Source organism: Streptococcus henryi DSM 19005, assembly GCF_000376985.1.
In the GTDB taxonomy this organism is placed as follows: Bacteria; Bacillota; Bacilli; order Lactobacillales; family Streptococcaceae; genus Streptococcus; species Streptococcus henryi.
Genome location: NZ_AQYA01000037.1, coordinates 230,687 through 346,029, shown reverse-complemented (window position 1 = coordinate 346,029; position 115,343 = coordinate 230,687). Strand labels below are relative to the sequence as shown.

Sequence of the window (115,343 nt, the reverse complement as noted above, 5' to 3'; positions counted from 1 at the left end):
ACCACAGCAGAAAGTTTATTAAATCAGATTCAGTAATTTTTAATTTAATACTAAAAAATGCCTCGATAGCTAAAATAGCATTGGGGCATTAATTTTTTAATCTATTTCTTTTTTTATTTGACCTATACTATTAAGTGACTATCATCTTCCAGGAATATTAATACAAATATAGTAATTGACATCATCATATATGAAATTATACTCAAAATCAATATCTCCAAGAATATATTTTTGAATTAATTCGCCAAAGAAACCTTCTTCTAGTAAATCATTCAAGGCTAAATCATAAGACTCTTGGTTCTCAAATACTAACTCAATTTGTTTAAGATTTTCAGAATGTGAAAGTTGTTCAACATATGATTCCATTTCACCTCTTTGATAAGATTCAAAGAAGCAACCAGCTTGTACATAGTAGTTCAAAGAATTATCAGTGGATGTTGGTAAAGTCCAGACATCATCGATTGAACTGCCATCTTGAAATAAAATATCATCTGAAGCCGTATGACTATTATTAAATAAATAATCAGGTACACAGAGGAAATGATAATTGATCGTATCTGACATATCCTCAGACATCTCACCTTCGAAGATTGGATCCCCCCAAGTAGTATCAACATTATAACTTTGACCATTAATGATAACAGTATTCCAAGCATGAGGTAACTCTGATTCCTCAGTCTTATCCGACCTAGCAAATCCAACAATGTAAGTTGTTGGGATTCCGGCTTTGTTAGCTAAATATTGAAATGCTTTTGAATAACCAGAGCAAACAGATAATTGGTCAATAAAGACACTCCTGATATCCTGCCCTTTATCCAGTTCACTATCGTCAGTTAATGCTAAAGTATTATAATCTGTATAATTGATGATAAACTCATAAAGATATTTAACACGACTATAGTCGCTATCAGTAGGCATTTCAGCTAGTATTTGTTCGCTCATAACTTCAATCAATTGATATATTTCTTCAACATCATCCGGTGTCTCAATCTCTAAAATCAATTGGTCATTGCCGTCAGTCTGATAAGTATAATCATTGAACCAAAACACATCAGGATTATCATTTGTAAAAGCAGTAGAGATTTTTGCTAATGATTCATCATCAACTTCCTTTAAAGTAACTTCATCACTAAAATCATTAAAAGCAAGACGTAAGCGAGCATAATTTTCCTTCTCAACATCTGATAATTGTTGATAATAAAAATTTTCGGAGACAGAAGCTTGAACATCTTTTATTAATTCAATTTGTCCTTCATCTATAGCATTTTCTGAGCTTTTATTACTACTACACGAAGCCAAAAGGAAAACTGAAAATAACAGTACTAATACTTTCTTCACTTTAATCATATCACTAACCTCCTTGTGCTTATTATAGCAAAAATAATCTCATATTAAAGCTAAGATATTGTATTTTTTAGAAAATAATTAGATAACATACCAATATGTCTTAATTTCTAATCTCAGAAATATGTAGATAACTTTGTTAGTTTCACTGATCGAATTTAACAAAAATCCCTTTTGACTAAAATAGCATAATCATTATTTTCATAAACAAAAAACCCTTATCAATCAAGGGTTTTTACTATATTTCTATCCATCCTGAGGGAATCGAACCCCCATTTCAAGAACCGGAATCTTGCGTGATATCCATTACACTAAGGATGGATTGTCAATTAATGTTTATACTCTTTTAAAATCAAAATGATAGATGTCAATTTCGACTTGTCAATTGTCTTAGGACTAGTACTGCCTTCATCACACTTCCTCAGATGATTTTAATTATACTTGAGTATTATTTAGAAACAACATCTATTATTATACCATATCATATAAAAAATAAAAGACCTGCTTTCGCAAGTCTTCATTTTAATTACAATTCAATATCACCGAACAAGTCAGCCATTGAGAATCCAGTTTGAGTTTCTGGAAGTTCGTAATCACGTTTAACTTCACGTTTTTGACGACGTGGACGTGGCTGACGTTTTTCAGTGTTTTCACCTTCAGCTTGTGCTGGACGCTCTTCAAGAGCTTTGATAGAAAGTGACACGCGCTCGTCAGCAGCGTTAACTTCAAGAACTTTAACAGTTACTTCTTGACCAACTGAAAGAACATCTTTTGGATTTTCAACACGTTTGTGTGAAATTTGTGAGATGTGAACAAGTCCATCGATACCTGGTAATACTTCAACGAATGCACCAAAGTCAGTCAAACGTTTAACTTTACCTTCAACAACATCGCCTGTAGCAAGTTTTTGTTCAACGCCATCCCATGGTCCAGGTGTTGTAGCTTTAAGTGACAATGATACACGGCCTGCTTCTTCATCGATAGCAAGAACTTTAACTTCAACTTCATCACCAACAGCAACTACTGATTTAGGTGAAACGTTGCGTTCATGTGACAATTCAGTAACGTGGATAAGTCCATCAACACCACCAAGGTCAACGAAAGCACCAAAGCTAGTCAAGCGAGCAACTTTACCAGTTACAACTGAACCTTCAGCAAGTTTAGCAAATACTTCTTGACGAGCTGCTGCTGCAGTTTCTTCAACAACTTCACGACGTGAAAGGATGAAGCGATTTTCTGCTGCGTCAACTTCTTTGATTTTAGCATCAAATTCTTGACCAACAAATTTTTCAGTGTTGCGTACGAAACGAGTATCGATCATTGAAGCTGGGATGAATCCACGAAGTCCTTCAAACTCAACTGAAAGACCACCTTTAACAGCGCGAGTACCTTTAACAGTAACAACTTCGCCTTCACGACCAACAAGTTTATCCCATGCTTTGCGAGCTTCCAAGCGTTTTTTAGATACAAGGAAAGTTACTGTGTCAGTATCTTTACCTACTACTTGACGAAGAACAAGTACTTCAACTGTGTCGCCAGCTTTAACAAATTCATTGATGTCAGCGTTACGATCGTTAGTCAATTCACGAAGTGTAAGAACTCCCTCAACACCAGTGCCTTCGATAACAACGTTTGCTTGACCGTTATCAACTGTTAAAACTTCCGCAGTGACTACATCACCAGGGTTTACTTCGCTAACACTGTTTAGCAAATCTTCAAATTCATTCATTCTAAAAAATCCTCCAACAAAAGCTAGCTTAAGCTAGCTTTTGATAACAATATATTTTCTCAAGGTAACCCGCAACGACAACAACTCTTATCTTTGACGGTGTCAAGCAAAAGCTCGATACCTTTGACTGGGGTAGCTGGATTCGAACCAACGCATGAGGGAGTCAAAGTCCCTTGCCTTACCGCTTGGCTATACCCCAATGTTTTTGCTAAGATAATGTTCTGAAATGAACTCTGGCTAAACGCTATGTAAAAAAAGATAAGTTGTCTAGAAAATCAGGATTTTCTGCCAACTTCCTATTTTTACTGTGCATTTTGACGCCCTTAGTATCTTAGATATGGAAGGGGAGGGATTCGAACCCCCGAACCCGAAGGAGCGGATTTACAGTCCGCCGCGTTTAGCCTCTTCGCTACCCTTCCGTAACAACAAAAACTATTCTATCATAGTTTCTTATTGTATGCAAGTATTTTTTCACTACTTTTTAATGATTTAAGTTGTAATTTTCAATAATGTTTTCAATTGCTTTATCCATTGTTTTGAAAAATGTGTCAACTTCTCCATTTTTGATAACTGCAAATTTGCCGTCAAGCTCTGCAATTTCTCCAACAGTTTTTTTACCAATAATTAGATGGTAACCTTCTACTGCAGCATTACCAATTGTAACTTTGCTATCAGAAAGTTGAATCTCAATTTTTTTATCTTTTTTACTCATGTTTCACCTCACTCTTTACATTTTAACCGAAAATAAAAAAGCTTGCAAGAGCAAGCTTCTATTTTTTAATCAACTTTGACAATCCAACCTTCTGGTGCTTCAATATCACCAAATTGGATACCTGTCAACTCGTTATAAAGTTTACGCGTCACTGGTCCAACTTCAGTTTCGCTGTAGAACACATGAAAATCATCTCCATGTTGTACCCCTCCAATAGGCGAAATGACTGCCGCTGTACCACATGCACCTGCTTCAACAAATTTATCCAGTTCATCTAGCCTAACTTCACCTTCAATAGCTTTCATATTGAAACGGTTCTCTGCTAAATAAAGCAATGAGTATTTTGTAATAGATGGTAAGATAGATGGGCTATATGGTGTGATAAATTCATTATCAGCTGTGATACCGAAGAAGTTGGCTGATCCTACTTCTTCAATTTTTGTATGAGTTGCTGGATCTAGATAAATAACATCAGAGAATCCTTTATCCTTGGCATAGTTACCAGGCAACAAGCTTGATGCATAGTTCCCACCAACTTTAGCTGCTCCTGTACCTTGTGGTGCAGCACGGTCATACTTATCCTGAATTAAGAAGTTAGTTGGAGCCAATCCACCTTTGAAGTAGTTACCAACTGGCATCGCAAACACTGTGAAGATGTACTCCTCTGCTGGATGCACTCCAATAATATCCCCAACACCAATCAACAATGGACGAAGATAAAGTGTCGCTCCCGTACCATATGGTGGGACAAAATCATCATTTGCTTTAACAACTTGTTTACATGCTTCAATAAACTTATCTGTTGGAACTTGCGGCATCAAAAGTCGGTCAGCTGTACGTTGCAAACGTTCCGCATTCATATCTGGACGGAACAATTGTACAGAACCATCTTTTGTACGGTAGGCTTTCAAACCTTCAAAACCTTGTTGTCCATAGTGCAAAGCAGGTGAACTTTCTGAAATATGAAGTTTTGAATCTTCCGTTAAATCACCTTCGTCCCATTGACCATCTTTGTAATACGAAATGTAGCGGAATGGTAATTTTCGATATGCAAAACCTAAATTTTCCCAATCTAACTCAACTGTCATCTTTCTTCCTCTTTCTTCGTTTTTTTCTATTGTACGCTTTTTTCAGCGTTTTTCAAGTACTTTTCACAAAATTCTGAAAATTTATCTAAAAAAGTAAAAGAGCTAAGGCTCTCTTACTTAATTCTAGCTGTAAATACTCCCTCATCTGAGATTGTCTCAGAAATAAAGGATCCATTACTTGTACGTTCAGATAGGCTTAAATCTTCTAAAATAACCTCATATACCTTACCAGTGGTCGATGTAACTTCTAGGATTTCAGTTTCCTCAGTTACTTCTGCAGTTGTAAAGAGATCAAGATTTTGTGTCTCATTTGACGCATGAATCTTGCCTGCTGCAAAAACGCGATGTGGCTTCGATTTAAGCTCTCTCAAAACTTGAAGTCCTCGATTTGCACGACTTGTAGTTGGGATTTGCTCTACCGACATACGTTTCAGACTTCCTCTTTGCGTCAACAAGTACATGCTTTCAGTATTAGCGACAAAGACTGCTCGAACCACGTCATCTTTCTTAAGATTGATTGCTTTTACTCCGGCTGCTTTGGCTCCCACTACCGGTACTTCTTCACTGTTAAATCGCAGAGCGTAGCCATTTTCCGTAACCACCATAACATCTTCTAGGTTAATCGGAACAACAGTTACGATACAATCTGCTTCGCTCTTCAACTTGGCATACTTAGCTGATTTAGACTTGTAAGTACGCCAAGGGCTAAATTCCTTACGCTCAAAGCGTTTGATTTGACCAAATTTAGTTGCCGCCAAATAAGTTTGACTACCAAAATCATCAACCAATTCAGCATAGAGGACTTGCTCATCATTAGCAAAGTTTGTGATGGTTTGTGACAAATGTTCTCCAATATCTTTCCAGCGAATATCTGTTATTTCATGAACTGGTCGATAGATAACATTGCCGAGAGTTGTAAATATAAGCAAATGCTGAGTTGTCTTAGCAGCTGTAACAAATACTAGTTCGTCCTCATCACGCTTTCCAACTTCTTCAATAGTGGATGAATTGAAAGATCTTGGACTTGTACGTTTAAGGTAACCGCCACGAGTGACACTGACAAAAGTATCCTCTTCGATGATTAAACTTGCAGTATCAATTTCGATTGTCTGTGTTTCAGCCTGCAATTCACTAAGACGTGGATTAGAGAACTTTTTCTTGACCTCACGAAGCTCACGTTTCATAACATTGTACATGGTGCGTTCGTCGCCAATAATGGCTTTGAGGGTTGCAATACGGTCGCGCAACTCTGCTTCTTCTTCTTGCAAGGTCACAATATCAGTATTTGTCAAACGATAAAGTTGCAAGGTTACAATGGCTTCTGCTTGTTCTTCAGAAAAATCATAGCTTACTTTGAGGTTTTCTTTAGCATCAGATTTATTTTCAGAAGCGCGGATAAGGGCAATGACTTCATCAAGAATTGAAATGACGCGAATCAAGCCCTCCACAATGTGAAGTCTCTTTTCTGCCTTTTCCTTATCAAACTTAGAACGAGAAACGATGATGTCTTTACGGTGGGCAATGTAACTTGACAACATAGGAATAATGCCCACTTGGCGTGGTGTGTAGTTGTCAATCGCTACCATATTGAAATTATAGTTAACTTGCAAGTCTGTATACTTGAAGAGATAATTCAAAATGGTTTGCTCATCTGCGTCCTTTTTAAGCTCAATAGCAATGCGAAGACCATCGCGGTCAGATTCATCACGAACTTCAGCAATTCCTGGCACTTTATTATTGACACGAACGTCATCAATCTTTTTAACCAAGGCAGCCTTATTAACCTCATAAGGAATCTCAGTGGCAACAATTTGCTTCTTGCCACCTTTTAGGCTTTCAATAGCTGTGCGGGAACGAACAACCACGCGCCCCTTTCCTGTTTCGTAAGCTTTGCGAATTTCTTCCTTACCTTGGATAATGGCCCCTGTCGGAAAATCTGGCCCAGGCAGGAATTCCATGAGTTTGTCCAATTTAGCCGAAGGATGGTCAATCATATAGACCACAGCATCAATAACCTCTGCCAAATTATGAGGTGGAATGTCAGTGGCATAACCTGCAGAAATTCCAGTGGCACCATTGACCAAAAGGTTTGGAAAGGCTGCAGGTAAAACAGTAGGTTCTTTTTCAGTATCGTCAAAGTTCCAAGCAAATGGCACTGTATTCTTTTCGATATCTTGAAGCAGGAAACCAGCTATTTCAGATAAACGTGCCTCCGTATAACGCATAGCAGCGGCCGGGTCACCATCCATAGATCCATTATTACCGTGCATCTCAATCAGAGTTTCTCGGTTTTTCCAGTCCTGAGACATACGGACCATGGCATCGTAAATAGAAGAATCCCCGTGTGGGTGAAAATTACCCATGACATTACCGACCGACTTAGCCGATTTACGGAATCCTTTTTCAAATGTATTACCGTCCTTATTCATAGAATAAAGAATACGACGTTGAACAGGTTTTAACCCGTCACGAATATCAGGAAGCGCACGCTCCTGAATGATATATTTGGAGTAGCGACCAAAGCTCTCCCCCATAATGTCTTCAAGTGTTATATTTTGAACGTTAGACATAATATCCTTCTTTGTTTATTCTTTTTTGAAAGTTTAACTTTCTGATGGTTACTAGCATAGCTACAAACAAGGGTAATCATATTACCTTGGGTTACGACGGGAGGAAACGAAATCGATATTATTTCTTTTTCGAGCTAGTAGGGCGCTTAGGTAAGTACATTATGGGACTTACCGTGCTAGAAATAAAAAGTTTAACTTTCTGATGGTTACGACGTTCGAAAACAAAATCGATATTATTTTGTTTTCGAACTAGTAAGTGAGCTAGCTTGTTCGCTATAGCGACAATCGTCTTTTCATTAGAAGCTTAGCTTCAATGAAAAGTGCTCAGTTAAAACACCGTATTCTCCTCAAGCGTAAACTTAACATTGTCTTCAATCCATTTACGGCGGGGTTCAACTTTGTCACCCATAAGAACATTGACGCGGCGTTCTGCGCGAGCTAGGTCGTCAATGGTTACTCGAATAAGAGTGCGTGTCTCTGGGTTCATGGTTGTTTCCCAAAGCTGATCGGCATTCATTTCACCAAGTCCCTTGTAGCGTTGGAGCATGGCTCCTTTACCGAACTTCTTGCGAAGTTCTTCAAGTTCTTGGTCTGTCCAAGCATATTCTACAACTTCTTTAGCACCTTTGCCTTTTGACATTTTGTATAATGGTGGCAAAGCGATATAAACTTGTCCTGCTTCCACTAAAGGGCGCATGTAGCGATAGAAGAAAGTCAATAGGAGGGTTTGAATGTGAGCTCCATCCGTATCGGCATCGGTCATGATAATGATTTTATCGTAGTTTGAATCTTCAACTTTAAAATCAGCACCCACTCCAGCTCCAATAGTGTAAATCATGGTATTGATTTCTTCATTTTTGACGATGTCAGACATCTTAGCCTTAGCCGTATTCAAGACCTTACCTCGCAATGGTAAGATGGCTTGGAATTTGCGGTCGCGGCCTTGTTTTGCGGAACCACCGGCTGAGTCCCCTTCGACTAGATAAAGTTCATTCTTCTTAGGATTTTTTGATTGAGCTGGAGTCAGTTTTCCTGAGAGAAGCCCCTTATCTTTCTTGTTTTTCTTACCATTTCGGGATTCGTCACGGGCTTTACGAGCTGCCTCACGGGCATCACGCGCCTTTATAGCCTTACGAACAAGGTTAGAAGCTACTTCTCCATTTTCCAAGAGGAAATAGGTCAATTTTTCAGAAACAAGTGCATCAACAATTGGACGGGCTAGCGGTGAACCTAGTTTATCCTTAGTCTGACCTTCAAATTGCAGGTGTTCTTCCGGAACTAGGAGTGAAATAATAGCTGAAAGCCCTTCGCGGTAATCAGCCCCCTCAAGATTTTTATCTTTCTCTTTAAGGAGACCTGATTTACGAGCATAGTCATTCATAGCTTTTGTAATAGCTGACTTAAACCCTGTTTCATGCGTTCCACCGTCTTTTGTACGAACATTATTGACAAATGAAAGGATGTTATCTGAAAATCCATCGTTATACTGTAGAGCAATTTCAAGTTGGAATCCTTGTTGTTCACCATCAATATAAACGACAGGTGTTAATGTTTCCTTATCTTCATTAAGATATTCAACGAAATCTTTTACACCATTTTCAAAATGGAATTCAACATGCTCTGCTTCGTCAGGACGTTGGTCTGTCAACGTTAAGGTAACATTCTTCAAAAGAAAGGCAGACTCATTTAATCGCTCTGCTATTGTATTAAATTTAAAATCAGTTGTTGAGAAAATGGTGTCGTCAGGTTTGAAAGTAACCTTTGTACCTGATTTTGACTTAGGTGCTGTGCCGATTTTCTTGAGTGTCGTCACAGGCTTCCCGCCATTCTCAAATCGTTGTTTGTAAATATTGCCATCACGTGTGATTTCAACTTCAAGCCAACTCGAAAGGGCATTTACTACAGATGAACCAACTCCATGCAATCCTCCGGAGGTTTTGTAACCACCTTGTCCAAATTTACCACCAGCGTGGAGAATTGTAAAAATAACTTCTACAGTTGGTATCCCCATGGCATGCTTACCAACTGGCATCCCACGACCATGGTCAGCAACCGTTATTGAACCATCTTTATTGATGATAACGTCAATTTGATCACCAAATCCAGAAAGGGCTTCATCAACTGCATTATCGACAATTTCCCAAACTAAATGGTGGAGTCCTGTACCATCGGTAGATCCGATGTACATTCCTGGACGCTTACGAACAGCATCTAGCCCCTCTAAGACTTGAATAGCATCATCATTATAATTATTTATATTAATTTCCTTTTTTGCCAAAACTGACCTCCAGTTTTTTTCATCCTATCTATCTTACAAGTTTTTTGTCATTTTTGCAAAATAATTTTGTCCATCTTCAGAAAAGATTTCAGCCTCACACGGCATTATGATATAATGATTACATGAAAATTTTAGTTTTGATGTTAATCGCTTATTTATTGGGATCAATTCCGACTGGACTTTGGATTGGTAATTATTTCTATCATATCAACCTAAGAGAACATGGTTCTGGCAACACCGGAACAACTAATACTTTCCGTATCTTAGGACCAAAAGCAGGAACTGTTACCTTAATTGTCGATTTGTTAAAAGGAACAGTTGCAACATTATTGCCCATCTGGCTAGGTGTTGATCATTTCTCGCCGATTCTCATTGGTCTATTTGCTATAATAGGACACACTTACCCTATTTTTGCTGGCTTTAAGGGTGGAAAAGCTGTCGCTACCAGTGCAGGTGTTCTGCTCGGTTTTGCTCCGCTATTTCTTATCTACCTTTTGGCTATCTTTATTGGGACATTGTATTTATTTAGCATGATTTCACTGTCAAGTGTTATCGCTGCTTCAGTTGCTGCTATTAGCGTTTTAATCTTCCCAGCTTTTCATTTTCTTCTCCCATCCTATGATTTGATTTTTACAATAATCATTTTGTTGATTGCAAGTTTAATTATTATCCGACACAAAGATAACATGACTCGTATTCGACAAAAAAGCGAAAACTTGGTACCTTGGGGCTTAAATCTTAGTAAACAAGAAAAGAACTAGTTTTTTAGACTAGTTCTTTTTATCTGCCTTATTTTCCGTAAGTTTTACGACGGATGCCATAAGCACCGTATGTCAAGATTGACATTCCAAGGAGGATAGCAAGCATTGAATCTTCACTATTTGTAGCTGGCAAAGCTTTAGTTGTTGTTGCTTTCCCAGCAGTTAAAGCTTTTGTAGGTGCTACTGAATTATTGTAAGATACTGGAACTGTAACGGTTTGATTGCTTTGTACTTGTGTGTCATCAGAATCTTCTTCCTCTTCGTCAGAAGCTCCTGGATAATCTTTAGCATCAGTAACTGAAGTTCCATAAATCATCTCAATATAATCAGGGAATCCATCTCCATCTGTATCAAGTTCGCTTGAAATTGAAATAGTACGAGAGTTTGGATTTACTACTTCATATTCTGTCAAATCAACATTTGCAAGGTAGTCAGCAAAAACAACATCCATTGACGGACCTTCTTCTCGAGCACCGCCTAGCATTGTGTAGCCATCACCACCTGCTGCCAAGAAGTCGTTTGTAGCTAGGTAATATGTTGCATCCAAATCTAAATCATAATAGTATCCATCCTCAGGATTCCAAATTGAAATATCAAGAATACGTTCATCAGCTGGCAAGTTTGTATCGTACATCACTTGACCGCCAGCAACTTGTAAGAAACCACCACTTGCTTCAAGCAAAGGTTGACCATTTTCATCAAGAATTGGTTGACCATTTTCATCTTCTTGAAGTGTTGATCCAAGTGATTTCACAAACATATCGTAGATTTGTTGACCAGTTACTTCAATTTGAGAAATAATATTACCAAATGGAAGAACAGCGATAATATCACCTTTTGTTACAGGTTGATCTTTCTTAATTGTTTCACGAAGACCACCACCATTTGTAACTGCCAAATTAGATTTGTGAGTAAATCCAGCTTGACCATAATCAAGAAGGGCGTCTGCTACGACATTACCTAGGTTAGTTTCACGAACACGAACATTTTCACGTTTACCATTCAATTCGACTGGATTATTATCGAGAACAACAACAGCATTTTCTGCCGCATATTTGGCTTGAATGTCTCCAACAAGTTTAGAAATACTTTCAGAAGCTGTTACAGATGAAGCTTCATCAGCAGTAATTACTCCCGCAGAAAGAATTTTTTCAGAGTTTAAAGTAACTTTACCGATATTATTTAAGTAGCTACCTGTCTGGTTGTAGGTCACATTTCCAAATGTTTCTGATTTGAGTGTATGAGAGTGTCCGTCAAGCACGATAACTTTTTTACCAGTCAATTGCTCATTTTTAGCTAGGGCTTGAGCCAAGGTAGTACCTTGCCATTCAACCGGAGTAGTTGTATCCACACCAAGGTGAGCGAGGATGATATAGTTATTATAGGTTTTACCTTCAGCTGCAGCATTGGCTTCAATTTGTTCAATAACTTTATTAACTTCAGTAATTGGATCAGTGAAGCTGACGCCTTCAACATTCTGAGGGTGAGTTTTAGTTGCTGTTTCTGGTGTAGTAACACCGATAACTACAAATTCGTCACCTTCCACTGTTGTATCTTTATCAATGATTGTTGAAGCTTCAAAGAGACGCGCTCCATTAACATAGACGTTTGAACTGATAAGTGGGAAAGTCAAGATTTCACTCAATTTTTTAAGCTGATCTAAACCAAAGTCAAATTCATGGTTACCAAGTGTCATAGCATCATAACCAACTTGGTTCATGATATTGGCCATGTCTTCACCTTCAGAGCTATTTGAAATTGGAAGACCCTGAAAGGCATCACCTGAATCCAATACAAGTGTAGTTCCTTGTGAACGAGCTTCTTCAACTACACCAGCCAAATTAGCCATACCGATTACTCCACTACCTGCTTCAATACGGCCATGGATATCATTAGTATGAAGAATGGTTACTTCGTCTGTTGCTTGAGTTTCTGGTTCAGCTACAGCAGTAAGCACTTCTGCATTTTCTACATCAGTTTCAGGTGCAGCCTGAGTTTCTGCACTAGTATCTTGTTCTGATCCAGACTCTGCAGAAGGTTCAGTTGTTGCATCAGAAGCAGTGTCTGTTACAACAGCATCTGTTGGCGTAAGCTCAGTTGTGGCCACAAGACTTGATGCTGGTGTACCATCAGGTGTTGCTGTGGTTGCTTCATCTGCTGAAACATGACTCGCCAAGATTGACGTCGAAATGAGCAATCCTGATAGGGCAGGAATTAGCACAGTTTTCTTTTTCATGAGTTTCCTCCAAATTAAAAATTCTTTCCTAGTTATTATACTATATTTTCACAAACTTTTGTCTGTCTATTTTTATATTTATTTCGTTTTTTGAAAAATAAAAACCCTTACAACTTTAAAAGTGTAAGAGTTCGTTCTGTTTTTACTTGTTTTGATAGACAATTCGTCCATTACTGATAGTATATTTGACAACACCTTTAAGTTTTTCTCCGATAAACGGTGAATTAGAGGCTTTAGAAGCAAAATCTTCGCTGACTACTCGCTCTTCCTCATCGGCAAAAATCACAATGTCTGCTGGGCCATTTTCAGCCAAATAACCAGCATCAAAACTGTAGAGTGATGATGGGTTGCTTGTCATCTTAGCCAAGAGTTCAGAGAGGGTCAAATCACCTGTAGCTACTAGGTTCGTTAAGCCGAGTGAGAGGGATGTTTCAAGTCCAGTCATACCAGATGGCGCCTTAGTCATATCTTCAACATTTTTCTCATCAGCGTGGTGAGGAGCGTGGTCAGTTGCAATGATAGAAATAACACCAGACTTCAAGCCTTCAATAACCGCCAGACGGTCTTTTTCAGTACGAAGCGGTGGGTTCATCTTAGCTGCTGCACCTTTTAGTAAAAGCAAATCTTCTGTTTTTGAAAAATGTTGCGGTGCTGCTTCTGCAGTGATTTTGGCACCAAGATTTTGGGCAAATTCAACAACCTTGACTGATTCGGCTTTTGATAAATGTTGGACGTGCAAATGAGCTTGGCGATCATAGGCAATCATGACATCGCGAGCAATCATACTGTATTCCGCTACACCGGTTGCACCACAAAAATGGAATTTATCCTGGGCAATACCTTCATTAAATCCTAGAATACCATTGAGTTCAGGATCTTCTTCGTGGAGGGCAATGAAAGTATTATTAGCTTTAGCCAAATCTAAGGCTTCTTTAACAACCTTTGAACTTTGCAGCGGAATACCGTCATCAGAAAAACTAATGGCCCCTGCTTCCAAGAGAGCTTTAAAGTCAGTTAGGTTCTGGCCATCAAAGTTCTTTGTTACTGTTGCATTGGTATAGATATGAATATCTTCTTTTGCTGCACTAGCAAGGACTTCTTTCAAAGTCTCAACGTCAGAAATTGTTGGATTGGTGTTAGCCATCATAACAACCGTTGTGAAACCACCTGCAGCTGCTGCTAGTGCTCCTGTGTGGATATCTTCCTTGTGGGTCTGACCTGGCTCACGAAAATGCACATGGATGTCAACCAAGCCAGGGGCAACAACCAAACCTGCAGCATCAATGACATCAGCACCTTCGGCCTCAATCTGCTCTGCTATTTTCAAAACCTTCTTACCGTCAACAAGGACGTCCGCCACTTGGTCAAATCCAGATTGCGGATCAAGAACACGACCGTTTTTAATTAGTAACATTAGTTATCTCACTTTCTAAATTGATAAGTCTCATTATCAGATGTCAGCTGACTTAGCTTGCCATCTTGGATTAAATAGGCTTGTCCATAAAGGGTCTCTGAGTCGCCATCGCCATAAAGATATGTTCCATCAGAGATGGCATAAAAACTTGTTCCCATACTATCTGGATAGGCAATATCCTCAAAAACACGCAGACCATCAAGTTTTTGATTCTTAGTTTCTTGATAATGTGGTATCAATGAAACCTCTGTTAAACCTAAACCATTAAGGAAACGCTGATAATCTTTTGAAACTGCCTCGCCTTCTTCTTCAGGCTGAGCATAGACACTTTCTGCAGCATTCATAGATCCCGCACTCGAACCAATGACAATGTGGTCATAAGTTCTCAAAAGCTGACCTAGTCCGATAGAGCGAAAGAAGGCATTCTGTGTTGGAACATGACCACCTGCTAGAAAAATTAAATTGGCTTGAGCTACAAGTTCGGCGGCTTTATCAGCTGTTCTTTCATCTAAGATTGAATAGCTTTCAAATCCGATTCCAGCAGCTTCAAAAGCTAGTTGAAAATCCCTAGCGTAGTTATCCGTAAAGGCATAGTTTCTTGGGTCTGAGCATACAAACAGAGCTGACACTTGAGTTGGAAGAACACTCTTTACTTTTTCAACAAAATTGTTGGCAGGATTCAGTTCTTTTGTCTGGTAATTCATAGGGTTACTGGTCAAAAAATAATACATAGACCCTCCTACTTGAGCCAATCAATGGGTCCCAAGCCGTCTTGTATCAAAAAGTGATTAGCTTGAGAAAAAGGTCTGCTACCGAAGAAACCGCGGTAGGCAGATAATGGACTTGGGTGAGCAGATTCAATAATATGATGATTTGGATTGGTAATTAGAGCTTTTTTCTTTCTGGCATAACCACCCCAAAGGATGAAAACGACAGGTTTGCTCTGCTTATTGACCACCTTAATGATAGCATCGGTAAAGGGCTCCCAAATTAAACCGGCGTGACCGTTAGCATTTCCAGCCGGAACCGTAAGGCAGGCATTTAGAAGAAGAACCCCTTGCTCTGCCCAAGACGTCAAATCATGGTGTTCTCTTAAGCCAATGTCATCTATTAATTCTTTTAAAATATTTTGGAGAGATGGCGGAGCTGGCAAGTCATCGGGTACAGAAAAGGACAATCCTTGAGCCTGTTTGGGACCGTGATAAGGATCCTGGCCAATAATGACAACCTTGACATCTTCCAAAGGTGTTGTTTGGATAGCATTGAAGACTTTTTCTCTCGGCGGATAAACAATTCCTTGAGAATAAGCATTATCCAAAAAATGATTAATTTGTGTGAAGTAACCTTCCGGCAATTCCTCTTTTACGAGGTCATGCCATGTTGAGTGTTGCATCTGTCCTCCTAACACTTTCCAATTAAATCAATAGAGACTTGATCTAGAATATGGCCTTCCATTTCATGATAAAGCTCATTCATATAAAAGTCGTTATCCAAAGACAATTCTTGATCCAAGGCATAGACTGTCAAGGTATAAAAATGATCTTTATCTGGAGGATATGGTCCCATATAGCCATTATCAATATCTGAAAAATCGACACTATGAAACTTACTGCAAAGACTATTTTTACCTTTGGTATGATTCTTATCAATTCTCGAAAAATCCTCAGTTATATGTCTCGTTTCAGGAGATACATTGGCAACTACCCAATGAATATAGGCAAAGCCACAAACTGGAATGGAATCAAAATCAACAAATGTCCAAGCTAAACTCTTTGTTCCATCAGGCAAATCCGAAATATCAAAAGGAAAAGATATCACAGCATTCCCTTTCACCTGAACACTAGCTTTTTTGCTATAGGCATCAGGAATCACTTGATTGGCAAAATCACAAGTTACTTTCATCTTTTTACCTCCTTAATAGGCAATTTGGGAAACTTGATTTTTATTATCGTTCAGAATAGCAATATATTTTCACTATTTCACTAGTTAATTTTATCATATTTCAAGAAAAAAATCCCCTTATGATTAACATAAGAGGACTCAAAGTTCGTTTTTTGACGTTTTTGAATTTTAGTTAATACCAATTTCTGCACGAACAACATCTGCAATTGTATCAACATAGTAATCAACTTCTTCATGAGTTGGTGCTTCTGCCATGACACGTAAAAGTGGTTCAGTACCGCTTGGACGAACTAAGATACGTCCATTACCAGCCATCTCACCTTCCATTTTTTCAATAACAGCTGCAATAGCTGAGACTTCCATAGCCTTATCTTTCATGCCGTTTTCAACACGAATATTAACTAATTTTTGAGGATAGATAGTTACTTCAGTAGCTAGTTCTGACAATTTTTTACCAGTTTCCTTCATAACTTTAGTCAACTGAATAGCCGTTAATTGCCCGTCACCGGTTGTATTGTAGTCCATGATAATTACATGACCAGACTGTTCACCACCGAGATTGTATCCAAATTTTCGCATTTCTTCAACAACATAACGGTCACCAACTGCAGTAACAGCTTTTTTAATGCCCTCGCGATCAAGAGCCTTGTGAAAACCTAGGTTAGACATTACTGTCGTAACAATAGTATTTTTAGCAAGTTCACCTTTTTCAGATAGATATTTCCCAATGATGTACATGACTTTGTCGCCGTCTACGATGTCACCATTTTCATCCACTGCGATAAGTCGGTCACTATCGCCATCAAAAGCTAGTCCAATATCTGCACCAACCTCTTTAACTGTTTCTTGTAACTTCTCCGGATGTGTTGAGCCAATACCATCGTTAATATTTAAACCATTTGGCTTCTCACCAATTACAGTAATGTCAGCACCCAAGTCTAAGAAAATATCACGCGCTGTTGTAGAAGCTGCGCCATTTGCCGTATCCAAAGCAACCTTCATACCATCCAGTTCAAGACCAGTTGATACTAGGAATTTTTCATATTTACGAAGACCTTCTGGATAATCAACAAGAGTTCCCAGACCATCAGCAGAAGGGCGTGGAAGTGTATCCTCATCAGCATCCAACAAAGCTTCAATTTCTAACTCTTGATCATCAGCTAATTTAAAGCCATCACCACCAAAGAATTTAATACCATTGTCAAGTGCTGGATTATGACTTGCAGAAATCATAACACCTGCACTTGCGTTTTCCGTACGAACAAGGTAAGAGACACCTGGTGTAGCTAGAACTCCCAATTTGTAGACTTCAATACCTACTGAGAGCAATCCTGCTACCAAGGCTGATTCAAGCATTTCACCAGAAATACGTGTGTCACGTGCCACAAAAACGCGTGGACGACTTGTTTCGTGTTGGCTTAAAACGTAGCCACCAAAACGTCCCAATTTAAATGCCAATTCTGGCGTTAGTTCAACGTTTGCTTCACCACGGACACCATCTGTTCCGAAATATTTACCCATAATAATGTTATGCGATTACTCGCTTCCTCCATTTATAATCTTTGCTATTATCTATTATTTTTTTGTGACTGTCAACTGAACTGTCAGCACGTTTGGTTCTATGCTAACATTATCTGCACTTAAATTCAAAACTTTTGATGTATTTTTCGTTACATCCGTTATATCTAGTTCTGCACTTACATCACTAATTCTATCAAGCACTTCCTGGCTTCCAGAGATAGTAACGACCTGATTACTAAGTTTATAATCAATATTAGAAATCTTATCAGACATTTCACCAACTAAAGTTAAATTAACCGGAACGGTCTTAGTTAATTTTTTAACCTCAACTGTCAGTAAAGTCTTAGCAGGGTTGATTACCGCTGGTAGAATAGTACCATCTGCCGATACCGCCTGTAAGATGACATTGCCTCTAAAATCATTTCTGAGGAGATTATCCTCTGGTAAACTCGCCACGACATGGTCAACTTGCTGGATAGTAGACTCATCACTGGTAACTTCAACTTTTGAATCATCCGTTACAATATTTTTGATTAGATAACCTGTTGCTAGCTGAGTTGGATCAACTTTACCTTCTACAGAGAAAGTTGCCGTTTTTTTCTTACCAATTGTTACTGAAATAGTTTCCGGTGCAACTTGTGCAGTAACACCAGAAGGCAGATTGATAACATCTAATTTCGCTTCAACTGTCCCAGTTTGTGCATCCGATAAATCTGCTACAACTTTAAAACTGCGTGTATCCGCATTGATTTCTGAATCAAGTTTTACTCGATTAGTTGAGGTCAAATAAACTTGAGCTTCATAAGAATAACCACTCACATAGTACTTACTGCTATCGTATTTAATATCTATAGGCACATCTTTTAATGTATTCGTATAGGTCTCTGTAACTCCCGAAATTTGAGTGCCTGTTCTACTGTAGTTATTGGCTGTAGCGGTTAAAAATAGCAACAATGATAAGAAGATGGATACGATGGCCAGCCAGAAACCACTATTAAAAATATTTCTAAACAAGCCTTTCATTTCGTCTTCCTTCCAAAAAATCTATTAAACCAAGAGCTTTTTGTTTCTTCCTCGGCTGAAAAATGCGTGCGCAGAAAAACTTCAAAGTTTTCTTTAGTTAAATCGTGTATGAATTCACCTTTGTAAGTCAGAGAAATAGCACCAGTCTCTTCTGAAACAACTACTGTCAGAGCATCTGAATTCTCAGATAAACCAATGGCTGCACGGTGTCTTGTCCCAAATTCTTTTGAAATGGCTTTTGATTCAGACAAAGGTAGGTAAGAGCAGGCAGTCACGATTTTATTTCCTCTTATAATGACTGCACCATCATGCAATGGTGTGTTTGGGATAAAAATATTGATAAGTAATTGGCTAGACACATCCGCATCCAATGGAATACCTGTAGAAATGTATTCTTGCAAAGTTTGCGTTTGCTCAATTGCGATTAGGGCACCGATTTTACGAGGACTCATATAAGCAACTGAATTAACCAGCGCAGTTATCAACTTTTCCTCATCACTCATCTTTTGAGTCTGCATAAAAACCTGAGTGGTGCGACCAAATTTTTCCAAACCGGTTCTAATTTCAGGAGCAAAAATTACGACCCCTGCAATGACACCATAGGTAATGACTTGGTTCATCAAATAAGTGATGGTAGTAAACCCTATCCATTCTGCAATAATTCGGATTAGGATAAAAAGAATAACACCTTGAATCAGGGACATGATTTTTGTACCTGCTAAGGCTTTAATTAATCGATAGATAAAATAGGCAACTATGGCAATATCCAGAACGTGAACAATAACCATCCAAGGATTTTCGACCAAACTTGCCCAAAAATTGGCATCTATGGTCATTAAATTTCGCATACAGTTCTCATCTCTTTCATTTCAGACTGACTCTATTATATCATTTTTGATGAAGATTTTCTCTATCAAGAATACAAGTTTTTATGTTACAATAAGAGCATGAAATTAAACACATTTATGGGAATTGCAGCTGGAAAGACAGCTCAATATGTATTAAGTAAAATGGGTCGTGGTTCTACCTATCCAGGTAGTCTTGCCCTTAAGTTTGATAAAGATATCTTGGATACCATTGCTAAAGATTATGAAATCGTAGTTGTCACTGGTACTAACGGCAAAACTCTGACAACTGCTCTTACCGTTGGTATTCTCAAAGAAGCTTTTGGTGAGATTGTCACTAACCCAAGTGGGGCAAACATGATTACAGGGATTGTCTCAACCTTTTTGACGGCTAAAAAGGCTAAATCTGGCAAAAAAATCGCTGTGCTAGAAATCGATGAGGCAAGCTTACCTAAAATCACAAAATACATCACACCAAGTCTTTTTGTCTTTACCAATATTTTCCGTGATCAAATGGACCGCTATGGTGAGATTTATACAACTTACCAAATGATTTTAGATGGTGCTGCCAATGCTCCTCAAGCAACTATTTTGGCAAATGGTGACAGTCCGCTCTTCAATTCAAAAGAGGTTGTCAATCCAGTCAAATTCTATGGTTTTGATACTAAAAAAACAGAAGCTAAGTTAGCTCACTATAATACTGAAGGTATACTCTGTCCTAAGTGTCAAAGTATTTTGGAATATCGTCTCAATACCTATGCCAATTTGGGTGACTATACTTGTCCAAACTGTGATTTTGAGCGTCCGCAACTTGATTATGCCTTAACAGACCTAACTAAGATTAGCAATACAAGTTCTGAGTTTGTCATTGATGGTCAAGATTATAAGATTAATGTCGGTGGTCTCTACAATATCTACAATGCCTTGGCTGCTGTTTCTGTGGCTGAATTCTTTGGTGTAGCTCCTGAGCAAATCAAGGCTGGATTTGACAAGAGCCGTGCTGTCTTTGGCCGTCAAGAAACCTTTAAAATTGGTCATAAATCTTGTACCCTTGTTCTTATCAAGAACCCAGTTGGTGCCAGTCAAGCCCTCGATATGATTAAGTTAGCGCCTTATCCTTTCACTCTTTCTGTTCTGCTCAATGCAAATTATGCAGATGGTATTGATACCAGCTGGATTTGGGATGCTGATTTTGAGAGTATTTTGGACATGGACATTCCGCAAATCTTTGCTGGAGGGGTTCGTCACTCCGAGATTGCAAGACGCCTGCGTGTGACTGGTTACGATGACCAAAATATTACGGAAGCTCCGCTATTGACCGACATCATGCAAATGATTGAAAATCAAGAAACGGAACATGCCTACATCTTAGCGACCTATACGGCTATGCTAGAATTCCGTGAACTCCTAGCAAGCAAAAACGCTGTTGGAAAGGAGATGAACTAATGACTTACACTTCACTTAAATCTCCTGAAAACAAGGATTACAAATATGACCTTAATATTGCCCACCTTTACGGTAATCTGATGAATACTTATGGTGACAATGGCAATATTCTCATGATGAAATATGTGGCAGAAAAGTTGGGAGCTCGTGTGACGGTTGATATCGTATCAATGGGTGATGACTTTGACCCAGACTACTATAATATGTTCTTCTTCGGTGGTGGCCAAGACTATGAGCAGTCTATCGTTGCTAAAGATCTTCCTTCTAAAAAAGAAGCCATCAACACTTACATTCAAAATGATGGTGTCGTCCTTGCTATTTGTGGCGGTTTCCAGCTTCTCGGTCAGTATTATGTTCAGGCCAATGGCGTGCGCATTGATGGTATCGGAGTTATGGGACATTATACTCTCAACCAAGAAAACAATCGTTTCATTGGGGATATTAAAATTCATAATGAAGAGTTTGACGAAACCTACTACGGTTTTGAAAATCACCAAGGACGCACCTTTTTATCTGAAGATGAAAAGCCTCTAGGAATGTGTGTCTACGGAAATGGAAACAATAAAGAGGATGGCACTGAGGGTGTGCATTATAAGAATGTCTTCGGTTCCTACTTCCACGGTCCAATCCTATCTCGCAATGCTAACCTTGCCTATCGCTTAGTGACTACTGCTCTTCGAAATAAATATGGACAAGACATCCAATTGCCTTCATATGATGACATTTTATCAAAAGAAGTTTCTGAAGAATATGCGGATACGAAATCCAAAGCAGAGTTTGGAAACTAATCATCATTATTCTGCGAAAAAGTAAAAAGATATCTAGAAACTGGTCTAAACCAGAATCCTAGATATCTTTTTTTACTTATTCAATTGATTCTCAATAAAAAACAAAAATAGAGGGGGCAAGCCGATACAGACATACCCGATGGCAGGCAAGAAGGCTTAACAATCTATTATTTTGATTTTCGATAAGTATGTGCTTTTCTCAGCCGACCATATAAGATATAGTCAACTTTTTGTAATTCTTCAACTGTCTTACAATTCAAGGCACACATGATAAGGCGTAGGTCATCTTTCCAACCATTTACAATAGCAATGACTTTTTCGACTGGGTAGCGTTCAACTAATTCTAAAACTGTTCGTGAAAGTCCTACAGCTTTAGCTCCAAGAACCAAGCACTTAATCATGTCCAGAGGATTTCTAACACCGCCTGAAGCTAATACTTCAACCTTGTCCACCATATCTTTGGCATTAAGGAGAGATTGAAGGGTTGTTTGCCCCCATTCATTGAGATAAGAACGATCACCACCTCGTTTGTTTTCAATATAGGCGAAGCTAGTTCCACCTCTACCAGAGATATCAACTGTTTTAATCCCTAGTTCATAGGCTTTTTTGATGGTTTTAGCGTCCATACCAAAACCAACTTCCTTGAGAATAATGGGGACTGGCGTTTCTTTTGCATAATCTGCTAGATTGCTTTTCCAAGATTTGAATTCACGTTCGCCTTCTGGCATAAGGAGCTCTTGCATAAGGTTGACGTGAACTTGTAAGAAGATTGGTTTCATTTCCTCAACCGTCTGCAAGCCCAGTTTATAGGGTTTATCAATTCCAATATTGGTCGCTAGTAACAATCCTGGAAATTCTTCCTGTCTTGGATAAGAATCATCTTGATCATTTTTTAGCGCAGCACTATAGGAACCTGTTACCATAATAATCCCTGTAGCTTGAGCCACTTGGGCAAGTTTGCGATTTACAGCTTTGCCTTTTTCCGAACCACCCGTCATGGCATTAATGTAGAAAGGAAAGTCAAAGTCACGGCCTGCAAAATGTGTGGACAGGTCAATGTCATCCAAATCGTAGTCCGGAAGCGAGCTATGAATCAGCTCCATGTCGTCAAAACTGTTATAAGGTGCCTCGTACTTGAGGGCAAATTTGATGTGATCATCTTTACGATTGGTCATTTTTGGGTTACCTCAATCCAAAATCGTTTTGTTGTTTTATTGTCTGCCTGATTGTAAAAATCATTCTCATAAAGACCTCCATTGGCCAGAATGGTCTTCTCAGATGCGAGATTATTTTCATCACAGGTTACTAAAACCTTAGATATACCAAGTTTTCCAGCCTGCATAAGAGCAAGACGTAACTGTTCTTTAGCATATCCCTTTCGTCGCTGACTTGGTCGAATGGAATAACCGATGTGCCCAATTTGATTAAGCAAATAAGGCTGGTCAAGTGAATGTCTGATATTACAAATGCCTAGCATCTTATTGTCAGATGAGCGCATACAGATAAAGGTTGAGGATGGAACTCGACCTGCTTCTAAGCCTTGGCCTTTTGCTATAGCATTGATATGTTCAAGCCAAGCTGACAGGTCTGACATTTGACCTAGACCTGCCCCTCCGTGGAGAGTATCACCTGACAGCTCAAACTCAGCTTTATAGGCAGCTAATTCAGGAAAATCTTGGATACTTGGTACTTTTAAGAAGACTTCTTCCATCCTAACTCCACTTCTCTTGATATAGTATTTCAATACCAGAATTTTGCCAACGCTTTATCAGCTCACGACTGGCACTTTCTGAAAATGATAGGGCAATACCACAGTCGCCACCACCTGAGCCTGAAGACTTGGCAATGACGTCTAGCCCTTGACTAGCATCTTTTAGCTCTTTTAATTTATCGATGTAAATAGCAGAGCTAAGTCCTTGCAAGAGATCACTAACTGACTCAAGACTAGATTTAATCAGTTCCTTGTCACCAGCAAGCAAAGCATCTTTACAAATCAATACCTGTTTTTGAGTCTGGCTCAAGAAATGCTTATCAATGGCTGACTTAACCAAGTTAATCATGTCCTTAGAAATAGAGGGCTGCTTGGTCCAGCCAACTAAAAAGTCACCAGAAAGAGCTGGTTTAATGACTTCAATCTTATAGCCCCAATCTTTAGCAAGGACTGCTTGAATAGACTCTGATAGCATCCAGTCCCTAACTTTCTGGCGATCGAAGGCAGTGAAGGCCACTAAGTCATTATAGGCAATGCAGGCAATATCTCCCATAGAACCATTATCGCCAGACTTGATGAGGGTGTAGGAGGCTAATTTAAAGAGCAAATCAGCTGACAAATCTAAGTCATAAAAAGCTGACAAGGCCTTGAGAGTCAGTACCGTCACACTTCCGCTGGAGCCAATCCCGAACTTGAGCCCCCCTCTTTCCATTTTTCCTGTGATAGAAAGCGAAAACGGAGCTAGCTCTGCTATTGGCTTCGCCAAAAAATCAGCAAAAACCTGAATAGTCTCCTGAATGAGGGAGTAGCCAGAATCTGGGATCAAGTCCACACTGTAATCAAACATATCAGAAGTCAGAATGAAGCTGTCAGCAGGAGCAATCTGAGCAGTCATATGAATAGGAATATTCTTGATTAGGGCTGTTTGGCCAGGCTCAAGAATGGCGTACTCACCAGCAAGGTAGAGTTTACCATCTGTCTGAACTTTAATCTTCTTCATCCGGCAATTCCTTTGTGCGAGAAGCGATAAGGCGGTAGTCCTTCTCAAAAATCTTTGTCAAGCGGTCCAAGTCTTCTTCACGGCAAAGGACCTTGACATTTGGGCCAGCATCCATGGTGAAATAACAAAGTTCGCCTTGGTCTCGGAGGGCTTTGACATAATCCATGGCCTTGTAAGACTCCTCAGTCAAATAATTAAAGGGAGGATTGGCGTACTTGTTGGTTTCATGCATGGCAAGGGCATTTTTTTCAGTCAATTGGCCTACTTTTTCAAAGTCGTTGTCTTTAAGATAGGCCAGCATATCCACATAATCTTTCTCAGATTGGGCAATCCAGTCACCAAAAGTTGTTGATGTTTCTGTAGCCAACTTCATACCCTCACGGCTTGAAATTGGTTTCTTAGCATCATTAAGAACCAGCATAATCATAGCTAGTTTCAAGTCTGTTTCAACCTTATAAACTTGACCTGTGTCCTTATCCCAGGCTGCGATTGGTCCAAAGAAAGAACGTGACGATGAGCCTGAGGCGAACTTGGCTTTCTGGGCTAATTCTGATACCGAAAGTCCAGTTTCAAAGAGGTCATTACATGCCTTGACAAGAGCTGACAAACCACTAGAACTTGAAGACAAGCCTGCTGCTGTTGGCATATTATTGCTGGTTTCAACCTTGACATAAAGAGGCTTATCTCCGCGATATTGGTCAATGACCTTGCTGATTTTAGCGTGTTCCTTTTCATCTTGAAGGACACCATTGATATAAAATTCATCATGTGTCGCTGATTGGTGCAGGAAGGAAGCTGATGTTGTCGTGTACATGTTTTCCAGCGTCAGCGAAATGCTGCTTGTTGATGGAATCATCTTGACAGCATCCGCCTTTCCCCAATACTTAACAATAGCAATGTTTGCATATGATTTAACTGTTACAGTTTTTGTATCCACGTCTTAACCGCTCCTTCTTCTCTTAGTTTTTGGCTGAGGCGCTCTGCCATTGGCTCCTGATCAACCAAGGCGATGATGCAACCCCCAAGGCCGCCACCACTCATTTTAGCCCCAAGACTGCCATGGTTGAGGGCGACTTCAACCAAGTGGTCTGCCTCCTTGGCGCTGACGCCGATTTTTTGTAAAATGGCATGCGCTGAGGTCATGGCCTGACCGATTTTAGCAATATTTTTAGCTTTAATCTGATTTTCAACTTCTTCAGCGAGCTGTCCTAGCTGTGCTAGGTAAGGACGATTGGCCTTTTCCTGAGCTGCCACCTTGTCCACTGCTTCGCGAGTATTTCCATGAATACCCGTGTCTGCAATAACCAAATAAGCCTCTAAATTCAGGTCTATAGTCTCAAAACCAACATTTCGGATGAACTTGATGGCATCATCACTGAGGCAGGTCTTGGCATCTAAACCACTGGGATTGGTATGGGCAATGATTTCTGCCTGGTTAACCAAGATTTCCAAGGTGGCTAGGTCTATCTCCTGTCCAAAATAATCAAAAACTGCTCGAATGGCAGCGATGGATACTGCAGCAGAGGACCCCATACCACGCCTTTGAGGAACTTCAGATTTAATGTCGTAAGAAATGGCGACATCGGTCTGATTGAGATAATCAAGTGCCGCATAAATAGCTGTCGACAAGGTATCTGTAAAATCAAAGACAATCTTGTCATCTGCAGGCATAATACGACATTCAACTTCTATACTTTCTAGAGGAAGGGCAATAGCCGGATAGCCATAAACCACCGAATGCTCCCCCATCAGAATAATTTTACTATGCGCCTTACCGACGCCAACTTTTTCTGTCATTTTTCAAATCTCTTAAAATCGTTTTAGTCTTCATACTATTTTACCATCAAGCGACAAAAAAAGCGACGTTCACATGGAAAATCGCTTTGGAATACTTTGTAAATAAAATAAAAAGTAACTCTACTTACCCACTATAAGGTTCAACTCAGATTATCGGATCAATATGTAAATCTGGTATAATTCGTGTCAAAAATTGTTTCGTTCGCTCTTCTTTCGGTCTTGTAAAGATTTGGTCAGGATGTCCTTCTTCAATGATATGACCATCTGCCATGAAAATGACATGATTGGCAACATCCCTTGCAAAGCTCATTTCGTGGGTAACAACTACCATGGTAATCCCCTCTTCTGCCAATTCTTTCATGATTGAGAGAACATCACCAATTAACTCTGGGTCAAGTGCAGATGTCGGTTCATCAAAGAGAATAACATCTGGTTTAACTGCGATAGCACGCGCAATCCCGATGCGTTGCTGCTGACCGCCTGATAGTTGACTCGGATAGTAATCCCTCTTATCCAAAAGTCCAACTTTTTCTAAAGCAGCTTCTGCTATTACTACCGCTTCAGCCTTAGGAACTTTTCTTGCAATAACAAGGCCTTCTAAAATATTTTCGATAGCTGTTTTGTTGGCAAAAAGATTATAGTTCTGAAAAACAAAAGCCGTCTTTTGACGAATGGTCAAAATATCCTTTCGATTCAGTTTGGCCAAATCATAAGAAACACCATCAAGAATCATCTCTCCTTTGTCAGCCTTTTCCAAATGATTAAGACTTCTCAGGAATGTTGTTTTCCCTGAGCCAGAAGGGCCAAGAATAACCACAACATCACCTTGATTAACCGTCAAACTCACACCATCAAGAACCTTCTTATCACCAAATGATTTTTCAATATTTTTAACTTCTAGCATAGACACTCCTCTAAATAATTGCCACTTTCTTTTCTAAAAAATGAAAGACTAGCTGAATAAGACCACAAATCAATATATAAATCACGAATATGACAAAATAGGATTCAAAGTAATGATAGCCATAAGCTGCCTCTATTTTTGCAATAGCTGCAATATCCTTAACTGTCATGACGAAAACTAAGGACGTGCCTTTTACCAAATTAATAACTAAATTACAAAGATTTGGCAGAGCGGATTTTATAGCCTGTGGAAACACAATCCTCAAATAGGCTTGTGTATTTGTTAAACCAATGGCTTGAGCAGCTTCTAACTGCCCCTTATCCACTGTCAAAATAGCAGAGCGGATAATTTCTGATAAAGTACCTGTTGTCATAAGGCTAAAGATAACAAAGGCATAAATAATAGGATTCAAGTCAAAAACATTAATGCTTGTAGATTTCAAAAGATTATTTAAAAGACTTGGAAAGAGACTATAGAAGAATAAAATTAACAAAATTGGCGGTGTAGAACGAATAAATGCTAAATAGACAATGGCAAATTTCGTCACTCCTTTTACTTTATAGAGTCTTCCCAAAGCTAAAAAGAGAGCAGGAATGAAACTGAGTATAATGGAAACCACCGTAATCCCCAAAGTAACAGGAATTCCAGAAAGAGCTTTGATAAATGTCTCCAAAATATATTGAAAATTCATAACTAGCTCCTCCTAATTCCTGTTATAGTCGAGAGATTTCTCTAAAGTATGATCTAATAATGATAAAAGCAAGGCCAATACCCAATAAATAATCGCTACGGCTGTATAGGTTTCCAATGAATAATTTCCCAAATTCCTTCCAATCAGAAGATTTCCTGCCCCCATGACATCAGCTAAACCAATAGTGTAAGCTAAAGCTGTATCTTTCAAAAGATTTAAGATAGCATTTGTAATATTTGGTAAGGCAATCCTAAATCCCTGTGGCAATAAAATACGTAGGAATGTTTGAAATCCAGTCAGACCAATACTCAAACCAGCTTCCAATTGACCTTTTGGGATAGCCTCAAAAGCAGACTTATAAACTTCTGAAATGCTAGCTGCAAATAGGAGAATCATTGCGATAATTACAAATACAGTTCTTGACCAAGAATTAATATCTATTCCTAACCACCATTTCAAAAATTCAGGCAACCCATAGAAAACCATAAAGAGCATGACAATCGGCGGCGTACAACGTACAATAAAAATGTATGCTTTGGCTATGGCATTTAGAACCTTATCCTCCGAAAGCTGTGCCCAAGAAAGAGCACCACCAAATAAACTTCCAACTGTGATTGTAAAAATAACAATGAATAGCGTTAAAGGAAGGGCTGATAAGAGTTCTGGAAGAAAGGACAGGACATATGATGGATTATAGGAAACCATAGATACCTCCTAATCTGTAACGTAACTAAAGACGTCCTCACCAAAATATTGTTTAGAAAGTTTTGCAATTGTTCCATCTTTTTGAAGTTCTTTGATGGCTTTATCATATTCTTTTGCAAATTCTTCATTTTTATCACTCTTATTGAGGAGTGGGTAGGTTTCAATACCTTTGTATGGGAACCAAGTTAGCTTATCTGCATATTGATGATAGGCACCATCTTCTTTTTCCACAGCATTTTCAAACGATAATTTAATATCAAAGAATGCATCATAACGACCTTCAAGCACCCAAGCATAAGCATCAGCAACTTTGAAACTTTCAGCTTCTGTAAGTTCAATAGGCGTTTTGGCAGTCTTATTATATTCAGTAATAACGTTGTACTGCGCATTTTGCGGAGAGATTGGAACAAGTTTTCCATGAGAGTTTGCAAATGAATCAATGTCTTTATATTTATCTGCATCCTCTTTACGTACCGTAAAGCCAATGATACTTGCACCAATTGCCTCGTCAGGAATGATGAATTTTTCGGCACGTTCAGCAGTATACCAGGCTCCCTTGGTACCAATATCGTATTTACCTGATTCGAGACCAATCAACAAATCCTCATCACTTGTTCCCGTATATTCAAATTGGTACTTATCAAGTTTTTCATCTACCGCTTTCAATACAGCAACTTCAAAACCATCACTTTCTCCCTTATCATTAATAAAATCATATGGAACGTAACTTTGTGTATGTGCAACTTTTAGCGTAATGACGTCATCAGAAGAACTTTCTGACGTGTTTGCTGTTGTTGTTTTTCCTGTTAACTGACGTCCAATAGCTGTAGCAGCAATCAATGCCACGACAACACCACCTGTAATAATCCATGTCTTTTTACTCATAATTCTCTCCTCTAATTTAATAACAATCCTAAGATAAATTAACTAAATATTTCATTTGCAGACACTTGTTCACTTACGTTTCAAATAGTTTATACTTCTGCTAATGCCTGACGAATCCATTCGATCCGTTCAACTTCGATATCGCTTGGAATGGTACAATCAGCACCAATAATGATTCCTTTTCTTCCATTTTCAGCTACCAAACGTTTAGCTTCCTCTTGGATTTCTTTTTTACTTCCCTTATAAATCAAACTTTGATTGGTATTTTCAAAACCACCCAAAACTGTTCGTCCACCGAATAATTCCTGCCCCTCTTTAAGAGAAATATTTTCTGGTCCAACAGCCCAATTAAAGACTTGAGCGGGATAATTTTTGAAAATATCAACATCATTACTTGCACCCTTATAGCCACAAATATGAAGAATATTTAGTTCAGATACACTATTAGCTGCTTCAAGTACAATTAAATCACTAGGTGAAACAAAGTTCACATAATCACTTCCACTCACACCTTCAAATTGAATATTTTGAACGCTAAAGTATATGCCATCCGCCCCTGCTTCACTTATCACTTTTTTAACTAAAATAGCTAAATCCTTAGCGATCGTATTCAAAACATGTCGAAACAATTCAGGGTCTTCCCTCAAAAATCCAGCAACAAGCTCATCACCAAATGCAACTTTATTTGATATTTGCCACTTTAAATGTGTCAATGGAGCAAATATATTATAAATAGATACAATATCTTCAGTAAAATGACTGCGAACTTTTTTGATTAATGCCACCTGTTGGTCGTACCATGGATGATCATTCCCAATTGATTTAATTTCTGCTAAATCTTTTATTGATCTTACCTTGTCTGTAATCAAAGGGTTGGGGTAGGTAAAGAAACCGTCACTCATGATTTTGACAAAATCAGGATTGACATCTTCAATAAATTTTTTGTGTCCTAAAACATTTTTTTGAAAAATTTCAGGTTTGTTGAAACCATGAAGCAATTCATCCTCATCTGCAAAGTGATACCAGAAACCTACCGGTACCCTATCCACCTCTTCTCCTCTAAAGGCTTTTTCTACAAGTTCTCTTTTTGTTGACATGGGTTGTTCTCCTTTCAAAATAAACTTGCAATTATCTTACCACTAGCAACTTTCCTTGCATAATCTATATTTTTTATCCCTGATTATAAAAATTCCATATAATTTTCAATCCTTATCACTGGTTATAAGGATTTCTTATCGTCCCTTAGTTTTTTTGTATCGGATTTTTGCTGATTTTTGGCTTGGCATTTTGCTATAATGGCATAAAGAATTTTGGGAGGGTTTAGCTTATGAATTTACAGCAATGTCGTTATGTTGAGGTGATCGCCCGTTGTGGCTCTTTTAATCAGGCAGCTAGAGAACTCTTTGTCTCACAGCCTAATCTTTCCAGTTCCATCAAGGACTTAGAGACCGAACTTGGCGTCAAGCTTTTCAACCGCTCTAACATGGGAGCTCGCCTAACCGAGGACGGCTATGACTTTCTTAAATATGCCAAACGCATCATCGGTGAGCTAGACCTGCTGGAGCAACGCTACCATAACACCTTCAAGAAAAGCTTTACCGTAGCATCGCACCATTATGATTTTCTTTCTATTCCTTTGGCAAAAATGGCAGAGCAGTTTAAGTCAGACTACCAAGAATTTCAAATAGTGGAAACCACAACCAAGCGAATTCTAGAAAACGTGGCCAGCTTTGAAGCTGACTTAGGCATCATCTACATGGACGATGACAATAAGCACATCTTGGAACGTTCGCTAGAAAATCAAGAGCTGGAATTCACCTCACTGGGAGATTTCCCAACAAGAATCTTCCTTCGCCGTGACCATCCGCTGGCTCAAAAAGAGGAAATTTCCGAAGCGGATCTGGAAGGCTATAACCAAGTGCGTTTTCGTCAAGAAAAATCTGGACTTAACTTTGATGAGGATCCCTTGGATATTCACCATGACCAGAGAGTTCTGTACAGCAATGACCGCGGTACCGTCATGAATTTGCTCTGCGCCACCGATGCTTATGCTTCTGGACTAGGTATTGTTGACAGCTTTATCAAGGAACAAATTGTCCTGATTCCGCTTAAAGACAGCCCAAGCCATACTCTCGGAGTAGTAACCAACAAAAATAAAAAAATCAGTAACATCAGCTCTGCCTTTATCCAAGAAATCAGGAAAAGTCTCAGCCCCCACACCCAAGTTTGAGGAAAAATGTGGTAAAATGAAGGTGTATGAAAACGAATGCAAAATGATAACTTTCATAAAAGGAGGAGCTTATGGAATTTAAAACCTTGAATAATGGTATCCAGATTCCTGTTTTGGGCTTTGGGGTCTGGCAGGTTTTTGATCAGGCGCAATGTCAAGGAGCAGTTGAAAACGCCTTAGAAGTAGGCTATCGACTCATTGATACTGCTGCTCTCTACCAAAACGAGGAGGCTGTCGGTAAGGCCGTTAAGGCATCTGGACTGGACCGCAAAGATGTTTTTATCACCAGTAAGGCTTGGATTAACCAACTGGGTTATGACCAAACCAAAAAAGCCTTCGAAGAAAGCCTTCAAAAGCTTGAGACTGATTATCTAGACCTCTACCTCATTCACCAACCTTATGGCGACACTCACGGGGCTTGGCGGGCAATGGCAGAGCTTTACAAAGAAGGTCGTATCCGTGCTATCGGTGTATCCAATTTCTCAACAGGCCGCCTAACTGACTTCGCCCTCAACACTGAGATTGTTCCTGCCCTTAACCAAATTGAACTGCATCCCTACAAGCAACACCCCATCATCCAAGCTGCCAATAGCCAGTTTGGCATTGCTACTCAAGCTTGGAGTCCATTCAATCAAGGCAAGGACTATATTTTTAAGGACGCTACGCTCAATAGCATAGCTGAAAAATATGGAAAGACAGTTGCCCAAGTGATCCTACGTTGGCAAGTTCAATCAGATATTCTAACAATTCCAAAATCTGTTCACCTAGAACGCATGAAAGAAAACTTCAATATCTTTGACTTCCAGCTCAGCCCAGAAGATATCAAAGCAATACAAGGACTTGACCGCTATCCAAAAAATTACGGACCAAATGAAAGTCCAGAACGCGTCAAACACCTCTTAGATTATAAAATTTAAAAACAAAACACCCTCACTCCTACCGTCAGTATAAGCTTGATGGTAAGAGTTGGGGGTGTTTTGTTGTTATAGTCGACTGAAGAACTTTCAGATAAGGAAGGCAAGGTGCAGACACTACTGGAATAGGGCAAGCTGATAGTAATGATGTATCAGAGCTCTTCCCCAAAAAATATGCTACAGAATGACAGTAAAGGTAATGGTGTCATCTTTGTAGCTCGCTGAAATCGAGCCTTTGAAGAGTCTAACCATGCTCTCAGCCATGGAAAGCCCAATACCATAACCAGATTTCTTGCTGTTATGGGACTGGTCATCTCGGTAGAAACGTTCGAAAAACCTACTGTAGTCAACCGTCTTTCCCTGAGCGTAGGTATTAGAAACAGCTAAGCGTGCACGTTTTCGAGTGCGTCCAACCCAATCCAGACTGACAGTTACTGTTCCTTCTGAATCACAATATTTATTAGCATTGTCCACCAAGATGGTAACTAATTCAAAGAGGGACTTCTCTTCGGCCTTAGCTCGAACACCAGGTTTGATATCCATGATAAATTCCTTACCGTCTCTGACAACAGGGCCTTTGAAATCTTCAGCAGCATCCTCTGCTATAGCTGAAAAATCTAAGTCTGTTAAGACCAATTCAGGCTGTTCTTCTAATCTGGCCAGACTGACTAGACCATTTATCAAGCCTGTCAAGCGTTGCACTTGGTCGCCCGTACTCTTGGTCCACTCTGATTCACCATTCATTAATTCAACCAATTCATTATTGGCGGAAATAATGGCTAAGGGTGTTTTCAATTCATGACCTGCATTGGTGATAAAACGACGTTGCTTGTCGTAATTTCGAACAAAGGGCTCGATGACCTTACCAGAAAACACAGAAATAACTGTTACAAAGAAAATAAAGCTAGCAGTTGACATCCACAATGAAAGATGGACCAAGGTTTCATTATCTCTCAATAAGTTAGTGGCATCTAAAACGACAAGCAGAAAGCCTCCACTTTTAAGTGATGTAACTTGATAAGAATAAGTATGTCCTTGAAAACTAAAGTCACCACTCTCACGTCCTGAAGCTTGTATTCTTTCAACCCGTGAAAGGACCTGATCATCTGTTAAATCAGCAATATTGTCTGTGTCAATGGATTCAATGTCTCCAGACGAATCTATTTTAGCGGTAAAATAGCGGTATTGGAAGATAATGTCCATGCTTGCTCGACTCCCTAGTTCTTTGGAAGTCTCAGTTAAACTAGGAAACTGACCGTCATTATCTGTTAAAATTTTCAATATTTTGCTAATTTCATTGCGTGTTTGCAGGTACCTGGCTGAATTAAGGACACCAACAACTGAAAAAAGAACAATCAAAATAGCTAGAGAGGCAATAGCAATAAAGCGTAAACGGAGCTTACGAAACATAAGAACCTCCTAGATTTCCACTAATTCATAGGAGCCATTTTCCTCACCATTTATAAGCAAATTGGCACCAATAGCCTTCAGCTTCTGGCGGAGGTAAGAGACATAAATAAAGACATAACCTTCATCTATATCCTCGTCAGTTTCGTTAGCCCAGACATGACTAAAAAGTTGTTGCGTTGACAATTCTTTGCCTACGTTTAACATGAAAAATTCCAGCATTTTGGATTCTTTTCCTGCCAAACGGATTGTATTTTGACTGACAAGTTCTTGTTCCCCGACATTTAAGGTGACCGTGCCAACTGTGAGGACGTTTGAGGTGAAGCTGGTATCAACTCGGCGGGCCATTGAACGTAAGCGCGCCAGCAATTCTTTCAAGGAAAAAGGCTTGGTTAAATAATCATCTGCTCCAGAGTCCAGACCATTCACCCTATCATCAATTTCGGCCATGGCTGTCAGCATGATAATGTGGGTCTGGTTGCCGGTCTGGCGGATTTCTTGGACAGCTTCAAGGCCAGATTTGATGGGCATCATGATATCCAAAACCATAACATCATAGGCATTTTCCTCAGCCAGGTCAATAGCTGCTTGGCCATCAAAGACGGAATCAACCTCATAACCTTCGTGTGTCAATGCTGTGGTCAGAACACGGTTCATTTGCACTTCATCTTCTGCAATTAAAACTTTCATTTAGTCACCCGAACTTTCTTCTATCAAATTGCGTATGGTCTGCATACTCAAATCACAAGATGCTAATTCATCAGCGCAGCGTTTGAGTTCACGGACAATGCGCTTTGGATTCTTTATGTCGTGTTTATACTTCATCTGGTGTTCCAAACTTGCCCAAGAATCCTGTGCAATGGTGCGGAGCTGGATTTCAATATAATAGGAGCCCTGCTCATTTCCCAAACAATCAGGATAAGGCGTTGTCACTTCCACTATCATGTGGTAAGAGCGGTAACCATTGGGTTTGGCATTGAGGATGTAATCCTTCTCTGTGACGATTTGACAGTCATCGAACTGGCGGATGAGCTCAACCAGCTTGTAGATGTCATCGATAAAACCGCAGACAATCCGAATACCAATGCTGTCGCGAATGATTTTGAGGGCAGATTCTGTTGTCTCAGGCAAGGCCTTACGCTGGCACTTGTCTCTCATGCTTTTTGCACTTTTAACACGCGCAATAAAATGTTCATATAGCTTGTATCCAGTCTCAGCCTTGGAAAGTTTATTTTGCTCCTTAAAACGGTGACTAAAATCCTCTAAAATCAGGGGGAGATAGTCTCCGTATTTTCCATAAATCGAATCTTTCATAACAATTCCTAATCTATACTTACTGACTCAATTATATCAAATTTTCTTATAGTAAGCTGAATAGAAAAAAGACCAAAGAAGCCTTCGATCTTAAGTAATTTTCATAATTATTATCTACCCTTGTTCAATGTCCACAACTTGCAAGGTTTTTCCTAGGCTATAGAGGACTTTGAGGACAGTATCCAAGCGAGGACTAGTAACTCCTGTCTCCATGCGGGCGATGACTGGCTGTCTGACACCGCTCATTTCTTCTAACTTCTTTTGAGAAATACCGCGTTCATTTCTAGCTAAAATTAGTTCAGACATGATGGCGACGCGAACTTTGCTCGCTTCAATTTCTTCTTGGCTAAAGACTTCTTTTTCAAATTCTTCCCAGGATTGACCAATAGCTGGATTATTTTTCATCTTTCTGTTTCCTTTCTATGAAATCTTCTAGTTCTCTTATTGCTTGTTCTATTTCACGTTTCGGTGTTTTTTGTGTTCGCTTGACAAATTGATGAAGCAAGACAAATCCCCCATCAATCCAGGCTGCAAATAATATTCTATCTCTTAGGGGACGTAGTTCCCATATTTCACCACTTAAGTGTTTAACTACTGGTTGACCAATATAAGTTCCATGCTCACTTAGTAATCTCATGTAGTCCTGAATTTTTTTCAATTTTATCCGACTATCTTTATCTTTCCTCTGTTGGAGTAAACGAATATAGTCAGCGACGGGTTGGTTACCATGTTTATCCTTATAAAAATGAATTTTATGCAAACTTATCTTCCTCTCTATAATAACTTAAAAGTTATTAAATGTGAAGTCTTCACTTTATATATTCGAAAAAATATTGACGTTTGCATTGAAAAAGCAACCATTTTTTGGTTGCGAGTAAATTATAAGGCTTCAAATGATAGTTTCTGTCATTTCTTCTTTTTAGGTTCTGGTAGCTCTTCAACCATGGCATCGAACAAACCAGTTAGGTAGTCTGGATTGTCAAGGTCATCAACGAGAAGCATTTCTTTTGCGCCAGGATAGGGCTCTTCATAATTGACTTCGGATAAATAGTCGAGGGCTGATTTGACAGGTTTGACTAAGAGTCGATCATCATAAATACCTCCGACAATCTTATCCTTATAATAAAGGATGTATTCACCCATCATTGCTCGGTATCTGATTTCCTCTAATCCAGATAATTGTCCCAAAACAAAATCTAAATAGTCCTTACTTGAAGTCATGGCTCGGTCCTCCTTTATCTTTCAAGCCAATTATAGCACATTTAAAATCCAAGTTAAAAAGAAAACTAGGCTGAGAATAAATCTCAAACCTAGTTGTTTCTTTAGATTGCTTGTGTCATGAAGCCACGGCTTTCAAGCACTTTACACATTGCGTCTGCAGTGTCGAGGGCTGTGAAAAGTGGTACTCCTTGGGCAATAGCAGAGCCTCGGATGGTAGCTCCATCTTCGTCAAAGGTACGTTTGTTACCAACTGTGTTGACAATTGCTTGAACACGTCCAGCACGAACAAGGGCAGGAATGTCATTGCTATCATCTTCACCAAGTTTGTTTACAAGCGTTGAATCTAATCCATTTTCCGCAAAGTACTTAGCTGTTCCTTCTGTCGCAAAAATGCTGTAACCAATGGCATCAAAGCGTTTTGCAAGTCCTAATGCTTCTTCCTTAGTCTCGTCAGCGATAGTGAAGATGACATTACCAAATTCTGGCAAGTGGAAGTATGATGCTTCAAAGGCTTTGTAAAGGGCTTTTTCAAGAGTTGAATCTGAACCCATAACCTCACCAGTTGATTTCATTTCAGGTCCAAGCAGGCTATCTACTTTAGCCAACTTAGTGAATGAGAAGACTGGTGCTTTAACATGGACTTGTTGGCTTTCTGGGTAAAGACCATCTTCATATCCCAAATCAGCCAAAGATTGTCCCAAGATGAGTTTAGTTGCAACCTGAGCCATTGGGATATTGGTTACTTTAGACAAGAATGGAACCGTACGGCTGGCACGAGGGTTGACCTCGATAACATAAACTTTTTCATCTTTGATAACAAATTGGATGTTCATCATACCGATACAGTTAAGGCCGATTGCCAAACGTTTTGTATAGTCTGCGATGGTTTCTTGAATCTCTTTTGAAAGAGTTTGTGGTGGGTAGACGGCCATTGAGTCTCCTGAATGGACACCAGCGCGTTCAATATGTTCCATGATACCTGGAATAAGAACGTCTTTTCCATCAGAGATGGCATCTACTTCACACTCACGACCAACCAAGTATGAGTCTACAAGAACTGGGTGTTCTGGACTTGCCTTAACAGCTGTACGCATGTAAGAACGAAGGTCATCTTCGTTTTCAACGATTTCCATGGCACGTCCACCAAGGACGTATGACGGACGAACGAGAACAGGGAAGCCAATCTTACGTGCTGCCTCAACCGCTTCTTCTTCATTAGTAGCCGTTTGTCCTGGCGGCTGTGGAATATCGAGTTCTTTGAGGGCTTTTTCAAAGAGGTCACGGTCTTCGGCACGGTCCAAGTCTGCCACTTGTGTACCAAGAATTGCGACACCTGCATTTGACAAGCTTTCAGCAAGGTTGATGGCTGTTTGTCCACCGAACTGAACAACGACACCTTTAGGCTGCTCAAGTTCGATAACGTTCATAACGTCTTCAAAAGTGAGAGGTTCAAAGTAAAGTTTATCTGAAACTGAGAAGTCAGTTGATACTGTCTCAGGATTTGAGTTCATGATGATAGCTTCATAACCTGCTGCCTGAATGGCTTTTACAGAGTGAACGGTTGCGTAGTCAAACTCAACCCCTTGTCCGATACGGATTGGACCTGAACCAAGTACGATCACTGACTCTTTATCTGACTTGATGAACTCATTTTCCCACTCATAAGTTGAGTAGAAATAAGGTGTTGCTGATTCAAATTCAGCCGCACAAGTATCAACCATCTTGTAGACTGGAAGGATCTTATTCTCTTTGCGCAAGTTGCGAATTTCATCTGTTGTTTGATTCCAAAGCTCAGCAATTTTACGATCGGCAAAACCATTTCGTTTAGCTTCTTTAAGCAAATCAAGGTTACCAACATTTACTTTGAGCTCTTCTTCAATTTCGAAGATATGGAGCAATTTATCAAGGAAGAAGATATCAATCTTAGTCAGCTCTGCTATTTCTTCAATAGAGAAACCTCGACGGATAGCTTCAGACACGTAGAAGAGGCGGTCATCTTGAGCTTTAACGATTTTCTCGAAGAGTTGATCGTCAGTGGCATCAGCTAAATCTGCCATTTCATTGTGGTAAACACCGATTTCAAGGGAACGACAAGCCTTGAGGAGTGACTCCTCAATGTTACGGCCGATGGCCATAACTTCACCCGTAGCCTTCATCTGTGTACCAAGGCGACGCTCACCATGTTCGAATTTATCAAATGGGAAACGTGGAATCTTAGCAACGACGTAGTCAAGAGCAGGTTCGAACATGGCATAAGTTGTACCTGTTACTGGGTTGATCATTTCATCAAGGGTCAAACCAACGGCAATCTTAGCGGCCAATTTTGCGATTGGGTAACCAGTTGCTTTTGAGGCAAGGGCAGATGAACGTGACACACGGGGGTTAACTTCGATAACGTAGTACTTGAAGCTGTGTGGATCAAGGGCTAGCTGAACGTTACATCCCCCTTCAATTTTAAGGGCACGTATGATTTTCAAGCTGGCATCACGCAACATTTGGTTTTCAATATCTGAGAGAGTTTGCGTTGGTGCGAAAACGATTGAGTCCCCTGTGTGGATTCCAACTGGGTCAAAGTTTTCCATGTTACAGACAACAAGGGCATTGTCAGCAGCATCACGCATCACTTCATACTCAATTTCCTTGAAACCTGCAATAGAACGTTCAATCAAACATTGTGTCACTGGTGACAATTTGAGACCATTCTTTGCAATTTCACGGAGCTCTGCTTCATTGGCACACATACCACCACCAGTACCACCGAGGGTAAAGGCAGGACGAACAATTACTGGGTAGCCGATTTCTGAGGCAAAAGCCACTGCTTCTTCAACAGTTGAAACAATGTCAGATTCTGGAATTGGCTGTTCCAATTCTTCCATGAGTTGTTTGAAAAGATCACGGTCTTCGGCTTGGTCAATGGCTGACAACTTTGTACCAAGCAATTCCACACCTAGTTCGTCAAGAATACCAGCTTTTGACAACTGCATGGCCATGTTAAGACCAGTTTGACCACCAAGTGTTGGAAGAAGAGCATCTGGGCGTTCTTTACGAAGAATACGTGTCACAAATTCAAGTGTGATAGGCTCAATATAAACCTTATCAGCAATTTCTTTATCAGTCATGATGGTTGCAGGGTTGGAATTAACCAAGATAACGCTGTAGCCTTCCTCTTTCAAAGCAAGACAAGCCTGAGTCCCAGCATAGTCAAACTCAGCAGCTTGACCAATAATAATAGGACCAGAACCAATCACCATAATTTTTTTAATATCAGTACGTTTAGGCATATTTTTATGATACAAAGCCCGTTAAACAAGCAAAGTCAAAATAGGAATTTTGACGAAGTGTCACAAGACACTAGGAAAAATTGTCTTTTTGACACAGCTTGTAGGGCGCGTTCAGATTAGCAAATAAGCTAATCGAACTCGTATCCACTCCTTTCTATTCGCCGTCTCTCAGGACGGCATTAAATCGATGACTCCGACGTGAGAAAATGATTTCGACAATAAATCATTTTCGAGCTAGTGCATAGGCTAACTAATCCGCCCTAGCGGTTAGTGTTATTTGACGAGTTGCTTTAGCTACCGTCAAATAGGCCTAGGCCTTTCGTATTCTCTATCTCTCTGGATAGAATTAAATAGTTCTCTGTCGTTTAAAAACATTTCAATATTCTACATTTTTAAACTATTGCATAGACGAACACTTTGACAAAAAATTTGTCTTTAAGACTTGTCTACTATTTTCAACTTCCTTACTAGCGATTTGCTTGGTCTGCTTTAAAGGCATCAATCAATTCTAGGAATTCATCAAATAAGTAAGAAGCATCATGTGGTCCAGGTGCGGCATCTGGGTGGAATTGCACTGAAAAGGCTGGGAAGTCACGGTGACGAACACCTTCAACAGACTTATCATTGATTTCTTCATGGGTTACCATGAGGCAATCCGGAAGCGTCTCACGGTCAACTGCGAAGCCATGGTTTTGGCTGGTGAAGTCAACACGTCCAGTCGCAATTTCACGAACAGCGTGGTTAAAACCACGGTGACCAAATTTCATCTTGTAAGTCGTTGCACCATTTGCAAGACTGAACAATTGATGTCCCATACAGATACCAAAGATTGGGATTTTCCCTTGAACACCGCGGATCATATCCAAAGCGTGAGGAACATCTGTTGGGTTACCAGGTCCATTTGACAACATAACCCCATCAGGATTGAGATGAAGAATCTCTTCTGCTGTGATGTCATGCGGAACAACTGTCACATTACAATCACGTTTTGAAAATTCTCTCAAGATAGAATGTTTCAAACCAAAGTCGACAAGAACAATGTTCTTACCAATACCTGGAGCTGGATAAGCTGTCTTAGTAGAAACTTGTTCAATATTATTTGTTGGAAGGACAGTCGCACGAAGTTGGTCTTGAAGGTGATCAATAGAATCACCAGCGTTAGCCAAGGTTGCTTTCATTGTCCCATGCTGACGAATGATTTTTGTCAAAGCACGCGTATCAATCCCTGAAATACCAGGAATATTTTTAGCCTTCAAAAACTCATCCAAAGTCATTTGGTTGCGCCAGTTGCTTGCACGACGAGCAGCTTCAGCAACAACCACACCCTTACATGTTGGTTTGATTGACTCATAGTCATCACGGTTAACACCGTAATTCCCAACCAAAGGATAGGTGAAAGTTAAAATTTGACCGTTATAAGATTGGTCAGTGATAGACTCTTGATAGCCTGTCATTCCCGTACTGAAGACAATTTCTCCAGTTACATCTACATCAGCACCGAAGGCTTTCCCTTCAAAAATAGTGCCATCCTCTAAAATTAGTAGTCTTTTTGCCATTAGTTTACCTTTCGTGGGTTCTCTCAGGAACCTCTTAACGTTATATCTTCATCTAAGCTTTGCCATTCAAGATAGCTTCAAGAATAGCCATTCGTACAAAAACACCATTTTGCATCTGCGCAACAATCCGCGACTGAGGCGCCTCAACCAGGCGGTCAGCGATTTCCACATCACGGTTAACCGGTGCGGGGTGCATGACAATAGCAGAGCTTTTAAGCTTATCATACCTATCTACTGTCAAACCGTGCAGATTGTGGTAGGTTTCTTTAGAAAAACCGCCATCTCCATCGTGCCTTTCATGCTGAACACGTAGAAGCATGAGGACATCGACCTGATCAATAATCTCATCTATGGAAACATGCTTACCATAAACATCAAATTCTTCAGAGTACCATTCAGCTGGTCCAGCGAAGAAAATTTCAGCTCCCAAACGTTTAAGAATCTGCATATTTGATTTGGCTACTCGTGAATGAGTAATGTCACCAGCGATGGCAATCTTCAAGTCCTCAAATTTACCAAACTCTTCATATATTGTCATCAAGTCAAGCAGACACTGGCTTGGATGCTGACCTGAACCATCACCACCGTTGACAATGGCTGTTTGGATGGTTCTACTATCAATCAATTCCTTATAATAATCAACTTCAGAATGGCGTACGACACAAATATCAACACCTAAAGCTGACATGGTTAAAATCGTATCATAAAGCGTTTCTCCTTTATTTACTGAGCTAGTTTTGGCATCAAATTCAATAACATCCAAACCTAGTTTTTTCTCAGCCACTTCAAAAGACTTATGGGTCCGTGTTGAAGATTCGAAGAAGAGATTAGCTGCAAAGTACTGTCTATCTAGAGCGAAGTCAGCTTTGCCATTTTTAAAAGCAATACCGCGCTCAATCAAGCCTAATACTTCTTCATTCGATAAAGTTTCCATTGTCACCAAATGTTTGAGTGACACAACACCATCTGTAATTGCCATAGTTTAATCCTTTTCTGGAAGAATTTGATATAAGATAATCCCTAAGAGTGTTGAGAAGGCTACGCCTGTGATTTGAAGTCCAGCTATCTGGAGAGTCAGCCCTCCGATACCTGAAACTAGAATCACACTAGCAATAAGAAGATTTTTCTTATTGTCAAAGTCAACCTTGTTCTCAATCAGAATTTTAAGACCGCTAGATGCGATAACCCCAAAGAGGGCAATCGATACACCGCCAAGTACTGCTGCAGGGATAGACATGAGAATTGCTGATACTTTACCGATGAAACTCATGACAACTGCGATAACCGCAGCACCTGCAATCACATAGACTGAGTAGATTTTGTTCAGTGCCATAACCCCAATGTTTTCGCCATATGAAGTTACTGGAGGAGCACCAAAGAAACCTGCGATAATTTGTGAGAGACCGTCACCCATGAGAGTACGATCTAGCCCTGGGTCTTTAAAGAAATCTCGGCCAGTCAAGCTATTAAGAACCATAACATGCCCGAAGTGCTCTGTCATCGTTACAAAGGCAATTGGAGCCATAGTCAAAATAGCTGATGGGTAAAGTTTGAAACTGTAATCTGCAAACATGATGCTAAAATCTGGCACATCAAACCATTTAGCACTTGCAATTGTCGCAAAGTCAATCAATTCTTGCCCAGTAACCATTCCTAGAACCAAAGCAAAGACATAACCAACAATCAAACCAAGTAGGATTGGGATAACTGCAATAATTTTCTTACCATAAATGTTAAAGATGATTACTGCAAAGAGGGTTACCATACTAATCAAGAGACTATTAAAGCTATATTCCCCATTGAGTGTCATAGCGTCACTTACAGCTGTGCCAGCTAAGCTAAGCCCAATTACCATGATAATTGGTCCAACCACAATCGGTGGTAAGACTTTATCAATCCATGCATTACCAACCTTACGAACAATCAAAGCGACAATCAGATAAACCAAACCACCTGCGATTGCTCCCTGTGCTACCGCTCCAATACCATCTGTCTTCATGAGCGTCTGCATGGTTGCAATATAAGCAAAACTTGAACCCATATAAGCTGGGATCTTATACTTGGTTACTGAGAGGTGAGCCAAAGTCCCCAAACCACTTGAGAAAAGGGCGATTGCTGGATCAATCCCAACAAGAATTGGAACTAAGACTGTCGCTCCAAACATAGCGAACAAATGTTGGAAAGATAAACCAAGCAAGAGACCTGGTTTTGGCATGTCATGCACGTCGTATTTTACAGATTCCACTTTCAGCGCTTCTCCTTTATTTTTCATTAACTTGGGTCAACAATACTGATACGATCTTGTCCATCGTATTCAGCAACTTCAACCAAGATTTCTTCGACAGCGCTGGTTGGAATATTTTTACCAACATAATCTGCTCTGATAGGAAGCTCGCGATGTCCGCGGTCAACAAGAACAGCTAGGCTCACACGTGCAGGACGTCCAAGACTTACCAAGTTGTCAATAGCTGCGCGGATTGTACGACCAGTATAAAGAACATCGTCGACCAAAATAACGTCTTTTCCAGTGATGTCAACTGACATTTCTGTCGTATCTTCTTCAACCTTCATGTCATCACGGAAAGGTTTGATATCAAGCTCACCAATTGGAATGTCCAAACCTTCAAGCTGTTTCAAACGCTCTTGGATACGACGGGCAATGAAGACACCACGCGTCTTGATACCAGCAAGGACAATATTGTCCAAATTCTTATTACGTTCGATAATCTCATAAGTAATGCGCGTGATGGCACGTTTCATGGTCACATCATCAACAATTTCTTTTGTTTTCATCAAAAGACCTCCAAAATTTTTTGTAGTTCTCACATAGGTTCAAACTGCATTAATACCCCAACCTCTACTACATCCAGTAAAAGAGCAAGCACTCAGAAATATAGAAAAAAATCTCCCTGATAACAAGGAGATTCCACAAAATAGGGGTACAGCTATGGCTACCTGCACACTTTTTTCTTGTTCTCTCCTTGCCTGCCTCACGGGACAGTATTAAAGGATATATTTACATTTCCTATAGTATCAAAAAAGCTAACATTTGACAAGGATTTTCTTAACTTCGTTCATTTTGTCCTTACCATTTCTTTTATTTTGGAAAATAGCAGAGCCAAAAAGCTAGTTTCAATAAAATCAGACTTCAGACTGATGTTTGTGTATTATTTCAATGATACAATTATCATACAAAACTAAAAGACAGACTTTCTATGGAGGACTTCTCAATGATTAAAAAAATCTCTTTTCAGTGGAGTCATAGACAATGGATACAATTGATAACAGTTGTCGGAATCATCATCACGATTATCAGTGTATATTATATCAAAAGTAACCCTAACATTTTTTCAGTAGGCGGAAGCTTCCACCGCTACCTACAAGGATTAGGGATATTTGGACCTCTAATCTTCATGCTTGTACAAATCATACAAGTTATCTATCCCGTTATTCCAGGTGGTTTAACCTGTGTTGTTGGTCATGCTCTCTTTGGTCCATTCTGGGGATTCGTCTACAATTTTACAAGTATCTTCCTTGGATCGGTCCTTGCCTTTCTACTCGCAAGACGCTTCGGTCAAGGATTTGTTAAAGCCTTTGTCTCAGACCAAACCTATGACAAATACATGACAAAATTAGATAAAGGAAAATTCTTTGAACGCTTCCTAGCTGCAGCATTTATACTTCCATGCTTCCCAGATGATTTCCTCTGTATGGTAGCTGGACTAAGCAAAATGTCACTCAAGAAATTCATTATCATCACAATCATAACAAAACCAGCAACACTCTACCTCTATACCCTCATCACCTACCAAGGCCTCCAATTACTGAACCAATTTGTCTTGAAATAATAAAAACACCCCATCTGCTTCTGCTCACAATTAGAACAAAAGTAGGTGGGGTTATTTAGTAATTCATCAGTTTACTTTTTAGATGATTTCTTTTCAAGTTCTTGCCCTAAAGCAATAATGTAATCTTTCAAATCATCTTTTACTTGTGGGTGTTGAAGAGCATAGTCAATTGAAGTCTTCATGAAACCGAACTTATCACCAACATCGTAGCGGTTACCTTTGAATTCTCTAGCAAAAACACGCTGTGTCTTATTTAGTTTATCAATGGCATCTGTCAACTGAATTTCATTACCAGCACCTGGTTCCAGGTTTTCCAGAATATCAAAAATCTCTGGAGTCAAAAGATAGCGACCAATAATAGCTAAATTACTCGGTGCATCTTCAGGAGCAGGTTTCTCAACAAAAGTATCAACACTGTACAATCCATTAACACCAGCACCTTGAGGTGCAATAACACCGTAGGCAGAAACTTCCTCATGAGGTACAGGCATAACAGCAATAGTTGATGCGTGAGTCTTCTCATAGTCATTCATGAGTTGTTTGGTCAATGGCAGAGCTTTACTATCGGTAATATCCATAAGGTCATCACCAAGCATAACGACGAAAGGCTCATTCCCTACAAAAGCCTTTGCCTGCAATACAGCATCACCAAGCCCACGTGGATGACTTTGACGGATAAAGTGCAAACGAATACCAGTTGTTTCATCAACTAACCTAAGAAGATCATTCTTACCTTTTTCTTTCAAATTATGTTCCAACTCAAAGTTTGAGTCAAAATGGTCTTCAATAGAACGTTTTGATTTTCCTGTAACAACCAAAATATCTTCGATACCAGATTTCAAAGCCTCTTCTACAATAAATTGAATTGTAGGCTTATCAACAATGGGCAACATTTCCTTTGCCAAAGCCTTAGTAGCAGGCAAAAAACGAGTCCCCAGTCCCGCTGCTGGGATAATAGCTTTCCTAACTCTTTTCAAATCAAAAACTCCAATTTCTCTAAAATTTAATATAAATATAATTTTATCAAAAAACTTGTAAAAATTCAAAAAAATTCAATCTTAAAAATTTAAAAATTCACTTACCTCGCTTTGGACATAACAAAAGAAAGGATCATTCTGACCCCCTCTAGATGTAATTTAATTATATTGGCTCTCATTAAAATTGATATGGAGTCAATATAATTCAACTCACTATGTATTGATATAAGCCAAATTATTTAAACCCTAAATATTTCTTTTTTTTCTTCTTATTTAATATAAGGTTGATGAGTTGTGAAATCAAATTTTTATTAAAAATGTAAGATACGATTATAACTGATAACAATACTATAGCTTTTATGTAAAAACTTCCAAAGTAATAAGTTAATACGCTTGTAAAAACAATAGGTAAAATTGAAAGAATATATTTATAATCAATTCTAATTTTCACATATTTTTGGATATCAAAATACCTATAGATTGACATCACAAAATAAGAAATAAACGTAGATATTGAAGCTGCAAATAATCCTATATAATTAATTAATAATATATTTATAGCAATATTAATGACTGCAGAATATATGGATGTTTTTGCTATTTCGTTCGATTTTTTTAGAGCAACATAGATTGAACCAAATAATGATACGATAATATTAAATAATGTTGCCATCATCAAAATTGGAATTTGATAATATGCAGTTGCAAATGATTCGCCAGTAATTAAGTATCCAAAAACAAACGGCATTACAGAAATAACCAACAAACTAATTGAGGTAAACAATTTGATTGTCACATTAATGATGTTCGTAAAGTATTCCGATGAATCCTTATCGCTTATATACATTGATGCAGATTCTGTCCAAGTCAAATTAAAAATTGAAAATACAGTGATGACAATTGCTGAAAATTTATTTGATGCTGAGTAAATACCATTTGCTGCGACGCCTAAAAAATGAGTCACAATGGTTCTATCCGAAGCACTAATTATCCACCATGACAATGCATTGGGGACCAAAGGAATTGAGTATTTCCAAAGATCTTTCAGTGTTTGTTTTTTCCAGTTTGATACAGAAACCATTTGAAAAAGTTTTAATCTTGAAAAAACAAAAACTGAGCAAAAGGTATTTGATAATAAGCTTGCAGTGAGCATACCGTATGCTCCCCATCTAAAAATGGCTAAGAAAATAACATTTAAAATAATTGTTCCTGCTCCAGATACAAGGCTCCCAAGCGAATATGTGAAATTATCACCTAATCCGCGAGAAACTTGTAATAAGACACTTGAGAACATTGCTGCAACTACATTAGTTGCTAAAAAATATTTGTACTGATTATCGATAAATCTTCCTATGATTCCAAAAAAAAGAAGATATACCACAGCTTGAACTGTGACAGTAATTAACACTGTTGAAATAAGCTTGTTGCGCTCTTTATTCTTTTTTCGATTGTCAATCAAAAATCTAAAAACAGCCTGGTCAAGCTGTAAAAAAATCAAAGGTAACAGTAAGGAAACATACGTGTTCAACAAATCGACAGTTCCATACTCTTCTGTAGATAACAGTGCTGTATATAATGGCAACAGGAAAAAACTAATAAATTTTGTTCCAACTTGACCCATAGCAACTACTGCAGTATTTTTTATTAACTTTTTTTCTCTACTCATACTCTTCTATTCTAAAAATTGTTTCTTCCACAAGTCAATATTCTCTTGATTAATTTTCACATCTGTTATAAAGTCACTATTGATCATCATTTCAAGGTATTCGCCAATTTCTTCCCTCTCGATAGTTGGGATATTATAATTCTCTTTAATATCTCTAGCTCTGTTATCAACGATAATAATAATAGATCTGACTAGATGTTGCATTGCAAAAATTCCAGCGTGTAACCTAGTTCCTACGTAATCAATATCCCCACTAGTCAGTGCCTCTCTGTATGATTCTAGATTGGGACTAACAATTTCAATTGACTCAGTATTTTTGAATGACTTAAAGTATTCTAAATCATCACTCCCTTGAACCCAAAAATAAACTTTTTCATAATTTAAATTTAGAATATCTATTAATTTTTGATCTGATTCCTTATCAGCTTTATAATCTGTTAGTGTAAAAATCACTTTATTTGATTTTTTTGTTGGAATTTTCTTACAATGTTCTGGAGTTAGTGACCACATCGTTGGACAACCGGTGTTAATAGCCTTTACACCTAAACTTGTGAGTAAATCTTTTGTTTTCTCATCCCTAGTCGAATGAATGTAATCTTTAGATAAAATTCTTTTATAAATAAATTTTGTATAGGAATTAATTTTTCCACCAGCTGGAGTCATTCCACACCCTACAGAAATAACATTTTTATAGTTTTTAATATCAAACGGATTTATATTGAAATTCGGATTAAGATGTAATAAGTTATAAGTAAAAATATTTGTACCACACAGAAACTTCAAATCAGCACTTTGGCAAAATGATGAAATAAAGTTTCTTCTAAAATTTTGGAAAAACTTTTGAATTGGGGTATGAGTTGAATACCTTGCAGTAAAATTTTTACTCAATAATTCATCTAATTGTTTATTAATTGCTTCATTAATAATAAAGTCACCTACATTTTGTGTACCGTATGAAGTGTCAAACATTACAATTTTTTTCATTTTAGCATCTCTTTTCTCTTCTAGTATATATTTCAGTAATATTATTTACTGTAGTTTTGATATCATAACCTTTATCGATTATTACTTCAGTTTTATCATAACGTTTTTTGGAGTAATTACTGATATAGTCTGCCCAATAATCCGCACCATTTTCAAGAGGTAAAAAATCAATTTCATTAGTTAAGTCAACTTCATCACTAACTCTATTACTACAAATAATAGGCAAACCATTTGACTGAGCTTCAACAAGAGTTAAAGGAAGTCCCTCAAAAAAAGATGGAAACAAAAATAAATCAAAAAGGCTATAGAATTCATTAGCGTTATCAACATTTCCCAGCATAAAGACTCTTTCTTCTATCCCTCTTTCTTTAATAAGAGTTTGAAATTCTAACTTCAAGTCTCCATCACCTAGAATAAATAAATAAACATTATCTTTTACCTTTATTAAGCTATCAAATATTTCAAATATAAAATGTTGATTTTTTTGATAATTTAACCGTCCAATATTCCCAAGTATTAGGGCATCTTTCTCAATGCTGAATCTATTTTTCAAAGAATTTTTAGTAGAAATATCAAATCTGAATTTGTTCACATCAATACCATTATTTATTACTAAAAAGTCTTTAGTGAAAAATAAGAACTTACCCGCTTCAACACCACAAGCAATCTTTTCTGTTGAAAATAGATTTAATAAAACTTTAGCAATAAGAAAATAGATTCTCTTAAAAATTGAAATATTTTTATCTAATATTTTTGTGTTATGACTATGAGAAATTCTTGTAGGAACTTTTCCAAGCCATGCTGCAAAAACAGATGGTCCACAATTAAATAAAGTATGGGCATGAACAACATCGTACTTTTCTTCCATGCATAATTTTCTTAAATTTTTTATAAATTTAAACATACCTACTTCAGTTGGACCTTGCAACCTAATAACTCTACCACCTAATTCCTTGATTTTGTCTTCGTAATCAAAATGTTTTTCTTCAAAAACTAAGAAATCAAAATCATAATTATTTTTATCAATATTCTCTAAAATATTAACGAGTAAAGTTTCAGCACCACCACGGTTTAAAACACCAATAATTTGTAAAACTTTCAAATCGATTCTCTCATTCATTTAAAAATCTAACAATTTCGGATTTATAAGGATAAACTTTAGCACTATCATTTTCAACTGTAGTCATATCCCACCACAATATTGCAAAAAGAGCAAAAGTTAGTAAACTCATAAATCGTTTTTGTTTAAATACTTTATAAAAGTGACCAACAATTAAAAAATTTTGCAAATCTGTAAAATAATATCCTAAACGCCCCATTCCTGGAAGAGAGAAAGATAAGAATGTACAATATAATGCAAGTATTGAATAAATTAATCCTGATGCACTTTTATTTCTATCTATTTCATCTTTTAAAAAGAAAGTAATCCCCCACATAGTAACAAATAAAAACTTTTTAGCGATTGAATTAATAGAGAAATCTCTATAATTAAATCCAGCTTCAATATAATATGAGTAACCCGATAGAGAAATCAAGTTATCCACAAGAGGTAAAAATAATAGAAGTGTTACAATTAAAGTAATTAGCTTTAATGAAAAGCTGTTTTTATCTAGCTTTAAAAATTTATCAATTAGATATACGCCAAGAAAAACAAGCCCTGTTTTATGAAAAAAAAACGAAGAGAATATCAAAAGTAAAGAAACCTTATCTTTTTTTTCTAAGATAAAGTGATATGAAAGGACACATAATGAAATTGCAATGCTTTGTCTCATATTATTCAAGGAAGAAACATACATCGTCATTAAAAAGACAAAAATTGTTGCTGTATAAGATATATTTTTTCTCTGTAAATATGCAAAGAAAAAAATCGGGGTACAAACACACAACTCTATTAGGAATAATACTGCATGAATATCATTAAATAAACTTCCTATATAAACTACAGTAGCAAATAAAAAATCACTGCCTGAATTTCTAAGAAATCCTAAAAGATTATATCCAAAATTTTTAGAAAGATTAAATAAACGCATTACATAAACATTGATATCTGCTCCTACCGTAGTATCCCTTACACCAGCAACAAGTGCAAGTCCTAAGATTGATAAAAACATAATAATGAATACAAAGATATTGTATTCTTTTTTCAATTTAAAAAAATAAAATTCGTTAACCAAACTCAATAAAACAACAAAAATTGATACCAAAATATAAGCTTTCAATTATAACCCCCTTTATATCATTAAAAAGAAGAATAAAATGCACTTCGAATTTTTTTCAATCTCTTATCTTCAAATTCTTTTGCTTTTTCAAAATTATTCTTTGCTTCAATAATCAACTTTTCTTTAGTTATATTTTCAATAATATTAGCTAATTGATTACTATTTTTCTTTTTAAAAATCATATCTTGATTAATTAACTCAGGAATTCCACCAACATTTGATCCAATTACTGGACATCCTAAACTCATTGCTTCCACAACTGATCTAGGCAACCCTTCCTGTAGACTAGGTTGAACATAGATATCTATGTTTCTAAGTTCGATAAATACCTCGCTATGCGGCAAAGAACCTCTAAAAATGACATTGTTTTCAAGACCAAGCTTTTTAACAATTTTTTTTAATCTTGAATTATCACCATTACCTATTAAGTGGTATTCTATACAAATACCCTTATCCTTAAGTTTACGGATAGCTTCAAAAACATATTGATGACCTTTATACTTCATTCCTACATTAGCAACAGTAGCCAAAGTTATTTTTTTTTCATCTATTGATTTTACTTTATCTAATCGATCAGATAATAAGTTGGCATCAAGATTGTTGATAATGACATCCGAACAACCACATTCATTACCTTTAGTTGGATAACGTCTTTGCAAAAATTCTTTTGTAACATAAAGAACATTTGGAGCGTTATAAACTACTTTTTTTGTCGAAAAATACATTATTGGTGCAAGAATTTTACCAATAGGATTTGTATGATTTGTATATCCATCCCAAGGACACGCAACCAATTCTACAAGATAATCCTTTTTATACTTTTTACAAATCTCCGTTGCAAAAATTCCTAATACACTAGGCATACGTACAATAATTTTGTCTGAGTCCTTGATAACTTTAACTAATTCAGAAACAATTTCTTTTCTATTTCGAACTGCATCTGGTATATCCGTATAAGAACGAATAGGTCTTACAGTCACATTTTCTCCATTTACAATTTTATAACCAGCTGTATTACCTTTTGCTCTATCTCTTGACTCAACTCTTGTAGAAATGTCCATTGAATCAAACAAAGGTAGATAACGTGACTTAAAAAAATCATAATTTAAAGTCATACCATAAAAATTATTATCTTCTTCCACCAAGACTGTATCGAAAATAAAAGTTGCTTTCATAACTATTTTAACACTGCTTTCATTTTTTCTAAAACTTCATTTCTAATTTCAGGAATAACCTTATTCAATTGTTTCCTAATAAGCTCATTGTTTTTACTTTGTTTTTCAATAAGATTATTCAATTTTTCGCTAGTTACTTCATTCATCTCAATAACATAATCATCAAGGTTGACTGTATGCATTATTCCATTAGTCTTTTTCTCATAAGCAATTGCTATAGTAGGAACTTTCATACTTGTAGCAAAAATGTTAGAGTGCATGCGGGTACCAATAAAGTAATCAAAATTAGCAATCATTGCTTTAACTTGAACAGGTGAAATATCATCTCGAAGAACTAGAAATCTATCTTGATATTCCTTTCTCAAAAGAGATTTAATTTTTAAAGCAACTTCAGCATCATCTCCATGTTTTACAATCACTTGTGGAACAAATACAAATGATGCATTATTTTTTTTCACTTGTTCTTCAATAACATCACGAATTGCAAAAATGTAGTTACTCATAAGTTCAGTTGGATTACTGAAATTTGGAAAGTTCCACTCTCTAACAGTTAAACCATAAACAGGACCTTCATTTTTTTTCAAGTCTGAAATAGCTTCAAACTCTTCATTAATATCCTCTAACATGAAAGCCATATCGGGGATTAGCGTAAACTTATTTGATGGAATTAATGTTTTAAGATAGTCGAATGTAATCGTTTCACGAGCAAATATAAAGTCTAATTTTTTAAGCACACCATCTGTAAAGAATTTAACAATTCTATTTGTCATTGGTTCAATTGATGTCCCCATTAAGTACACCGGTTTATTAAACTTCGTATTCACATGCATTTGAAAAACATGCATTAAACTATCTAATTTTTTTCCACCTAAGAATCCCCCCCCACAAACAACAATTAAATCACTATCTGATAAACTTTTAAATGCTTCTTCTTTTAAAACTAATTTATTAAGGTTAATCTTCATCATTAAACTCAAATAAATAGTTCTTACAATCAATTTAACAATAGCAATCAATTTACCTATTTTAGTATGTTTATAAGGTCTAGGATTTAGTACATTACTATAGACATTTTTTATTACCGGATCTTTACAGTATCTTTTTTTATCTTCACTAGGTGTAAAAGATAAGATATCGATCTCAATATTTTTAGAACCATAAATTTGTTTCAGCGTATTTACAGTACCTAATAAAATACCAGCATCACCTTTATTATACCAAGTATAAGCATTCGTAATTGTTATTTTCTTTTTCATAATCTCTTCCATAATTCCAAATATTTCTTTTCAAGTTTTTCCGCTTCAGTACTAATTTCAAAGCCATGATTACGAACTTCACTTTCTGTATCTTTTCTAGTAAAGTTGAAAAAATCACTCATGATATTATTAGCCCACTCTAGGGGTGATAAATCTAATGATAAGAATTTTGTCGAATCTAATATTTTTGTTTCTTTTGTCATGTCATCTGAAAAGAAACACTGCAATCCAGATGCCTGTGATTCAACACCAACAACTGGAAGTCCTTCATAAAGGCTTGGTAACAAAAATATATCAAATGCTTGATATAAACGAAATGCATCCGAACGCTGACCAAGAAATACTACTTTATTTTCTAAACCTAGAACTTTTACCTTAGATTCTATTTCCTCTTTTAAGGGGCCTTCACCAACAAGAAGCAACAAAGAATTTTCATTCAGATTACAAATTTCATAAAAGATATCAATCAAAAAATCATGATTTTTTTGTTTAACAAAACGACCAATATGTCCAAATACTACTGTGTCATCATTTAAACTCAATTCATTTCTAATTTCATTTCTCAAAACAGGACTAAACTTAAATTTTTTTGCGTTGATAGCATTATTTAATAAGTAAACATTTCCTTTATCATAAGAATGATTTCCAAATAACCATCGACCAGCTAATTCAGAACAAGTCATATAATCAGTCGCAAACAATTTGGAAAATGGCCGCAAAAATTGTTTTAACAAATTTTTGCTTATTTCTTTTGAATTTGACGTACTATGAGAATGTGCAATTCTAATTGGAACACCAGCACATTTAGCAGCGTATAAACTAAAAACTGAAAGTGTATTGATATGAGAATGTACAATTCTATAATTGTGATCGTGGAGAATTCTTTTCAACTGTTTGTGATAGTTCAAAGCCTTACTGTATGAAGGAACGTAAAAAATTTTCCCTCCCATTGATAAAATTTCATCTGTAGGGATATTCCTAGAATCATCATCAAAAATAAAATCAAATTGAATTTTTTCATGATTTATATTTTTATAGTAATTCATAACAACAGCTTCGACGCCTCCGCCAACCCATTTCCCCATTATCATGGCAATTCTTATTTTATCATTCAAAAATTTTCTCCTAAATTTTTTAAAATCCTATTTACTTCCCTCTCGCTTCAGAACAACCCCAAATGTTTTAAAAATAATTTTAATATCCTGAGCGATTGACCAATTTTGAATATACTTCATATCCAATGCAACAACTTCTTCGAAATCTGTAATATCGCTACGTCCACTGACTTGCCAAAGACCGGTTATACCTGGCTTAGCTGCTAAACGTTTAAAGTGATGAATTTCATATTTTTTATATTCATCCAAAGTAGGTGGTCTTGTTCCAACTACAGACATATCACCTTTAAGAACATTGATAAATTGTGGTAATTCATCAATGGACCAGTCACGAATTTTCTGACCAAATGGGAAGATACGCGGATCATTATCCATTTTAAACATCAAGTTAGTATCTAAATCATTTTGAGCCAATAACTCTTTTTTACGCTCTTCAGCATCCGTGTACATTGACCGAAATTTATAGATATCAAAAACCTTACCATTCTTACCAACACGTTTTTGTTTAAAAATTAGTGGACCTGGAGATTGCTTTTTTACAATTGGAATAATAATTAAAGCAACTATACCAGTTAAAATTAAACCTAATAACGCAATAAAAATATCAATGATACGCTTTATAGCTATTTGACGAAATTGGACTATATTTATGGCTGTTGTCATAACCGTCAAATGTCCAACTTTTTTGACAACAGAATCTCCAACATAGTAGTCATCATAATTTCCAACATTGACACTAGTTGGAATACCTAAAAGTTTAAAATACTTAATTTCATCAATGTAATCAGCTTGTGCATCTAAATCAACAAAGATTTCATCCACTTCATTTTCGGCAATAAAATCTCGAATATCACAGTTATCCTTTAAGACTGGTTGTTCAACACCCAAAGTAGTTGTACGGCTTATGTAGCCTATTACATCATATTTTGATTCTTTTAACTGATTTGCTAATTCTTTAGTGCTAAAATTGGTTAAAAGGAGAGCCTTTTTTGATTCAGCTGGATGCTTCCTAAAATGATACTTAACAAGGCACCTGCCAGTGTAAACAAATATAATTGATAAAACTAAAAGTTCAAGTAAAAACCAATAAGGCATATTAGAAATATCGTTAATGAAACGATATTTCCCAAACATAAGAACTAGTGAAAAAAGAGAAAGTACCTTAATACCATAAAAAATCGATTTTCTCAATTCACTTAAATATCCTCTTTTTAGAACATCACTGTATTCATCTGTCATAATTCCAGCAACTACAATTAGAAGCCCGAATACACAAACAAAGAAACGACTCGATAAAAAAATAAAGTTATTTCCTGCAGCCAAAATGAAGTATGTAACAATAAGAAACAGCACATCGGATAATAAAAAGAATAGTTTCTCCTTTGAATCTTCACTATACATGTCAACCCTTTTCTAATTCACTTTTTACTTTTAACCTTTTTATTGGTTTTCCCGTAATCTCCATAAGCACCGTAGGCACCATAGGCGCCATAACTATCTACCATTTGATCAACCTTATTTAAGATTACACCTAAAAATTGTGTCCCACTTTGCTCTAACTGATCAACAGCTTTTTGAATAAAACGACGTTTTATACTTCCTACTTCAGTTACTAAAATACTTGCATCCGCATTATGAGCAATAATTGCTGCATCAATAACTAATCCAATTGGAGGAGTATCAACGATAATGTAGTCATACAATCCACGAATGGTTTCAATCATCTGATGAAAATTTTGATTTTGTAATAGAGATGTTGGATTAGGTGGAACCTGCCCTGCAGGAATAATCATCAGATTAGGAATGTCAGTATCACCAATAACATCAGATAATTCTGCATTACCAGATAGGAAACTTGTTAGTCCTTGATAACTACCATTTGCCTTAAAAGTACCAGTTAAAACTGAATTTCGAGTATCTGCATCGATTAGAAGAGTCCTGAACCCAGCATTAGCAAAAGAGACTGCTAAATTTACTGAAGTAGTTGACTTACCTTCGCCTGGTTGGAAAGAGGTTAAGGTCAAAACCTTCAAATCACGTCCACTGAATTGAATATTAGTACGAATAGAATTATAATATTCCTCAGTTTTATTAAAAATTTGAGCTTTAGCTCGTACAAGTTCAAATTGTGACATCTATCTCTTCTCCTTACATTTTTTCAGTATTTGGTACAACACCAAGTAAAGTTAATCCAAGAACTTCTTCTACGTCTTCTGCTCGCTTCACGCGATCATCTAGAATTTCAGTAAATAGCACTCCTATAATTGCTAAAAAAGCTCCTACTAAAGCTCCCAATAATAGGTTTCGCTTGGTATTTGGAGAAGATGGTTTTTCTGGAATCTGTGCTTCTTCTAATGTAGTAACATCTTGAACTTTAGTGACTTCTTTAATTTTTTCAGCTGCTACTTCTCGAACACGGTTTGTTAGTTGAGCTGCTTCTTCAGGATCTTTACTTTCTACTGAAATAGAAATGACACGTGTATCTGTCGGGATATTTACTGATATCATATTTGATAGTGCAGCAGTAGATAATGGTGATTCTTCTTTAGCGATAACTTTAGCCAAAACATCAGAAGACTTAATAATTTCTTGATAGTCTTTTACTAGATATGAACCCGCTTGCAAATCCTGAGTTGTAACACTCTCGCTACTCTGGCCAACAACATAAACACGAGTTGTTGCTGTGTATTCTGGCTCAATTAAAAAAATAGTAGCAATTAATGAAAGTGTCCCAACAAAGAGTGACATAAAAATTATCAAAAACTTTTTAGTCCAAAGTTTCTTCAAGAGATATACAACATCAATCTCATTGCTCGTATTTTCTTTTGTATTCATGTTTTCTCCTATAAATAGTTATTTTCTAATAATGTCTGTGGGTTATCTTTAAAGAGATCATGGGCACGCTTCTTGCCATAATCCTTAAAAATAATTTGATATGCATCTTTCATATATGGTTTTCGTTCATCTGTATTGTGCATATCACTAGCTACGCAGTGTACAATATTTTCTTCCAAAAAGTACCTAGCGCGCTTTTTAAAAACTTTGTATTTGTCACCGAAAAGTTTTGGTTTTAAAACATGAGCACTGTTTATTTGGGTATAACAGCCCATGTCAATTAATTCTTTTACACGCTCTTTATTAAATTCTAGGGCATTGTACCTCTCGATATGAGCGATAACAGGAGTTACGCCCTGCATAAGAACTTTACTGAGACCAGTATGAATTTCTTTCCATGGAGTATTCATACTAAATTCAACCAAGGCAAATCTTGTTCCATTCATTCGTGGAACAAGACCTTGATTCAACTTTTCTGGGATTTCATTTGTATAATAGAGCTCACCACCATAGTAAAGCGTTAAATCATCGTAACGTTTGCTTACTTCTTCTTTTAACATATTAAAGTTTATGAGAATTTTTTCTTCAGCTGTTTCAAACATGCCTTTACGACGGTGGGATGTAGCTACAATACTTCTAACACCTTGGGCGTAGCTTTCAGCAATGAGGTCCAAACTTTCTTCAATTGTATTTGGACCGTCATCAACATCAAAAATAATATGTGAATGAATATCAATCATGTCTAATTTCCTTCCATAATATTTTTGATAGCATGCGAAGCTGTAGAAACACTACTTTGATCTAACTGCATCATATAGAGACTTGCCGTAGGCATAGCATATGATGTCAATTGTCCAGTAGAGCCAGTTCCTGTTACTGCTTGCGAGGTCACTTCAAACTGACTTCCTGAAGACATCTGCGTATTAGCAAGAGACATAATCGCTTCTAATGGCATATTTGTTTGAATCGAAGATTGAATCCCATCTACGATACTAGTAATGTTTGACAAAGAGTTTATTGATGTCAACTTATTAATAATAGCTGCAATTACTTTAGCTTGATTTTTTCCACGATCATTATCCCCACCTTGAAGGGAATAACGTTCCCTAACAAAGGCTAAGGCAGCTTCACCACTACCTAATGTAACATTTCCTACTTCGAAAGTATAATTCTTATTTGTATAGGCGGTAAAAGCTTGGTCATTATAAACTTCCACACCACCTAGCAAGTCAATAAGAGTCAAGAATGATGTGAAATTGATTCGAGCGTAGTAATCAATATCAATACCATAAAGATTTTCAAGCGTTTGTTCTGATGTTTCAACACCATAAATTCCAGCATGTGTTAGCTTATCATATTGATTAGCTCCGCCATTTGGAATTTGAACATAAGAGTCACGTGGTGTTGTTGTTAAGAGAATTTTATGTGTGTTCATATTAACAGTCATGATGATATTTACATCTGAACGTGAAACTGTCGAAATTGACCCGTAAGTATCAATACCACTGATATAAATATTGAAGATATTACTATCAGCTGGTTTAGCTTCATTGTTAACTTGTTTAGTTACTGTATAAGTATAAATAGTCTTCAAAGTTGATTCATAATCTGGGTAAGACAATTCCAACAAGCTTGAATAGGCACTATTAAGTACCATAGCCTGAGATTTGTTAGCCATTAGGTTTTCATATGATTCCTGATATGAAGCTGTTTTTTCAGTAGTTAATTCAAGACCTTTATCCGTTCTGATTTGATTAATAAGGCTTGAAATGTTGCTCCCATCAGCATCTGTCGGTGCTTGAAGACTAGTGAGCTCACTAACATCTGAGATAGAACTGTCAACTGGGACAACTACACTCATTTGTGTTTCTGAATAAGAAGCTGTCTCGTTCAACTTAGCCGTTACATTGACTGTTGAAGTAAATCCATAAAGCATCAATGATGATACTAATGTAAAGAGAATCAAAATTAAGCTAGTAAGAATCTTTGCTTTCTTCAAAACAATTAAAAGGGTTGCTAATAGGAAAACGACAATAACTACTGCTGTGTAAATAAGATTGAGATTTCGAAAAGCTAGGAAATTATACCGATACATCTGATAGATTGCGATGCCACTAAGAATAGTAAAGAGTGCTAGCAATGCTCCGTTTACAATTCTCCACGTTCCTAAACCACTTTTTGTTTGTTTTCGACTTCTAGATCTACTTGCCATATCAGGCTCCATTTCTTAATTTTTTCTTAAATATGTTATTAATATAACATTTTCACAATTTTTTTTCAAATCCGTAAAGGTTCAAACAATTTACTAATTATTAAAGAATTAATAGAAAACCTTACTACACCAGCGTTGACAACGCTTTCTGTAGAGGTGACGACTATTGTTACATTTTAGTAACACATTTCATATAAAGGGTTTTCTCAGCACTTTACTTGAAAAGCTTGCCACTTTTAGTTTTTTGAGCTAAACTAAGGTTATGAGAATTCAACAGTTACATTACATTATTAAAATAGTAGAAACTGGCAGCATGAATGAGGCTGCTAAACAACTTTTTATCACACAACCTAGCCTCTCAAATGCCGTTCGCGATTTAGAACGTGAGATGGGAATCGATATCTTTATTCGTAATCCAAAGGGGATTACTCTCACTAAAGATGGTGTCGAATTTCTATCATATGCTCGTCAAGTTGTCGAACAAACAGCACTTTTAGAGGAACGCTACAAGAGCAAGAATAACAGTCGCGAACTTTTCAGTGTGTCAGCTCAGCACTATGCCTTCGTTGTTAATGCTTTTGTTTCCTTATTAAAAGGGACAGATATGTCACAATATGAACTCTTTTTGCGTGAGACAAGAACCTATGAAATTATCGATGACGTCAAAAACTTCAGGTCAGAAATCGGTGTGCTCTTTCTTAATAGCTACAACCGTGATGTCCTGACAAAAATGTTCGATGACAACCATCTAACTTACACAAGCCTCTTCCGCACGCGCCCCCACATCTTCGTCAGCAAAAAAAATCCGCTAGCTAATCGTGATATAGTGACACTTGAAGATTTGGAAGATTTCCCTTACCTCAGTTATGACCAAGGGATTCACAACTCCTTCTATTTCTCAGAAGAAATCATGTCTCAAGTTCCCCATAAAAAATCAATCGTCGTCAGTGACCGCGCCACCCTCTTCAATCTCCTGATTGGACTAGATGGTTATACCATCGCAACCGGAATTTTGAACAGCAACTTGAATGGCGATGATATCGTTTCAATCCCACTTGATGTTGAAGATATGATTGACATCGTCTACATTCGCCACGAGAAGGCTAACCTCTCTAAAATGGGAGAACGTTTCATCGACTATCTCTTAGATGAAGTCAAATTCGACGCTAAGCATTAATATAGAAGAAAAGTCTTTAACTTGTTTTACAAGTTGGGACTTTTTTATACCATTTCACAAAACTAGCGAGACAAGCCTTCTTTTATAATCTCATTCACTTGATCATAATAAAATGTCTTCCTATTATAGTTGATACCAGAGTACTGGGCTAACTGGATAATTTTATTTAGAAAGGTTTGAGATGAGAAATTAGTTGTCCGATGCAACTCTTCTTCGTCAAAGGGCTTAATGAGATGAGCTAAAGGATTTCGAACCGATTTTTCAAAATTTCTGAGTTCCACTGCCAATTTTTTGATACTTTTAGGCAACCTTGTAAACTGTAGGAGCTCAACTAAGCTTTTTGAAGTGACTTTACCTTCACGTTTTACCTTTAGGTATTTTTCAAATATTGGATAATTGCTTTGCTTCATTTTCATGAAGAACCAGGTATCATATTGTTCGTTCTTTGTATCATGAATAAAAGATTTGATATCAGGAATCTCATCTTTCAAAAGACGGAAAAAGAGACGATAGAGAATTGGGCTGACTGCCCTGACAAAATCAATGATATCTCCATTTTTGACTTTAGCTTCTAAGTCCATGATGTAATTGGCCAAAAGCTCCTCTTCCCATGAATTTGAAATCAGTGAGAAACCATACATTTCCTTGATTTCATGATTTTCTGCTTCATGTTCAAAGACAAAATCAATATTTAGTTCTCTGCGCTCTTTCAACATTTCCAGAAGATAACGTGACTGCTCTGGAAAATCTGGCATATGCTCTGCTATTTTCCAGGCGTGATTATAAGCATAGACATCCAAAAGGATGCCTATGTGCTTATATGAATCTTTCATTAGTCAGCAATCAATGTTTCAAGACCGACAGTCATCATGTCAGTAAAGGTTGTTTGACGCTCTTCTGCTGTCGTGTCCTCTTCTGGGTGAACAAGACTGTCAGAGATAGTCATGATTCCAAGCGCTTGAACATGGTGCTGAGCAGCAAGATAGTAAAGTGCAGCTGCTTCCATTTCGATAGCTTTAACACCAAGTGTTCCCAATTTCATATTACGTTCTGGCATGTTTGAATAGAAAACATCTGATGACAAGACGCTTCCAACGTGTGTTGTCATGCCTAAGTCTTGGGCAATATGAAAAGCAGTGTCCAAAAGTTTGAAATCTGCAATTTGTGGGAAATCATACTCTGGAAAATCATTTCGGATGATATTAGAGTTGGTTGCCGCTGCTTGAGCAAGAACCAATTCACGTACGTGAACATCTGGATCAATAGAACCTGCAGTTCCAACACGGATGAGTTTTTTCACTCCGTAGTCAACAATAAGCTCACGCGCATAGATAGAGATAGATGGCATCCCCATACCAGTTCCCATTACAGAAACACGGTGGCCTTTGTATGTACCAGTGTATCCAAGCATACCACGGATGTTATTAAAACATACCGCATCTTCAAGGAAGTTTTCAGCAATAAATTTTGCACGCAAAGGATCTCCCGGAAGAAGAATTTTGTCAGCGATTTCGCCTTGCTTAGCTTCAATATGAATACTCATAATAATGATACAGAGGGCGTTAAAGAGACAAAGCAAAAATAGGAAATCTGATGACGACGCTTGCGTCTAAGAAGATTTATCTTTTTTGCACAGTCTCTAGCCCGAGTTCAAATCTGAAAACTCGGCCCTCCAGCCTTTCTTTTAATTTATAGTGTTTGAAAGGAGCTTTCCGACCGTATTCAGTTTCCTAAATACGGTGACCTTACCTTTCTTTTTATTTTATTATTCGAAAGTCAGAGGTCTCTAGCCCGAGTTCAAATCTGAAAACTCAACCCTCTAGCCTTTCTTTTGTTTTTTCTTTTTTTCTTTTGACAATTCCCTTAACTAGCGTGGGGTGCCAGCGACTTCCTTCGGAATTCCATGGCTAAATTGAGAGCCAGAGTCTCTCAATTTCCCTGCCGGATAAGTTCACTTATCTGGCTATCGCTACGACGGAAACTGTCGGTTAGGGCGACTGCGTCGCCAATAGCGGTCTTCGACCGCTTGATAAGCTGACGCTTTACAAATCTTTTATTCTTGGATACTATCATTCCTATACTTCATCATAGGGAGCAATAGGTCTTGCAAAATGATTGAGCATAAAATCATAAACAATATAAAAGGTTAGTAAATAGTCAAGTTGCTTATTTCATATTACAATTCAGCCAAAATAGCTTTAATTAGTCCTTTGAAGTCCTCTTTGATGCGTTGTGTGACTTCTACTACTTCTTCGTGGTTGAGTTCTTCTTGGAAGCCAGCTGCGTGGTTAGTGATAGCTGAGATTCCAAGTACTTTAAGGCCTGAGTGGGCTGCCACGATAACTTCTGGCACTGTTGACATGCCAACTGCATCAGCTCCTAGTGTCTTGAAGGCGCGGATTTCTGCTGGTGTTTCGTAAGTTGGTCCTGATACTCCAATGTAAACACCGTCGTCCAATTTGATTCCTGATTTTTCAGCTACTTGATGAGCAATTTGACGGTATTCTGGTGTGTAGGCTTTAGACATGTCTGGGAAGCGTGGTCCGAAATCATCCAAGTTTGGACCGATTAATGGATTGGTTCCTGTCATATTGATGTGATCAGTAATGGCCATAAGGGTGCCTGGACCGTAGCCAATTCCTCCAGCTGCGTTAGTTACGATAACACCTTCACAACCAAGTGCTTTCATGACACGAACCGGGAATGTCACGACTTCCATAGGATTTCCTTCATAGTAGTGGAAACGACCTTGAAGGGCAAGGACTTTGTGTCCGCCAAGATTTCCGTATACTAATTTGCCAGCATGTCCTGCTACTGTTGACACGCCCCAGTGTGGAATGTCTTTGTAGTCAACAGTGATAGAATCTGTGATTTCTTCAGCTAATTCTCCCAAGCCAGATCCTAGAATTAATCCAAATTCTGGTTGGTCGCAACCGCGCCATTTTAGGAAGTGGCGAGCTTCTTCAATTTTTTCAAGTAATGTTAATTCTTCAGTCATAGTTTTTTCCTTATTTGACGAAATTTCGTTTGTATTTTAGATGGCTTTCTATATTTGACTCTGCATCTTTCTCATCCCATAGTTGCAACTCCCAAGGATAATAAAAATTAGAGGCATTTTTAAAATAGATATGAATCCCTACATATCCTCTACATCCCTAAGATACCAATTTTTTAGTCCGTATTGCTCTTTCCAGTCATCTAATTTCGATATAATCAAAGCGATATCGTCTGAATTGAGAATCATTCGTGCTCCAAAAATATCATTCAAGATATTATTGACAGGGTACTTTGTTTGTCTCGCTTGATAGCGTTCAATTTTGTCTAAAATAGACTCTCCTGTTTTTACGCGGTAATAGAAATTAATATCCTTGACATCTGCACGGTAAAGATAGTCATTAATGGACTCATGCAAATTCAGGCGATAGGAGAGAATATGTTCTTTTGGGACTCTAAGGATTGGCAGAGCTAGGTTATTGGTGCTGATTTTGTCAGGATTGAAATAGTCTTCGAAAAATTTAGTGTGCAACTAATTGATTTCACTAATTAAGCACTCAACTTTTTCAACTTCTTGAGACATAAATCCTCCTATCTGCTCTGCTATTTCCATGAAAACCTTAAATCAAGTGCTTGAGGAAGCTCTCTCCAATCATGGCTGTATCAACACCAAAGTTTTCAGCGATGGTTGCTGAGATGTCGGCAAAGTGTCCTTGTGGGATGACACCATTGCCAGTCAAGGCTGGGCTGTAAGCAAGGAGTGGAATGTACTCACGTGTGTGGTCTGTTCCTGCGTATGTTGGGTCATTTCCGTGGTCAGCCGTGATGAGGAGAAGGTCATCTTCTTTCATAGCAGCCATGATTTCTGGAAGGCGCTCGTCAAATTCATGGAGGCAGTCGCGGTAACCGTGGGCGTTACGACGGTGGCCATAAAGGGCATCGAAATCAACAAGGTTAGTAAATGAGAAACCTTTTGTGAACTCTGGCAAGCCCATCGTTTTAATCAAAGTATCCATACCATGGCTGTTTGATTTGTTGTGGCCCATGTCGTTGGTAATCCCTGAACCATTAAAGATGTCATTGATTTTACCAACACCATAAGTTGGTACACCAGCGTCAGCCAATTTATTAAGAACAGTGTCTTCGAATGGTGACACGGCAAGGTCACGACGGTTAGCTGTACGCGTGAAGTTGCCTGGCTCACCGACATAAGGGCGGGCGATGATACGTCCCAAAAGGGCTGGACGGTCTAGGGTAATGCTGCGCGCATATTCGCAGATTTTATAGAGTTCATCAAGAGGAATGATGTCCTCGTGAGCTGCGATTTGAAGAACTGGGTCAGCTGATGTGTAGATAATCAACTCGCCAGTTTCCATTTGACGGGGACCAAAGTCATCGATGACGGCTGTTCCAGAATAAGGTTTGTTAGCTTCACGAATAACTTTGCGACCTGAAAACTCTTCGATTTTAGTCAAAATTTCTTCTGGGAAGCCATTCCAGAATGTATCAAATGGTTCAGTAATGTTAAGTCCCATGATTTCCCAGTGACCTGTCATAGTATCCTTACCAAGTGAGACTTCTTCGAGTTTTGTCACATATCCCGTTGGGTTAGCTTCTGCTGGAACTGTTTTTAGTGGCGTTTCGCGTGGAATATTTCCAAGACCGATTTTTGCCATATTTGGAACATTAAGTCCAACTGTTTTAGAAATATGACCCAATGTGTCAGATGCGCCATCTGGTACGCCAGCATTGACAAAGTTATTGGCATCTGGAGCAGCTCCAATACCAACTGAATCAAGCACAACTAAGTGAATACGATTAAATTTAGACATTTTTTATCCTTCTAAGGGTGGTTACGGTTAGCACCCAAAACCTATAAAAAATTTATTTTGCTTCTAGGATTTTAACACCATCTTTTCCAGCAACAATGACTTTATTAACCATGCCGTTGAAAAGACCGTGTTCTACAATCCCTGTCATAGCCTTTAGTTCATTTCCGAAAGTAACAGGATTTTCAATAACACCAAGATCCAAGTCAATGATGTAGTTTTTCATATCAGTGACAAAACGAACACCATCTTTTTCTCTAAATGATGGTTTGTATCCTTTAGCTTCAAATTGGCGGAAGATGCGTTCAGCACCATACTGAACCACTTCAACTGGCAATTTAAAGGCTCCTAGTTTTTCAACCATCTTAGATTCATCAACAACCCAGATATATTCCTTTGTTGGCGTTGCAACAATTTTTTCCATAAGAAGGGCTCCGCCGCCACCTTTAATACCATTGAAGGCTGTATCAACTTCGTCAGCACCATCAACTGTGACATCGATGACATCAATATCATCAACAGATTTCAAAGGAATACCGAGTGATTCAGCTTGTGCTGTTGTTTGACTTGACGTTGTAACACCAACGACTTCAAGGCCTTCTTCATTGACACGACGACCAATTTCTTCAACAAAATAATAAGCCGTTGAACCAGTCCCGAGTCCAACAATCATGCCGTCTTTGACATATTGCGCAGCTGTCACACCAGCGATTTTTTTGAGTTCTTCCATGATTACCTCCAGAAATTTGAGATATACTCTCTAATTAACTATTATACCATGACTTGTTCGGATTTTGGAAACAATTTCTGTAGAGTAGAGCCAAGATAGATCAACAGGTTTTAGCACCTTCAGTTTTGGATACATTTACTAACTTTGCTTGAATTAAAGGTTTGATTGCTTGGTCAATTTAGGTTACAATACAGGTATGATTAAAAATCGTCAATTGATTTTATTTGTATGGATTTCATTCATGCCTTTATTCAATTGATATCAATTTATACAAGGAAAACATTATGATTACCAAAGAATTTGATACCATTACTGCTATTTCTACGCCTCTTGGTGAGGGGGCTATCGGGATTGTCAGGATTTCTGGTTCTGATGCGCTAGCTATTGCCCAAAAAATCTTCAAGGGTAAGGATTTGACCCAAGTAGCATCTCATACCCTCAATTATGGCCACATCCTCGATGCTGAAAAGGATGAGATTTTGGATGAGGTTATGGTGGGCGTTATGCGTGCGCCTAAGACTTTCACGCGCGAGGACATCATTGAAATCAATACCCACGGTGGGGTTGCTGTAACCAACGAGATTCTGCAACTGATTTTGCGCCAAGGCGCAAGAATGGCAGAGCCTGGTGAGTTCACTAAGCGTGCCTTTCTCAATGGTCGTGTGGACTTGACTCAGGCCGAAGCTGTCATGGACATCATCCGTGCCAAAACTGATAAGGCCATGAATATTGCAGTTAAACAACTTGATGGTTCTCTCAAAGACCTTATCGATAACACCCGTCAAGAAATCCTCAACACTTTAGCACAAGTTGAAGTTAACATCGACTATCCTGAATACGATGACGTTGAGGAAATGACCACTGCTCTCATGCGTGAGAAAACTGAAGAGTTCCAGACCCTTTTGGAAAATTTGCTGCGCACCGCAAAACGGGGCAAAATCCTTCGTGAAGGACTTTCAACTGCAATCATCGGTCGTCCAAACGTTGGTAAATCAAGCCTTCTCAACAATCTCTTGCGTGAAGATAAAGCCATTGTTACTGATATTGCAGGGACGACCCGTGACGTTATTGAAGAATATGTCAACATCAAGGGTGTACCATTGAAATTGGTTGATACCGCTGGTATCCGTGAAACTGACGACGTTGTAGAAAAAATTGGTGTTGAACGCTCCAAAAAAGCACTTAATGAAGCTGATTTGGTTCTTCTTGTTCTTAACGCCTCTGAACCATTGACTGAGCAAGACCGTACTCTGCTTGAATTGAGCAAGGACAGCAACCGTATCATCCTCCTCAACAAAACAGATTTACCTGAACAAATCAAGGCCCATGAATTGCCTGCCGATGTCATCCGAATTTCTGTTCTTGAAAACCAAAACATTGATCAAATTGAAGACCGCATCAACCAACTCTTCTTTGATAATGCTGGAATCGTTGAACAAGATGCTACTTACCTTTCAAATGCCCGCCATATTTCTCTGATTGAAAAAGCGGTGCAGAGTTTGCAGGCTGTTAACGAAGGACTTGAATTGGGCATGCCAGTTGATCTGCTCCAAGTTGATATGACCCGTACATGGGAAATCCTTGGTGAAATCACCGGGGATGCTGCCCCTGATGAACTAATTACACAACTCTTTAGCCAATTCTGTCTTGGTAAATAAAATAAAGCCACTAGTTTTTGCTAGTGGTTTTACTGTAATACTCAAATAAAATCAGATGAGGAAGTTAGGCGAAGGCTATACTGGTCTATGGCAAGTCGAAGCTGATACTCTTCGAAAATCAAAATGATAGATCCTTAAGCCTTCTTACCTACCCTTAGGTATATCTGCGTCGGCTTGCTCCTCAAATTTTGATTTTCATTGAGTATGACAATGTATCGTTTTGATTATAAAGGAGTATAAACCAAAAAAAAGAAACTCAGCTCTTCCGTCCAATTATATTGTGAACGAGAGATGGAGTTTCTTTTTTTATAAATTATTTTAGTCCAAGTGCTTCTACAACTGTTTTTCCGAGTAAGCCAGCTGATTGTGGATTTTGACCTGTCATCAAGCGACCGTCAACGCGTACAACTGGTGAAAAAGCTGCTTCTTTCTCATAATTTGCACCTTTGTCTTTGAGAACATCTTCTGTCAAATATGGTACGATGTCAGTTGTACCATTCATATCTTCTTCTTCATTGGTGAAACCTGTGACAGTCTTTCCTGCAATCAAAGCTCTGCCATTTTCATCCATAATAGGAAGAAGGCCGACAACACCATGACAAACTGCCGAAATAATTCCGCCATTTTGATAGATGTCAGACGCAATCTTAGCGAGCTCTGCATTTTCAGGAAAATCCCACATAGTTCCATGTCCACCAGTATAGTAGATAAAATCATAGTCTGATGAATTGATTTCTTCAGGCTTTTTGGTATTTGCAAGGGCTTTTGAAACAAAATCGCGATTATTATAGTAATGCAAATCCGTTTCATTTAGGAAGCTCATGCTGTGCGGATCAAGGGGTACATAGCCTCCCAGTGGGCTAACAAAGTCAACCTCTACACCAGCTTTGTCCATGTGTTCATAGAAATGTGTTAATTCTCCCAACCAAAGTCCAGTTGGGCGGTTTGATGGGCTATATTTTTCAACGTTTGTTAATACAATTAGTGCTTTTGTCATGAATCGCTCCTTATTTAAAACTTGTCACTTCTGAAGCATCAAGACGAACAGATGGGTAGCCTGCATCTTTTGCTTTTCCGATAGCCAAGATAATAACAGGAATATAGCGTTCAGGATCAAGACCAAAAGCCTGTGCCAACTGATCTTTTTCAAAACCACCGATTGGATTGGTGTCATAACCGTGTGCACGCGCAACCAACATCAATTGCATAGCAGCTAGGCTAGCATCAATGTGAACGATGTCATTCATAACTTCTTTTGGTGAATTATCATACATTGGAACAATAGTTGCCAATTGCTGCTCTTTTACTTCCTCCGGCATCTTGCCTTCAGCAACAGCTTTACCATAGATTTCTTCAGCACGTTCTTGGCTCTTCATATCTCCAAAAACTAGCACCATGGCTGATGATGTCTCATTTTGCAAAGTATTGAAACGGATAAGTGGTTTCAAAATTGCTTTAGCTTCATCGCTCTCTGCGATGACAAAACGCCAAGGCTGCATGTTAACTGATGATGGTGCTTTAACAGCTTCATCAATCATTTCTAACATTTCTTCGTGTGAAATTTTTACAGATGTATCAAATGAACGGACTGAACGGCGCCCAAAAGTGAGCTCTGAAAAATTATTTGTTACTTGTGTCATTTAGACTTCCTCCAAAACAAAAACACAGCATTCAACTGTGTTTTTAAATAATGGAGTAATTATATTACAGTAGGAAACGGAATGCAACTATTTGAACTGAAAGTTCGTCTTTAATCATTTTTTAATAATCTGCTTGATCAATTTCTGCAAATCAGGTACCACTTGATCCATGAACCAAGGATTTTTGACCTGCCATACATTATTGCGTGGTGAAGGATGGACCAGAGGAAAGAAATCTGGTAGATAATCCTTATAATTCTGAACAGTTTCAGTTAATTTGGCTGACTTTTTTTGTTTTAGATAATAATGCTGCGCATAGTTTCCGATAAGTAAAGTCAACTCGATGTCTGGTGCAAGGGCCAGCACCCTCTCATGCCACTTTGCCGCAAATCCAGGACGTGGAGGCAAGTCACCTGATTTCCCAGCTCCCGGAAAATAAAAGTCCATGGGAACCACCGCAAAAAGACCTGACTCATAAAAGGTTTCACGATCAACGCCCATCCACTTACGTAAATTGTCACCACTAGGATCATTCCAGTAGAGCTTAGATTCCTGAGCTCGAATGCCTGAAGCCTGACCAACTATGTTAATACGGGCAGTACTAGGAACTGTGAAGAGAGGTTCGATGCCTTGCTTTGTGTAAGAAGCATTCTCTTCATCTGCCATAATATCAGTTATGATTGATTGCAGTGTGTCCATAAGTTCTCCTTTTTGATTGAAAGCCTAGCTGTAGTCGAAAAGACAGGTTGCCCTGCCTTCTCATCTTATTATTTAATCAATTCATAGATAGCTTCTGCGTAAATGGCAGCTGCGCGGTAGAGGTCTTCGACTTCTGCAAATTCGTTTGCTTGGTGCATGGTGTTGACATAACCTGGGAACATAGCTCCGTAGGCAACGCCACGTTTAAGCAAGCGTCCGAAAGTCCCGCCACCGATGATTTGTTCATGACCTTTGAGACCTGTTTGTTTTTCATAAACAGACAAGAGTGTGGCTACCAATGGATCATCAACTGGAACGTAGTGTGGTGTGTGTTCATGTTCAGAAAGCGTCACTTTTGTGATGCCTTCTAACTTCTCAAGACCAGCTTTGATGGTCTGTGCATCTGTACCTTGTGGGTAACGGAAATTAAGGGCGATGGTGCTATCATCTGATTCTTTATCAAAGCTGAAGACACCAGCGTTCATGCTGAGGGCACCCATTTTATCATCTGTGTAGGCTACACCTAATTTTTCTGCCGCAAAGTCTTGATGAAGGACATTTCCTGTGATATCAAGGTAGGCTTTAGCAGCTCCTTCGAAGGCAAACTGATTGAGGAATTTAGCCAAGTAAGTTGCCCCGTTGACACCTGCTTCTGGTGTTGAACCGTGAGCTGACTTACCGATAAGAGTGAGCTTGAATACGCCATTTTCTTCTGTCAATTCAGCTGTCACGCCCTGCTCTTGAGTGAATGCATTCAGGTTTTCTTGTAGGTCTGCTAGTGCTGCATCTGCTGTGAAGGCTGCGGTTGCTGATTCTGGTACCATGTTCTCACGCAGTCCGCCAGCAAAACTAAGCAAGGTGAAAGCTCCGCTATTATCACCGGCAAAATGGAGGTATTCAGTGATGTTACCTTTTTCACCGTTGATGATTGGGAACTCAGCGTCAGGTGAGAAGCCAAAGTCAGGGTCTTTGAGGCCGTTGTGGGCAAAGTAGTAGTCCATATCGCCCCAGCCCGATTCTTCGTCAGTTCCCACGATAAAGCGAACTTTTTTAGAGATTGGGAGACCAAGGTCTTTAATGATTTTTAGGGCATAGTAACAAGCCATTGTTGGGCCTTTGTCATCTGAAGAGCCACGCGCAAAGAGTTTGCCGTCTTTGATAACTGGCTCGTAAGGGTTTGTATCCCAGCCGCTACCTGCAGGAACAACGTCCAAGTGTGCGAAGATTCCGAGAACTTCATCGCCTTGGCCAAACTCAAAGTCACCGGCATAATTATCAATATTACGTGTTTTGTAACCATCGCGCTCTGCCATTGCCAAGAAGTGTTCCAAGGCTTTAACTGGACCAGGTCCAAATGGATGCTTGTCATCTGCTTGTGAATCGTCGCGTTCTGAGTTGATGCGAAGCAGACTAAACAAGTCTTCCATCATGGCTTCTTTACGTTTTTCGACTTCTACTTTGAAATCAATTGTCATTTTTCTCTTTTTTCTCCTTCTGTGTTTCGTTAAGATAGAATCCAAGTGCAAATACTATAAATATCACGACTGTGTAGATAAGAGTGCGCAGCCAAATACTTTCAACTAAATAGCTATTAACGAGGGTGCTTATGATACTTGCACTTAATGGTGCTATAAAATATAATGCTATCATTTTTCCTGTCACTTCTTGATTAGACCACATTTTTTTCCACATAGTATTCTTTACCTTTCTATCCTAACATCTATTATATTACATACTCGACAAAAATCAAAACTAGACAAGGTCAACTTTAGTTTAAGAGAATGGCTTTAACATACTCTTAAGTTAACACAATGGTCTAGCTTTTTTATTTTTTTAAAAAATTAACGGCGTTCAATGATTTCGTCAACTGGTATACGGTAACTTGGTTCTGGTTTAAGGTCGCTATAACCAACAGTAATCAAGAGTTCTGGGCGGAAGCGTTTATCGATTCCGAGAATATCATTTGTCGTTGATTTATCAAACCCAAGAATCATATTTGAGGCAATGCCTTGGTCAGTAAGCGCAAGAACCAAGTTCATGGCAACAATCCCTACATTAAGCGAGAGATACTCTCCTTTTTGTTTTTCATCAAAAGTTGAGAAACGAGCTGGCAAGGTTTCCATAAAGTAGCCAATCATGTCATCTGGCAAACTCTTACGTCCAATACGAGCGATTTTACGTGAGCGAAGAGCAAGGTCAGTATCAGTGAAAAGAGCAATAACGTATTGTGCCTGTTCAACCTGATCCTTGTTAATAGGAGGTAAGCCAGCAGCTAGCTCAGCTTTTTTCTCCTCAACAACCACAAATTTCCAGGGCTGGATATTATTAGCACTCGGAGCAAGGGTGGCAATTTCAATGGCTGTACGCACATCTTTAAAATCCACTTCTTTGTCATTAAAGCTCTTGATAGCATGACGTTTTTTATTGAGTTCTAGAAATTTCATAGCAAAACTTCCTTTTCTAATATATATTTGTTCCTCTATTCTATCACTTTTTGAAAGAGTTTTCATCACTTTTCCCTATTTTATTTTGGGAAATAGCAGAGCTTTTCAGAAAGGTCAATAGATCCTTTTAAAGCCATTATATATTAAAGCCAAATTCCAGAAGCCATAATCAAACCTTTAGCAATCTCATTATTTCTCAGTTCATTTTTCATGAAATGATTGAGAGAATCGTAGAAAGCTCGCACTGGTTGTGATAAACCTTTTTTATCTTGCAAATATTTAAGTGAGAGGCGCTGTAAATCACGCACTAAGCGATAGGCTGTGCGGGAAAAATCACGTTTATTTTCCATTTCTTGTTTGAATGCAATAAAAGCGCACGCTCCTCATCCTTGATATCAGGATTGAGTAAGAGATTGTAACAGTCGATCATCACCGCATCGACTTTAGCTTGAAAGTCAGCTTTTTTCATACTAGCACTCCTTGATTTTTTGTACCACAATATTAGCACAAAAAATTCCGAAAAACAAGAAAAAACCCGATTGGGTTTTTTGGATTATTATCAATGAAAATTAATAAAGACACGGCGATTAGGCCTATATTAAAAGTAATAATAAGTGTCACTTCTCCTTATACTTTTTTGTGTGTCCACTTCCGATAGGCAAGATAAAGTGGTGTGGCAGTTATGGCTAAAAGATTACTAAATAATACTGGATAAAACCAAGAGCTAGTTTTATAGGTAACAGTCAGTGTATTTGTCCCAATAGCTTGTTTCACCCTTGGTGTTCCAATGGCTGTTAAACTATAATCTTTGCTAGTCAAGGGTTCGCCATTTAAGGTCAATTGCGTATCAGCATACTTAGCGATTGGAATGTTTATTCTAGATTGTGTGTCAGACGTCCAAGTCAAGGTCAGACTTCCATCATCTTGTGATTTTTGGAAGTTGTCTGTTGTCGCAATGACAAATTGTTCATAGAGATTATATTTGTTTTCTTTATTATTTTTTTCTGCGGGTAAATAGTCAGGTGTTGATTTTGCTATTAAATCCAATAATTCATGTTTATCTGAACTTTGGAAAGCCGCTCTGATCTCTTCAGCATTTCCCCAAGTATCTTGATGTTTTTGCTGTTTTATTGGAGTCTTTGAAAAATAGATTTGAATTTTATCATTTTGCAGTTTGTAACTGTGCGCGAGGCTAATAAACGTTAAGGCAAGAAGGACGAGGTTAACAGTAGGTGACCACTTGACATCAAAATAACGTTCCAAAATCAAAGCAAAAGCTAGCAATAAGAGGATAGTAGCCGGGATGAAGAACCTGAATGGAAACTGAATTAGGTTCACCAAACCTAGATTGAGTTTATTGATAGAATACCAAGGAAAAATACTGCTGGATAGGACTAAAAATAGGAAAAAGGAGCCGATCACTGTTTTCAAAAAGTCATCAAAATGTCGCCAGTGACGAAAGGCAAAATAGAGGATATAGAGAACCAAAGCAAGCAAAGGCAATGGCGTCAAAAGCCACTCTATGCTTCTTTGATTGACAGTCATGATGTAGAGTTTTGAATTGACAAAGGGCTCAACCAGATTGTTCTTGCTTCCTACTGCTATCAGCGCAGCCCAGATGTTGCTAGACAATAGTAGAGAAAGAAGGGCAGCTGCCAATCCTTTTAAAAGCACCGCTATTTTTTCCTGGGACTTGAAAAAGCCGTAAAGATAAAATGGCAGGTAGAGGCAAATGAGGAAGAAGGCACTGAGCATGTGGACTTGGACCATGAGGGCGACGGAAATGGCTAGGCGTGGGATGCTGATGCGCTTGTCCTTGACAAAGTCGATGGCTGGGATGAGGCACCAGGGCATGAAGGCTGCGCCCCAGCTGGAGAAGCCTTGTCGCAAGGTCCAATATTGGATGGAAAAGGTGGTTATGTAAAGGAGGGCGATGGGCAGACTAATTTTCTTTCTAACTCCAGCTCTACGCAAGAGGCTATACATGGAGAAACCTGCCATGCTGCCCAGTAAAAAGCGGGAAATGAGCTGGTAGCTAAACCAATTTTTGCTGATGAGAACCAAAAGTCCCTGAAAATAGGCAAAATAGGGGCCATAGAGGGCATTAACAATGCGACCAGAACTGTTGAAACCATAGAGGGAAATAAAATAGGAAAAATTCCCAGTCTTAATCTGCATAGCTGTTTCATAGAAACGATTATAGTGAAAAAGAAAATCACTGCCTGCAATAACCCCTTTTGTGATGATTTGAGGGAGGATTAGTAAAAATGAAAAGATAAGAATGGTAATGACAGGGAGTCCTTTCATGTTACCCAACCAACTTTTTGTCTTTTGATAGATAGATTTCAAGTGTCTTCCTCCAAGTTTTTTTGTCATCTTAACACTTTTATTAGACTATTGCAAATAAATTACAGAAAATGAGCTATTATTACTCTCTTATCCGAATCCCTAGATAAATTCAAAAAAATACTGCATAGATTCTAAAAACTAATCTACACAGTATTATTTTCATAACCTGATTGACTGAGGAAGGCTAATGCTTTGAAGTTGATGCATCTGTTTTCTCCTCCTGATTCAAAGTTTGTTGGATAGTCTCCGCCACATTTCTTGGGATGCCACAGTTGACAATATCATCGATGCTGGCTTTTTGGATATTTGGCAAGCTCTTGAAATGTTTCATCAGTAATTGCTTGCGCTTTGGTCCAAGTCCTGAGATGCCGTCTAGTTTAGAACTGAAGCTGTTTTTAGAGCGTAGCTGGCGGTGGAAGGTAATAGCAAAGCGGTGAACTTCGTCTTGGATGCGGTGGAGGAGGAAGAATTCTTCAGAGTTTCGAGGCAATTCCACTACTTCTAGTGGATCTCCGAAAAGCAATTCATGGGTTTGGTGCTTGTCGTTTTTCTGCAAGCCAGCGATAGGAATGTCCATGCCTAGCTTATTTTCGATGACATCACGGGCCACATTGACCTGACCTTGTCCACCATCAATAATAATGAGATCTGGCGGTGTCAATCCATCCTTGAGCACTCGGCTGTAGCGGCGATAGATGACTTCTCGCATGCTGGCGTAATCATCAGGGCCGACAACGGTTTTGATTTTGAATTTACGGTAGTCTTTCTTGCTAGGTTTACCATCAACAAAGACAACCATGGCAGAAACGGGACTGGTGCCTTGGATATTGGAGTTATCAAAGGCCTCAATGCGGACAGGTTTTGGAATATTGAGCAAATCACCCAGATTCTCAATGGCACCATGCGTTTTCTTGATGTCTTTCTCCAAAAGGTCAAATTTTTGTTGCAGGCTGACGCGGGCATTTTTTGTGGCCAGATTGACCAACTGCTTCTTCTCTCCGCGCTGAGGTTTGATGACTTTAGTGTTGACCATGGCCTTAACCAAATCTTCATCAATGTCCTTGGGAATAAAGATTTCTTTGGGAATAAAATGCTTGCTGTCGCGGTAAAATTGACCGATGAAGGTTAGGAAATCTTCCTCAGGGTCATTGTAATAAGGGAACATATTGACGTCGCGTTGAATGAGTTTCCCTTGACGAACAAAGAAAACCTGGACACACATCCAGCCCTTATCTACATAATAGCCAAAGATATCTCGGTCCATCATGTCCTGATTCATCACACGTTGCTTGGTCCTCAGAAGGCTAACGGCTTCAATGAGATCACGGTATTCAGCTGCTCGCTCAAATTCCATGACTTCCGATGCCTTCATCATCTTATCGCGCAGCTCATTGACAATCTTATCGTCCTTACCGTTGAGGAAGTTCTTGACATCCTCGGTCAGACCAGCCCAATAGTCCTGGTCAGTCTTGCAAATGGTGTGGGCGTTACACTGGCCGAGATGGTAGTAAAAACAGACCTTATTTGCAGGGTTGGTACACTTTTTGAAGGGAAAAAGGCGGTCCAACAAGCGCTTGATTTCTGTCGCAGCACCGGAGTCTGGGTAGGGACCAAAATAGAGGCCACCGTCCTTTTTGACCTGACGAGTGATGAGGAGACGTGGATAGATTTCCTTGGTAATCTTGATGAAAGGGTAGGACTTGTCATCCTTGAGCTTGATGTTGTACTTGGGCATGTTCTCCTGAATCAAATTGATTTCAAGGAGCAGGGCTTCTGTGTTTGAGCCCGTCACGATGTACTCAAAGTCCTCGATTTCTGACACCAAAAGCTCAGTCTTGGTATTATGGCTTCCGTGGAAATAGCTGCGCACCCGATTTTTCAAGTTCTTGGCCTTGCCGACATAGATAATGGTGCCATTTTTATCCTTGTGAATGTAGCAGCCAGGACTGTCTGGCAGCAACTCCAACTTATGTTTAATCAGTTCGTTCATAACTTTCATTATAACAAAAAGCAACAGAGATTTCTGAAAAAGACTATTGAAGAATTCGTTTTTAAACAAGAAAAACTTGGAAGACTTATTGTTGCTCCGAAAGTCATTCCAAGTTTGAATAATTGTAATAAATCAGCAATCTGCCTTAAATGATGAAATAGTTTTCACTTGATTTTTAAGGGTATAATGGTAGAATGAAGATAGAAAAAGGGCGTTGCGCAAACAACACCCACACAGAGCCGTTTAAGACGGTGGCTGAATTTATAGAACTAAAAAATAGCTCGTCAACTCGCCAAAGTTAGGACGGCTATTTTTTTGCCATTTTTACCAATTCAAGGATTAACTTCATAAGAGCAATAACAAAGTTACCAGCTACAAACATGAGTGTTAAAACCTCAAATGTTGACAAATCAGGTTACTCCTTTCTAATAGGATTTTACTGGCTATGCATATAGGCACCACCACCTTTCGATTAAGTAACCACCGTCTTAACTTCTCTGTAAGAGATTACCCCTGGTGCTATTTGATTTTATCTATCCTTTTATTTAGAAAAAGAAACAAGATTTTCTGTATTATATTCAAAATTTGATATTCCCCCTTCACATAAATATTTAACAGCTATTAAAGCTGATAGCAAGAGAGCTATATTATTTGGGACTCTTTCTCAACTGGCACCACAGGTAAATGTTATACCACATACCATATACCAATCTCCAAAATCAACAGATTATTTGAATTTTACAAGTAATTTGTTATAATAAAAATAGAAAAGGAGCTAGACGGCAATCCAGCTCCAATGCAGAACCGTTAAAAAGACGGTGGCTCGTAATACAGATTTAATCCGTCCTACTCGCGCAAAAGTGGGGACGGATTATTTTTTGTCATTATCTTTGAAGATTTTATAGCACAAGCCAATCAACGCAATAGTAAAACTACTAAAGCCTAGAATAGTTTGCACAACTTCAAAAGCTGTCAAAAGATGCTCCTCCTTCCCGTCAGATTTTGATGAATTGCCCATAGGCATCACCCCTCTTTCAGAAAATCCAGAGCCACCGTCTTCACTTTTCTACCCCTCTATTTTAACATATTCATTCCCAAAAATTGTTGGAATAGCGTAGTCTTTCAAAGTGATTTTAGGAATCCAAAAAATCTTCCTACTATTGTAAGAAGATTTTTTACTTATTTAGTAGTAGTTGTTGTTTAAGTTTAGGTATTATTTTTCATTTAGCAACTCTTCCACCATGGCTATCACACCACTGTCATCATTTGATGGAGCAAGATGCGCTGCTGCGTCTTTGACATCGTCGCTTCCGTTTGCCATGGCATAGAAATACTTAGCCAGCTCTAGCATTTCCACATCGTTGCCACCATCACCGAAGGCTGCCAATTGGTCAGGAGTGAGTCCCCAATGGTCAAGGAGATAGGCCATAGCAGAGCCTTTGTGGATTCCTTTAGCAATAACATCAATATTACCGTGACCGCTGGTCACTGCTTGTACTTGGTCGCCTAAGAGACTATTGAGTTTATCTACAATTTCCAAGGTTTCTTCCTCAGGTGTATTGAAGGAGAACTTCATAAAGTGGTCATCTGGTAAAACATCAAATGACTCTACTTCCTCAAGACGATAATAGTAAATAGCAAAGAAATCTTTGGCTTTTTGGGAAGATTTTTTGAGGATATAGGCTGCCACTTCTCCACAAAGCACCAACTCATCATCCAATTCCCTCTCTTTCAAATAATCGAGAACAATGCGCACTGTTTCTTCCGTCAAACGATGACTTTTTAGAAAGACGCCATTTTCAACGAAATAGGCTCCGTTCTCACCAACAAAGGTAATCTGATCTTCTAATTCTGGAAAGAAGGATTTAATCTGATAATACTGATTGCCGCTAATGGATACAAAACGGATACCTCTGCTCTGCATTTTTTCAAAAAGACGATTGAAACGTTCTCTATCATAGTCATTTTGACTGTTTAAGAAAGTGCCATCCATGTCTGTTGCTACTACTTTTACTGTCATTTTTTCCTCCTCTATCTTCTTTACTTAGAGTATAGGCCTTTCGTTTAGGTAATGCAAGGCTTTAGCGGTAATGTCGTAGGATAGAATAAAGACTTGAAAGGATAGTATTATTGTTGAAAAAGCTGCGCTAGTTTTCTAGCACAGCTTAGAGAGGGGGTAAGGGTTAGCGTCCATTTGCTCGGAAAACCAAATGTTCATTGACAAATGCGTCAAATCCAAGGTGGCTCAGTTCACGTCCGTAACCTGAGTTTTTAATACCACCGAATGGAATTTCTGGATGAGAAGCCCAGCCATTGTTTACGAAAGTCATACCAGTTTCAATTTGAGCAGCTACACGGTTTACGCGGTCTGGGTCTGATGAGAAGACTGTTCCGCCAAGACCATAGCTAGAATCGTTGGCAAGTGCAATTGCTTCTTCTTCTGAATCAACTTTGTAGATTGAAGCAACAGGACCAAAGATTTCTGTGTTGTAGATTGGGTTTTCTTTGGTGATGTCCGTAATAACAGTTGGCATGACAAAGTTACCTGGATGGTCAATTGGTTCATTACCATAAACCAGATGAGCACCATTATCAAGCGCCAATTGGATTTGTCCAAGAACTTCTTCCTTAGCAGCTGCAGATGACAGAGGGGCGAGTGTTGTTTCTGGATCCATTGGGTCACCCCATTTAGCTGTCTTGAATTTATCAACCACCATATCTAGGAATTTATTGTAGTTTTCTTCGCCAACAACGATAAAGCGTTTAGAAGAGGTACATACTTGACCTGCATTGTAAAGTCGCGCAAAGAAGATGGTTTCATTCAAGAGATCAAAATCAGCATCTTCCAAGATGATGAAGGCGTCGTTACCACCTAATTCCAGAGCGGATTTTTTCAAGTTTGCACCAGCTTCAGCTGCGATTGAAGCACCACCACGTTCAGAACCAGTAAGAGCAACACCTTGAACACGAGGGTCAGCAATTGCTTGACTTACTTGTCCATAGCTTAGGAAAAGATTCTTAAATGACCCTTTCGGAGCGCCAGCTTCATTGACCAAATCATCAAAAGCCTGTGCAGATGCCGGACAAATAGAAGCGTGCTTCAAAACAGTTGGGTTCCCAATCATGAAGTTAGGAGCGAAAACGCGCATGATTTGGTAGAATGGGAAATTCCAAGGTTCAACCATGAAGATAACCCCGACAGCTTGTTTAATATAGTAAGCATCACCGTTTGGTGAATCAAATGTATAAGGTTTCAAGAAGTCTTCTGCTTTATCAGCGAAATAATCAGCAATGTCAGCACAAAGTTCAACTTCTCCTTTTGCTTCTGTGAAAAGTTTCCCCATATCCTTAGTCATGACTTCAGCATACTTGTCAACGTCACGACGGAGGATTTCAGCAACTTTATGCAAAATAGCTTTGCGTTCCTCCAAGCCACCTTCAGCACGCCATTTTTTGTAAAGGGCATGCGCAGTAGCCAAGGCATTATCCAAGTCTGCATCAGAATGATTGTCAAACTCTTTTAAAACTTCATTAGTGTAAGGGTAAATTGTTTTATATGCCATAAAAACCTCCAAGTAAGATAGAAAGGTCGATAGGGGACATGTAAAAATAGGAGTTTTGCCCACGGATGTTATGTCCTAGCAAAACTATCTCTTGCATCTTCCCAAGCCCTATTCAATTAGTTATACTCTTCGAAAATCAAAATGATAGGTCGTTAAGCCTTCTTGCCTACCATCAGGTATGTCTGCGTCGGCTTGTCAACTCTAATTTTGATTTTCATTGAGTATTAGCAACAAGAGTGATTTAGAACTGAACACTCTTATATTTTTGACGATACAAGATTATTATAACACTTTTGTAATCGCTTGCAAGATTTTTGTCTTGTTTTTTGAAAATTCTTACAACTTGTGAAAAAATATACAAAATATATTAAAGTCCATATCCCATTATATCCAGGACTCAAAGGAAATTGAAATAATCAATACTTTAAAAAACAGGAATAAGCCTTGCCTACTCCTGTTTCTTTATGCTTCATAGCTAGTTTAAATTAGTCATCCTCCTTTCTTTTTCCGGCGAGAGCCGTTGTTCCTAGAACCATTGTTACTCCTAGTGCTGCTAGAGCCAAGCTTGATTTCTCTCCTGTTTGAGGTAGAGCTTGATTCGTTTTACTTACTACTTTTTCATTTAAAGTTGCTTTTGGAGCAGTTACACTGGTAAGTGATGACGATACTCTGTCTCCTCTAGCACCTGCTTGTGGTTCCGGGTCTGATGTTGGCTCTTCATTTCCTGATTGTGTGTCTTCACTACCTGCATTGCCTGTAGTGGTGTCTGGAGTATCTTGCGGGTCTTCTTGTGGTGTTGGGTCTGATGTTGGTTCTTCATTTTCAGATTGTGTCTGATCATCTGGGTCTTCATCAGTTGAGATTTGTTCATCAACTTGATAAACCAAACCGTAATTACTGAAGTGTTCTGCAGTGAAGGCTACAAATCTTCTTTCTTGACCATCGACTGATTTAGTTAACTCTTCAAAATCTAAGTCTTGAGCTGGCCCGTTATCTGGAAGATAGAAGACTTTAGCAACGGTCTTACCATCATCTACTGGCATGATAACACGCGCAGGTTTAGAAATATCAAGTTTTTGACCGTCCTTATCCACAAGTGTGATATCAAAGAGATCAAAATCGTGGCCTTTTAAGACATCAGGCGTTTGACTGTCATTAGTTTCCATGTGACTGACTTGCAAACCGACAATTGCATCAGATTCACCAGCAGCAAGGATTACAGTCACTTGACTAGCTTCATGATAAAGGATGCGCTCTGGACTTATTTGATTTTCCTTATCAGGTTCTTGATTGGCTGTAGACAAACGAAGGACAATCGCTGTTAAAGGAGCGAGTTTCAAACCATCTTGACTAAATGTAACCCCAATAGGATTTTCAATGGGAACAATACCAGCAGAGCTTCCATCCACCAAGACATCAGCATTAAGCAAAGCTCGATAAGCATCATCTAGATAAAATTCACGTTCAACACTATCTGCATTAATAAAGACTGCATAAACATCCCCATTACTTGCTTGAGTTTGATAAGCAATGACTAAATCTGTTTGACCAATACCATGTTGACCAGGAATGGTCAAAAGTTGCACTTTTTGATCAACTTCTTCTTTTGTTTTAAGACTAAATGCATCTGTTGAGCGACGTAAGGCTATCAAACCTTTTGTGTAAGCCTGGCTTTGCGTTGATACTGGATAAGCGTCACTATCGGTTGCTTTGGCCCAGTCAAAATGGTTGATTGCATCTGTTGAATCATAAGAATCATGGATGAAATATGGATATTCAAATGGTGTTCCATCTTCATTTACAAGCAAGTGAGATTTATTTGGTACTTGATCATCCGAAACTGGAGCCTTGTAAGCCTCATCTTTAAACTGTTTCGTGCGACCATATTCTTGACCTGAATGAAGGAAGATGGTTCCTTGAGAGGTCAAAACAATTGTATTTCCAAGGCGAAGACGGCGATGAATTTCTTCATAATTTTCTGCCACACTTGGATCTTTTTTGATTGATTGAGCGATGATATCAAAGAGAGTCAAGTTATCATGCGCAGCAATGTATTGGATAACATCGCCTGGATCATCTGCTTCAAAGTTTGTTGGTTGTGCTTTGATATTAGAGAAGATTGTTGCAAGATCTTTTGCTCCGCCTGTGATGAAGGCTGGTTGACCTTCATTTGGATAACCTGATTTAAGATTGTTTCGAATATCATCTGAGAAAGAAGCGACACTATCAGTTTGAGACATCCATGTTTGGTCTGCCGCTTGTTCAGGCATATTATCATCACTTGCATAAGTCACCCAACCTTCACCAAGCATAATAATATTTGGATTCAAGGCTTTAGCCGCATCATAAGCTGCCTGAATAGCTGCTGCATCATGGTCACCCATCATATCAAAACGGAAGCCATCCACTTTAAAAGTATCCACTAGATAGGTAATTGAATCTACTAACAAGCGACGCGTCATATAGTGAGTTGTCCCTAGGCGACCACCACCAAAGCTAGTTTTAGCAGTTCCAGAAGCATCCATAAAGTGATAATAATTTGGTTCCAAATCTTCAAACAAATCAACTTTAGCTGTATGATTGTAAACAACGTCTAGAATAACACCCATACCACGTTTGTGAATTTCATTTACCAAGTTTTTGAACTCTTCAATGCGTTTAGCAGGATCACTTGGATCTGTTGAATACATGCCAGTCAAAGCAAAGTAACTTTGTGGATCGTAGCCCCAGTTATAGTTAGTGTCACTTGAATCATAGTCTGTCAAACGTTGTCCATTAGCAAGTTCATTGACATAGTAATAACTCATGACAGGCAAGAGTTGAATATGTGTCACCCCAAGATCTTGAAGATAATCCAATTTTTCAACAAAGGCAGCAAATGTACCAAATTGATTAACCAATTCATCCGCAATAGCCACATCTGAAGTAAAATCACGAACATGAGCTTCATAAATGATGGCATCTTCACGCGCTTGATAACCTTCAATAGTTGCAAAGTCTAAGTCTTGGATGCCAATAGCAGAGCTATCCACAATAGCTGCTTTAGCCACCTTGTATGATGGATTACTGTCAGCTAGTTCACTGTTCCAAGCCGCTAAAGATTTAGCGTAAGGATCTAGTACAAAAACATCTTGATTTCCGCGTGTAATCTTATAATGATAATAGTAATCACGATAATCATCTAAAGCAAATGAACTATCCGCAGTTAGAGTCGTTGACCATTGCCCCTTATCACCTTTTGTCATGGCAACTTCACCAAGAACTTTGTCCTGATTATCTTTATCATATAAAACAAGGGCAACTGCATCTGCACTTGGTGACCAGACAGTAAAATCAACTACTTGTCCTTCTTTACCAACACGCGCTCCTAATTCTCCAGAATAGTCATAGAGTGAATCCGTATATTGCCAATTTGTCTTAGCTGTAAATTGATCTCCAAGGAAAGAAATGGTGTAAGGTGCCTGGGCTTGTCCAAAATCACCTGTCAAAATCAGTTGACCACGACTAGTATCTACTGCCAAGTCAGAAAGTACAACTTGATTTCCACCTGCGTCAGTCACTTGCATCTCTTCTGATAGAGAAGCCGTATCCAAGTCATCTATATTAGTCATGAATATTAGCAATTTATCAGCAGCAATCTGTTGAGCACCCGTCATACGAACAGTTTTTGTGAAATATGGATTAGTATAAATAGTCTTGTCATCATCTTTCAAGAAAATTTGAGTTTGATTCTGCAAATCCTTAAAGATATAATTTTCTGCTTGAATTTTTGCTGCATCTCCTTCTTTGGATTCATCTAAGAGCAAGAAACCTAGTTCATTCAAATCTGACAATGGAATATCCATGTAAACTCCGTATTTTCCAATATTTTCAAAATCAACACCATCTGGCCAATTTCCTAATTGAGAGGTGATAAAAGCATCAGCACTGCCCCACAACCAGAGAGACAGATTTTCATACTGTCCATCACTGCGATAATAATTAATACGAAGAGTACCTGATGCCAGTGGCTGATAATAATGGCTGGCAAAATTTTCATCAATCCAGACTTCGTTCATATCTTGACTGATTAATTCAACTGATCGATCACCTGTCAAATTATCACCTTTAGTATTATTAATCAAGAAACTCAATTTACTGCGTTGATCTTGAGACAAGCGCACATCCAAGTAATAACCATAGTCATCTTGTCGAGCTTCTGAGAAACTTGTGGCACCGCTAGGCCAGCCGGCAACTTTATCAGAAGGTGTTTCCACATCATCCCATAGCCATAGGCCCAAGCTAGACACTTCCCCTTCTGGCAATGCCTTGAAGTGAATACGGATGCTGCCTTCTTGGATTTTTTCTTCTTGGGCTTGTAGGGAAATAGCAGAGCTGATAAGTCCTGAACTCACCTTCAAAAGCATGGTTCCACCATTTGAACTTGATGGTGTTGCTAAATCAACATACCACTTGCCGTCCTCAGCTAGACTAGGTAGATAAACCTCACCGCTATAGAAATCAGTTAGGCTGCTTTCCCCGTCGCTGACTTCTAAACGTAGTTCTTGTTGGGCATTTTTCAAATTGTAAACGATATAGGCAGCATCTTGACCATTATCACGCTTAGCAATCAACCACTGCTGACTATCACTAACTGCAAGAGTTTCATAATCTCCACGTGAAAGCAGTTCACTATTGTCATTACGGAAGGCTAATAATTTCTTATAATGAGTAAGAAGATCGTTATCAGCTGTTTTATCCCAATCAAATTCGTAGCGATTATCATAGTATGGCCAATTATTTTGACCAGTTTGACCAATTTCTTCACCATAATAGATAACAGGTTGTCCTTTAGAAGTAATCAAGGCTGTTGCCGCTAGTTTTAGCTTATTGACATCTCCACCGATGCTATAAAGGAATCCATCTTCATCGTGACTGCCCAAAAATTGAGCGAGCGTATAGTTGCTAGACAGAGCATCGTTACGAGCTCCCATTTCTTCGCTGGCTTGTTTCAGACGACCATTTACCAGTAACTTAGCAGTTTCTTTGAAGCCAAAGTCCAACAAACTGTCCATTGTTCCAGTCCCTAAATCACCTTTAGTGTCCTTATAGCTAGCTCCCCAACTTTCCCCAACAAGGTGGAAATCTGAGTCTTTAAGCGCAAGCTCATTTTTAAAATGTTGCCATGTCACATCATCGACGTGTTTGACGGTGTCTACACGGAAAGCATAAATACTGTTGCCAGCTGCTGTCGTTGATTTTCGGAGCCAGTCTGATTGCCATGCTACTAATTTTTCTCTGACAGCCTCTTCTTCAGTCTTAAAGTCTGGAAGATTTGACAGAGAACCTTTTTCGTCATCACCTGCTTTGTCTTCTTCTGCTGTTCGAACTAATCCTTGGAACTTATCTTCAGCACCATAACCAGCATGATTGAGCACCACATCCACGATAATATTGATACCACGTGATGCGGCCTCATCAATAAGCCTATGGAAATCTTCTAGTGTTCCTAAATGTGGATTAAGTTTTTCAAAATCCTCAGCCCAATAGCCATGGTAGGCATAATATTCTTTTCCTGAATCTGTGCTGACATTTTGAGGAACATTTTCAACAATTGGGGTTACCCAAATACTTGTAACACCGAGATCTTTCAAGTAATCTAATTTTTCAGTTACACCCTTGAAGTCACCACCTTTATAGACACCTTCTTGATTAACTGCACCAGCATAATCCTGATTATAAGGATTATCATTACTTGTATCACCATTATAGAACCGGTCAGTCAACATGAAGTAAATGACTTGTTCGTCCCAGTCTTTTTCGTTTTCTGTTTTATTTCTTTCAGTAATGTGAACAGAGACGCTACCATCATAATAGCCATTATCTACATCATAGACTCGTACTGGAAGAGTGTAATCTCCTGCTACCACAGTTGAAGAAGCTGTGATAGTAACACGATTTAATTCTGTTGAAATTTGAATAACACCGCCACCAATAGCGCTAGTATCTACTTCCATCCGAGTGATTTCGACATTATTAGGATTTGAAAGTTCGACATCAATCAAACCTAGTTCATTATAGTTGAAATCTCGATAAGAGCTTGCACTGACAGATACATTATGTGTTCCTGGTTCAGCTTTGGAAAAATCTTGCCCTTCTACTGTCGCGATATAATAAGGATTTGTATATACCGTATCGTCATCATTGCGAAGGAAAATTTGACTATGCGTAACTCGATTTGAAAAATTCATATCAAGCGTTTTATTGCCAGGTGCTTCTGGATCGAGTTGATTGACCAGCAAAAATCCAATTTTAGAATCTAGTAAGTTTGAAAGTGGAACATCTACATAACGTCCATAAGCTCCGACATTTGAAAAATTCAGTGCATCAGTTGGCCATGTAGAGCTACTCTGTGCAACATCTCCCCAGAGCCAAACACCCCAACCATCATATTGGTCGTCATCTCGTTTATAATTAATACGAATAATAGAGTCATCAGCGAGTGGTTGATAAGCGTAGGTTGCAAAATCCTTTGTAACCCAAACTTCATTCATCTCACTTGTTAAAGGCTGGATTTTTTGGTCGCCTTCAGCAACTTTCTCACCATCTTTTAGCAAGAGATAGCCAATATCCCCATGACTCTCTGCCTGTTTGACGTCAATAAAGTGACCGTAATCATCTTTGTTTTCTGCACTAAATGGAGCTGCTGCGCTTGGCCATTGGTTTCCGTCTGAAGGTTCAGCAACCTCACCCCAAGTCCAGAGACCATACTGGTCAACTTCATCTGAAATAATATCTTCAAAATGAACACGAATGGTATCTTCAGCAATGGTCTGATTTGATTTTGATTGGCTTGCTTCGGTTTGACTAGCTAAATTAACAGACTCAACCTGTAACTCATTTTCTGGAATAGTAGTCGCATCAGCTACCTGATCTTGAACAGAATTGCTATCTGCGGGTTTTACATCGGTATTTTCAGCTACACTGACTACTTCTGACTGTGCTGGTGTTTGGACAAGCAAATCTTCTTGAGTGTCAATCACCTGATTATCTGAAGCATCAGCCGTCAAATCTTGTTGACCAACATCTGAACTAGAGTCCAGCGGTTGTAATGATTCTACCTGAACAATATCAGCTGCTGCATCCGCATCATCAGCGTAAACGGTTACATTTCCTGGTACAAGAAAAAGCAAGGCAGTCGCAATAGCAACGGATGCTACACCGACTTTCAATTTTCTGATGCCAAAATATTGTTTCTTTTGAGCATCACCCAAAGTTCCTCTTTTTTTCATACAATCCTCCGTATGATTCCTATATTTTACGCTTATAGTATACCTAATACAGATAATTTACGCAAGCGTTTTCGCAAAATATTTTTATGACATTATAGTTACAGTTGTCAAAAGGCTTAAAAATATATTCAAATTTGAGCAAGCGTTTGCTTATTGACTTTCAGATATGCCAATAGTTTTTCTTTTTAACAGCTCTTTACCAAACTTCTATTTATTCTTGCGAAAACAAAAAAACGTATAACAGTGGCATGCTGTTACACGTCCGCAAGGTCTACCTTGCTTAGAAAGAGAATCCCTAAATTTATTTCAAATCATACTATCTATCTAAAGACTATCATATCATAAACATTTTAAAATAACAATTATTTTATGACAACGCTGTCATTTTTTGCCATCACAATTTGCTTAAAAAGAATCGACATTATTTCAATGTTTTAATTAAAAAACACCTAGACTAATCTAAGTGTTTCAATAGCTTATACTTTTTCTTGGATACGCTGCATTTCTGCATAACGACCATTTAGAGCCATCAGTTGACTGTGATTGCCTCTTTCAATAATCTGACCAGCATCCAAAACTAGAATTTGGTCCGCATTTTGAATAGTTGATAGGCGGTGGGCAATGATAAAGGTTGTTCGTCCTTGTTTGACTACTTCCATTGCTCTCTGGATAATCTCCTCAGTCTCTGTGTCAATATGCGATGTTGCCTCGTCCAAAATCAAAATCTTTGGATTGGCAATTAAGGTTCTGGCAAAGGCAATAAGCTGACGCTCACCACTGGAGAAGGCTGAACCTTTTTCAACAACCGGTTCATAAATGCCCTTTTCAAGTCTAGCTAACATATCCCCTGCGCCAACTTTTCTAAGTGCTTGAATGATTTCCTCGTCAGAGTAATCTTCCTTATCCATGCTAACATTTGAAGCAATAGTCCCAGTAAAGAGGTAAGGATCTTGTAAGACAATTCCCATTTTACCGCGGACGCTTTCACGTGAATAACGCTTAATGTCCTGTCCGTCTATTGAAATGCTTCCCTCCTGTGGATCGTAAAAACGATAAAGAAGATTCATAATTGAAGACTTTCCTGAACCGGTATGACCAACAAGAGCAACTGTTTCACCTTGATTTGCATGAATAGAGATATTTTTCAAAACCTTGTTTTGACCATCATAGGCAAAGCTGACATCTTCAAAATCAACTTGACCAGCAGTCACCTGCAAATCAGCTTCTTCATCCGCCTCTTGTTCTTCATCTAATAATTCCATGACACGACGGCCTGTCGCAAGGGAGCGTTGGATGTTAGGCAATTGTCTAACCAACATACCAAGCAAATCAAACAGTGTGGTCACATAGTTAATATAGATAAAAAGACGACCAGCAGTTACACCTAAATTACCACCCAGAAACTGGTAGCCAATGAAGGTCAAAATTCCAGCAATAACCGTGTACTTGAGTAATTCTGTTAAGGTCCATGAGGCCGCTGAATCAATCAAAACAATACGGTCATCTGCAGCTCGCATCTTGCCTGCAACTTGGTCAAACTGATTCAAAACAGCTTCCTCTTGCTGATAGAGCTGAATAATACTAGCACCATTCATGGTTTCATTGACTTGTGTGTTAACGTCACTTCTAGCCTCATAAAAGTCTTTCATGGGTTTATCTGTCGCTTTTTTATAAAGGACTTGTAAACCATAAAAGATAGGCATCAATAGCAAGAGAACAAGACCTACCGTCAAATCTAGTGTCATCAAAACAGCATAGATAAAGATAACTTGAACCATAGTGATAAAAATCTGCGACAAAAGGGTGTTGTAAAATTGATTACGCAAGGTCTCTGTATCATTGACAATTCTGGTCGCAATCTTGCCCGCTGGCTTATCATCAAAATAAGAAATAGGCAATCTCTGCATCACGTCGTAGGCACGATTACGCAAATGCGTAACGACATTATTAGCGCAAGCAATGAGGATTCGAAATGACCCATAACGAAAAAGTCCAGCCAGAGCCAAGAGGCCAATGTAAATGGCTAGTTTAGTCAAGAAGTCAGCTTGATTGAGGACCAAGCCCTTAGAAACTTGCGTCAAGTCATTATCAATAATATTCTGAAGTAATAAAGGTGCCAGCTGAGCACCGGCTGTTGCCAGTAAGAGAAGAAAGAGTCCTGTGGCAAATAATCCCTTAACATGTTTCAACTCTTTAATAAGTGATATAATAAGAGCCATTTTAGTCCTCACCTCCTTGAGCCTGCTGGCGTTGATATTGTTCATAATACCAGCCCTCTTGAGCTAGTAACTGATTCGGTGTCCCTTCTTCAATAATACACCCCTCATCCAGCACCAAGACCCAATCAGCATGGTTGACTGCAGACAAACGATGACTAATGATGATATTGGTTTTTCCGGCTCTTTCTTTTTGGATATTTTGGATAATGCTGCGCTCTGTCCTAGCATCAACTGCAGATAGCGAATCATCCAAAATCAAAAGTTGTGGTTGTCTGATAAAGGCTCGCGCGATAGAAATACGCTGCTTCTGTCCTCCAGAAATGGAAACCCCACGTTCACCAATTGTGGTATCTATTCCATCAGTCATGCGTTCTAAGTCATCCGCAAAGGCCGCCGTATCAATAGCTTGCTTAATATCATTTTCAGCAGCATCACGCTTACCCATCGCAATATTTTGACCAACTGAGCGCGAGAAGAGAATGTGCTCTTGGGGAACATAGCCAATCAAAACCTCTACTGACTGACGTGAGTAATCTGTAATAGCTCTGCCATTGACCTCAAACAAACCACTTCCTACGGGATACTGACGGAGAAATTGGCGGACAAGAGTTGTTTTGCCAGACCCAGTTTTCCCAACAATCCCCAGAGTTTGGCCAGCTCTTAGGTCAAGGTTAATCTTCTTAAGGTTAGGTTTGAGGGCCTGAGGGTAGGTAAAACTATAGTCTGTCATCTTGATGCTATCAAGATCCTGCAAGTCAATCTCTCCATCCTCTTCCATATCATCACCTGTCTCAATCAATTCCTGAAGTTTGCCAAATGAGGTCTTGCCAGTTTGATAAACCAGGATAAAGTCAGATAACATGGCAAAAGGCTCGACCAGAGAAACAATATAGAGTTGCAAAGCAACCACTTGACCAAGGCTTATTTGCCCTGACTTAATAAAGTAGGCTCCTGATGCCAAAATCAGAAGTGTGCTCAGCCCCAACATGATACTGTACATAGGTATGTAAAGGGCGCGATAAGAAGCAATATCATTCCAACGATTTGCCAAAGCTTTGGTTTTCTTTGCAAAACGACTAGATTGACTGGCCTTACTACTGTAAGCTCGGATAACCCTGATACCTTCAACTGTTTCCAAAACCTCATTACTAAGTTCTGAAATGGCATCACGCGCCTGATCAATCTTATCTTCCATAGGTTGAGAAATCTTGTAAGTTCCATAAGTCATGATAACAATAGGAATCATACCTAAAAGTGAAATCTGCCAAGAAATCATGAACATAACCGGGATGATAAAGGCAACCATGCCACCAGCATAAAGAAGTATCATGAGACCGTAGCCAACCATATCCTGCAACATCTCGACGTCTGTTGAGAAACGCGTCATCATATCCCCTGAACGGAATTTTTCGTAAAATGGTGTCCGCATGGAAACAAGTTTGTGAAAAGCTCGTTGCTGCATATCAAACTTAAAATGAATAGACTGCTGAAAAAGTTTCAAATGCCAAGTAAATGCAGTTCCATAGTTAACAAGTGTCGCTAAAATTAGAAGAGAAATAGTTGATATCAACCCCATCTCTGTCAACGTTTGATTAGAAATGGCATCCACAAGACCTTGGACAACTCGGGTAGGAATAACTAGTGTGGCATCATAAATTAAGAGTGTTAAAGCCACCAAGAGGTAAACCCACTTATTCTTTCTAACATATTCAAAAAATAATTTAAACAAAATTTTCCTCTTTCTTATCTTTTCTTTCTACAGGTTAATCCAAACTAATTATTTTTACATTTTCACCTCGCACATGAAAATTGTTAAATCGACAATAGTCTGATAGTTCCACAAAATCCGATACTTGCCGAAAAATCAAAAATTTCCTGAAAACAAAGTTGATTTTGAGAACGCAAAAAGCCCGCAATAAGACTACCTTCCTACCGCGGGCTCATTTATTTTGTTTTTTGCTCATCAAAAAACAATCTAATTCAATCGGTTAGAAAGGAGTTTTTCAAAAAAGACAACTGTTGAAAATACTTTGTTGTTCATTATTATTTGCTCCTTTCTCTTAATCTATGCATAATAGTAACAAAAATTTAAAAAGATGTAAAGGCTTTTTTAGAACTTTTCTAAATAAGCTATATAATAATACCTTCTAAATGGTCTAATTCATGTTGACAAATCTGGGCTGAAAAACCAGTTAGGTTTAGTTTTTGCTTTTTCCAATGCTTATCAAAAAATTCAACCTCAATTAATTGATAACGAATTGTTTTGCGAGAACCTAGTAAGGAAAGGCAAGATTCTTCAGTCTCAAAAGGGAGAGATTTAGCAGTCATGACTGGGTTGAACATGACCAAATTTGCCACTCCCATATTGACAATAATAGCACGTTTCTTAACACCAATCATATTGGCAGCCATGCCGACACAATTGTCCTTATTAGCCTCGAGTGTATCCTCTAAATCCTCTGCTAAATATAAATCTTCTTTGGTTGCTTGTTCTGACTTCTGTGCTAAGAAGAAAGTATCTTTAACTATTGGTTTTATCATATTATTTACTCCATTTTTTTCTCAATCCATTATACCAAAAAGAAGCCCCAGTGGGACTTCCTAATGTATTTTATTGAGAGACTAATTTGGACTGTCTTTACACAATACCTTGTGCTGACATTGCTTCTGCAACTTTAAGGAATCCGGCAATATTGGCACCTACAACAAGGTTACCTTCTGCATCAAATTCTTTTGCTGCTGCAGCTGCATTTTCGTAGATACCTTTCATGATATCATAAAGTTTATCATCTACTTCTTCAAATGACCATGCCAAACGTTGGCTATTTTGTGACATCTCAAGTGCTGAAACAGCTACACCACCAGCGTTAGCTGCCTTGGCAGGGCCAAAGAGTACGCCTGAAGCGTGGAATACTTCAATAGCTTCAAGTGTTGAAGGCATGTTAGCTCCTTCTGCAACTGCAATAACTCCATTGCCTACAAGTGCACGAGCATCTGCATCATTCAATTCGTTTTGAGTAGCACATGGGAAGGCCAAATCAGCTTTAACAGTCCAGATTGAGCTATCTGGTCCAGCTGGTGTAAAGTGAGCATTTGGATGATGCTCAAGGTATTGTACAATACGAGCACGTTCAACTTCTTTAAGTTGTTTCAACGTATCAACATTGATACCTTCTTCATCATAGATGTAACCTGAAGAATCTGAGCAGGCAACAACTTTTGCACCTAGGCTATGCAATTTTTGAATAGCATAAATAGCTACGTTACCAGATCCAGATACAATGGCAGTTTTACCATTGAAATCTTCACCTTTTGATTTAAGCATTTGCTCTGCAAAATAAACCACACCATAACCAGTTGCTTCTGTACGAGTAAGTGATCCGCCGTAAGTCAAACCTTTACCAGTAAGGACACCAGTGTACTCATTGCGAAGACGTTTGTATTGACCATATAGGTAACCAATTTCGCGTCCACCAACACCGATATCACCAGCTGGAACGTCAGTATCTGCACCGATGTGTTTGCTAAGTTCAGTCATGAAACTTTGACAGAAACGCATGATTTCGTTATCTGATTTACCTTTAGGATCAAAGTTTGAACCACCTTTACCACCACCGATTGGAAGACCAGTCAATGAGTTTTTAAAGATTTGTTCAAAACCAAGGAATTTAATAATAGATTGGTTAACTGATGGGTGGAAACGAAGACCACCTTTATAAGGACCAATTGCTGATGAGAATTGTACACGGAAACCGCGGTTTACTTGTACTTGACCTTTGTCATCAACCCATGGAACACGGAAAGAGACGATACGTTCTGGTTCAACCAAACGCTCTAAAAGATTTTCTTCAATATATTTTGGATATTTATCAAAAACTGGAACAAGAGAGTCGAAGACTTCTTCTACCGCTTGAAGGAATTCTGCTTCGTGCCCGTTTTGTGCTTTTACTTTTTCAAAAACACTGTCAACATACTGTTTACCTGATGTCATAATAAGTCCTCCGACATTTTTATCTTGTAATTTTTTATTACAGAGAGTATTATAAATTTTCAGAATATTCTTGTCAAGTGTTTTTTTACATTTTTTTCAAAAAAATATTTTTTTATGTGAGAAAATCTAACATAAAAAGCTGTTGGAGTAGAAAAACCAACAACTTTTTAGAAGCTTCTGATTAGTCATAGCAGAGCTTGTGTCTGACTTTATCAGAGATAGAGCGTAGCTGCTAAGCTCATCATGAGAGGTATGGAAACCAAGGATAGAACCGTTGTGAGCAGGACTAAGCGCGAGCCATATTCATAATCGCCACCATAAACTTGGCTAAGGAGGGCAGCGTTCATAGCAGTTGGTGAAGATGATGCAATGGTAAGCGCAAGTTTCATATCGTAAGCATCTACAGGTAGAAGCCAGATCATGAAAATACTGATAGCCGAGGTAACGAAGAGTCGCAAAAAGGCACTATAGTAGGCGGGTTTATATAGAAAGATTTCTTTAAAATTCGCCTTATAAAAGTAGGATCCTAGGACTAGGGTTGATAATGGAGTGTTTAGTTTCGCTATTGTTGCAACGGTATCCGTAAGCTCAACTGGTAAATCAAAAGGGGCAACAAAAAATAGAAGGCCAATAACAGTCGCAATCATGGCTGGATTAGTTAATACCGAACGAAAGTTTATCTTTGTTTTTCCATTTGAAATTAGAAATATCCCATAAGTCCATTGCATAATTTGGTTTGCCACAACGAAACCAGAAATGAAAAATACTGCATTTGCTCCACCTACTGCTTCTGCCAAAGGTGTCCCCATAAAACCAACATTTGCAAAAAGCGTGGCATACTGATCCATGTTTCGGTCGTCAGCTAATAAAAACTTAACTAAAACAATCCTTGTTATCAAAAGAAAGAAGGCAAAACCAATCATGATAAGCAAAAGATATAGACGTTGAAGCGAAAAGTCTTGACTGATAAAAGACGAGACAAAGAGACTTGGTGCAACATAGGTTGTCAGAAGCTTTGATAATCTAAAGGTAACATCTTTTGTAAATATTTCTTTATGGGTTAAGAAAATACCCACTCCCATAATTAGAAAAAGGACTACTAGTTTTTGAAAAACTAAACCTGCAATGGCCATTATAATCTCCTCAATTCTTGATTTTACTATTATAGCACTCTTAGTCTGTAAAAATCAAAATTGTTTTTATGAATTATCTTTGACACATCGTCACTTTCGTCTTGCCGTACCCTCGGTTGATAGAAAGACGTTTCCTTAATTCCCCACCTCCAACAGTTTGAATCTTGGTTTTTAGTCAAACTGCTGGAAAGAGCTCTCCCCAGCTCTTTCCACCTCCCCTGACTGTTTTGTGAACTGACTGACGTCAGTTTCTATTTCCCACCTCCAACAGTTTGAGTCTTAGTTTTTAGTCAAACTGCTGAAAAGAGCTCTCCCCAGCTCTTTCCACCTCCCCTGACTGTTTTGTGAACTGACTGACGTCAGTCTCTATTTCCCACCTCCAACAGTCACTCCCCTGACTGTTGGAGCTACCTGCGTCTTGCTTTCCTTGTCCATAAGCACTTCATTCGACTATATTAGAAAAACTCTAAGCTCAAAAAACTTAGAGTTCTTCTATTTATTCAGCATTTTTAGCGAATTGGCTCATGTAAAGATCGTAATAGAAGCCTTTGTCTGCTAGGAGACTTTCATGGTTACCTTGTTCAATGATTTGACCATCTTTGAGAACTAAGATTTTGTCTGCTTCTTGGATGGTTGATAATCGGTGAGCGATGACAAAGCTGGTTCTGCCTTCCATGAGTTTTTTCATAGCTTTTTGAATCAGTAATTCTAAGCGCGTATCAACTGAGGATGTTGCTTCATCCAAAATCAAAATCTTAGGATTTGCTAACAAGGCGCGTGCGATGGTCAAAAGTTGTTTCTGACCAAGGGATACGTTACTTGATTCCTGGTTCATTTCCATATTATATCCTCCAGGGAGGGTACGGATAAAGTGGTCAACATTGGCTGCCTTGGCCGCTTCTACGATTTGATCATCACTAGCATCTAGATTTCCAAAGCGCAGGTTTTCCTTGATACTTCCTTCATAAAGCCAAGCATCTTGTAAAACCATCCCAAACTGTTTGCGGTATTCTTGTCGAGACAGATGACGAATATCATGACCATCCACCATGATAGAGCCAGATGTGACATCATAGAAACGCATGAGCAAGTTGATAAGGGTTGTCTTACCTGCTCCTGTTGGACCAACAATGGCCACCATTTCACCTGGCTGAACTTCCAAGTTGAAATTACGAATAAGTGGCTTGTCTTCTACATACTGAAAATCCACATCTTGGAAACTAACACGTCCTGTAAGATCATGGTCAAGACTTTCAGTAACCTGATTAGCTTCATCGACTTCATCTAAAACTTGGAAAATACGGTCTAGAGAAGACTTGGCACTTTGTAGAATACCTGCTAGTTGGGTCAAGGTTTGAATAGGCTGACTAATTTGCCATACGTATTGAACAAAGGCCTGCATATTACCAACTGTCAGTTTTCCTGCAAGGACTTGGAGACCTCCGACAAGAGCAACAATAAGATAGGCTGAATCTGAGATGGCATGAAGTACTGGCATCATAATCCCTGATGTAAAGCTGGCACGGAAACCAACACGACGAAGTTTCTCAGTAATTTGACGGAATTCCTCAGCTGATGCTTCTTCTCGACCATAAAGTTTAAGGACATTAAAGCCTGTCAAATTTTCTTGAACAAATCCATTCATCTGACCAAGCGTGTCAGCTTGTTCTTTAAAGTAGGGCTGGGATTTTTTCAAAATGTATTGTGCTGAGAAGTAAGTCAGAGGCACACAGGCAATGACAATCAAAGCCAGGGTGACATTGAGGTAGAGAACCATTGCCATAGCCAAGATAATGGTCAGAAAGGCATTGACGATTTGTAAGAAGCTCTGCTGAAGAGCGTTGGAAACAGTCTCCACATCGCTGGTAAAGCGTCCCAACATATCTCCAAATTGGTGTTTATCAAAGTAGGAAACTGGGATCTTATTAATTTTTTCACTCAAATCGTGGCGGAGATCTCGGATAGACCGCTGCACAGCATTTGTCATAAAATAATTAGAACCATAAGAGCCAATCTGATAGCCAAGCCCGCGTGCATAGTAGAGCACCAAAATCATGATAATGTAAGGTACATTGATTTTAGCACCGTCGACACCCCTGGCTATGTCCAGAAGGTTAGCTGTCAATTCGGTGATAGCAAGTCCCAGAATAAAGGGTTCAAGGACATTCATGACGCTGGCCAAAACCTTTAGGAAAATGGCTAAAAAGAGGGAGCCTTTGTAGTTTTTCAGGTAATGCCACAAGCGCATGAAAACATTTTTATCTTTTCTCATCCTATCCTCCTATTCTTCTTCTGTCAGACTACGATTATTGAGCTGTGAATTGGCGATTTCACGGTAAATAGCATTCGTTTGCATCAGCTCCTCGTGAGTTCCACGGCCAACAATTTCACCTTCATCAAGAACGATAATTTGATCCGCATTCATAATAGTACCAACACGTTGAGCCACGATAAGCACCGTGCTATCCCCAGTCACTTCCTTAAGACGGGCACGCAACTGCGCATCTGTCTTATAATCCAAGGCAGAGAACGAGTCGTCAAAGATATAAATATCTGGCTTCTTAACCACAGCACGGGCAATTGACAAACGTTGCTTCTGACCGCCCGAAAGGTTGCTTCCCCCTTCAGCCAGGTGGGTATCAAATTTTTCATCTCGGCTTTCGATAAATTCCTTAGCCTGAGCCACTTCCGCCGCCTCATCCAATTCAGCAAGCGTCGCATCCTGCTTACCGTACTTAAGGTTTTCTCCGATTGTTCCGGTAAATAGCAAAGCTTTTTGCGGAATAAAGCCGACTTTCTGACGCAGAGACTTAAGATTGAAATCTCTGACATCCACGCCATCCACTAAAATCTTGCCTAACGTCACATCGTAAAAACGTGGAATCAGATTGACTAGAGAGGATTTCCCTGAACCAGTTGAGCCAATAAAGGCAATGGTTTCACCTGGTTTAGCCTCAAAGGAAATATCGTGAAGAACCGGGCTCTCTGTTTCACCTGGATAGGCAAAGGTCACATGGTCAAAGGTCAAATAACCACGGGTCTTAGTCTCCGTCACACCATCTTCATTGGGATTGATAGAAATTGGCATGTCCATAACCTCTTGAATACGGCTGGCTGAAACTGCCATTCGAGGATACATGGTAAAGAGGTTGGCAAACATGAGGAATGAAAAGAGGGCGTGGAAACTGTACTCGATAAAGGCAACCAAGTCACCAATTCGAATATCACCATTTGAGAGAGGTTTTAGTGCGAACCAAACAATGAGAACAATCATGGCAATGATAATTTGAACAAAGAGTGGCTCTGTTATACCTGTTAATTTAAAGAGACGACTAGATGTTTCTGCATAGTCATCATTCTTACTATCAAAACGTTCTTCTTGGAAATCTTCACGTGCAAAGGCACGGATAACACGAAGTCCTGTTAGATTTTCACGAACGTATTGATTGATTTTATCCAGAGTCTTTTGTTGCTTTTCTGAGAGAGGCTTTGTTTTAATGGCCACATAGGCAACAACCCAGATTAGAAATGGTACTGCTACCGCAACAATCCAAGCTAGGGATGGACTGGTCAAAAGAATCATGACAACACTGGAAACCATCATCATTGGCGTCACCAAACCCATACGCAAAGACTGCTCTGCAAATTGCATCAAAACAAAAGCATCGCTGGTCATTCGGGTTACCAGAGAAGAAACACCAATTTTTTCGTATTCATGGTGAGAATACTCTTGAAGCTTGTCATACATGTCATTACGCATGTCACGAATCATAGTTGTGGTCAAACGACCGGCCGCATAGGCCAAGGTAACCCTCCCTAATATTCCTAATAGGATGATAACAAACATAATGCCTGCCCAAAAATATAGGGCCGAGCTGTTGTTTTGCGTCACCCCTTGGTCAATCATACGTGCCAGGGCTGTTGGCATGCCCAAGTTGACCACTACGAAGAGGAAAGCTCCTAGGATGTCTAGGGCTAGCCATTTGGGGGACTTTTTTAAATAAGACCAGATGTACTTCATAGTTTTCCTTTCTTTTTCAATAATTTTTACAATAATTTCTTTTTTTTTGATGCTTTTCTTAAGTGGCACGGACGCAAGCAACCTCCTTCGGAGTTTCATTGCTAAATTTTGAGCCTTAGGTCTCAAAATTTCCGAGACTATCATCACTTCCTTGGATGATAGTCTTTTTGCCACGGCGAAAAGTATCAGGTGGGTTCGCTGCGTTCACTTTTGTGTTAACTCAAAAAAGTTGTATAAAGTTTTATATATTTGAGAAGGCAAGTCGATGCAGATATACCTGATGGTAGGCAAGAAGACTTAACGTCTTATCATTTTGATTTTCGAAGAGTATTAGTCCTGCTATAGACACCAAAAGAAGCACAGCTTGTGCTTCTGATTCATGATTATGTCAGTGAGTTCTCTATTAAGCCTAGAGCTCTTTTATCATCCAGATATCCATGGCTGAATGTCCTGCCTCATTGGGCAGTGCTTGGGGCAGTTTTTCAAAACCAAAATGTTCATAAACTGCTACTGCTGAAGCAAGTTCTTTTGCTGTTTCCAAGTAGAGTTGAGCGTACCCCTCCTCACTGGCAGCTGTGAAGATTTTCTTGAGGAGTGAACTTGAAAGCCCTCTGCCTCTTTGGTCACTAGAGACATAGAGTTTTTGAAGCTCTGCTATGGACTCAGAAATCGGTCCAAAGCCTCCAACTCCAAGAATCTCTTCTGCTTCTTCAATGACATAGTAGGCTGAGCGCGGGAGCTTGTTGTAATAGGACCAGAGGTCGTCTAGCTGAGGATCAAAATAGGCTGTGCCAGGCTTATCTAAACCAAATTCTTCTAAAGAATTACGAATCAATTCGGACACTTTGCTAACATCAGAAAATTGGATTTGACGTAAAATCATTAACTTTCTAACTCCGATAAGTACTCGTAACGCTCATATTTTTCCAGTAACTCTTCATTTGCTGCATCCAGGTCACGCTGAAGACTTGCAAGCTGACCATAATTGCTGGCATTTTCCTGCATAGCTGCTTCGATGTCCTCAATTTTTCCTTCAAGTTCGGCAATCTCGTCCTCAATCTTGGCCCACTCCTGCTTTTCAAAGTAAGACATTCGCTTACGTTCTGTCTTTTCTTTTTCAACCTTAGGCGTTTCTTTTTTGAGGGCAATGGCAGAGCTTTCTTTTTCAAAAGCTACTTCATCTAAATAATCGGTGTAGTTTCCGAAGAATTCTCGAATCCCGCCATTCTCAAAAGCAAGAATCTTATTGGCCACCTTATCAAGGAAATATCGGTCATGGCTAACTGTGATAACAGGACCAGCAAAGCCTTGGAGGAAATTCTCGAGAACAGTCAAGGTTGCAATGTCCAAATCATTGGTCGGCTCATCTAGAAGAAGAACGTTTGGTTTTTCAATAAGAATCTTCAATAGATAGAGACGCTTTTTCTCTCCACCAGATAATTTAGCAATCTGAGTTCCATGCGTTGAACGTGGGAAGAGGAATTGTTCCAAGAGCTCTGTGACACTGGTTGTTCCAACTGCTGTTTTAACCTCATCAGCTACTTCTTGCAAGTAATTAATGACACGCTTACTCTCATCCATATCCTTTATTTGTTGTGAGAAATAGCCAATGCGGACAGTTTCACCAATATCAATCTTTCCTGAACTTGGCTGGAGCTCTCCAGTAATCAAGTTGAGAAGAGTTGATTTCCCAACACCATTATCTCCAACAATACCGATACGGTCCTTATTTTGAATCAGCAAATTAAAGTCGGACAAGATTGGTTTTCCCGGGAAAGAAAAGTCAACATTTTCAAAGTTAACAACTTTTTTTCCGATACGACTGGTTTCAAAGTTCATTTCTAAATCTGTTGAACTTGTGCTTCCAGAGAGATTTGCTTTTAAATCATTAAAGCGATTGATTCGAGCTTGTTGTTTGGTAGCGCGAGCCTGAGGCTGTGTGCGCATCCAAGCTAATTCTTGCTTGTAGAGTTGTTTCTTCTTATGAAGCGAAGCTGCGTCCCGCTCGTCTTGCTCGGCACGAAGACGAACATAGTCTTGGTAATTTCCTTGATATTCTGTTAAGGCAGCATTATCCAATTCAAAGATGCGGGTCGCAACATTGTCCAAGAAATAACGGTCGTGGGTAATAAAAAGGACAGTTTTCTTTGATGTTTTTAGGAAATTTGTCAGCCAAGCAATGGTATCAATATCAAGATGGTTGGTTGGCTCGTCTAGTAGAAGCAAATCTGCATCCCCAAGTAAAACTTGAGCCAATTGGACACGGCGACGAAGACCACCTGAAAGAGCACCAACTTTTTGTGTCAAATCAGAAATCCCTAGTTTTGAAAGAACTGTCTTAACTTCACTTTCAATGGTCCAGGCATCAAGACTATCCATCTCCGCCATAACCTTTTCAAGTCGACTTTGATTTTCCTCAGAATAATCAACCATCAAGGCTTCATACTCCTTGATCAAAGCCATTTCTCGCAAATCAGAAGACAAAACAGTTTCCAAAACAGTTTTATCTTCTTCAAAATTTGGCTCTTGGGTTAAATAGGCGATTTTGTAATCACTTTTTGTTGAAAAAGGAGAGACATCACCATCGAAGCCAAGATCACCAGAAATTACATCTAACAAGGTTGTTTTACCTGTTCCGTTAACCCCGATAATCCCAATTCGGTCAAGATCGTGAATAATAAAAGAAATATCACGAAATACCGTCTTATCTCCTACTGATTTTGTTAGTTTTTCTACGATAAAATCAGACATTCATCATCTCCTTTATATAATTAAAGATATCAGCTTTATTATTAGCCAAATCACCAAGGACAATGGCCTCTTCTACACCTTTAAGAAGTTTTCCCATCTTAGGACCTGGTTTCATCCCAAGCTCCTTAATCAGCAGGCCACCATTTACAACTATTTCATGTTTATCATGGATGGTCAATTCTTGGTCAAGCTGCTCTATCCTCTCAAAATTCACTGACAATCCTTGTGCCTGGCGTAAGCCTTCAACTAAATAAGCACATTCCTTACCGAATTTGTAGATGAGAGGTTTGTCAGCTTCATGCTTTAGTCGGTAACGATAGAAAGCGACGATTGCTGAGACATCTTTCTGGAATTGACTTGATGTTTTCCATTTTTTTAGAAATTCTTTGGGGTCTTTGACATCTAAGGCCAATAGCAGAGCTGCCCAAGCTTGCTCAGAACTAGCAAAGCAAAAATCCTTAGAAAAACAATCTCGAAGGCTCTGCAATTTCCCATAAGAATCAGCTAAATCTGGCAAATAATCATAGGCACCGCTATCAATAAGAACTGACAATCCTTTTTTCCAGAATGGCGCCAGCAATAATTTATCAAATTCAATGAACGAACGTTCAACTGAAATCTTTTCAAGTAAGGGAGCATGGCTCTTCATAGCCTCAAATGTTTCAGTTTCTATAGTAAAATCCAAAGTTGCCGCAAAACGGAAACCTCTCATGATTCGCAATGCATCCTCATTAAATCGTTCAGAAGGAACACCAACAGCACGCAACAGGTGCTTGTTAAGATCATCCAGACCATTAAATTTATCGATTACAGTACCAGTCTCGTCAAGGGCGAAAGCATTTACCGTAAAATCACGACGTTTGAGATCCTCATCCAAAGAGCGCACAAAAGAAACAGATTGAGGGCGTCTGTAATCCACATAAACATCCTCAGTTCTAAATGTGGTGATTTCATATTCACCGCCTGTTTCCAAAACAAGGACTGTCCCATGTTCGATACCAATATCTACCGTGCGGTTAAAAATTTGTTTTGTTTCCTCTGGATAAGAACTTGTTGCAATATCGACATCGTGGATAGGTCGATTCAATATAGCATCACGAACACTTCCACCAACAAAATAGGCTTCATATCCTGCTTGACGAATTTTCTTTAAGATTGGTAAAGCCTTCTGAAATTCAGAAGGCAAATTGTTTAATTTCATAATAATTTTTCCAAACCATAAACGAGTTGATCACGTTTAACAACTTCCTTAATGCCAAGGTTAACCCCGCTCATAAAGGAAACTCTATCATAAGAATCATGGCGAAGGGTTAGTCCTTCACCTTGAGCACCGAAGATAACCTCTTGGTGAGCTACTAAACCAGGAAGGCGAACGCTGTGGATACGGAAACCATCAAATTCAGCACCGCGTGCACCCGCAAGTGTCTCAACTTCGTCTTCAGCACCTTGCTTTTTAGCCTGACGAACTTCACGAATGAGCTCGGCAGTCTTAACAGCTGTACCCGATGGAGCATCTTTCTTCTTGTCATGATGCAACTCAATAATTTCAAGATCAGGGAAATATTTCGAAGCTTTAGCCGCAAATTCCATTAGCAAGATTGCACCGATGGCAAAGTTAGGAGCAATAAGTCCACCTAATTTTTTCTGAGCAGAGAGATCAATGAGTTCAGCGATTTGACTTTCACTAAATCCTGTAGTTCCAACTACCGGTGCAAAGCCATTTTCCAAGGCAAAACGAGTATTCTCATAAGCAACAGCTGGCATTGTGAAATCTACCCAGACATCTGCATCAAACCCTGACAGAGCTGCCTTATCTGTAAAGACTGGCACACCGTCAACTTCTGCTTCTGTAGCAAATGGGTCAAGCAAGGCTGCCAATTCAAGGTCACTATCCCCTTGAATCATGTTTACAGCTGTTGATCCCATTTTACCTTTAAATCCTGCAACAATCACTTTAATACTCATGATACTACCTCTCTCAAACTTACAATTCTCGTCTTATGGGTTAAATAATTGGGGTGAAACCAAATGCAACTGCTCCAGCACCCAAGTGGGTCGCGATGACACCGTCAAAAGTTACAATTTCAAGATTTTCAGTGTGACCTTGTTCACTCAAGAGATCATAAAATTGTTGTGCTTTTTCTTCTGCTTTAGAATGAATAATGTAAATTTCATAATCTCGGTCTGAAGTCACTTCTTCTAAAACGTCAACCAAACGCTTGATTGCTTTCTTCTCAGTACGCACTTTCTCAAAAACAACAATTTTTCCTTCTTCGTTGAAGTAAAGGATTGGTTTGATGCTTAAAAGATTTCCTAAAAGGGCAGATCCATTTGATAGACGTCCGCCTTTTACAAGATGATCAAGATCATCCACCATAATGAAGGCACTTGTTCCCTCAATTTGCTGATTGATCTTATCTAAAATGGTCTCAAAATCATCTCCTTGACTTGACCAGGCAAAAACACTCTTCACCATTGATCCTAGAGGAGCAGATGTGATTTTACTATCAGGGAATGCTACTGTCAGATTAGAGTATTCTTCAATTAAAAATTGAATATTTTGCCAGAATCCTGAAATACCCGATGACAAGAAAAGACCGATAACATGAGTATATCCCTCAGCTGAGAGTTTTGTTAACAATTCGTCCAGTTCTGCCAAACTTGGCTGACTTGTTTTAGGAAGATCAGGTGATGAAGCCATTTTGTCATAAAAGTCATCAAGAGAGAGAGTCTTCCCCTCAACATATGATTGACCGTCAATCGTAATTGGAATATCAAGGACGAATAAATCCTTACGTGCCTTGAGTTCCTCAGACAAAACAGCTGTTGTATCCGTGATAACTGCTAATTTCATTTAGTATTAAACTCCAAATTAATTCCTGGGCGGTCAAGTGCAATTTCTGTAACTTCATAAGTCATACGCTTAACCATGTCCAAAAGTGGCTCTGCCAAACGTTCAACCTCTACTTGAGAAAACTCACTCGGTTCGTTGATAATGCGGTCTTTTACTGTAACCATTTGTGAAATAACACCACTAATAACAAACTCATCACGAACAATCATAAATTGTAAAACAGCTACGATAACTGTTTCATTCTTTTCTTGATCTTTTTTAACTAATTGGAAGGTAACTTCAAAGTTTGTTTTTGGTTCCCCGTGTTCTTTTTCCCACTCTAAATTGCGTGCATCATAATGATATTGATTAACAAATTCTTTTTCACGTACTAATTCCATGACGTTCTCCTCGTATAAACAGTTAGCATTATTATAGCACATTGGTAAGAGATTTCAAAGCGACTAAAAGGACTTCTGTGGGTGCTTGGCAATAATTTCTGGATGTGCCTCTAAGATGTCTTGACCTTTTTGAGTAATAGCATAGCCACGAAGATCAAATAGTTGCCCCAACTCTTCTTCACTGTAATTATCTGCTATTGATTGGTCCAAGTCTGCTCTTTTCATTTTTGAAAGGCCAGCAAGACCTTTAGATTTCAAGAAATCCTTAATTTTTGAAGCTGGCAGATGACGTAAGGAATCAAAAGCTGTATCAATCTTGACAAAACCTTGCTCGATTAACCAGCTCAGCTCTTTTTCCGCATCAATACCATAAGTTGTATAAAAGTACTTATGGTAAACAGATGCAGTTGTAAAGGTACCAAACTGAATACGCCATAGCATGATAATGTGCCCCGGAAGAAGTCCCTCGACCGTACGAATCATATTTCGCTTAGGGATCGGTTTACGTAATAATTCTTCTTCATATTTTGGTGCAATATAAGGCATTTCTGCATGTTCTTGATAGATTTCTTTTATAGTTTTCATAATTATCATTATAGCAAAAAGAAAAGACCAGATAAAACAATCTGACCTTATTAATGTCTACATTTATTTGATTGACAATAGCAGAGCTTATTAGCTTATAAAAGTCCACTTTCAGTCAACCACTTATCAACGGCATTTTGTCCTGATAGTACGCGCCCTTCAATATCCTGAGGGCCAATAATGTTCTTTATCTCATCTTGAGAGACACTGTAAGTAGACCCTCCAGATGTTGCAAAGGCTGCCACTTTTTTATGAGACAAATCTAAATCCTCCAAAACTGTATAGAGAATGCGTGGAGGAATTCCCCACCAAATCGGATGACCAATGATAACAGTATGATATCCAGATAAATCTGGTAACTTCCCTTTGTATGCAGGACGACACTTACTGTCTTTTTGTTCCTTGTTAGCTCGACTGCTAGCAAGAGTCCAATCTAAATCCTGATGACTATAAGTATCTTCTTCCTCAATAGAATAAATATCCGCATTTAGTCTACTTGCAACGGCTTCAGCTACACGCTTAGTGGTACCTGTTTTAGAAAAATAAAGAATAAGTGTTTTTGACATAACCATTACCTCCTTATGTCTCTTATACTCAAATAAAATCAAAAGCAGACGAGAAAGTGAGACAAAGGCAGTACTAGGGTAGGGCAAGTCGAAACTGACGTCTATCATTCTGATTTTAAAAGAGTATTAACACCATCATAATAAGCCTTGGAGTTAGGTACAAGTCAAGTAAAAAAACTATTTCCAAACTTGAGAAATTAAGGTATCACCTGGGTGGATTTCAATAATCTTTTTAATCGTTTCTTGTTTATCAAGGACCTCTGCTAAAACTGCTCCCACATCTGAAATTGCAATACGTGATAATCCTTGGTTATCGACAGAAATTTTGCCAGTGCCTTCTTCTTCTACAAGGGCTCCTGGTTGAATAATGGTATAATCCAATTGCGTTTGAGAAATCAGGTGGTTATCTGCAAAATACTTAGCAATATAATAATCAGTTAGACTATCCGGCCATTTCTCTGGAGTCAGGGAATAGAGAGCACTTAGCATGACAAAACGTTTGATTCCGACTTTCTCTGCCGCTTGCATAAGCTTAACAGCTCCATAAGCGTCTGTTTGAAGAAGGTCTTTTCCTCTTGATCCAGCAGCAAAAATAACAGCATCACATCCTTTGATGAGCTCTGCCATTCCCCCAACAGAAGCATGCAAATCAAGAATAACAGGGGTCACCTGTGGAAGAGCCACCACTGCCTCTGGGCGGCGTGCTCCTGCGATAATATCGTATCCTTTCTCAGATAGTTTTTTCAAGGTTTCGGTCGCTACTCGACCAGTACTTCCAGCTAGAAAAATTTTCATTTTTTATCCTTTCATTCTTTCAATTTATACTCAAAAAACTCAAGATTAGACAAGGCAAGTTGACAAAGGCATACCTGGAGGTAGGCGAGGAAGCCTAACGATCTATCATTTTGATTTTAAAAGAGTATTAGTGATCAAAATCTGTCAGTTGATAGAATGCAATTAACTCGTTCAACTTAAGATTGTATGATGTATCAGTCGCGTAAGTCCCAGTTAAAGCCGCAGTAGCTTCTTGGTAGTTCTGCGTCTGTGATTTATGTGTTGGGAGATAAAGAGGGTTCTGTAATAAGTTAGCATAATCTTGAAGGGAATCCGTAGGATTAGAGTAAGCTCTAAAAGGCGCGTCTATCGAATAGGTAGCTCCTGTCCCATCGTCTTCAAGCGTTGGAAAAATCACGGAATTCCCAAAATAATCGCCTTTGATACCAAAGTAATTATAGTAAGGAGGTTGACTGAGAGCTGATTGACCGTGATCTGATTCAAGGATAGCTTGTGCTATCATGACTGACGCATAGAGGTCATTTTCAGCAGCAATCTGACGTGCTGTCTCACCAATTGCATCAATAAAAGTCTCATTAGTTTGACTGTAGGATTCTTCAAGATACAAAGGAGCTGACTCTTGAGACAAACTATCATCAATCAAAAACCCCATCAAAATCCCCACAACTGAGATAGCTCCAATGGCAACCAGAACCCATTGTGGTAATTGCTTTTTCCGTTTTTTATAAGTGTATTTCTTCACTTTTCGTTTCTTATAACCTTTAGCCATTCCCCACAACTCCATATAAAAATCATATTCTCAGTATAACAAAATATTTTAAAAAATCTCTTATTTTACCTTATTTTTCAATCTTGAATACGTTTTGAAACCCTATTAAAAAGCGATGAAATAATCTAGAAAATAACTTTTTGCAAACATATTTACTAGTGAGAAGGGTGCCATAAAACAATAAAAAATCGAATAATTAAAGGATTCTTTATAGTAAGTTTTAGGACACTTCTTATACCCACTACTAAAATCAATATAACAAAAGGATGAAGCCGAACCCATTTTCTGAGCTCTGCTTCATCCTTGATATTATCGTCTATTAACACTCTTCATCACACGTTTAATATCGCGGTCCTGTTCACGGCGTTTGATAGATTCACGCTTATCGTAATCGTGTTTACCCTTGGCTAAACCAATCAAAACCTTGGCAAAACCATCTTTGATATAAACTTTAAGAGGAACTAGTGTCATACCTGTTCCCTTAAGTTCTCCCGCTAATTTCTCAATTTCTCTTTTTTTAAGAAGGAGCTTTCGTGTACGCTCTGGATCCTGATTCCAGATATTGCCTTGCTCAAAAGGAGAAATATGGACATTAACCAACCAGGCTTCACCATTCTTAATCTGGGCATAGCCATCCTTTAGCTGGATGCGAGCCGCACGAACAGACTTGATTTCAGTTCCTGTTAGGACAATGCCCGCCTCAATGGTGTCCACAATCGTATAATCATGGCGAGCTTTCTTGTTCTGGGCTACCACATTACCCTGACCTTTTACCATCTTCAAGATACCTCAGCCGACGCTAGCAAACAAAAGCGCCAACCTCAATCCTTTCATTTTTTCTTAGACTTTTTAGCCACACCCTTGTAGAAAGGTTTATTGGCCTTTTTCTTTTGGGAAATAGAGGATTTACTACTTCTCTTATCACGCGCTTTGCTGTCGCCACCCTTACCTGATTTGCTCTTCTTGTGGCTGCGCTTTCGAGTCGATTCTTTCGACTTCTCACGTTTTTTGCGTTCATCTCTAGGAGACTTTCCTCTATCTCTGCCACCCTTGGATTTTTTCTCAATGACATCATGTTCACTTGGAAGGTATTCAAAATCAATATCTCCAGTCTCCTTATCAGCCCTTACCAATTTGACCTTAATTGGTTGACCAACTCGGAAGACTTTGCCAGATTTTTCACCCTGCAGTGTCAGTGTTCGTTCATTGTAGTAGTAAAATTCTGGTAGATTTGTGACGTGAATAAGACCTTCAATGGTATTTGGTAATTCGATAAACATACCAAATTTAACAACACTTGAGATAACACCTTCAAACTCTTCACCAACAAATTCTTCCATGTATTCCGCTTTTTTCATGGCTTCAACAATGCGCTCTGCGTCAATGGCACGACGTTCTAAAGTTGAGCTCTGTGTGGCAATATCTGGAATAACTTGGGCAAAATGCTCTGCTATTTCTCCGCTATAATTGCTGTATTCACGGACCATACGGTGAACCAAGAGATCGGGATAGCGACGAATTGGGCTGGTAAAGTGGGTGTAAAACTCAGCAGCCAGACCGTAGTGACCGTGATTATTCTCAGAATAACGGGCTTGTTGCATGGAACGAAGCAACATGGTGTTGAGCACTTCTGCTCCAGGCTGTCCCTCAACATTAGCCATGAAACGTTGGAGGGCAGATTGGCTAATCTTATTAGCTGTCCCCTGAATTGGCACACCAAAAATTGAAGCATAATCCATAAACTTCTGCAGTTTTTCAGCCTTTGGCTCCTCATGGATACGGTAGATGAAAGGCAATTTCATGCGCGTGAAATGCTCAGCAACGCACTCGTTAGCAGCCAACATGAAGGATTCAATCATGCGCTCTGCTATTCCACGACTACGTAAAACCACATCAACCGGCATTCCCTTTTCATTAACAATAATCTTAGCTTCGGATGTGTCAAAGTTAAGGGCGCCACGTCTTAAACGCATATTTTCAAGAATCTTGTGAAGAGCCACCATGTGATGAATGGAATCCACAATCGGTGCGTATTGATCGATCAGTTCTTCATCACCAGCGATAATATCATTAACAGCTGTATAAGTCATTCTGAAACTTGTGTTGATAACAGATTGACAGATTTGATGGTTAACTACACGACCACTGCGATCAATCTCCATGATAGCTGATTGCGTCAAACGATCAACATTAGGATTAAGCGAGCAAATACCATTTGACAGGCGCTCTGGAAGCATTGGAACCACGCGGTCAGTTATATAAACGGAAGTACCGCGGTTAAGGGCTTCACGGTTAAGGGCTGAGCCTTCAGTAACATAATAGGATACATCGGCAATATGGACACCCAATTCAAAATTACCATTGTCCAAGAGCTTAATATGGACTGCATCATCAAGGTCCTTGGCATCAGCACCATCAATTGTAAAGGTGACTTCTTTACGCAAGTCCACGCGCCCTATTAAATCTTTTTCGCTTGGAGCATCAGGAATACTATTGGCCTCAGCTAGAACATCCTCTGGGAATTCAGAGACGATGTCAAGGGATTCCAAGACCTCAAGAACATCGATTCCAACATCTCCTTGATGTCCAACAATATCACGAACACTGGCAACAAAATAATCATGTCCACGAGTCGGATATTTTTCAATATCAACCTTGATAATTTCAGTTCCATCAAGGACAACAGGTTTTTTCTTGATGTAGATTTTTTGTTGGATTTTTTGATTTTTAGATTTGATATAACCAGCGTATTTGGGTCTATCGTCATCTAAGACAAATTTCCCAACTACTGTCTTCAAACTACGTTCGACAACATTAACAATTTTGGCTTCTGCTGCAGTTCCCTTGAGACGGTCTGCTGGTTTCTTAACAACTGCTTCTACTGTATCACCATCAATAGCATAGCCGGTATCGTTACGACCGATAAACATATCGTCTTCATTTTCGTCGATACTTAGGAAACCAAAACCTGCCTTATTAGCACGGAAGATACCTTGGATGGTAATCTGTTTCTTTTCTTCACTTTTTTTACGAAGAGCTAGGTTACCTGAATCATCAAAACGTAAGAGTCTTTGACTCTCCAACTTTGAAATGGCCTTAATGAGTTCAGGAAACTTTTTAGATCCTGCCATGTCTAGGCCAGCAGCCAAATCATTGACATTGGACTTACCATTCTCCTCTAAATATTTTATAATTTGTTCTTTCATTTTCTTATCACAAGGAAAATCTTTGTTTCCTTGCATTTCCTCTCGTATAAATCTGTGTGGAAAGTTTTACCATTTGTAGGAAAGCGGATATTTGTTTCTTTTATTCAAAAGTAATGCTCATGCTTATCATTTCTCGTGACTATTAATTTCGTGCACTATCTGAATATTGAAAATAAAAAAGAAGCTAGACCTAGTCTGTCCAGCTTACTTATTTACTTGATAAAATGGCAAGCGCTAAAGCAATAAGCAACCAGAAAAAGACTGCAATTGCTGTGAAACGTTGCATGAATGCTTCAAAGCCACGTGCTTTAGTACGTTCAAACAAAGCTTCTGAACCGCTGCTATCAAAGACATTGCTGCTTGGGTTTTTCTGTGGTTGCATGAAAATTGCAATAACAATAATCACAGACAAGATAAGCAATAAGGTCAATAGTAAGTTGTACATTTATTTTCTACCAAGAACATTGGAAAATCAAGTGCTTATACTCCTACATACCGTAGGTCAGCATCAAGGTTAGCTATATCTTCCAATCGGGTTCAATTCCTTTCCTCCACTATGGTCTTTAACATTCTAACATAAAAAGCCTTATGATTCAACATGTAAGGTTACTTTTCGTTCCTTTGGACAATACTTAGGCACTTGAATTTTATCAGGATGCGCACTCTTATTCTTGCTAGTTAGATAGTTCTTATTCCCACAGGAAGAACACTGTAAATTAATTTTAACTCTCACACGATTTCCTTAACCCTAATATATTTTTTTAAAGTAATGAAACTCCACAGTAGATTTGTGAAGACAATAAAACTGGTAGTGTAAAAAACAGAGCGATAACCTAGACCAGTAGCAACCGCAGATCCCACAAAGGGCCCTATCACTTGACCAAAGTTACTAAACATCTGATTGTAACTAAAAATTCTCGAAATCCCTTCTCTAGGTGTCATTTTTGTTAACAATGAATTAATACTCGGCATTAATGCTCCGGTACCAAAACCATAGAGAAATCTCAAGATTCCTAATTGCAATGGCGTTTGCGCTACCGCACATAACAAATACATGCTAAAGCTATAAAAGAGAGCAAGCAACAATAAACGGTGATTGCCAATCTTGTCTCCAATTTTCCCTAAGAAAGAACTTGATAACATACTTGAAAATCCCATGGCCGATACAATCAAACCAGCCACAAACATAAGATTCTCCCTTTGTCCCAAGTGCCGTATATAAAGAGACAGAATTGGAGCGACGGATTGAGCTGAAATCTGGATAATCATACTAGTTACAAATAATCCCAGTAAAATTTGCTTGTCTTTAACACGTGAGAAGACTTCTCGAGTTGTCAGCGCCTCAGACTTCTCTACAACTTGAAAATCCTCTTTAACATAAAAAACAGTCATCAAACTACAAATAAGTAAGATTGCCCCTACCAAAAGGAAGACTTGCCTTATCCCTAAAAATTCAGCAAGAACACCACCCATCAAGGGACCAATCAGTGAACCCGCAGTCACACCTGTCGCAAGAGTTCCAAGAGCATAGCCTGACCGATGCTTTGGTGCTTGACTGGCAATTAAAGCTGTTGAGTTAGGAACATAGCCTGCAAAAACACCATTCAAAATGCGTAGAGCCAACAACCAAAAAACATTGGGAACAAAGGCGAGACCACCCATTGTAAAAGTCATAACCAAGCTGGCCCGAATCATCATGGGCTTACGACCATATCTGTCCGCCAAACGCCCCCAAACAGGAGCAACCAAAGCTGAAGCTAAGGCTGAAAGTGATACTGCTAAACCAGCATACCACTCCACCTTAGACTTGGGAGCTCCTAATTCCTCCACATACAAAGCCATAAAGGGCATAACAAGTGAAAAGCTTGCCCCAGTAAAAAAATTACCAAGCCAAGCCACTCGTAAATTTTGCTGCCAATTAATTTCTGTAATTATCCGTTCAGAAATAAATCATCATCTTCTTTCCAGTTTTATTCCAAACCATTATAGCATAAATAATGCTTGATTTTAAAGAAATGAAGACTGAATTTAAGAAAGACTATCAATTAAAATATTAACTTGCCCCTTCAACTCATCAAGCTCTCCATTATTATCAATAACAACCGTCGCAAAAGGCAATTTCTCTTCCAGAGGCATTTGTGAAGCAATGCGCTGCTCCGCTTCCCTTTGACTATAGGCATTTCGAACCATCAAACGCTGAATTTGAACTTCAGGTTTAACTGCCACCAACCATATGGCATCAAACCAGTCCACATAATTTTGTTCAACTAAAAGTGGAATATCCATAAAGAAAATCTCTTCAGTCTCCTCCAGCTGCTTGCGCCTTTCTAACAACTCTTGACGAATAATTTCAGTCTGAATCTCTGCTGATTTAGCAAGATTGTCAGGAGATGAGAAAATCATCTCAGCAAGTTTGGGTCTATTCAAGTCACCATTTTCATCTAAGATAGCTGGTCCTAACCAAGCTACTAGTGCTTGATAAAGTTTCCCTCCATTAGCCTGTAAGTCATGTACAACTTGGTCAGCATCAACAATCTGAAAACCAGCTTTGCGAATTTCTTCAACAACTGTAGACTTGCCAGAGGCAATACCGCCTGTTATTCCAATAATTTTTGTCATCTTTTTTGACACTTGGGACAGAAATGACTGCCCCTTCCTCCCACTTGAATTTTTTGAATAGCTGTCTTGCAACGTGGACAAGGTTGGTCTGTCATGCCATAAACCTGCAAGTAATTCTGCATGGTCCCATTTTCACCCAAGGCATTTTGATAAGTGCGAATGGTGGAACCGCCCTTTTGGATTCCTAATTGCAAAATCCTGATGGTCTCATCATGAAGACGCTTGATTTCAGCCTTTTTGAGGCTGCCAGCCTGTCGTTCTGGATGAACTTTAGCTGCCCAAAGGACCTCATCTACATAGATATTACCTAAACCAGCGACCAATCTTTGCTCCAAGAGCAAGGGTTTTATCAACTTTTTAGAGGTCAGAACTCCTCTCTCAAAAGTCGCTAATTTAAAATCTTCCTTAGTTGGTTCAGGTCCAATCTTCTTTTGAATAAAAAAAGCGTCCACTTGATTTTTATCCAGTAAATCAAAGGTCCCAAACTTACGCACATCCTGATAAACCAAGGTCGAACCATCCTCTAAATGAAAGAAGACATGGAAATGCTTGTTTTCAGGAACTTGATCAGGAAAAAGGAGGTACTTGCCCTCCATCCGCAAATGGGAAATGATGACTTGCTCTTCAAGTTCTAACAAGAGATATTTACCACGACGCTTAATGGCTTGAAAAGACTGTCCCGGCAAAGCCAAAACAAAGTCATCACAACCTGTTTTAATCATCTTAGGCACACGCACATCAACAGATTTAATTCTTTCACCAAGAACCAAACGCTCCAAACCACGACGCACCGTCTCAACCTCAGGTAATTCCGGCATAAATTAAGATACTAAGCCGTTAAACGACTCAAAGAAAAATAGGAATCTTGACGAAGGTGATGAAACACCTAGAAAAGATTATCTTTTTTCACAGAGGCGTAGGCGTGTTCAATTCACACCCTTTGGCTTTCCTTTCTAACATAGTATTTTTAAATAGGGACGGGACCAGGCTGAGAAAAAAGTCCAAGCCTTTGTAATAAAGTTCGGAATATGACCAAGACGCAGTAGCCTAGTGGACAATACTTCGCTTTTCCAAAGCTCGAATTATCCTACTAGACCTTGCGGGGGTGGGACTACGAACTCTTTTTTATACTTGTCGAGTTCTGTCCCACTCCCAGTCACGTCATCTTTTTCACTAGCTTTTCGCTCGGGTTCAATTACGACCCTTACTCTATCTTTTCTAATCATTTTTTCAAACATAGGAGGTCATCAGAAATCCTGATTTCTGGAATGACCTATCTATTTTACACAGCCTTTAAGCTTAATAAAAATCAAAAGAAGACTAGGCGACGAGGCCGCAGATAGAACTGAAGTTCATCAAGGCGAGTCAACGAAGTATTGTTTTGATTTTTGAAGAGGCTAAGTTCGTGTTCAAAGTAACACGAACACATCCCCCTCCTTTCTTTATTATTTTATCATTGACGAAGGTGATGAAACACCTAGGAAAGATTATCTTTTTTCACAGAGTCCTAGGCGTGTTCAATTCACACCCTTTGGCTTTCCTTTCTTTTT

101 protein-coding genes, 3 tRNA genes and 1 pseudogene (1 of these 105 cut by a window edge) are annotated in these 115,343 nt (G+C 38.7%); 9 read left to right on the top strand and 96 right to left on the bottom strand.

Annotation, left to right across the window (positions count from 1 at the left end; translation table 11 throughout):
* On the top strand, nucleotides 1-36 hold the 3' portion of the coding sequence (locus F601_RS0111680) for a polysaccharide deacetylase family protein (protein WP_018165865.1). Its footprint begins 891 nt before the window's first position; the window shows 36 of its 927 coding nt (coding positions 892-927); its start codon lies beyond the left edge, outside the window; it ends in the stop codon at nucleotides 34-36.
* 105 nt (nucleotides 37-141) lie between these two features.
* Here the strand turns inward: F601_RS0111680 and F601_RS12605 are convergent, their stop codons facing one another.
* From F601_RS12605 to parE, 9 genes are all read right to left on the bottom strand, one after another.
* Nucleotides 142-1,347, bottom strand: a complete 1,206-nt coding sequence (locus tag F601_RS12605) for a transglutaminase domain-containing protein (RefSeq protein ID WP_018165864.1) — start codon at nucleotides 1,345-1,347, stop codon at nucleotides 142-144.
* Between the two features lie 246 nt (nucleotides 1,348-1,593).
* A tRNA-Arg gene (locus F601_RS0111670) sits at nucleotides 1,594-1,665 on the bottom strand.
* A gap of 205 nt (nucleotides 1,666-1,870) precedes the next feature.
* Nucleotides 1,871-3,073, bottom strand: a complete 1,203-nt coding sequence (gene rpsA, locus F601_RS0111665; RefSeq protein ID WP_018165863.1) for a 30S ribosomal protein S1 — start codon at nucleotides 3,071-3,073, stop codon at nucleotides 1,871-1,873.
* A gap of 127 nt (nucleotides 3,074-3,200) precedes the next feature.
* Nucleotides 3,201-3,272, bottom strand: a tRNA-Gln gene (locus F601_RS0111660).
* 139 nt (nucleotides 3,273-3,411) lie between these two features.
* Nucleotides 3,412-3,492: transfer RNA gene (locus F601_RS0111655), tRNA-Tyr, on the bottom strand.
* A 62-nt stretch (nucleotides 3,493-3,554) separates the two neighbouring features.
* Nucleotides 3,555-3,785 (bottom strand): DUF2969 domain-containing protein, encoded by a 231-nt coding sequence (locus F601_RS0111650; protein WP_018165862.1) that lies wholly within the window; start codon nucleotides 3,783-3,785, stop codon nucleotides 3,555-3,557.
* A 65-nt stretch (nucleotides 3,786-3,850) separates the two neighbouring features.
* Entirely contained in the window at nucleotides 3,851-4,903 is a 1,053-nt protein-coding gene (locus tag F601_RS0111645) for a branched-chain amino acid aminotransferase (RefSeq protein ID WP_281180469.1), read from the bottom strand.
* An 83-nt stretch (nucleotides 4,904-4,986) separates the two neighbouring features.
* Complete coding sequence (parC, locus tag F601_RS0111640; RefSeq protein WP_018165860.1) at nucleotides 4,987-7,443, bottom strand: DNA topoisomerase IV subunit A; 2,457 nt, start codon at nucleotides 7,441-7,443, stop codon at nucleotides 4,987-4,989.
* A 328-nt stretch (nucleotides 7,444-7,771) separates the two neighbouring features.
* Nucleotides 7,772-9,721, bottom strand: coding sequence for a DNA topoisomerase IV subunit B (gene parE, locus F601_RS0111635; RefSeq protein WP_018165859.1), 1,950 nt, complete (start codon nucleotides 9,719-9,721; stop codon nucleotides 7,772-7,774).
* 122 nt (nucleotides 9,722-9,843) lie between these two features.
* On the opposite strand from parE, the gene plsY reads away from it, so the two are divergent.
* A complete protein-coding gene (gene plsY, locus F601_RS0111630; RefSeq protein ID WP_026183214.1) occupies nucleotides 9,844-10,482 on the top strand; it encodes a glycerol-3-phosphate 1-O-acyltransferase PlsY in 639 nt (212 codons plus the stop codon).
* A 28-nt stretch (nucleotides 10,483-10,510) separates the two neighbouring features.
* On the opposite strand, the gene nt5e is transcribed toward plsY, so the two are convergent.
* The 8 genes from nt5e to cdaA form a co-directional block, all read right to left on the bottom strand.
* Nucleotides 10,511-12,718 carry a cell surface ecto-5'-nucleotidase Nt5e gene (gene nt5e / locus F601_RS0111625; protein WP_018165857.1) on the bottom strand — a complete coding sequence of 736 codons (2,208 nt, stop codon included), beginning with the start codon at nucleotides 12,716-12,718 and terminating at the stop codon, nucleotides 10,511-10,513.
* 142 nt (nucleotides 12,719-12,860) lie between these two features.
* On the bottom strand, nucleotides 12,861-14,132 hold the full coding sequence (locus tag F601_RS0111620; RefSeq protein ID WP_018165856.1) for a dihydroorotase: 1,272 nt from the start codon (nucleotides 14,130-14,132) through the stop codon (nucleotides 12,861-12,863).
* Nucleotides 14,133-14,140: 8 nt separating this feature from the next.
* Nucleotides 14,141-14,863 (bottom strand): Type 1 glutamine amidotransferase-like domain-containing protein, encoded by a 723-nt coding sequence (locus F601_RS0111615; RefSeq protein WP_018165855.1) that lies wholly within the window; start codon nucleotides 14,861-14,863, stop codon nucleotides 14,141-14,143.
* Nucleotides 14,864-14,871: 8 nt separating this feature from the next.
* Nucleotides 14,872-15,525 carry a uracil-DNA glycosylase gene (locus F601_RS0111610; protein WP_018165854.1) on the bottom strand — a complete coding sequence of 218 codons (654 nt, stop codon included), beginning with the start codon at nucleotides 15,523-15,525 and terminating at the stop codon, nucleotides 14,872-14,874.
* A gap of 8 nt (nucleotides 15,526-15,533) precedes the next feature.
* Nucleotides 15,534-16,034, bottom strand: coding sequence for a YbhB/YbcL family Raf kinase inhibitor-like protein (locus F601_RS0111605; RefSeq protein WP_018165853.1), 501 nt, complete (start codon nucleotides 16,032-16,034; stop codon nucleotides 15,534-15,536).
* 168 nt (nucleotides 16,035-16,202) lie between these two features.
* Entirely contained in the window at nucleotides 16,203-17,555 is a 1,353-nt protein-coding gene (gene glmM / locus F601_RS0111600; protein ID WP_018165852.1) for a phosphoglucosamine mutase, read from the bottom strand.
* A gap of 54 nt (nucleotides 17,556-17,609) precedes the next feature.
* Entirely contained in the window at nucleotides 17,610-18,578 is a 969-nt protein-coding gene (locus F601_RS0111595) for a CdaR family protein (protein WP_018165851.1), read from the bottom strand.
* Nucleotides 18,575-19,426, bottom strand: coding sequence for a diadenylate cyclase CdaA (cdaA, locus tag F601_RS0111590; protein ID WP_018165850.1), 852 nt, complete (start codon nucleotides 19,424-19,426; stop codon nucleotides 18,575-18,577). The genes F601_RS0111595 and cdaA overlap by 4 nt, the downstream gene beginning before the upstream one ends.
* 99 nt (nucleotides 19,427-19,525) lie before the next feature.
* Between cdaA and murT the strand changes: the two genes are divergently transcribed.
* Together murT and gatD are read left to right on the top strand one after the other, a co-directional pair.
* Nucleotides 19,526-20,869: a lipid II isoglutaminyl synthase subunit MurT gene (gene murT / locus F601_RS0111585; protein WP_026183213.1), complete on the top strand. Its 1,344-nt coding sequence runs from the start codon at nucleotides 19,526-19,528 to the stop codon at nucleotides 20,867-20,869.
* Nucleotides 20,869-21,657: a lipid II isoglutaminyl synthase subunit GatD gene (gene gatD / locus F601_RS0111580; RefSeq protein WP_018165848.1), complete on the top strand. Its 789-nt coding sequence runs from the start codon at nucleotides 20,869-20,871 to the stop codon at nucleotides 21,655-21,657. The genes murT and gatD overlap by 1 nt, the downstream gene beginning before the upstream one ends.
* A gap of 167 nt (nucleotides 21,658-21,824) precedes the next feature.
* Here the strand turns inward: gatD and fni are convergent, their stop codons facing one another.
* The 10 genes from fni to F601_RS0111530 form a co-directional block, all read right to left on the bottom strand.
* On the bottom strand, nucleotides 21,825-22,832 hold the full coding sequence (gene fni, locus F601_RS0111575; protein WP_018165847.1) for a type 2 isopentenyl-diphosphate Delta-isomerase: 1,008 nt from the start codon (nucleotides 22,830-22,832) through the stop codon (nucleotides 21,825-21,827).
* Nucleotides 22,829-23,368 carry a GNAT family N-acetyltransferase gene (locus tag F601_RS0111570; protein ID WP_018165846.1) on the bottom strand — a complete coding sequence of 180 codons (540 nt, stop codon included), beginning with the start codon at nucleotides 23,366-23,368 and terminating at the stop codon, nucleotides 22,829-22,831. The genes fni and F601_RS0111570 overlap by 4 nt, the downstream gene beginning before the upstream one ends.
* Before the next feature lies 1 nt (nucleotide 23,369).
* Nucleotides 23,370-24,368, bottom strand: a complete 999-nt coding sequence (locus F601_RS0111565; protein WP_018165845.1) for a phosphomevalonate kinase — start codon at nucleotides 24,366-24,368, stop codon at nucleotides 23,370-23,372.
* On the bottom strand, nucleotides 24,355-25,305 hold the full coding sequence (mvaD, locus tag F601_RS0111560) for a diphosphomevalonate decarboxylase (RefSeq protein WP_018165844.1): 951 nt from the start codon (nucleotides 25,303-25,305) through the stop codon (nucleotides 24,355-24,357). Before mvaD ends, F601_RS0111565 begins: the two co-directional genes overlap by 14 nt.
* Nucleotides 25,287-26,165: a mevalonate kinase gene (gene mvk / locus F601_RS0111555; RefSeq protein ID WP_018165843.1), complete on the bottom strand. Its 879-nt coding sequence runs from the start codon at nucleotides 26,163-26,165 to the stop codon at nucleotides 25,287-25,289. The genes mvaD and mvk overlap by 19 nt, the downstream gene beginning before the upstream one ends.
* A 145-nt stretch (nucleotides 26,166-26,310) precedes the next feature.
* Nucleotides 26,311-27,069, bottom strand: a complete 759-nt coding sequence (locus F601_RS0111550; RefSeq protein ID WP_018165842.1) for an amino acid ABC transporter ATP-binding protein — start codon at nucleotides 27,067-27,069, stop codon at nucleotides 26,311-26,313.
* A gap of 10 nt (nucleotides 27,070-27,079) precedes the next feature.
* Nucleotides 27,080-27,760, bottom strand: coding sequence for an amino acid ABC transporter permease (locus F601_RS0111545; RefSeq protein WP_018165841.1), 681 nt, complete (start codon nucleotides 27,758-27,760; stop codon nucleotides 27,080-27,082).
* A gap of 12 nt (nucleotides 27,761-27,772) precedes the next feature.
* Complete coding sequence (locus tag F601_RS0111540; protein ID WP_018165840.1) at nucleotides 27,773-28,465, bottom strand: amino acid ABC transporter permease; 693 nt, start codon at nucleotides 28,463-28,465, stop codon at nucleotides 27,773-27,775.
* Between the two features lie 9 nt (nucleotides 28,466-28,474).
* Entirely contained in the window at nucleotides 28,475-29,350 is an 876-nt protein-coding gene (locus tag F601_RS0111535; protein ID WP_018165839.1) for a transporter substrate-binding domain-containing protein, read from the bottom strand.
* Nucleotides 29,351-29,439: 89 nt separating this feature from the next.
* Nucleotides 29,440-30,447, bottom strand: coding sequence for a uroporphyrinogen decarboxylase family protein (locus F601_RS0111530; RefSeq protein ID WP_018165838.1), 1,008 nt, complete (start codon nucleotides 30,445-30,447; stop codon nucleotides 29,440-29,442).
* 230 nt (nucleotides 30,448-30,677) lie between these two features.
* Between F601_RS0111530 and F601_RS0111525 the strand changes: the two genes are divergently transcribed.
* Nucleotides 30,678-31,580 carry a LysR family transcriptional regulator gene (locus F601_RS0111525; protein WP_018165837.1) on the top strand — a complete coding sequence of 301 codons (903 nt, stop codon included), beginning with the start codon at nucleotides 30,678-30,680 and terminating at the stop codon, nucleotides 31,578-31,580.
* A gap of 71 nt (nucleotides 31,581-31,651) precedes the next feature.
* Complete coding sequence (locus F601_RS0111520; RefSeq protein ID WP_018165836.1) at nucleotides 31,652-32,497, top strand: aldo/keto reductase; 846 nt, start codon at nucleotides 31,652-31,654, stop codon at nucleotides 32,495-32,497.
* A 174-nt stretch (nucleotides 32,498-32,671) separates the two neighbouring features.
* Here the strand turns inward: F601_RS0111520 and F601_RS0111515 are convergent, their stop codons facing one another.
* From F601_RS0111515 to pyrR, 11 genes are all read right to left on the bottom strand, one after another.
* The gene (locus F601_RS0111515; RefSeq protein ID WP_018165835.1) at nucleotides 32,672-33,904 is read right to left on the bottom strand and encodes a sensor histidine kinase; all 1,233 of its coding nucleotides are present in this window, start codon (nucleotides 33,902-33,904) and stop codon (nucleotides 32,672-32,674) included.
* A gap of 9 nt (nucleotides 33,905-33,913) precedes the next feature.
* Entirely contained in the window at nucleotides 33,914-34,591 is a 678-nt protein-coding gene (locus F601_RS0111510; protein WP_018165834.1) for a response regulator transcription factor, read from the bottom strand.
* Nucleotides 34,592-35,215: a GTP pyrophosphokinase gene (locus F601_RS0111505; protein WP_018165833.1), complete on the bottom strand. Its 624-nt coding sequence runs from the start codon at nucleotides 35,213-35,215 to the stop codon at nucleotides 34,592-34,594. It lies immediately after the preceding gene.
* A 114-nt stretch (nucleotides 35,216-35,329) separates the two neighbouring features.
* Nucleotides 35,330-35,620, bottom strand: a complete 291-nt coding sequence (locus tag F601_RS0111500) for a helix-turn-helix domain-containing protein (protein WP_018165832.1) — start codon at nucleotides 35,618-35,620, stop codon at nucleotides 35,330-35,332.
* Nucleotides 35,610-35,975 (bottom strand): type II toxin-antitoxin system RelE/ParE family toxin, encoded by a 366-nt coding sequence (locus F601_RS0111495; protein ID WP_018165831.1) that lies wholly within the window; start codon nucleotides 35,973-35,975, stop codon nucleotides 35,610-35,612. The genes F601_RS0111500 and F601_RS0111495 overlap by 11 nt, the downstream gene beginning before the upstream one ends.
* A gap of 146 nt (nucleotides 35,976-36,121) precedes the next feature.
* Nucleotides 36,122-36,436, bottom strand: a complete 315-nt coding sequence (locus tag F601_RS0111490; protein ID WP_018165830.1) for a TfoX/Sxy family protein — start codon at nucleotides 36,434-36,436, stop codon at nucleotides 36,122-36,124.
* 101 nt (nucleotides 36,437-36,537) lie between these two features.
* On the bottom strand, nucleotides 36,538-39,717 hold the full coding sequence (gene carB, locus F601_RS0111485; protein WP_018165829.1) for a carbamoyl-phosphate synthase large subunit: 3,180 nt from the start codon (nucleotides 39,715-39,717) through the stop codon (nucleotides 36,538-36,540).
* Nucleotides 39,718-40,184: 467 nt separating this feature from the next.
* Nucleotides 40,185-41,273 (bottom strand): carbamoyl phosphate synthase small subunit, encoded by a 1,089-nt coding sequence (locus F601_RS0111480; RefSeq protein WP_018165828.1) that lies wholly within the window; start codon nucleotides 41,271-41,273, stop codon nucleotides 40,185-40,187.
* 52 nt (nucleotides 41,274-41,325) lie between these two features.
* Nucleotides 41,326-42,252 (bottom strand): aspartate carbamoyltransferase catalytic subunit, encoded by a 927-nt coding sequence (locus tag F601_RS0111475; protein ID WP_018165827.1) that lies wholly within the window; start codon nucleotides 42,250-42,252, stop codon nucleotides 41,326-41,328.
* A 3-nt stretch (nucleotides 42,253-42,255) separates the two neighbouring features.
* Entirely contained in the window at nucleotides 42,256-43,518 is a 1,263-nt protein-coding gene (locus tag F601_RS0111470; RefSeq protein WP_026183212.1) for a uracil-xanthine permease family protein, read from the bottom strand.
* A 26-nt stretch (nucleotides 43,519-43,544) separates the two neighbouring features.
* The gene (gene pyrR, locus F601_RS0111465; RefSeq protein ID WP_018165825.1) at nucleotides 43,545-44,066 is read right to left on the bottom strand and encodes a bifunctional pyr operon transcriptional regulator/uracil phosphoribosyltransferase PyrR; all 522 of its coding nucleotides are present in this window, start codon (nucleotides 44,064-44,066) and stop codon (nucleotides 43,545-43,547) included.
* Between the two features lie 437 nt (nucleotides 44,067-44,503).
* Between pyrR and F601_RS0111460 the strand changes: the two genes are divergently transcribed.
* Nucleotides 44,504-45,121 (top strand): TVP38/TMEM64 family protein, encoded by a 618-nt coding sequence (locus F601_RS0111460; protein WP_018165824.1) that lies wholly within the window; start codon nucleotides 44,504-44,506, stop codon nucleotides 45,119-45,121.
* Nucleotides 45,122-45,192: 71 nt separating this feature from the next.
* Here F601_RS0111460 and galU read toward each other — a convergent pair whose 3' ends face one another.
* The 13 genes from galU to cpsA all read right to left on the bottom strand — a co-directional run bounded on the left by galU (nucleotide 45,193) and on the right by cpsA (nucleotide 59,560).
* Entirely contained in the window at nucleotides 45,193-46,098 is a 906-nt protein-coding gene (galU, locus tag F601_RS0111455; protein WP_018165823.1) for a UTP--glucose-1-phosphate uridylyltransferase GalU, read from the bottom strand.
* Nucleotides 46,099-46,333: 235 nt separating this feature from the next.
* The gene (locus F601_RS0111450) at nucleotides 46,334-47,764 is read right to left on the bottom strand and encodes a lipopolysaccharide biosynthesis protein (protein ID WP_018165822.1); all 1,431 of its coding nucleotides are present in this window, start codon (nucleotides 47,762-47,764) and stop codon (nucleotides 46,334-46,336) included.
* Nucleotides 47,765-47,770: 6 nt separating this feature from the next.
* Complete coding sequence (locus F601_RS0111445) at nucleotides 47,771-48,748, bottom strand: polysaccharide pyruvyl transferase family protein (protein WP_018165821.1); 978 nt, start codon at nucleotides 48,746-48,748, stop codon at nucleotides 47,771-47,773.
* Nucleotide 48,749: 1 nt separating this feature from the next.
* Complete coding sequence (locus F601_RS0111440; protein WP_081600880.1) at nucleotides 48,750-49,868, bottom strand: glycosyltransferase family 1 protein; 1,119 nt, start codon at nucleotides 49,866-49,868, stop codon at nucleotides 48,750-48,752.
* The gene (locus tag F601_RS0111435) at nucleotides 49,861-50,967 is read right to left on the bottom strand and encodes an EpsG family protein (protein ID WP_018165819.1); all 1,107 of its coding nucleotides are present in this window, start codon (nucleotides 50,965-50,967) and stop codon (nucleotides 49,861-49,863) included. Before F601_RS0111435 ends, F601_RS0111440 begins: the two co-directional genes overlap by 8 nt.
* A gap of 20 nt (nucleotides 50,968-50,987) precedes the next feature.
* Nucleotides 50,988-52,142, bottom strand: coding sequence for a glycosyltransferase (locus tag F601_RS0111430; RefSeq protein WP_018165818.1), 1,155 nt, complete (start codon nucleotides 52,140-52,142; stop codon nucleotides 50,988-50,990).
* A 2-nt stretch (nucleotides 52,143-52,144) separates the two neighbouring features.
* Nucleotides 52,145-53,410 (bottom strand): polysaccharide pyruvyl transferase family protein, encoded by a 1,266-nt coding sequence (locus F601_RS0111425; protein ID WP_081600879.1) that lies wholly within the window; start codon nucleotides 53,408-53,410, stop codon nucleotides 52,145-52,147.
* Complete coding sequence (locus F601_RS0111420; RefSeq protein WP_018165816.1) at nucleotides 53,395-54,513, bottom strand: glycosyltransferase family 1 protein; 1,119 nt, start codon at nucleotides 54,511-54,513, stop codon at nucleotides 53,395-53,397. The genes F601_RS0111425 and F601_RS0111420 overlap by 16 nt, the downstream gene beginning before the upstream one ends.
* A 27-nt stretch (nucleotides 54,514-54,540) precedes the next feature.
* Nucleotides 54,541-55,914, bottom strand: a complete 1,374-nt coding sequence (locus F601_RS0111415; RefSeq protein WP_018165815.1) for a sugar transferase — start codon at nucleotides 55,912-55,914, stop codon at nucleotides 54,541-54,543.
* Nucleotides 55,915-55,931: 17 nt separating this feature from the next.
* Entirely contained in the window at nucleotides 55,932-56,648 is a 717-nt protein-coding gene (locus F601_RS0111410; RefSeq protein ID WP_018165814.1) for a tyrosine-protein kinase, read from the bottom strand.
* A 13-nt stretch (nucleotides 56,649-56,661) separates the two neighbouring features.
* Nucleotides 56,662-57,348: a Wzz/FepE/Etk N-terminal domain-containing protein gene (locus F601_RS0111405; RefSeq protein WP_018165813.1), complete on the bottom strand. Its 687-nt coding sequence runs from the start codon at nucleotides 57,346-57,348 to the stop codon at nucleotides 56,662-56,664.
* A gap of 8 nt (nucleotides 57,349-57,356) precedes the next feature.
* Nucleotides 57,357-58,088, bottom strand: a complete 732-nt coding sequence (gene cps4B / locus F601_RS0111400; RefSeq protein ID WP_018165812.1) for a capsular polysaccharide biosynthesis protein Cps4B — start codon at nucleotides 58,086-58,088, stop codon at nucleotides 57,357-57,359.
* Between the two features lie 2 nt (nucleotides 58,089-58,090).
* Nucleotides 58,091-59,560 (bottom strand): LCP family glycopolymer transferase CpsA, encoded by a 1,470-nt coding sequence (gene cpsA, locus F601_RS0111395; protein ID WP_026183211.1) that lies wholly within the window; start codon nucleotides 59,558-59,560, stop codon nucleotides 58,091-58,093.
* 262 nt (nucleotides 59,561-59,822) lie between these two features.
* Between cpsA and F601_RS0111390 the strand changes: the two genes are divergently transcribed.
* Nucleotides 59,823-60,737, top strand: coding sequence for a LysR family transcriptional regulator (locus tag F601_RS0111390; protein WP_026183210.1), 915 nt, complete (start codon nucleotides 59,823-59,825; stop codon nucleotides 60,735-60,737).
* 62 nt (nucleotides 60,738-60,799) lie between these two features.
* On the opposite strand, the gene F601_RS0111385 is transcribed toward F601_RS0111390, so the two are convergent.
* The 6 genes and pseudogenes from F601_RS0111385 to rpiA form a co-directional block, all read right to left on the bottom strand.
* Nucleotides 60,800-61,570, bottom strand: coding sequence for a hypothetical protein (locus tag F601_RS0111385; protein ID WP_018165809.1), 771 nt, complete (start codon nucleotides 61,568-61,570; stop codon nucleotides 60,800-60,802).
* Nucleotides 61,570-62,280 (bottom strand): purine-nucleoside phosphorylase, encoded by a 711-nt coding sequence (gene deoD, locus F601_RS0111380; RefSeq protein WP_018165808.1) that lies wholly within the window; start codon nucleotides 62,278-62,280, stop codon nucleotides 61,570-61,572. The genes F601_RS0111385 and deoD overlap by 1 nt, the downstream gene beginning before the upstream one ends.
* Before the next feature lie 633 nt (nucleotides 62,281-62,913).
* The gene (locus F601_RS0111375) at nucleotides 62,914-63,735 is read right to left on the bottom strand and encodes a purine-nucleoside phosphorylase (RefSeq protein WP_018165807.1); all 822 of its coding nucleotides are present in this window, start codon (nucleotides 63,733-63,735) and stop codon (nucleotides 62,914-62,916) included.
* A 10-nt stretch (nucleotides 63,736-63,745) separates the two neighbouring features.
* Nucleotides 63,746-64,263, bottom strand: a pseudogene (locus tag F601_RS12600) (nucleotidyltransferase family protein).
* Between the two features lie 88 nt (nucleotides 64,264-64,351).
* Entirely contained in the window at nucleotides 64,352-65,563 is a 1,212-nt protein-coding gene (locus F601_RS0111365; protein WP_018165805.1) for a phosphopentomutase, read from the bottom strand.
* 52 nt (nucleotides 65,564-65,615) lie between these two features.
* Nucleotides 65,616-66,290, bottom strand: coding sequence for a ribose-5-phosphate isomerase RpiA (gene rpiA, locus F601_RS0111360; protein WP_018165804.1), 675 nt, complete (start codon nucleotides 66,288-66,290; stop codon nucleotides 65,616-65,618).
* 284 nt (nucleotides 66,291-66,574) lie between these two features.
* On the opposite strand from rpiA, the gene mnmE reads away from it, so the two are divergent.
* Nucleotides 66,575-67,948, top strand: a complete 1,374-nt coding sequence (gene mnmE, locus F601_RS0111355) for a tRNA uridine-5-carboxymethylaminomethyl(34) synthesis GTPase MnmE (protein ID WP_018165803.1) — start codon at nucleotides 66,575-66,577, stop codon at nucleotides 67,946-67,948.
* Between the two features lie 313 nt (nucleotides 67,949-68,261).
* On the opposite strand, the gene F601_RS0111350 is transcribed toward mnmE, so the two are convergent.
* From F601_RS0111350 to mutM, 39 genes are all read right to left on the bottom strand, one after another.
* Nucleotides 68,262-68,945 (bottom strand): type 1 glutamine amidotransferase domain-containing protein, encoded by a 684-nt coding sequence (locus F601_RS0111350; RefSeq protein WP_018165802.1) that lies wholly within the window; start codon nucleotides 68,943-68,945, stop codon nucleotides 68,262-68,264.
* A 10-nt stretch (nucleotides 68,946-68,955) separates the two neighbouring features.
* The gene (locus tag F601_RS0111345; RefSeq protein ID WP_018165801.1) at nucleotides 68,956-69,588 is read right to left on the bottom strand and encodes a nitroreductase family protein; all 633 of its coding nucleotides are present in this window, start codon (nucleotides 69,586-69,588) and stop codon (nucleotides 68,956-68,958) included.
* 114 nt (nucleotides 69,589-69,702) lie between these two features.
* The gene (locus F601_RS0111340) at nucleotides 69,703-70,287 is read right to left on the bottom strand and encodes a uracil-DNA glycosylase family protein (protein WP_018165800.1); all 585 of its coding nucleotides are present in this window, start codon (nucleotides 70,285-70,287) and stop codon (nucleotides 69,703-69,705) included.
* Between the two features lie 68 nt (nucleotides 70,288-70,355).
* The gene (gene pepV, locus F601_RS0111335) at nucleotides 70,356-71,762 is read right to left on the bottom strand and encodes a dipeptidase PepV (protein WP_018165799.1); all 1,407 of its coding nucleotides are present in this window, start codon (nucleotides 71,760-71,762) and stop codon (nucleotides 70,356-70,358) included.
* Nucleotides 71,752-71,967 (bottom strand): hypothetical protein, encoded by a 216-nt coding sequence (locus F601_RS0111330; RefSeq protein ID WP_162138192.1) that lies wholly within the window; start codon nucleotides 71,965-71,967, stop codon nucleotides 71,752-71,754. Before F601_RS0111330 ends, pepV begins: the two co-directional genes overlap by 11 nt.
* A 161-nt stretch (nucleotides 71,968-72,128) precedes the next feature.
* Complete coding sequence (locus tag F601_RS0111325; protein WP_018165797.1) at nucleotides 72,129-72,731, bottom strand: nitroreductase family protein; 603 nt, start codon at nucleotides 72,729-72,731, stop codon at nucleotides 72,129-72,131.
* Between the two features lie 143 nt (nucleotides 72,732-72,874).
* Nucleotides 72,875-73,081 carry a hypothetical protein gene (locus F601_RS13580; protein ID WP_018165796.1) on the bottom strand — a complete coding sequence of 69 codons (207 nt, stop codon included), beginning with the start codon at nucleotides 73,079-73,081 and terminating at the stop codon, nucleotides 72,875-72,877.
* Nucleotides 73,039-73,200, bottom strand: a complete 162-nt coding sequence (locus F601_RS13575; RefSeq protein WP_248678630.1) for a hypothetical protein — start codon at nucleotides 73,198-73,200, stop codon at nucleotides 73,039-73,041. Before F601_RS13575 ends, F601_RS13580 begins: the two co-directional genes overlap by 43 nt.
* A gap of 158 nt (nucleotides 73,201-73,358) precedes the next feature.
* Nucleotides 73,359-75,038: a hypothetical protein gene (locus F601_RS0111315; protein WP_040833607.1), complete on the bottom strand. Its 1,680-nt coding sequence runs from the start codon at nucleotides 75,036-75,038 to the stop codon at nucleotides 73,359-73,361.
* A 226-nt stretch (nucleotides 75,039-75,264) separates the two neighbouring features.
* Nucleotides 75,265-77,070, bottom strand: a complete 1,806-nt coding sequence (uvrC, locus tag F601_RS0111310; protein ID WP_026183207.1) for an excinuclease ABC subunit UvrC — start codon at nucleotides 77,068-77,070, stop codon at nucleotides 75,265-75,267.
* A 307-nt stretch (nucleotides 77,071-77,377) separates the two neighbouring features.
* The gene (locus F601_RS13405; RefSeq protein ID WP_018165792.1) at nucleotides 77,378-77,479 is read right to left on the bottom strand and encodes a putative holin-like toxin; all 102 of its coding nucleotides are present in this window, start codon (nucleotides 77,477-77,479) and stop codon (nucleotides 77,378-77,380) included.
* A 462-nt stretch (nucleotides 77,480-77,941) separates the two neighbouring features.
* A complete protein-coding gene (locus tag F601_RS12975) occupies nucleotides 77,942-78,094 on the bottom strand; it encodes a putative holin-like toxin (RefSeq protein ID WP_018165791.1) in 153 nt (50 codons plus the stop codon).
* 189 nt (nucleotides 78,095-78,283) lie between these two features.
* Nucleotides 78,284-79,090: a Cof-type HAD-IIB family hydrolase gene (locus tag F601_RS0111290; protein ID WP_018165790.1), complete on the bottom strand. Its 807-nt coding sequence runs from the start codon at nucleotides 79,088-79,090 to the stop codon at nucleotides 78,284-78,286.
* Nucleotides 79,091-79,253: 163 nt separating this feature from the next.
* Nucleotides 79,254-80,633, bottom strand: coding sequence for an NAD-dependent succinate-semialdehyde dehydrogenase (locus tag F601_RS0111285; RefSeq protein WP_018165789.1), 1,380 nt, complete (start codon nucleotides 80,631-80,633; stop codon nucleotides 79,254-79,256).
* Nucleotides 80,634-81,118: 485 nt separating this feature from the next.
* Nucleotides 81,119-87,904 carry a pullulanase gene (locus F601_RS12730; RefSeq protein ID WP_018165788.1) on the bottom strand — a complete coding sequence of 2,262 codons (6,786 nt, stop codon included), beginning with the start codon at nucleotides 87,902-87,904 and terminating at the stop codon, nucleotides 81,119-81,121.
* A 476-nt stretch (nucleotides 87,905-88,380) separates the two neighbouring features.
* Nucleotides 88,381-90,123 (bottom strand): ABC transporter ATP-binding protein, encoded by a 1,743-nt coding sequence (locus F601_RS0111275; RefSeq protein ID WP_018165787.1) that lies wholly within the window; start codon nucleotides 90,121-90,123, stop codon nucleotides 88,381-88,383.
* Nucleotide 90,124: 1 nt separating this feature from the next.
* Nucleotides 90,125-91,852, bottom strand: coding sequence for an ABC transporter ATP-binding protein (locus F601_RS0111270; protein ID WP_018165786.1), 1,728 nt, complete (start codon nucleotides 91,850-91,852; stop codon nucleotides 90,125-90,127).
* A gap of 401 nt (nucleotides 91,853-92,253) precedes the next feature.
* Nucleotides 92,254-92,664, bottom strand: a complete 411-nt coding sequence (locus F601_RS0111265; RefSeq protein ID WP_018165785.1) for a peptide deformylase — start codon at nucleotides 92,662-92,664, stop codon at nucleotides 92,254-92,256.
* A gap of 97 nt (nucleotides 92,665-92,761) precedes the next feature.
* A complete protein-coding gene (gene gdhA, locus F601_RS0111260) occupies nucleotides 92,762-94,114 on the bottom strand; it encodes an NADP-specific glutamate dehydrogenase (protein WP_018165784.1) in 1,353 nt (450 codons plus the stop codon).
* Between the two features lie 212 nt (nucleotides 94,115-94,326).
* A complete protein-coding gene (locus F601_RS0111255; protein WP_018165783.1) occupies nucleotides 94,327-95,247 on the bottom strand; it encodes an AEC family transporter in 921 nt (306 codons plus the stop codon).
* A 496-nt stretch (nucleotides 95,248-95,743) separates the two neighbouring features.
* Nucleotides 95,744-97,519 carry an ABC transporter ATP-binding protein gene (locus F601_RS0111250; protein WP_018165782.1) on the bottom strand — a complete coding sequence of 592 codons (1,776 nt, stop codon included), beginning with the start codon at nucleotides 97,517-97,519 and terminating at the stop codon, nucleotides 95,744-95,746.
* Between the two features lie 9 nt (nucleotides 97,520-97,528).
* Nucleotides 97,529-99,268, bottom strand: a complete 1,740-nt coding sequence (locus F601_RS0111245; protein ID WP_026183206.1) for an ABC transporter ATP-binding protein — start codon at nucleotides 99,266-99,268, stop codon at nucleotides 97,529-97,531.
* A gap of 409 nt (nucleotides 99,269-99,677) precedes the next feature.
* The gene (locus F601_RS0111240) at nucleotides 99,678-100,151 is read right to left on the bottom strand and encodes a GNAT family N-acetyltransferase (protein ID WP_018165780.1); all 474 of its coding nucleotides are present in this window, start codon (nucleotides 100,149-100,151) and stop codon (nucleotides 99,678-99,680) included.
* On the bottom strand, nucleotides 100,151-102,019 hold the full coding sequence (locus tag F601_RS0111235; RefSeq protein ID WP_018165779.1) for an ABC-F family ATP-binding cassette domain-containing protein: 1,869 nt from the start codon (nucleotides 102,017-102,019) through the stop codon (nucleotides 100,151-100,153). Before F601_RS0111235 ends, F601_RS0111240 begins: the two co-directional genes overlap by 1 nt.
* A complete protein-coding gene (locus F601_RS0111230; protein ID WP_018165778.1) occupies nucleotides 102,012-103,220 on the bottom strand; it encodes a CCA tRNA nucleotidyltransferase in 1,209 nt (402 codons plus the stop codon). The genes F601_RS0111235 and F601_RS0111230 overlap by 8 nt, the downstream gene beginning before the upstream one ends.
* Nucleotides 103,217-103,984: a 4-hydroxy-tetrahydrodipicolinate reductase gene (gene dapB, locus F601_RS0111225; protein WP_018165777.1), complete on the bottom strand. Its 768-nt coding sequence runs from the start codon at nucleotides 103,982-103,984 to the stop codon at nucleotides 103,217-103,219. The genes F601_RS0111230 and dapB overlap by 4 nt, the downstream gene beginning before the upstream one ends.
* Nucleotides 103,985-104,024: 40 nt before the next feature.
* Nucleotides 104,025-104,873, bottom strand: a complete 849-nt coding sequence (locus tag F601_RS0111220) for a DegV family protein (protein WP_018165776.1) — start codon at nucleotides 104,871-104,873, stop codon at nucleotides 104,025-104,027.
* Nucleotides 104,870-105,253, bottom strand: a complete 384-nt coding sequence (locus F601_RS0111215; RefSeq protein ID WP_018165775.1) for a DUF1149 family protein — start codon at nucleotides 105,251-105,253, stop codon at nucleotides 104,870-104,872. The genes F601_RS0111220 and F601_RS0111215 overlap by 4 nt, the downstream gene beginning before the upstream one ends.
* Nucleotides 105,254-105,316: 63 nt before the next feature.
* Nucleotides 105,317-105,838: a hypothetical protein gene (locus F601_RS0111210; RefSeq protein ID WP_018165774.1), complete on the bottom strand. Its 522-nt coding sequence runs from the start codon at nucleotides 105,836-105,838 to the stop codon at nucleotides 105,317-105,319.
* 95 nt (nucleotides 105,839-105,933) lie between these two features.
* Nucleotides 105,934-106,404 (bottom strand): flavodoxin, encoded by a 471-nt coding sequence (locus F601_RS0111205; RefSeq protein ID WP_018165773.1) that lies wholly within the window; start codon nucleotides 106,402-106,404, stop codon nucleotides 105,934-105,936.
* Between the two features lie 177 nt (nucleotides 106,405-106,581).
* Complete coding sequence (locus F601_RS0111200; RefSeq protein ID WP_018165772.1) at nucleotides 106,582-107,199, bottom strand: SDR family oxidoreductase; 618 nt, start codon at nucleotides 107,197-107,199, stop codon at nucleotides 106,582-106,584.
* Nucleotides 107,200-107,326: 127 nt separating this feature from the next.
* Complete coding sequence (locus tag F601_RS0111195) at nucleotides 107,327-107,968, bottom strand: glucosaminidase domain-containing protein (RefSeq protein ID WP_018165771.1); 642 nt, start codon at nucleotides 107,966-107,968, stop codon at nucleotides 107,327-107,329.
* Between the two features lie 309 nt (nucleotides 107,969-108,277).
* Entirely contained in the window at nucleotides 108,278-108,745 is a 468-nt protein-coding gene (gene smpB, locus F601_RS0111190; RefSeq protein WP_018165770.1) for an SsrA-binding protein SmpB, read from the bottom strand.
* Between the two features lie 53 nt (nucleotides 108,746-108,798).
* Nucleotides 108,799-111,174, bottom strand: a complete 2,376-nt coding sequence (gene rnr, locus F601_RS0111185; RefSeq protein ID WP_026183205.1) for a ribonuclease R — start codon at nucleotides 111,172-111,174, stop codon at nucleotides 108,799-108,801.
* Between the two features lie 208 nt (nucleotides 111,175-111,382).
* Nucleotides 111,383-111,619 (bottom strand): preprotein translocase subunit SecG, encoded by a 237-nt coding sequence (gene secG / locus F601_RS0111180; RefSeq protein ID WP_018165768.1) that lies wholly within the window; start codon nucleotides 111,617-111,619, stop codon nucleotides 111,383-111,385.
* Nucleotides 111,620-111,760: 141 nt separating this feature from the next.
* Complete coding sequence (rpmG, locus tag F601_RS12970) at nucleotides 111,761-111,907, bottom strand: 50S ribosomal protein L33 (RefSeq protein ID WP_074486299.1); 147 nt, start codon at nucleotides 111,905-111,907, stop codon at nucleotides 111,761-111,763.
* Nucleotides 111,904-113,097 (bottom strand): multidrug efflux MFS transporter, encoded by a 1,194-nt coding sequence (locus tag F601_RS0111175; protein ID WP_155979170.1) that lies wholly within the window; start codon nucleotides 113,095-113,097, stop codon nucleotides 111,904-111,906. The genes rpmG and F601_RS0111175 overlap by 4 nt, the downstream gene beginning before the upstream one ends.
* 105 nt (nucleotides 113,098-113,202) lie before the next feature.
* Nucleotides 113,203-113,793 carry a dephospho-CoA kinase gene (gene coaE / locus F601_RS0111170; RefSeq protein WP_018165766.1) on the bottom strand — a complete coding sequence of 197 codons (591 nt, stop codon included), beginning with the start codon at nucleotides 113,791-113,793 and terminating at the stop codon, nucleotides 113,203-113,205.
* Nucleotides 113,790-114,611 carry a DNA-formamidopyrimidine glycosylase gene (mutM, locus tag F601_RS0111165; protein ID WP_018165765.1) on the bottom strand — a complete coding sequence of 274 codons (822 nt, stop codon included), beginning with the start codon at nucleotides 114,609-114,611 and terminating at the stop codon, nucleotides 113,790-113,792. The genes coaE and mutM overlap by 4 nt, the downstream gene beginning before the upstream one ends.
* Nucleotides 114,612-115,343: the final 732 nt, after the last annotated feature.

Bases quoted from the DNA above. Each gene is read 5' to 3' on its own strand.
- F601_RS0111525 (WP_018165837.1), top strand. From the start codon at position 30,678: ATGAATTTACAGCAATGTCGTTATGTTGAGGTGATCGCCCGTTGTGGC.
- gatD (WP_018165848.1), top strand. From the start codon at position 20,869: ATGACTTACACTTCACTTAAATCTCCTGAAAACAAGGATTACAAATAT.
- F601_RS0111275 (WP_018165787.1), bottom strand. From the start codon at position 90,123: ATGGCTCTTATTATATCACTTATTAAAGAGTTGAAACATGTTAAGGGA.
- F601_RS0111340 (WP_018165800.1), bottom strand. From the start codon at position 70,287: ATGGACACACTGCAATCAATCATAACTGATATTATGGCAGATGAAGAG.
- dapB (WP_018165777.1), bottom strand. From the start codon at position 103,984: ATGAGTATTAAAGTGATTGTTGCAGGATTTAAAGGTAAAATGGGATCA.
- F601_RS0111490 (WP_018165830.1), bottom strand. From the start codon at position 36,436: ATGACTTCAAGTAAGGACTATTTAGATTTTGTTTTGGGACAATTATCT.
- F601_RS0111450 (WP_018165822.1), bottom strand. From the start codon at position 47,764: ATGAGTAGAGAAAAAAAGTTAATAAAAAATACTGCAGTAGTTGCTATG.
- F601_RS12975 (WP_018165791.1), bottom strand. From the start codon at position 78,094: ATGCCTATGGGCAATTCATCAAAATCTGACGGGAAGGAGGAGCATCTT.
- pepV (WP_018165799.1), bottom strand. From the start codon at position 71,762: ATGACAATTGATTTCAAAGTAGAAGTCGAAAAACGTAAAGAAGCCATG.
- F601_RS0111425 (WP_081600879.1), bottom strand. From the start codon at position 53,410: ATGGAAGAGATTATGAAAAAGAAAATAACAATTACGAATGCTTATACT.
- F601_RS0111520 (WP_018165836.1), top strand. From the start codon at position 31,652: ATGGAATTTAAAACCTTGAATAATGGTATCCAGATTCCTGTTTTGGGC.
- coaE (WP_018165766.1), bottom strand. From the start codon at position 113,793: ATGACAAAAATTATTGGAATAACAGGCGGTATTGCCTCTGGCAAGTCT.
- secG (WP_018165768.1), bottom strand. From the start codon at position 111,619: ATGTACAACTTACTATTGACCTTATTGCTTATCTTGTCTGTGATTATT.
- parC (WP_018165860.1), bottom strand. From the start codon at position 7,443: ATGTCTAACGTTCAAAATATAACACTTGAAGACATTATGGGGGAGAGC.
- F601_RS0111540 (WP_018165840.1), bottom strand. From the start codon at position 28,465: ATGGTTTCCTATAATCCATCATATGTCCTGTCCTTTCTTCCAGAACTC.
- F601_RS0111460 (WP_018165824.1), top strand. From the start codon at position 44,504: ATGATTAAAAAAATCTCTTTTCAGTGGAGTCATAGACAATGGATACAA.
- cdaA (WP_018165850.1), bottom strand. From the start codon at position 19,426: ATGCGAAATTTAATGACCATAGATGCCAATTTTTGGGCAAGTTTGGTC.
- F601_RS0111405 (WP_018165813.1), bottom strand. From the start codon at position 57,348: ATGAATACAAAAGAAAATACGAGCAATGAGATTGATGTTGTATATCTC.
- smpB (WP_018165770.1), bottom strand. From the start codon at position 108,745: ATGGTAAAAGGTCAGGGTAATGTGGTAGCCCAGAACAAGAAAGCTCGC.
- F601_RS0111265 (WP_018165785.1), bottom strand. From the start codon at position 92,664: ATGATAAAACCAATAGTTAAAGATACTTTCTTCTTAGCACAGAAGTCA.
- F601_RS0111365 (WP_018165805.1), bottom strand. From the start codon at position 65,563: ATGTCTAAATTTAATCGTATTCACTTAGTTGTGCTTGATTCAGTTGGT.
- F601_RS13575 (WP_248678630.1), bottom strand. From the start codon at position 73,200: ATGAAAAAAGCTGACTTTCAAGCTAAAGTCGATGCGGTGATGATCGAC.
- F601_RS0111240 (WP_018165780.1), bottom strand. From the start codon at position 100,151: ATGATTTTACGTCAAATCCAATTTTCTGATGTTAGCAAAGTGTCCGAA.
- F601_RS0111290 (WP_018165790.1), bottom strand. From the start codon at position 79,090: ATGACAGTAAAAGTAGTAGCAACAGACATGGATGGCACTTTCTTAAAC.
- F601_RS0111595 (WP_018165851.1), bottom strand. From the start codon at position 18,578: ATGAAAGGCTTGTTTAGAAATATTTTTAATAGTGGTTTCTGGCTGGCC.
- F601_RS0111315 (WP_040833607.1), bottom strand. From the start codon at position 75,038: ATGAAAGGACTCCCTGTCATTACCATTCTTATCTTTTCATTTTTACTA.
- F601_RS12605 (WP_018165864.1), bottom strand. From the start codon at position 1,347: ATGATTAAAGTGAAGAAAGTATTAGTACTGTTATTTTCAGTTTTCCTT.
- F601_RS0111500 (WP_018165832.1), bottom strand. From the start codon at position 35,620: ATGAAAAATAATCCAGCTATTGGTCAATCCTGGGAAGAATTTGAAAAA.
- plsY (WP_026183214.1), top strand. From the start codon at position 9,844: ATGAAAATTTTAGTTTTGATGTTAATCGCTTATTTATTGGGATCAATT.
- F601_RS0111220 (WP_018165776.1), bottom strand. From the start codon at position 104,873: ATGAAATTAGCAGTTATCACGGATACAACAGCTGTTTTGTCTGAGGAA.
- F601_RS0111235 (WP_018165779.1), bottom strand. From the start codon at position 102,019: ATGTCTGATTTTATCGTAGAAAAACTAACAAAATCAGTAGGAGATAAG.
- F601_RS0111195 (WP_018165771.1), bottom strand. From the start codon at position 107,968: ATGGCTAAAGGTTATAAGAAACGAAAAGTGAAGAAATACACTTATAAA.
- F601_RS0111530 (WP_018165838.1), bottom strand. From the start codon at position 30,447: ATGTCAACAAAAAGAGAACTTGTAGAAAAAGCCTTTAGAGGAGAAGAG.
- F601_RS0111385 (WP_018165809.1), bottom strand. From the start codon at position 61,570: ATGAAAGATTCATATAAGCACATAGGCATCCTTTTGGATGTCTATGCT.
- mnmE (WP_018165803.1), top strand. From the start codon at position 66,575: ATGATTACCAAAGAATTTGATACCATTACTGCTATTTCTACGCCTCTT.
- F601_RS0111515 (WP_018165835.1), bottom strand. From the start codon at position 33,904: ATGTTTCGTAAGCTCCGTTTACGCTTTATTGCTATTGCCTCTCTAGCT.
- F601_RS0111615 (WP_018165855.1), bottom strand. From the start codon at position 14,863: ATGTATTATTTTTTGACCAGTAACCCTATGAATTACCAGACAAAAGAA.
- F601_RS0111205 (WP_018165773.1), bottom strand. From the start codon at position 106,404: ATGTCAAAAACACTTATTCTTTATTTTTCTAAAACAGGTACCACTAAG.
- F601_RS0111200 (WP_018165772.1), bottom strand. From the start codon at position 107,199: ATGAAAATTTTTCTAGCTGGAAGTACTGGTCGAGTAGCGACCGAAACC.
- F601_RS0111480 (WP_018165828.1), bottom strand. From the start codon at position 41,273: ATGGCAAAAAGACTACTAATTTTAGAGGATGGCACTATTTTTGAAGGG.
- F601_RS0111510 (WP_018165834.1), bottom strand. From the start codon at position 34,591: ATGAAAGTTTTAATTGCAGAAGATGAAGTGCAAATGAACCGTGTTCTG.
- gdhA (WP_018165784.1), bottom strand. From the start codon at position 94,114: ATGACATCAGGTAAACAGTATGTTGACAGTGTTTTTGAAAAAGTAAAA.
- pyrR (WP_018165825.1), bottom strand. From the start codon at position 44,066: ATGAAAACAAAAGAAATTGTTGATGATGTGACCATGAAACGTGCCATC.
- cps4B (WP_018165812.1), bottom strand. From the start codon at position 58,088: ATGATTGATATTCATTCACATATTATTTTTGATGTTGATGACGGTCCA.
- F601_RS0111350 (WP_018165802.1), bottom strand. From the start codon at position 68,945: ATGACAAAAGCACTAATTGTATTAACAAACGTTGAAAAATATAGCCCA.
- rnr (WP_026183205.1), bottom strand. From the start codon at position 111,174: ATGAAAGAACAAATTATAAAATATTTAGAGGAGAATGGTAAGTCCAAT.
- F601_RS0111570 (WP_018165846.1), bottom strand. From the start codon at position 23,368: ATGGAAGAAGTCTTCTTAAAAGTACCAAGTATCCAAGATTTTCCTGAA.
- F601_RS12730 (WP_018165788.1), bottom strand. From the start codon at position 87,904: ATGAAAAAAAGAGGAACTTTGGGTGATGCTCAAAAGAAACAATATTTT.
- cpsA (WP_026183211.1), bottom strand. From the start codon at position 59,560: ATGGCAAGTAGATCTAGAAGTCGAAAACAAACAAAAAGTGGTTTAGGA.
- fni (WP_018165847.1), bottom strand. From the start codon at position 22,832: ATGACCAATCGTAAAGATGATCACATCAAATTTGCCCTCAAGTACGAG.
- F601_RS0111230 (WP_018165778.1), bottom strand. From the start codon at position 103,220: ATGAAATTAAACAATTTGCCTTCTGAATTTCAGAAGGCTTTACCAATC.
- F601_RS0111210 (WP_018165774.1), bottom strand. From the start codon at position 105,838: ATGAAAACTATAAAAGAAATCTATCAAGAACATGCAGAAATGCCTTAT.
- F601_RS0111345 (WP_018165801.1), bottom strand. From the start codon at position 69,588: ATGACACAAGTAACAAATAATTTTTCAGAGCTCACTTTTGGGCGCCGT.
- F601_RS0111610 (WP_018165854.1), bottom strand. From the start codon at position 15,525: ATGCAACACTCAACATGGCATGACCTCGTAAAAGAGGAATTGCCGGAA.
- F601_RS0111535 (WP_018165839.1), bottom strand. From the start codon at position 29,350: ATGAGTAAAAAGACATGGATTATTACAGGTGGTGTTGTCGTGGCATTG.
- mvk (WP_018165843.1), bottom strand. From the start codon at position 26,165: ATGACAGAAAAAGTTGGCGTCGGTAAGGCGCATAGTAAAATTATTCTG.
- F601_RS0111545 (WP_018165841.1), bottom strand. From the start codon at position 27,760: ATGAATTTTCAATATATTTTGGAGACATTTATCAAAGCTCTTTCTGGA.
- F601_RS0111565 (WP_018165845.1), bottom strand. From the start codon at position 24,368: ATGAAGAAGATTAAAGTTCAGACAGATGGTAAACTCTACCTTGCTGGT.
- F601_RS0111415 (WP_018165815.1), bottom strand. From the start codon at position 55,914: ATGTATAGTGAAGATTCAAAGGAGAAACTATTCTTTTTATTATCCGAT.
- F601_RS0111620 (WP_018165856.1), bottom strand. From the start codon at position 14,132: ATGTTACTAATTAAAAACGGTCGTGTTCTTGATCCGCAATCTGGATTT.
- rpiA (WP_018165804.1), bottom strand. From the start codon at position 66,290: ATGGAAGAACTCAAAAAAATCGCTGGTGTGACAGCTGCGCAATATGTC.
- F601_RS0111445 (WP_018165821.1), bottom strand. From the start codon at position 48,748: ATGAAAAAAATTGTAATGTTTGACACTTCATACGGTACACAAAATGTA.
- F601_RS0111325 (WP_018165797.1), bottom strand. From the start codon at position 72,731: ATGAAATTTCTAGAACTCAATAAAAAACGTCATGCTATCAAGAGCTTT.
- rpsA (WP_018165863.1), bottom strand. From the start codon at position 3,073: ATGAATGAATTTGAAGATTTGCTAAACAGTGTTAGCGAAGTAAACCCT.
- F601_RS0111330 (WP_162138192.1), bottom strand. From the start codon at position 71,967: ATGTGGTCTAATCAAGAAGTGACAGGAAAAATGATAGCATTATATTTT.
- F601_RS0111475 (WP_018165827.1), bottom strand. From the start codon at position 42,252: ATGGCAATTACAGATGGTGTTGTGTCACTCAAACATTTGGTGACAATG.
- F601_RS0111375 (WP_018165807.1), bottom strand. From the start codon at position 63,735: ATGACTGAAGAATTAACATTACTTGAAAAAATTGAAGAAGCTCGCCAC.
- murT (WP_026183213.1), top strand. From the start codon at position 19,526: ATGAAATTAAACACATTTATGGGAATTGCAGCTGGAAAGACAGCTCAA.
- F601_RS0111215 (WP_018165775.1), bottom strand. From the start codon at position 105,253: ATGGAATTAGTACGTGAAAAAGAATTTGTTAATCAATATCATTATGAT.
- F601_RS0111410 (WP_018165814.1), bottom strand. From the start codon at position 56,648: ATGTCACAATTTGAACTTGTACGAGCTAAAGCTCAAATTTTTAATAAA.
- F601_RS0111390 (WP_026183210.1), top strand. From the start codon at position 59,823: ATGAGAATTCAACAGTTACATTACATTATTAAAATAGTAGAAACTGGC.
- F601_RS0111250 (WP_018165782.1), bottom strand. From the start codon at position 97,519: ATGAGAAAAGATAAAAATGTTTTCATGCGCTTGTGGCATTACCTGAAA.
- mutM (WP_018165765.1), bottom strand. From the start codon at position 114,611: ATGCCGGAATTACCTGAGGTTGAGACGGTGCGTCGTGGTTTGGAGCGT.
- F601_RS0111550 (WP_018165842.1), bottom strand. From the start codon at position 27,069: ATGCTAGAAGTTAAAAATATTGAAAAATCATTTGGTGATAAGAAGGTT.
- F601_RS0111605 (WP_018165853.1), bottom strand. From the start codon at position 16,034: ATGAAAGTAACTTGTGATTTTGCCAATCAAGTGATTCCTGATGCCTAT.
- glmM (WP_018165852.1), bottom strand. From the start codon at position 17,555: ATGGGTAAATATTTCGGAACAGATGGTGTCCGTGGTGAAGCAAACGTT.
- F601_RS0111255 (WP_018165783.1), bottom strand. From the start codon at position 95,247: ATGGCCATTGCAGGTTTAGTTTTTCAAAAACTAGTAGTCCTTTTTCTA.
- uvrC (WP_026183207.1), bottom strand. From the start codon at position 77,070: ATGAACGAACTGATTAAACATAAGTTGGAGTTGCTGCCAGACAGTCCT.
- F601_RS0111245 (WP_026183206.1), bottom strand. From the start codon at position 99,268: ATGAAGTACATCTGGTCTTATTTAAAAAAGTCCCCCAAATGGCTAGCC.
- deoD (WP_018165808.1), bottom strand. From the start codon at position 62,280: ATGAGTATTCATATTGAAGCTAAGCAAGGCGAAATCGCTGACAAAATT.
- F601_RS0111440 (WP_081600880.1), bottom strand. From the start codon at position 49,868: ATGAATGAGAGAATCGATTTGAAAGTTTTACAAATTATTGGTGTTTTA.
- F601_RS0111650 (WP_018165862.1), bottom strand. From the start codon at position 3,785: ATGAGTAAAAAAGATAAAAAAATTGAGATTCAACTTTCTGATAGCAAA.
- F601_RS13580 (WP_018165796.1), bottom strand. From the start codon at position 73,081: ATGGAAAATAAACGTGATTTTTCCCGCACAGCCTATCGCTTAGTGCGT.
- nt5e (WP_018165857.1), bottom strand. From the start codon at position 12,718: ATGAAAAAGAAAACTGTGCTAATTCCTGCCCTATCAGGATTGCTCATT.
- F601_RS0111430 (WP_018165818.1), bottom strand. From the start codon at position 52,142: ATGAAAGCAACTTTTATTTTCGATACAGTCTTGGTGGAAGAAGATAAT.
- carB (WP_018165829.1), bottom strand. From the start codon at position 39,717: ATGCCTAAACGTACTGATATTAAAAAAATTATGGTGATTGGTTCTGGT.
- F601_RS0111505 (WP_018165833.1), bottom strand. From the start codon at position 35,215: ATGAAAGATTCGATTTATGGAAAATACGGAGACTATCTCCCCCTGATT.
- F601_RS0111285 (WP_018165789.1), bottom strand. From the start codon at position 80,633: ATGGCATATAAAACAATTTACCCTTACACTAATGAAGTTTTAAAAGAG.